47 protein-coding genes (1 of these 47 running past the window's edge) are annotated in these 83,674 nt (G+C 60.1%); 32 read left to right on the plus strand and 15 right to left on the minus strand.

The genetic code is table 11. The annotated features are described in order from the left end of the window. The 4 genes from JNN07_25940 to JNN07_25955 all read right to left on the minus strand — a co-directional run. On the minus strand, window positions 1–177 hold the 5' portion of the coding sequence (locus JNN07_25940) for a DUF1080 domain-containing protein (GenBank protein MBL9171200.1). It extends 441 nt beyond the left edge of the window; 177 of the gene's 618 nt are visible here — the first part of the coding sequence; the start codon lies at window positions 175–177; its stop codon lies off the left edge, out of view. 752 nt (window positions 178–929) lie between these two features. Continuing rightward, complete coding sequence (locus tag JNN07_25945; protein ID MBL9171201.1) at window positions 930–2,333, minus strand: DUF1501 domain-containing protein; 1,404 nt, start codon at window positions 2,331–2,333, stop codon at window positions 930–932. Further along, the gene (locus JNN07_25950) at window positions 2,330–5,002 is read right to left on the minus strand and encodes a DUF1553 domain-containing protein (protein MBL9171202.1); all 2,673 of its coding nucleotides are present in this window, start codon (window positions 5,000–5,002) and stop codon (window positions 2,330–2,332) included. Before JNN07_25950 ends, JNN07_25945 begins: the two co-directional genes overlap by 4 nt. Before the next feature lie 1,186 nt (window positions 5,003–6,188). After that, on the minus strand, window positions 6,189–8,573 hold the full coding sequence (locus JNN07_25955; GenBank protein ID MBL9171203.1) for a polysaccharide deacetylase family protein: 2,385 nt from the start codon (window positions 8,571–8,573) through the stop codon (window positions 6,189–6,191). 208 nt (window positions 8,574–8,781) lie between these two features. Between JNN07_25955 and JNN07_25960 the strand changes: the two genes are divergently transcribed. The 8 genes from JNN07_25960 to JNN07_25995 all read left to right on the plus strand — a co-directional run bounded on the left by JNN07_25960 (window position 8,782) and on the right by JNN07_25995 (window position 32,055). Continuing rightward, a complete protein-coding gene (locus JNN07_25960; protein ID MBL9171204.1) occupies window positions 8,782–9,138 on the plus strand; it encodes a hypothetical protein in 357 nt (118 codons plus the stop codon). A gap of 154 nt (window positions 9,139–9,292) precedes the next feature. Further along, entirely contained in the window at window positions 9,293–13,522 is a 4,230-nt protein-coding gene (locus JNN07_25965; protein ID MBL9171205.1) for a CHRD domain-containing protein, read from the plus strand. Between the two features lie 629 nt (window positions 13,523–14,151). Next, window positions 14,152–20,181, plus strand: a complete 6,030-nt coding sequence (locus JNN07_25970; protein MBL9171206.1) for a lamin tail domain-containing protein — start codon at window positions 14,152–14,154, stop codon at window positions 20,179–20,181. A gap of 270 nt (window positions 20,182–20,451) precedes the next feature. Beyond that, on the plus strand, window positions 20,452–21,864 hold the full coding sequence (locus JNN07_25975; GenBank protein ID MBL9171207.1) for a hypothetical protein: 1,413 nt from the start codon (window positions 20,452–20,454) through the stop codon (window positions 21,862–21,864). A 357-nt stretch (window positions 21,865–22,221) separates the two neighbouring features. Further along, window positions 22,222–24,942 (plus strand): hypothetical protein, encoded by a 2,721-nt coding sequence (locus tag JNN07_25980; GenBank protein MBL9171208.1) that lies wholly within the window; start codon window positions 22,222–22,224, stop codon window positions 24,940–24,942. A 570-nt stretch (window positions 24,943–25,512) separates the two neighbouring features. Next, window positions 25,513–26,262 (plus strand): sigma-70 family RNA polymerase sigma factor, encoded by a 750-nt coding sequence (locus JNN07_25985; GenBank protein ID MBL9171209.1) that lies wholly within the window; start codon window positions 25,513–25,515, stop codon window positions 26,260–26,262. A gap of 198 nt (window positions 26,263–26,460) precedes the next feature. After that, a complete protein-coding gene (locus JNN07_25990; GenBank protein MBL9171210.1) occupies window positions 26,461–29,007 on the plus strand; it encodes a serine/threonine protein kinase in 2,547 nt (848 codons plus the stop codon). An 822-nt stretch (window positions 29,008–29,829) separates the two neighbouring features. Beyond that, on the plus strand, window positions 29,830–32,055 hold the full coding sequence (locus tag JNN07_25995) for a hypothetical protein (protein MBL9171211.1): 2,226 nt from the start codon (window positions 29,830–29,832) through the stop codon (window positions 32,053–32,055). 301 nt (window positions 32,056–32,356) lie between these two features. Here the strand turns inward: JNN07_25995 and JNN07_26000 are convergent, their stop codons facing one another. Together JNN07_26000 and JNN07_26005 are read right to left on the minus strand one after the other, a co-directional pair. After that, the gene (locus JNN07_26000) at window positions 32,357–38,659 is read right to left on the minus strand and encodes a lamin tail domain-containing protein (GenBank protein MBL9171212.1); all 6,303 of its coding nucleotides are present in this window, start codon (window positions 38,657–38,659) and stop codon (window positions 32,357–32,359) included. Between the two features lie 52 nt (window positions 38,660–38,711). Beyond that, a complete protein-coding gene (locus tag JNN07_26005) occupies window positions 38,712–39,023 on the minus strand; it encodes a hypothetical protein (GenBank protein ID MBL9171213.1) in 312 nt (103 codons plus the stop codon). Window positions 39,024–39,150: 127 nt separating this feature from the next. On the opposite strand from JNN07_26005, the gene JNN07_26010 reads away from it, so the two are divergent. From JNN07_26010 to JNN07_26065, 12 genes are all read left to right on the plus strand, one after another. Then, entirely contained in the window at window positions 39,151–39,543 is a 393-nt protein-coding gene (locus JNN07_26010) for an ACT domain-containing protein (protein MBL9171214.1), read from the plus strand. A gap of 6 nt (window positions 39,544–39,549) precedes the next feature. Then, window positions 39,550–41,028, plus strand: coding sequence for a hypothetical protein (locus JNN07_26015; protein MBL9171215.1), 1,479 nt, complete (start codon window positions 39,550–39,552; stop codon window positions 41,026–41,028). Window positions 41,029–41,315: 287 nt separating this feature from the next. Continuing rightward, the gene (hisJ, locus tag JNN07_26020; GenBank protein ID MBL9171216.1) at window positions 41,316–42,119 is read left to right on the plus strand and encodes a histidinol-phosphatase HisJ; all 804 of its coding nucleotides are present in this window, start codon (window positions 41,316–41,318) and stop codon (window positions 42,117–42,119) included. Beyond that, on the plus strand, window positions 42,116–43,837 hold the full coding sequence (gene ggt / locus JNN07_26025; protein ID MBL9171217.1) for a gamma-glutamyltransferase: 1,722 nt from the start codon (window positions 42,116–42,118) through the stop codon (window positions 43,835–43,837). The genes hisJ and ggt overlap by 4 nt, the downstream gene beginning before the upstream one ends. 74 nt (window positions 43,838–43,911) lie before the next feature. Further along, window positions 43,912–44,619: a YggS family pyridoxal phosphate-dependent enzyme gene (locus JNN07_26030; protein MBL9171218.1), complete on the plus strand. Its 708-nt coding sequence runs from the start codon at window positions 43,912–43,914 to the stop codon at window positions 44,617–44,619. A 132-nt stretch (window positions 44,620–44,751) separates the two neighbouring features. After that, entirely contained in the window at window positions 44,752–45,054 is a 303-nt protein-coding gene (locus JNN07_26035; protein ID MBL9171219.1) for a hypothetical protein, read from the plus strand. 467 nt (window positions 45,055–45,521) lie between these two features. Next, window positions 45,522–46,577, plus strand: a complete 1,056-nt coding sequence (locus tag JNN07_26040; protein ID MBL9171220.1) for a phosphoribosylformylglycinamidine cyclo-ligase — start codon at window positions 45,522–45,524, stop codon at window positions 46,575–46,577. Window positions 46,578–46,630: 53 nt separating this feature from the next. Further along, window positions 46,631–47,908, plus strand: coding sequence for an ABC transporter permease (locus tag JNN07_26045; protein ID MBL9171221.1), 1,278 nt, complete (start codon window positions 46,631–46,633; stop codon window positions 47,906–47,908). Next, window positions 47,901–48,605, plus strand: a complete 705-nt coding sequence (locus tag JNN07_26050) for an ABC transporter ATP-binding protein (GenBank protein MBL9171222.1) — start codon at window positions 47,901–47,903, stop codon at window positions 48,603–48,605. Before JNN07_26045 ends, JNN07_26050 begins: the two co-directional genes overlap by 8 nt. Window positions 48,606–48,886: 281 nt before the next feature. Next, window positions 48,887–49,441 carry a hypothetical protein gene (locus JNN07_26055; protein MBL9171223.1) on the plus strand — a complete coding sequence of 185 codons (555 nt, stop codon included), beginning with the start codon at window positions 48,887–48,889 and terminating at the stop codon, window positions 49,439–49,441. Window positions 49,442–49,454: 13 nt separating this feature from the next. Beyond that, the gene (locus JNN07_26060; GenBank protein MBL9171224.1) at window positions 49,455–50,666 is read left to right on the plus strand and encodes a hypothetical protein; all 1,212 of its coding nucleotides are present in this window, start codon (window positions 49,455–49,457) and stop codon (window positions 50,664–50,666) included. Then, window positions 50,667–52,118 (plus strand): HAMP domain-containing histidine kinase, encoded by a 1,452-nt coding sequence (locus JNN07_26065; protein ID MBL9171225.1) that lies wholly within the window; start codon window positions 50,667–50,669, stop codon window positions 52,116–52,118. Window positions 52,119–52,159: 41 nt separating this feature from the next. Here JNN07_26065 and JNN07_26070 read toward each other — a convergent pair whose 3' ends face one another. The 5 genes from JNN07_26070 to JNN07_26090 form a co-directional block, all read right to left on the minus strand. Next, a complete protein-coding gene (locus JNN07_26070) occupies window positions 52,160–52,915 on the minus strand; it encodes a response regulator (protein MBL9171226.1) in 756 nt (251 codons plus the stop codon). A gap of 391 nt (window positions 52,916–53,306) precedes the next feature. Beyond that, window positions 53,307–54,986, minus strand: a complete 1,680-nt coding sequence (gene der / locus JNN07_26075; protein ID MBL9171227.1) for a ribosome biogenesis GTPase Der — start codon at window positions 54,984–54,986, stop codon at window positions 53,307–53,309. A gap of 44 nt (window positions 54,987–55,030) precedes the next feature. Continuing rightward, the gene (locus JNN07_26080) at window positions 55,031–58,372 is read right to left on the minus strand and encodes a PSD1 domain-containing protein (GenBank protein ID MBL9171228.1); all 3,342 of its coding nucleotides are present in this window, start codon (window positions 58,370–58,372) and stop codon (window positions 55,031–55,033) included. Window positions 58,373–58,462: 90 nt separating this feature from the next. Next, window positions 58,463–59,650 carry a tryptophan synthase subunit beta gene (gene trpB, locus JNN07_26085; GenBank protein ID MBL9171229.1) on the minus strand — a complete coding sequence of 396 codons (1,188 nt, stop codon included), beginning with the start codon at window positions 59,648–59,650 and terminating at the stop codon, window positions 58,463–58,465. Window positions 59,651–59,867: 217 nt separating this feature from the next. Beyond that, window positions 59,868–61,130 (minus strand): glucuronate isomerase, encoded by a 1,263-nt coding sequence (locus tag JNN07_26090; GenBank protein ID MBL9171230.1) that lies wholly within the window; start codon window positions 61,128–61,130, stop codon window positions 59,868–59,870. A 126-nt stretch (window positions 61,131–61,256) separates the two neighbouring features. Here JNN07_26090 and JNN07_26095 point away from each other — a divergent pair, with 126 nt between their 5' ends. The 3 genes from JNN07_26095 (at window position 61,257) to JNN07_26105 (ending at window position 64,846) form a co-directional block, all read left to right on the plus strand. Beyond that, the gene (locus JNN07_26095; protein MBL9171231.1) at window positions 61,257–62,252 is read left to right on the plus strand and encodes a zinc ABC transporter substrate-binding protein; all 996 of its coding nucleotides are present in this window, start codon (window positions 61,257–61,259) and stop codon (window positions 62,250–62,252) included. A gap of 225 nt (window positions 62,253–62,477) precedes the next feature. Next, on the plus strand, window positions 62,478–63,890 hold the full coding sequence (locus tag JNN07_26100) for a cysteine--tRNA ligase (GenBank protein MBL9171232.1): 1,413 nt from the start codon (window positions 62,478–62,480) through the stop codon (window positions 63,888–63,890). Then, entirely contained in the window at window positions 63,887–64,846 is a 960-nt protein-coding gene (locus tag JNN07_26105) for a glycosyltransferase (GenBank protein MBL9171233.1), read from the plus strand. Before JNN07_26100 ends, JNN07_26105 begins: the two co-directional genes overlap by 4 nt. A 451-nt stretch (window positions 64,847–65,297) precedes the next feature. Here the strand turns inward: JNN07_26105 and JNN07_26110 are convergent, their stop codons facing one another. Then, on the minus strand, window positions 65,298–66,266 hold the full coding sequence (locus tag JNN07_26110; protein MBL9171234.1) for a sel1 repeat family protein: 969 nt from the start codon (window positions 66,264–66,266) through the stop codon (window positions 65,298–65,300). A 234-nt stretch (window positions 66,267–66,500) separates the two neighbouring features. On the opposite strand from JNN07_26110, the gene JNN07_26115 reads away from it, so the two are divergent. Then, window positions 66,501–67,418: a phosphatidate cytidylyltransferase gene (locus JNN07_26115; protein MBL9171235.1), complete on the plus strand. Its 918-nt coding sequence runs from the start codon at window positions 66,501–66,503 to the stop codon at window positions 67,416–67,418. Continuing rightward, a complete protein-coding gene (locus tag JNN07_26120) occupies window positions 67,411–68,058 on the plus strand; it encodes a hypothetical protein (GenBank protein MBL9171236.1) in 648 nt (215 codons plus the stop codon). Before JNN07_26115 ends, JNN07_26120 begins: the two co-directional genes overlap by 8 nt. Before the next feature lie 9 nt (window positions 68,059–68,067). On the opposite strand, the gene JNN07_26125 is transcribed toward JNN07_26120, so the two are convergent. The 3 genes from JNN07_26125 to JNN07_26135 form a co-directional block, all read right to left on the minus strand. Continuing rightward, window positions 68,068–69,084: a hypothetical protein gene (locus JNN07_26125; protein ID MBL9171237.1), complete on the minus strand. Its 1,017-nt coding sequence runs from the start codon at window positions 69,082–69,084 to the stop codon at window positions 68,068–68,070. A gap of 508 nt (window positions 69,085–69,592) precedes the next feature. Beyond that, the gene (locus JNN07_26130) at window positions 69,593–70,183 is read right to left on the minus strand and encodes a hypothetical protein (protein MBL9171238.1); all 591 of its coding nucleotides are present in this window, start codon (window positions 70,181–70,183) and stop codon (window positions 69,593–69,595) included. A 48-nt stretch (window positions 70,184–70,231) separates the two neighbouring features. After that, window positions 70,232–72,556, minus strand: a complete 2,325-nt coding sequence (locus JNN07_26135) for a response regulator (GenBank protein ID MBL9171239.1) — start codon at window positions 72,554–72,556, stop codon at window positions 70,232–70,234. 563 nt (window positions 72,557–73,119) lie between these two features. Between JNN07_26135 and JNN07_26140 the strand changes: the two genes are divergently transcribed. The 7 genes from JNN07_26140 (at window position 73,120) to JNN07_26170 (ending at window position 83,500) form a co-directional block, all read left to right on the plus strand. Continuing rightward, complete coding sequence (locus tag JNN07_26140) at window positions 73,120–74,349, plus strand: MFS transporter (GenBank protein ID MBL9171240.1); 1,230 nt, start codon at window positions 73,120–73,122, stop codon at window positions 74,347–74,349. A gap of 25 nt (window positions 74,350–74,374) precedes the next feature. Next, on the plus strand, window positions 74,375–75,142 hold the full coding sequence (locus tag JNN07_26145; protein ID MBL9171241.1) for a glucose 1-dehydrogenase: 768 nt from the start codon (window positions 74,375–74,377) through the stop codon (window positions 75,140–75,142). 308 nt (window positions 75,143–75,450) lie between these two features. Further along, window positions 75,451–77,208 (plus strand): PAS domain S-box protein, encoded by a 1,758-nt coding sequence (locus tag JNN07_26150; protein MBL9171242.1) that lies wholly within the window; start codon window positions 75,451–75,453, stop codon window positions 77,206–77,208. 216 nt (window positions 77,209–77,424) lie between these two features. Beyond that, window positions 77,425–79,464 carry a hypothetical protein gene (locus JNN07_26155; GenBank protein ID MBL9171243.1) on the plus strand — a complete coding sequence of 680 codons (2,040 nt, stop codon included), beginning with the start codon at window positions 77,425–77,427 and terminating at the stop codon, window positions 79,462–79,464. A gap of 391 nt (window positions 79,465–79,855) precedes the next feature. Then, window positions 79,856–81,046 carry a hypothetical protein gene (locus JNN07_26160; protein MBL9171244.1) on the plus strand — a complete coding sequence of 397 codons (1,191 nt, stop codon included), beginning with the start codon at window positions 79,856–79,858 and terminating at the stop codon, window positions 81,044–81,046. A gap of 424 nt (window positions 81,047–81,470) precedes the next feature. Further along, window positions 81,471–82,952, plus strand: a complete 1,482-nt coding sequence (locus JNN07_26165) for a hypothetical protein (GenBank protein MBL9171245.1) — start codon at window positions 81,471–81,473, stop codon at window positions 82,950–82,952. Between the two features lie 59 nt (window positions 82,953–83,011). Further along, complete coding sequence (locus JNN07_26170; GenBank protein ID MBL9171246.1) at window positions 83,012–83,500, plus strand: DUF3592 domain-containing protein; 489 nt, start codon at window positions 83,012–83,014, stop codon at window positions 83,498–83,500. Window positions 83,501–83,674: the final 174 nt, after the last annotated feature.

Below are 83,674 nucleotides of genomic sequence, written 5' to 3' on the forward strand. Positions count from 1 at the left end.
GCCATTGCGGCCGATGATGGAACGCTCGCTGACTGTCCATTCCCCGCCGTGCATGGCGACCCAACCGGTGAGGTCACGGCCATTGAAGAGGGAAGTCTTGCGGGAGGCCTTCGGAGGAGCGATGCAGCCCGCCATCAAGAATGAGATAACGACCAGACCGAGAGTCAGTTGCTTCATGAGGTGTGGCTTTTAACGCGGGGGAAGCCATCCGGCAAGCCTGGATCGTGGGCTAGAATTGTAGCGACGTGCTCCCCTAGACGTTCTCCTGTGCCCCTTTTCCCCCCTCTGTAAACTCCGTGGACTCAGTGTGAAAAAGAGCCCCAACCCCGATGTCTCACACAGAGGCCGCCGAGTTCACAGAGGAGGAAGGGATTGCACATTGCGAATTGTTCATTGCTCATTTTCCATTGGGGACCAAAGAGGCCCGCTGCGCTCGGGCGAGGGGAACGTCCAGGGACGCACTTGGCTACAGTTGTAGCGTGGGCCGACAAGCGATCGTCTCCATCTGGATTCTCCGCGAGGTGGCTCCCTCCCAGTTCGATCACCGTGGGCCCATCAGGGCTCGAATGGAATCTCGCCCTACCCCATATCGTCTTTAGCGAGGTAGGGCGAGACTCCGCTCGAGCCCACAATGGCTCCAGGCTCAGTCGCACAGGAGAGCACCCCCGACAAGGGCCTCTCAGAGTGAATTATCCCTCAGCGCTTCTCGCCGCGGCTCCTTGAAACACTTCAAACCGCCGGCATTCATGGGCTCGAGCGGAGTCTCTCCCTACCTCAATAAGCCCGCGCACCTCCCTCACCCCTTCCGCTGACCGGCCGCTTTTTCCACCCGAGCAACTCCCGCGATCCCTTCCTCGTTGCCTTGTCCGGCGGCTTTCCGAAACCACTCGAGAGCTTGAGCTAGGTCCTGAACGACGCCGCTGCCATGCTCAACTCAGCAGCGACGGCACGATGTGCGCGCTGGTGACGTCGAAGTCGGTCAGGCTGGCCGCCCGGCCTTCATGCGGAAAGCTGAGGGCCTTGTGATCCACCCCGAGGGTGTGGAGCAGGGTGGCGTGGAAATCGGGCACGCTGACGACATCCTCGACGGAACGGTAACCGAACTCGTCCGTGGCTCCGTGCACATGTCCGCCCTTGAATCCTCCGCCCGCCACCCACAGCGAGAAGGCATGCCGATTGTGATCCCGGCCGTCCTTGCCCTGCGACACCGGCAAGCGGCCGAACTCGCCGGTCCAGAGCACCACCGTGGAATCCAGCAGCCCCCGAGCCTTGAGGTCCTTCACGAGGGCTGCGCTGGGCTGATCGGTTTTGGCGCACAGCCCCTTCAATCGCTCGGCATTCTTATCGTGCGTGTCCCAGGGTTGGCCATTGAGGAACAGTTGCACAAAGCGCACCCCGCGCTCGATCAGCCGACGAGCCAGCAGACAGCGCCGTCCATATTCCTCGGTGACCGGATTGTCTAATCCGTAGAGCTTCTTGGTGGCGTCCGATTCACTCGACAGATCCAGCGCCTCCGGAACCGCGCTCTGCATGCGGGCGGCCGTTTCGAAGTTGGCGATGCGGGCGTTGAGTTCGGTGTTCTCCGGGTAATGGGACGCGTGCTGCTGGTTGAGGGCCTTCAACAGGTTGAGCTGATTCAGGCGTGCCTGTGGCGGAGTCTTGGAGGGCGTCTGCAGGTTAAACACCGGGGAGTTTCCACTGCGGAACGGCGTTCCTTGATAGATGGCCGGCAAGAATCCCGATGACCAATTCCGCTCGCCGTCGACCGGCAACCCGCCGGGATCCGACAACACCACGTAGGCCGGTAGGTTCTCATTCTCCGAGCCCAACCCGTAGAGCACCCAAGCGCCCAGAGTCGGCAGCCCGGCCAAAAACCGTCCGGTGTGAATGATTCGCAGCGCGGATTCGTGGTCCACGGACCCCGTTGTCATGGATCGAACCAGGGTTATGTCGTCCGCGATCGATCCCGTGTGCGGCAGCAACTCCGATAGGTGCATTCCACACTGCCCGTGGCGATGAAACTCATAGGGGGCTCCCAGGACATTCCCGGCCTGCTTGTCGAAATGAATCTCCAGGTTGCCGCCGGGGTAGGGCTTTCCGCTCCATTTGTTCAGCGCGGGTTTGTAGTCGAACAAATCCATCTGGCTCGGTCCGCCGTGCTGGAAGAGACTGATGATGGCCTTGGCCTTCGGTTGGTAGTGTCCCGGCTTGGCGGGATTGGAAGCGCCGGCTCGCGATCCCGCCAGGAGTTGTGACAAGGCAATGGCACCCAGCCCGCCGGCGGATCGACCGAGGAAGGCGCGTCGTGAAAGTGCAGACTCGATGGCATTCATTCGAGGTAAAGAAACGAGTTCAGGCTGAGCAGCGATTGGCACAGATCCGCCCAGGTTCGCTGTTCAGCATCGGGGCGATCGGAATAAACGCGTCGCTGCTCGGTGATGAATTGCGTCGCGTGCGCCAGCTCGGTGGCGTCGGGTTCGCGTCCGGCGCTGAGCAGAAAAGCCTGTCGGATCCGCTGGCGAGCATCACTGTCAGTGCCCGCTTCGCGCAGTAAGCGCTCAGCGAAATCCTCTGCTCGCTTCACCGAGAACTCGGAGTTGAGCAAGCTCAACGACTGCAGTGGCATGGTCGTGCTGGCTCGACGGGTGCAATTGAAAACCACCGAGGGGGCATCGAAGTTTCCGAGGAAGGTCGGCACCTGGGTCCGCCGATGCTGGAGGAATACCGAGCGCGAGAACGCTTCCGGTTTCGACTCATCCACCAGCACCTCACCGGATCCTTCCCGTGGGGTGGGGACGTAGGGTCCTCCGGCTTTGGGGCCCAATCTGCCCGCGACAGCGAGCGTGGCATCGCGAATGGACTCGGCGTCCAGGCGATGGATGGGATATCGCCACAGCAGCTGATTGGCAGGATCGGCGGCGATGCCCTGATCATGGGGGCGGCTGGATTGCTGGAAGGTGGCAGAGTGCAGGATGAGCCGCACCACAGCTTTGGTGCTCCATCCCGATTCGATGAACTGTCGCGCCAGCCAATCCAGGAGCTCGGGGTGCGAGGGCTTGGCACCGCTGACTCCCAAGTTCTCCGGCGTGGCCACCAGCCCGATTTCGAAGCAGTGTTGCCAGATCCGATTGACCGTCACGCGAGCGAGTAGCGCCGCCTGAACCGAGTCGGGCTCGGTAAGCCACTGTGCCCACGCGGTGCGACGTCCGGTCGTGGTCGCTGTTTTGTGGAATGCCCCCGCGCCGCGTGGAGCCTTTGCCGCCAGCATGGAGAAGAAGACGGGTTCCACCGGCTCGCCCGGGGTTTTATGGTTGCCGCGCTCGAGCAAGCGCACTTGGGGAGCCTCCGGACCGCTGTCGGTCATCCACGCGATCATCCCGGGCTTGGGAGTTCGCTGTGCCGCGATCGCCTTGGTCGCTGTCTCCAGAGTCTTTTTGCGTTCCTTGAGCAGCTTCGCAAACGCCGCGTTTGTCGCGGCCCAACCTGGCAGCGATTCGTTGGATCGTTCGATGGCCACATTGTCGACGATGAAGCTGCGTCCGCAGCAATATTCAAAGGCGAACCCTCCGCGAGGCAGATCCTCGGCGGACAGCTTCAAGCTCTCGCCATCGACCGCGCCATCATAGAGATGCTCCAACAAGAACTCATTGGTGCTCTTGCGAGTGATGCGGATGCCGTAGTTGTGTCCGGGTTTGTATCCGGAGGCTCCGAGGTTGCCCTTGCTCTTGGCATCGCTCCCCGGGTAGTCCGTGTGCACTGCGGTTGCTCCGCCTGGGTTTCCATCGATCAGAATATTCCCGCCGTTCACCTCCGAATTGTCGTTGAAGTCGTGAGCGGCAATGACATAGCCGATTCGCTCCGCCCCGCCGCCCTGGCTGTCCAGAGCCAGTGAGGTGGACACGAGATCGAAGCTGGCTTGGATCCATTGACCATCAGCGGCGGGCCGCCAATCGAAGGCAGCCTTCGTGCTGAGCCAGCGGTCTCCGGAACCGCCGCCTTCGCGAATCCAGAGCCTGCCGTCCCGAACTTCGGCTCCCGGGCTGTCGGAAGAGTCCAGCTGCACAGCCGGCGAACCGCTTGGGATGTCGTCGCCCGGCGCTGTATTCGACCATCGCTCGCGCAGGGGGCGGCCCGGGTCGAACGAGTCCTGGAAGACCAGTTCACCGCGCGGTCGATGCGCCGCCGACCAGGCGCTGAATTCGGCTTGGAGTAACTCCTTCTGTTGATCGAGACGTTTTTCTTCGGCCTGCCAGGCCTCTGCTTGGCCGGGGAGGGCGGCCTGCACCACTCGGTCATTGGGCTTGGTCCATTTTTCGATGTGGAAGGCGGGATACAGGAATGCCTGGAACGAATAGTAGTCCTTTTGGCTGATCGGCTCAAACTTATGGTCGTGGCACTTGGCGCATTGCAGTGTGACGCCCAGCAGGCTGGAGCCCATGATCTGCATCGCGGACTCCAGCGCGTAATAGCGGTCGGTCCGAACCTCATCCGGATTACCGTCGCTCTCGCCCGAGCCATCCTGGCCATTGCGGAGGTAATGGGTCGCCTCCAGTAGCCGAACGATCTCGGCGGTGGCGGGGTGGCCGGGTTTCCAGCCGGATAACTCGTCGCCGGCGATTTGCTCGCGGACGAACTGGTCGAAGGGAAGATCTTGGTTGAAGGACCGAATCACGTAGTCCCGATACCGATAGGCATACGGCCGGTCGGTATCGGCATTGAAATAGCCGTTGGAGTCCGCGTAACCGGCCACATCCAGCCAGTGTTTCCCCCACCTTTCCCCGTAGCGCGGGGACGCGAGATATCGTTCCACCATCCGTTCGAAAGCCCCGGGCAGACGGTCTGCGACAAAGGTGTCGATCTCGGCGGGCGAGGGCGGCAGCCCAGTGAGAATAAAGGCCACCCGCCGGATGAGCGTGTGAGCGTTGGCGCTTGGGTTCAGCGCGAGCGACGCGCCCTGCAATTTCTGGCTGACGAATCGGTCGATGGGGGAAGATGCGCCCACCGTAAGGGGGGATGGTGTCGATGAGGGGGGCGGTTGAGGACGCAGAGGTTGGAACGCCCAATGGGAAACCGCGGCCGCGCTGCGGTCGACCTGGGCCGAAACAGCGATCCGAGGACCGAGAGCGGAGCAGAGCAACACCAGGCCGAGGAAGGTTGCTGAAAGGCATAGGTGCGCCCTGCGAGTTTGGCGCTCGCCAGACTGTGGCCTCCCGGCCGGGGGTGTGAGTCGGTCACGGTTCATCTGGAACGATGGCTAACTGTGCCTTCGGCGCTGCGGGGGGACAATGCAAAAGTAGTTTCTCATCTCGGCGGTAGGGGAGGCCGAACCCGCAGGCTTCATAGAGATTGGCCGGGACTTCCGGTTTAGCCGCAAAGAACGAAAGAAGACGAAAGAGGCGGACGAAAGCAGGGGAGTGATTCTGCCGGTTGGGAACTTCTTTCGTCATTTTTCGTTTCTTGCGGCTAAAGGATCGGTCGGGTTTTGAAACTCCGCCTGCTTCACGTCCGCGTCTCCCCTGAACGGGACGAAAAGGCTCTCCGTGGCGTGAAGGAAAAGCGGTGGCATGCCACGCGCGGTCCATAACGCCGAGTCGTGTTCCTTTGACTTCGTGATTGTCCCGTCCAGGTCATTGCGAAGGAGGCTATGTTTGCCGGGAGGAGGACAGGCCTGGTACCCGAATCGGCTGAGGTTGGTCGGCCGGGACTTCCGTATTAGCCGCAAAGAACGAAAGAAGACGAAAGAAGCGGACGGATTCAGGGGGGAGTGATTCTGCCGGTTGGGAACTTCTTTCGTCATTTTTCGTTTCTTGCGGCTAAAGGATCGGTCGGGGTTTGAAACTCCGCCTGCTTCAGGTCGGCGTCTCCCCTGACCGGCACGAAAAGGCTCTCCGTGGCGTGAAGGAAAAGCGGTGGCATGCCACGCGCGGTCCATAGCGCCGAGTCGTGTTCCTTTGACTTCGTGATTGTCCTGTCCATGTCATCGCGAAGGAGGCTATGGTTGAAGGGAAGGGAAGAGACCTGTGACCCGAATCGGCTGAGGTTGGTCGGCCGGGACTTCCGGTTTAACCGCAAAGAACGAAAGAAGACGAAAGAAGCGGACGGATTCAGGGGGGAGTGATTCTGTCGGTTGGGAACTTCTTTCGTCATTTTTCGTTTCTTGCGGCTAAAGGATCGGGGACCTGGCCTCGTTACCGTGCCCGACGAAGGACGTCTTGGTAGAAGGCGAGCGACTTCCGGTATTCTTCAATCAGCTCAGCAGGTGCGATACCCTCGCTCCGCTTGATCTCCTCTTGCACCCGTTGTACGAGCCACTCGGCTTCCACTCCACGTGGAACCACGGGAGCATTGGGAACATCCAGATGCCAAGGAGCGGTATGGGCAAAACGAATTCGGCCTCCGTCTCGCGCTTCAACGCAGCGCCAGGCGAGCCAAGCACTACCGGATGGATTGAATGCATGAGTTGCCTCGGATCGAAAGGCTCTTTTTGACGTCGGTTGGTTCTGTGGCTTGAACGTCTTGGCCACTTCGCCATTGACGATCAGCTCGAGGCTTTCGAGGGGCTGTTCGCTCAGCACCTCGCAGGTGAGATCGTGGGGTCGGTCGGCCGGGCGGTTTGCCAACGAGGCTCCGGGCCATCGGCCATCGGCTTGGGCGAGGAGCATGGGGCCGGTCGTGACGAAGCTCCGGCCGGCACCGAGTCCTTTGATCCACGCTTCATAGCTGAACGGCTCGTCGAGGTGGACATAGACGCGACTGAACCCCAGCGGCACCGGGTGCACTCCGTTGGCGGTTCCGGCGGTTGGATGGATCCGAAGGCCGCAGTTTAAAAGCGCGTAATAGGTCTGGAAGCCATAAAGCGTCCAGCCGCGTTCCGTGTCGGTGCCGGTGCCCTCGAGCCCCATGTAGGCCGGTGCCGGAACCGCCCAGTTCCGCACTGCATATTCCGTGGCCCAATGATGGTTGTTCGCCAACTCAAAGAGGTCGATCTTGGCGATCGGGACCAAGGCGATGGACCAGGGCCAATTGTGCTTCTCGAGATCGAGCAGCGCCCCTTGCGCATGGGCTTTTTCCGCGATGCGACTGAGCGGGAGTACCGGATCCGTAAAGCGGGTCTGATGGTTCAGGATAACCAGGGCGCCCAGGGTGTGATTGGCTTTGCCCGTCTGGAAAATCTCATACTCGGTGTTGCGGGGATACCAGACATGGTTGCTGTCCACGCGGATGGGTGCGTTGGTCCAGACTCCCTTGAACCCGCGGCCGCTGTCGGTAGGGGCGACGGTGGAGACGGTGGTCCAATCGACCATGGGCAGCGCCACGTTCACATCGTCCGCCAACTGGTTGATGGCTAACTCGGCGGGATCGCGATGATTGTGAGTGTCGCCGGAGAACCATCCCTGGGCGCTCATGTTGACCCATCGGACCAGGGGCAGCGACACTTTGCCGAGACCCGATGCCACCACGACTCTCTGCTCGGTGGGAAAGTATTCTTTGCCATGCTCGGCGCGGAACACATAGGTCCCCGGGATCAATTCTACCCGAAATGGGTGGGCAGACAGGGCGGTGTGCATCTCTACCGCGTTGGTGTTGGATCCGTTCCGACGCTCATAGCGCACGGCGGATCCGGAGGAGGAGGCAGACCGGGGAAAGTGCCAGCGTCCATCCGGTCCGCGAATCGAGAGCCGGGCGGGCAGGGGAGCCTGGTTGGCGGCATCTACGATGACCCCTTCCACCAAGATCTCCCGACGTTCCGAGCGTCGCTGCTCCACAATGGCCAACGGATCGGTGGGAAGTTGGGTCGGATCCACGAACCGTTCCAGATCTCGCATCGCGAGGACGCGACACTTCTGGTCATGAAGATACTTCAGGTATTCCTCGAAGCGTTCGGGGAAGGTGTTGACCCAGGGATGCTCGCGATCCGGCACGCCGTGGAATTGCATCACCGCGATGCGTCCATCGCGCGCTTGATCCACGGCGCGTTTGAAGTCCGACAGCGTCCAGTCGGGGCGCGCATCGCCCGCGGAGGGGATGAGTAGGGGATGGTCCTTCCCGGGCTCGTAAGCAAACCCCTTTCCCCAATCGTAGGCATGCTCGGGTCCGCCACCCCGCCGCGCCCAGCGGATGCCGAGGTCTCTCAGAATCGGAAGCGCTCCGGGCGTCAGGGTGTTCCCCGGGTAACTGAAGCTGATCGGACGTGGTATCCCGTTCTCGGCGCAGCGCTGGTTGATGAACTCGATCTGACCGCGGAGTTGTCCCAGTGTGGATGGTGCCACGCCGAGGTGATCTCGGGTGTGGTTGCCGATTTCGAAGCCATCGTCGTGAAGTTCGCGGATTTGGCTCCAGGTCAGGTAGTCCTGTTTGTTCGTGCGGAACGAGAAACCCTCCGTGATGAAGAATGTGGCTCCGAATCCATAGCGCTTCAGTAACGGGCGCACGATGGAGTGCTGAGAGGCCACCGAGTCGTCGAAGGTGAGCACCACCAGCTTGTCGGGGATCGGCTCCACCGCGGCGGCCTGAAATCCAAGGAGAAGCAGCCACGTCCGCGCCAAATGGGAGAGCCGTGTGGGAGTGTTCATTCTGAAGGAGCGTAGAAGAACCTTGGCGGGGAGAGCAATAGTGGAGGGGTGTTGACCTCCGATAAGGACATCGCAGCGGAGATGATCCCTCAGCGCTTCCCGCCGCGGCCTCTTCAACCCTTTCAAGCCTGGCGGAACGATATCCCGAGTCCGACGGCCTGCCAGCGCCTGGGGTTGACATTTTTGGAGGAAACGGTTTTTTGCACGTGTGCTCAAGTTGCTGAACACGCCAAAACTGACCCAGGGGCGAATTATCGCCGCCTTTGCGGTCGCGTTATTGGCCGATGGGATCCAGTTCATGCTGGGTCCGGTGGGGTGGATCGGTTTGGTTCAGGTCATCGATGTGGTGACCATGATCATTCAGAGCTTCCTCCTCGGCTTTCATCCGCTGTTCTTACCCACCTTCGTCGTGGAGTTTATTCCCGTCGTCGACATGCTTCCCACCTGGACGGCTTGCGTTGCTCTGGTCGTTTCCATGCGCCGTCGAAGTCCCCCCGAGCCACCTCGACCAGCGAGTCCGCCCCCCGTGCCCCATTCAGAGAAGGGTGATGTGATCGACGTCTAGCCCGGACCAGCGCAGGTCGCTCCCGGTTGTAGCAATCCCTTTAGCCGGGCTTAACTCGGTGGTTATTCCTTCTGTTCCTTCTTGATTCGACAAGTGGATTGGCGTTAGCTGCGAGCCTCAGTTCGTAAATCCCCTTACAACAACCCTAAACTCTATGAACACTCCATCCCGCCCAGGCTTGTTTTCGCGTGCGCCTGGAGCCGAGCGCTTCGCTCGGTTTTTAAACTCAACACTCCTCCTCAGCCTGCTCGCGGGCCCGGTTGAAAAATCCTTCGGATACTCCTCGCCCATCGTCCTTTCCACGGACGACCGGCTTGTTTGGGCGGTGAACCCGCACGACAATAGCGTCAGTGTCATCAGGCCTGACTCCAACGAGATTCTCACGGAAATATCTGTGGGAAAGGAGCCACACTCCCTGGCCATTACCCCTGACAAGAGGTGGGTTTACGTCGCCAATGCGGCTGATAACTCGGTCAGTGTCATCCGAATCGATTTCGGAGGGTGGGCTGGTTTCGCGGCCTCGGTGGACACCTCCGTGGGAGTAAATGGTCGTCTCCTTACGGGAGCCGAACCCTGCGCAGTCACGTGTTCCCCGGATGGTAAACGTGTGTTTGTGGCCAATGGGCAACAGGACACTGTGACCGTCATCAATGCTGAGACGCGCACCGTGATTGGTCACGTGGACCTGCGCAACAGTGTAGCGAACGATCCAGACCGGCGTCGGCTCTTTCAGCCTGCCGGCTTGGCGGTGACCTCTGACAGCAAAAAGCTGTATGTCACGCGGTTCATCTCCTTCACCAAGCCGGGTGGACGGCAAGGCGATGATCAGGGTAAGGAGGGGCTGGTTGCCGTCCTCGACATCGACACCTCGTCAACGTCGCTGTCCGGCTATCGGGTTTCGCGTGCCATTGCGCTGGCTCCGCAGTTGACGGGCTTTAGTGTCCCGGGAGTTACGAATGCGACGGAGGCCGCGACCTTCGCCTTTCCGAATCAACTCAACTCGATCGTGATTCGCGGCGACCACGCGTATCTGCCCAACGTGGCGGCTTCGCCCAGCGGTCCGCTTCGGTTTAACCTCGATACCCATGCCTTTGTAAACGTCATTGGCGGAGTCAATAGCGCCGCTCCGAGTGATCTTGGGGCTTTGAACCTCCATCTGGGAGCGCGGGACCCGGAAGCCGGCAAACGTCGACTGTTCTTCGCTAATCCCTGGGCCATGGCCTTCACCTCTCAGAGCGGAGCTGGATCGGCGTATGTCGTGAGCGCCGCCAGCGACCTGCTGGTGAAACTGAACGTGGCCGCGGATGGTAGCCTGAGCTTCACCCAGGATGGAAACACGACCCGGTATATCGATCTCAACGATCCCGACGATGCTCAGACGAGCGGGCGCAACGCCGGAAAGAACCCTCAAGGAATCGTCATCACCCGTGATGGCTCGCGAGCTTACGTGCACAATGCCATTTCGAAGAATGTTAGCGTCGTCGACCTCGCGACCGATCAGGTGATCAAAGTCATCCCGCTCAAGCCGCTTCCGCCTCCGGGAACGCTCGCCGAACAGGTTTTAGTGGGCGCTGAAATGTTTTTCTCCTCCCGCGGCAACTTTGATGCAGTGCCGGGCGCGACGGTGTCCTTGCGCGATCGGCTTTCCAGCGAAGGTTGGCAAGGCTGTGCCAGTTGCCATCCCCGTGGGTTGACCGACGGCGTGGTCTGGCAGTTCGGAGCGGGACCCCGCAAGAGCGTTCAGATGAATGCGACTTTCAATCCTCATTTTCCCGACCGCCAGCGCGTGCTCAACTACTCGGGGATTTTTGATGAGGTGGAGGATTTCGAGATCAACATCCGGAACGTGTCCGGTCCCGGCAACCTGCCGAATACAACACCCCCCCAGTTGAATCCGAATCAAGGACTGCTCATCGGGGATGACGGCGACGTCAACAAGACGCCGGGAGCGCTCAACGGGTTCGCCAAAGCCAATGGGGAACGCCCCCAATTGACCGTCACGTTGCCGGGGAGCAACGTCAAGCAACCTGCGCTCACAGCGCTGCGGGAGTGGGTTCGCCATGCCATTCGTACCCCGAACGCCCCGTTGCCCGGGTTTGGGGGTGCCGGAGTCGATGCCGCGGTTCTGAGCGAAGGACGGCGGCTCTTTGAATTGGTGGGCTGCGTGACTTGCCACGGAGGCAGCCATTGGACCACCTCCCTCAAGGATTTCAACTCACCGCCCGCCGCCTCAGAAATCTTTACCGAGCGCACGCCGGCACCAACGTCCGGTAATCCCATTGGAACCCAGTATCTCAATCGGTTCCTTCGCGACGTCGCCAGCTTCAATCTGGGCGTGCCCGGTGGAGGTAACGAGTTCGGTAAGAATATCGGAGCCGTGGAGCAGGCAGCGCCGACGGTCGCCAATGGCGTCATTGCGCCCGGGCAGGACGCGTTGGGCAAGGACTACAACGGAGACGGAGCTGGCGTGGGGTATAACGTGCCCTCGTTGCTGGGGATTGTTGCGATGCAGCCCTACAATCACAACGGCGCCGCCGAGTCGATCGAGGAGATTCTTCTGGATCCCCGTCATTGGCAGCAGGGCGGAGGAGATCCCTCACTCCTTGCTAGCCCGAGGGCGCGCGCGGTGCTGGCCGCTTTCGTGGAATCGATCGATGCCAAAACTCCCGTGTTTCAGATTCCTGGGGAACCTTTGGTGATATCGGATGCAACCCGATCTGCGGAGGGCTTTAGGGTCGATTGGACGGGTGGTTTCGGGCCCTACGCACTCGAGAAGAAGCAGGAAATCGAGGAGGCTGAGTTCACGACCGTCGCGGTCACCTCGGAACGCACCGCCAACGATCTCTTCAGCGGGCGTTCAGCGTTCTATCGGGTGTTCGACCTGGCCCATGCTCCGACGGTTTGGTTGAATGTCGCGATGAGCGGCGACGCGGAACAACCGAATTCCGTGGACACCGCCGGGGTGGGATATGGCTATCTGCGCGTGAAGGGGGATCGGCTCAGTTTCACGATTACGTATGCAGGATTGTCGTCGCCTGCTGTCGCGGCGCATATCCACGGTCCGGCGGCCGCGTCGGGGGTAGGTGGGGTGCTCATCGATCTCGGACCTTTCAAGGGAGACGGTTTCGGGACTTCGGGGCGGTTGTTGGGAGAAGTCACCCTCACGGCCGAGCAGAAGGCCTTTATCCTGGGCAATCGTACCTATGTGAACATTCACACGGTGAACCATCCGGCAGGCGAACTGCGCGGGCAGGCGATCAACGCCGCCCTGAAAGTATCGCTCACCGGAGCCGCGGAGCGCCCGAACCCCTTGTCGACCCCGGCCGGTGGTTTCGGATTGTTCACCCTCGTGGGCAAGACATTGGCGTTTAACATCAATTACCACGGGCTGTCAGGTAGCGCGGTTGCGGCGCACATCCATGGCCTGGCGACCGATGCGGCCACCGCGCCTCCGCTCATCGATCTTGGGCGTTACGCCCTCGGCGGTTTTGGGGACCATGGTGCCCTGGTGGGAACGGTGGAACTCGATTCCCGCCAGCTGGCGGCTCTCGCCGATGGATTGGCCTATGTGAATATCCACACGCCGGCGCATCCAGGAGGGGAGATTCGGGGGCAGATCAGCGGCAACACCACCGCCATTCCGTTCAGCGCGGACCTGAGTGGAGCAGCGGAGCGTCCTGCTTCGGTGGATTCCTTGGCGACGGGATTTGTCAGCGCCGGGCTTACGGATCATCACTTCCGATTCCACATTTCCTACCGGGGGCTCTCCGGACCGGTCACGGCGGCTCATATTCATGGGCCTGCTTCGACCACTGGAACGGGCGATGTTCTGTTGAACCTGACGCCATTTGCAAAAGGGACTCTCGGTGCTCACGGTGAGTTTTCCGGAAGCATCGAGCTTTCCGCCGAGTGGCGCTCGCATCTGGTCAATGGCGATGTCTACGTCAACTTGCACACGGCGCAGAATCCCGGCGGTGAAATCCGAGGGCAGATCGCGCCGGTGCTGCTCGACTGTGTCATGACGGGGGCGAACGAGCGTCCGAATCCGGTGGTGGGCGATGCTCTAGGTACGGCCCGCCTCTCGCTCTTGGGTCGAACGTTGACCTTCCAGATTGATTACGCGGGGCTGTCAGGTCCAGCTACCGCCGCTCACTTGCATGGTCCGGCGGGTGTGGAAGAGACAGCATCCCCGTTGATCGATCTCAAGCCCTACGCCTTAGGCGGACTGGGTGCTTCGGGATTTTTCCTCGGAGCGGTGGAAACTCAACTCAGTGCCTGGGGGGCTGTGATTGATGGGCTCAGCTACCTGAACATCCACACTGCGGCTCATGCTCCAGGCGAGATTCGTGGCCAGGTGCGTCCCGTGATCGATCCCTCGCGTTAATCGGCGCGCTTCACCAGCGGGAAACACAGAGGCAGCCTGGCTCACGCCGGGCTGCCTTTCCTTTTGTGGGGTCTTCTAGTTTGCATTGCCGTGGCCTTCACGGGCTCGACGCCACCACGATTGGAAGGTAGGAAGAGACTCCGTCGAGCCCATGAATGCCCCAGGCTCAGGATAGCAAAGAAGGCAACTCGCCAAGGGCCACCGGTCGATCGTCACTACCTCGGTTCGCGAGAACGCAGCCCTTCCCCGTTCGAGGACCTGGGGCCCATCAGGGCTCGACGGAGTCTCTCCCTACCGCCGTGACGATAGGGGGTAGGGCGAGACTCCGCTCGAGCCCATGAATGCCTCGGGCTCAGGATAAGAAAGAAGGCAACTCCGCAAGGGCCACCGGGCGGTCGCCACTAGCTCGGTTCTCGACGACGCAGCCCTTCCCCGTTCGAGGACCTTGGGCCCATCAGGGCTCGACGGAAAACGGAACTATAAACTTATTCGGATCGATCCTCGATCTAGTCCCTCCCTATCTTTGCTCCGTGCCTCCTACAGAACCATAAGCCTCATCGTTCCCATGACTGTTGTGTGCTTGTCGTCTTGAGATTGTCACATTAGGGTGCTCCTTGTTGTATTGCATCATGAAGATTTGCGTTCGTTTCTCCTGCTGGACTTGGTTTGCCCTCCTGTGCTTCTTGGCTCCTCATCCGGGAAATGCCGCCCTCCCCGAATACGACGCCACGATAGCAGCCGATTCTCAGTCCGGCATCAAGCCCTTGGCTACCCTGCTGGTTCCGGCTGTTTTCTACGATACCAACCGCCAAGCCTTCAACTTTGGGAACTCATCGGGAGATGTCACCATGGAGTTCATTGTGGAAGGTGATCCCATTGCGGGGGGAGGGAACGGATATCTCGCGGTCGGTTCCACCTCCGGCAGCAGCTTGCGCTATGAGCAGTGGAACAACACGGGGCAGGTGGGCTTTACCCAGAGCGGCGTGTCGGACTATGTTTTTTCGCCGGCGGTGCCGTCGCCGACGGAGCCTGCCCACCTGGCCTTCGTCTGGACCTCGACGAATCGCACGATGCGCCTCTTCGTTAACGGCACCCTGGCCGGGACACGGACCGGGGTTGCCACCACTTTTGCCATGCCTCGCGGGCTTGGGACCTTGGGGAACAGCGCTGCCGGCACAGAAGGGATGGTCGGTACCATTCATCGGGTGACGGTCTACGATGATGCTCTGCCGGCGGCCGCGATCCTACGGCATGCCGACGCGTTCACCGGGACCCGTCGACCCCCGCTCCTCCTCGAGTTTACCGCTGTCCCGTCCGTCCTGTTCTCCCCGGCGGGCACCTTGTTGAGCTGGCGAACCCAAGATGCGGATGGTGTTCGTCTCGACGGCTCCGACGTGACGGGATTGACCCAAATCACTCTCAACCCCGAGTCCACCCATCTCTACGAGTTGGTGGCGGAGAACCAGGGAGGGAGTGTCACGGGGAGGGTGCTGGTGACGGTGAATCCCGCGCCGTTGGTGCGACGTTTTGGACCGGACAAGGAGTTCGTTGGCCCCGGGGAGCCTTTTCGGCTGAGCTGGGAGACGGACTATGCCACCGAATTGGTCATCAGTCCTATGGTAGGCGATGTGACTTCCCGGACGATTGACGGGAAGGGGTCGGTCGAACTCTCGGTTTTGGCGAACTCGACCTTCACGTTCACGGCTCGCAATGCATTCGGCCAGAGCCAGGCGGAAGCGACCGTCAGCCTGCTGAATCCGGCCAGTCATCTCGTGATTTCTGAGTTTCTCGCCGACAACCAAACTACCCTCGCCGACGAGGAGGGGCAGTTCTCGGATTGGATTGAAATCTACAACCCGACCCCGTCGCCCATTCGCCTGCTCGGATACTCCCTCACCGACGATCCGAAGGATTTGACCCAATGGAAGTTCCCCGACATCACCCTGGCTCCTCGGGAGTTCCTGTTGATTTTCGCCTCAGGAAAAAACCGCGTGGCCGCTGGAGCACCCCTTCATACCGGGTTTCAGCTCAGCCAAGGTGGTGACTATCTGGCATTGGTTGGTCCCGGGCCGATTGTGCTGCAGGAGTTTTCTCCGGGCTATCCCGTTCAGTCGACGGACATTTCCTATGGCCTTTTGGCCGGTGATCTTTCGACCCTGCGTTTTTTGGGCGAGCCTACGCCTGGGCTACCCAATCGCAACATTCAGCCGCCACCGGGCTCCGTGGTGTTTTCCCGCAGCAGCGGAACGATTACGAACGCTTTCGATCTGAGTCTTTCCAGCGCCACTCCGGGAGCGGAGATCCGATACACCTTCGACGGTTCCACCCCGGGACCTACGAACGGCCTGATCTACACCACCCCATTGCGAATCGAGCAAACGCGACGTATTCGCGCCGTGGCTCTGGCGAGCGGAAAAGCGAGCCCGGTTACCGGTGGTAGCTACATCAAGCTCGCTGCCGATCTGCTCAACTACCGTTCCACCCTCCCCATTCTGTTGATCGAGAATTTCGGAGCCGGGGTCATTCCTCAGAAGGGCTGGAGCGGCAATGGGTCGGGAATCAAGCAAGTGCCACGTCAAGCGGCTGTGTGGGCCACCTTCGATCGTCAAGGCCAGCAGCAGACCAGTTCTCTGACCCAGGAGGCAGACATGTTTAGTCGCATTGGAATTCGGGGACGCGGGGCGTTCTCCTCGACCTGGCGGCAGAAGCCTTACAGTGTTGAAGCGGAGAGTGAGACGGGCGAGGAGGCCGACGTCTCCCCGCTGGGAATGCCGGAACACTCCGAGTGGATCCTTTACTATCCGGACGCCGAGGACTCCAAGGATCCCACCATGCTTTTCAACACCTTCGCGTATGAGCTGAGCCGCCGTACCGGACGTTACTCCGTGCGCTTTCGCTGGGTGGAAGCGTTTGTGAACGAGGATGGCGGGGATCTTAAGCTGGCCGATCGGCGGGGGGTGTATGCGATTCTGGAAAAAGTTTCCCGCGGCCAGGATCGGCTGGATTTCGATCGTCTGGCTCCCGATGGGTCAACCGGGGGATGGCTGCTCAATATCAATCGCATGGATCCCGAGCCTGACACCGGGTGGCCGGCGCCTAACGGGGCGCGGCAGCCTTATTTCTTCCATACGGCCGGACCGAATCGCCGAGCCGAGTCCCGCCCCAACGACCAGGTCGCGGGCGATGACCTGCCGCAGCAAAGCAATGGCTATCTCAACTTCGATAATCCCAACGGCTACGTCATCAATCCCCAGCAGCGGGCCGCGATCGAGGGTTGGTTTAAGCGGTTTGAGGACGTGTTCTACAACAGTGCCCTGTGGCGCGACCCGACGAATGGATATCGGCGCCATCTGGATACCTTGGACTTCGCCGATTATTTCATCCTAAACACTCTGACTCACAATGGAGATGGCCTCCTGATCAGCATGTTTCCCTGGAAAGGGCGGGACGAGAAGCTGCGGATGGGGCCGGCGTGGGATTACAACTGGAGCCCCTACTATATTGGATCGCCCTCCCCGACGGGAGATCTGCTCTGGCGCTCTGAGCAGATTTGGTACGCCCGGCTGTTCACGGACCCTGATTTCGTGCAGGAGTATATGGACCGTTGGTGGAACCTGCGACGTGGGCCGCTCAGCGATGCGGGAATGGATGCGGTCATCGATGAACAGGCCGCCGAGATTTCCCCGGCTAAAGCCCTGCTGAATGGCGTCCCCAGTGCGACGGAGTGGACCACCCGGCTCAACACCATGAAGAATTGGTTGAAAGCCAGGGCGGCTTGGATCGACGGCAGCTACGTGCGGCCACCCTTCTACAACCAGCCCGGCGGCGAGATTCCCAATGGATTTCAGCTCGTGATGGGCGGAACCAACGGAACCGTTTACTTTACCTTGGACGGATCTGACCCTCGGCTGCTCGGCGGCGCGGTGAACCCTTCGGCCCAGGCCTTTCTGACACCGGTCGTTCTCAATGCCGAGACCGAGGTGAAAGCTCGACTGAAGCGTGGCAATGTCTGGAGCGGCCTGACCACGGCGGTCTTTACACCGGCGCAGGATTTCTCGGGTCTGTTCTTCAGCGAGATCATGTACAACCCGCTGAACTTCGGCGCGATTTCCGGGGATGATCTGGAGTTTGTTGAATTGCAGAATGGCGGGCTCCGATCCCTTCGACTGGGAACTCTAACCTTTACGGAAGGCATTCAGTTCACCTTTGCTCCGGGGACCGAGCTGGCTCCCGGGGCTCGGCTCCTGCTGGCCCGCAATCGGACGGCCTTGCAGACTCGGTATCCGGGCATTGTCGTCCAGGGAGAATACACCGGCCGGCTGGACAACAACGGAGAACGTCTGACCTTGTCCACGGCCCTGGGAGGACAGGTGCTAAGCATTGAGTACAATGATCGCGCACCCTGGCCTATCAGCCCGGACGGCTACGGCTTTTCCCTGGTTCCGATCGCGGAGGTTCGGATTTCGGAGTTAACTCAAGGCACCCGATGGCGTGCCAGCTCGGCTCGAGGTGGTTCACCCGGTCAGCCCGATCCCGAACCCGTGGGTTCGGGGCGAGGCGTGGTCGTCAACGAGGTCGTGTCGCACACGCTCAGGCCCGATGTCGACCAAATCGAAATCTACAATCCCGGAGCCACCGCGGTCGACTTGGTCGGATGGTATTTAAGCGACGACGGCGCTCTGCCGCGGAAGTATCGGTTTCCGGTCGGCTCGGTGATTCCCGCTCAGGGTTACCTGGTGTTGGACGAGTCCGACTTTAACTCGCTCCCGGGGGGCGCAGGTTCGTTCGCTCTTTCGGCTGAGGGGGACGATCTTTATCTGACGGCGGCCGACGCCCAGGGTAATTTTACCGGCTATGGGCACGGCGTTTCCTTTGGCCCGTCAGAGACAAAAACCAGTCTGGGTCGTTACGTCAACAGTATCGGTCAGGAATCCATGGTCCGGTTGACGTCCCTCACTCTCGGAAGCACGAACTCGCCTCCCGCAGTGGGGCCGGTGGTGATTCAAGAGATCCACTACCATCCGGAAGGCGACCAGCCGGCTTTCGTGGAGCTGAAAAGCATCGCGAATACCGAGGTTCCTTTTTTTGACGCAGCTTCACCAACCAACACCTGGCGCCTGGCCGGATTCGGGTTCCAGTTTCCCACGGGCTTCACTTTAGGGGCAGGGCGTTTGGTCGTGGTGGTTGCCACGAACGCGGAGGGATTTCGAATTCGCCATGGAATTCCTTCGGACGTAGCCGTTTTGGCAGGAGCAACGGGCAGCCTGCAGAACAGCGGAGAGCGGCTTGAACTGCAGCGTCCTGGTTACACGGATGGGACCAATGGCACCGTGTTCGTCTCGGTCGATGCGGTGAGGTATGACGACCGGGCTCCATGGCCCTCGGCGGCCGATGGGGGGGGAGCCTCGCTCCAACGTCGCGTCGCGTCGCAGTTTGCCGACGATCCCTCCAACTGGCTCGCAGCGCTTCCAACACCGGGTCAAGACCTAGGCCTCGGGGAAGCCCCGAGCCTCGTCCGTCAGCCGGTGAGTCAATCCGTGGTCGCCTACTTGGATGTGAGTTTTTCGGTCGAGGCCACCGGCACTGGCCCCTTGTTCTACCAGTGGACCTTCAATGGGGCACCGTTGTTGGGGGAAACCAACTCCAGCTTGCAGCTGAAGGAAGTGCCTCCGGAGGCGGCTGGATACTACCATGCCATCGTCTACAGCGCCTTGGGCTCGGTAGTCAGCGAGGCCGCCCAGCTGATCACGATTAGGCCCGCTTCCATCGTGCAGCAGCCGCTGAGTCGGGCGACCAATGTGGGCAGTCGCGTGTCGTTCTCCGTAACAGCGATTGGCATTGGTACCCTACGTTACCAATGGTCTTTCAACGGGGGAGCGATCAACCAGGCAACCAATTCGATCTTGTCCCTAACCAATGTTCAGCCGGCGGATGCCGGACCATACCAGGTCACAGTTACCGACGACATTGGATCCATGCGCAGCCAGTCGGCTTTCTTGGTGGTCAATGTTCGGCCGACGATTGTTCAGTCGCCCCTCCCGGTGACGGCGGTAGCTGGGGAGCCGGTGAGCTTCCGGGTGGTTTTGAGCGGGACTGCTCCATTCACCGTGCGATGGCGTCGCGGGACAACCACACTGACCAATGTCATCGTGAACGGCTTCGAATCGACCTTCTTGATTCCATCGGTGCAGACGGCTCAGGCCGGAAGCTACAACGCGCTGGTCGGGAATGCGGCCGCGGCCAATGTGGCTTCCGCGGGCGCGTTGCTCACCGTGTTGGCGGACGCCGACCGCGATGGCCTCCCGGATGTCTATGAAGGTCAAACGCCGGGATTCTCGTCCAGCGTTCCCGAAGATGCGGGGAAAGATTTCGATGGGGATGGCTTCAACAACTTGAACGAATATCGGGCGGGAACCGATCCCAACGATCCGGCTAGCTTGCTCAAGATCACGGACGTCGTTCCTCAGGAGTCGGGGTTGGCTCTTCGGTTTGCGGTGGTGGCGGGGCGGACTTACTCCGTGGACACTATCGATCAGCTGGTGGGTGGATCCTGGCTGACGCTGACGAACTTGCCGGCCTCGGCGAGTGCCGGGGTCATCGAGGTCCTGGATACGGCGGCCCGGCCTGGGGAGCGATTCTACCGGGTTCGGACGCCATAGAGGTGCATCGAGGGCTATGCGCTCTCGATGCGGGGGATCCCCCCTCCGGGGGGCGGAAAAGCTGTAGAGGGCTACAGCACTCCATAACGTCAAGCGCCTCGCGAAGCGTCTTGGAGTGCTGTAGCCCTCTACAGCTTTTCCGCCCCCGACGGAGTCGGGAATTTCTGCGGGTGTGGAAACACCTTCACTCCGAATCAATCACGCCCCCAAAAGCGTCACCAACACTTCTCCCTTGAGTTCCCGCCTGAAGGTGCTTGCATCGGGTTCGCAATGAAACCCCGAGCTTTCCTGTCGCGTCGACGCTTTATCCAGCAATCTGCTGTTTGCGGTGGGCTCGCCTTGATGCCCCCTTTGAAGTTCGGGCGGGCGGCGGACGAGAAATCCCAGTCCGACGCTGTCTTGGATTTGGGATCGCGGCGTGAACTCTTCGTCGATCGTTATCTCATCGAGAGCCTTCAGGGACTCGAACAACGATTGCAGACTCCGTTGCTGGCTCCTCCGATGGAGAACCCCGCCGACCCTTTGGAATACGGCACGGTCATCAAAGACGGCGATCTGTTCCGCCTGTACACTCGTGATGGACGAGGCGCCCGGTTTGATGGGGACAGTCCCGAGGTCACCCGTTACTGCGAAAGTCGCGACGGCATTCACTGGACTCGACCCAAGCTGGGGTTGCATGAAGTGGACGGAAATCGTGAGAACAACGTGATCCTCCACGAGTCTCCCTTCTGCCATAATTTTTCGCCCTTCCTGGATGTCCGCCCGGGGAACCCGGCCCAGTCCCGATTCAAGGCGCTCGCCGGCACGGTGAAGTCTGGGCTGGTGGGCTTTCAGTCGGCCGACGGAATCCACTGGGCAAAGATGCGGCCTGAACCCCTGATCCGGTACACCAAGGAGTATGCCTTCGATTCTCAGAATGTTTCGTTCTGGTCCGAAAGCGAAGGGCGGTACGTGTGTTACTTTCGTCATTTCCTCGACAAGAAACTGCGCTCGGTTTGTCGAACGACGTCATCAAACTTTATCGATTGGACCGAGCCGGTGCCGTTGCGTCCGAACTTTCCCGGCGAGCACATCTATACCACGCTGACACATCCGTACTTTCGGGCGCCGCATCTCTACGTGGCCTTGCCCACCCGGTTTCATCCGGATCGAGGCGAAAGCACGGACGTCCTGTTCATGAGCACGCGCGGGGATCGGCCTTATGACCGCACGTTTCGGGATGCATTCATCCGACCCGGGCTCGATCCAGCTCGATGGGGCAACCGTTCCAATTATGCGGCGTTGAATGTGGTGCCGACCGGTCCGACGGAGATGTCGATCTACGCGACGCCGTTTCGTCGGTTTACGCTGCGAACCGATGGGTTTGCCTCCGTTCATGCCGGAGCGGATGTCGGGGAATTTGTGACTCCTCGGGTTCGGTTCGCGGGTGGCCGGTTGTTTGTGAATGCGAGCACCAGTGCGGGAGGCAGGATCCGAGTGGAACTACTGGATGCCGGCGGGCAGGTTCTACATGGCTATGAGCTGGCGGATTGTCGTCCCTTCGTCGGGGATGCCATAGAACACGAGGTTCAATGGAAGCAGGGCGCCGATCTGACCGCACTGTCGTCCCGTCCTGTGAGGCTCCGCTTCGAGTTGTTGGAAGCGGACTTGTTTGCGATCCGATTTGGAGCTGCCGCCCTCTAGCTCTGCCCTCAAAGGCAGAGCGCTTGGTGGCCCACGGAACACGCGGATCACACGGAGAAAATCCGAATGAGGAGAATGTTCTTTTTCAGTTCTTGGTTTCGATCCTGATCCGTGTGGTTTGCGTGTTCCGTGGGCAATACTTCGGGTCTTGGGAACATCGGCTCGGCCCGGATTTGGAATGGGTTTTGCAGTCAATGTATTAGAAAACGGCATCATCAGAACCGATGCTTTTTCTGATCCGCACACTTTACATTCGCTGCAGTTCAGCAATTCTAAGCTGCCTGCCAGCTTTTGTGGGCAAGTAACTCAGAATCAGAAGTGTCGTTGTTGAATCAATCGCCTAGAGCTCGTACTCTTATGAACCTTCATCATGTCCTTCCTCTTCACCCGGTCGCCGAGTTCTTTCGGCGGAGCTTTGGATCCCGTCTGTCTCGGATTGCCGCGCTCGCTGGAGTGGCTATCCTATGCATTCCAACGGGTATGCAAGCCTCCACGTTCAAGCGGATCACGATCGACGGAAACTTCGCAGACTGGGCGGGGGTCGCGCCGGCATACCAGGATCCTCAGGAGAATCCCAATGCCACGGACATCAAGGATGTCTACGTGGCGCATGATGAGGCGTTCATCTATGTGCGCTTCTCCTTGCATCAGGCCGCGGATCCTTTTACCGCGCGAAACAACTTTTTTATCAACGCCGACGGCGATTCCTCCACTGGGTTTGGCGGCGGGCGGGGCTCGGAGATGCTGATTCAGAGCGGGGCAGGTTATCAGGAGAAGAATCGAGGGTTCAACGAGGGGGGGATCACGGGCCTGGGATGGCAGGCGGCACCCACGGGAGCAGCCAAGGATTTCGAATTTCGGTTTTCGCGCGCGGCGACTTATGCCAGTGATGGTGAACCGGTTTTCGCCTCAGATTTGATTGGACTCTACTTGGAAGCGGAAACCCCGACTTTCGCGCGAGTGGAGGATGCTCCGGATACCGGATTCATTGAGTACGTCCTCACCCCGCCACCGCCGGTCTATCCCAGCGGATCGCTGACGCTGATCAGCCAGAGTGAAACGTCCTGGAGTTTCAATGACAGTGGAACTGACTTGGGCACGGCGTGGAGCGATCCGGCATCGGATCCAAGTGGCCAACCGGGGTGGACGAGCGGCAAGGGTTTGTTTGGTTATGCGCCCAACGCGGCCGTTTACGCAGCGCCCATCCAAACCGGGCTCCAGGCCGGGCGGACCACCTACTATTTTAGAACCGCCTTTCAGTGGGACTACGATCCGGCTGGGGTGGTGATCCAGGCGGATGTCTCATTGTCCGACGGGGCAGTTATCTATCTCAACGGAACTGAAGTGCGCAGGGTGCGGGTCAATGAACGCCCCGTGAACTACTTGTCGCCGGCCTCGGGTGGACCTGCCACCCCGGGACAGATCGAGCTGTTGACCCTGCCACCCGAATCACTGCTGATTGGCGCGAACGTGCTGGCGGCGGAGGTTCATCAATCGGCCGGTGATACCGCCGATTTGGTCTTCGGCCTCAAGTTGACCGCCTCGGACAGCGCCCCGGTGTTGATCACCAATCCGAACCAACCCGCTGATCGCGAAGTGGTCGAAGGCGATTCCACCATCTTCACAGTGGAAGCGAGCGGCACCGCCCCCATTCAGTACCAATGGTTCAAGGGCAGTGATCCGATCCCCGGTGCCACCTCCGCTTCCTACTCAATTCCCGTCGTGCTGCAACAGGACGCGGGGCTTTACCATGTCGAACTGAGCAATCCCTTAACCACTCGGCTGGAGAGCCGCGTTGCTCGATTGACCACTCGCGCGGTCCCCGTCGCTATCACCAACCCGGACCTTCCGCAGGATCTTACCCTTCTCGAGGGACGCACGGCGACGTTTTCGGTCGAAGCCAGTGGCTCCGCGATCGTGAGCTATCAGTGGTATAAGAACGGCCAGCCGATTGCGAATGCGACGGCCTCCACCTACACGATTGCGAATCTGCTCAGCGGAGACAGCGGAGAATACTATGCGGTGGTGAGCAATCGCCTTACCCCCACCGCCACCAGTCGGCGCGCCACCCTCGTGGTGAGCTCGGATAGTCAGGCCCCGGCCATCGTGGGGGTGTCGGGAAGCGCTGCCCAATTGACGGTGACCTACAACGAGCCCGTCGATTCCGTCACCGCACTGAATCCTGCCAACTATTCCATCGAGCCAGCTTTGACGATTTCGGGTGGCGTCCTGGATGCGTCCAACCCGGCGCGGGTCATCCTCACGACCGCCGCTCAGAGCCTGGGGACGCAGTATACGCTGACTGTCCAGAGCGTCCGTGACCTGTTCGGTAACGGATTAGCCGCTCCGGTCCAGGTTCCTTTCCTGTCCACCATTGTCGTGGACGGATCTTTCGACGATTGGGCGGGAGTGACACCCTTGGTCACCGACGATCAAGACAGCACGGAATCGTCCGACTACAGCGAGCTGTATGTATTCAATGACGAGAACTGGATCTATTTCCGGATCGTGCTTCATTCCGATGCCACCTGGCCCACGTCGTTCTTCTATAATAACATTTTTATCGATTCAGATAACGATCCTGTGACTGGTTACCATCCCTTCGGCGGCATGGGGTCTGAGCTCTTGATTCAGGGAGGCGCGGGCTATCAGGAGAAGAACGGGGTTTTCAACGAAGGTGGCATCGATGGTTTGGGATGGGAGATCGCTCCGACTGGCGTTGCCTCCGCCTTCGAATGCCGGTTTTCGCGTCACGCCACGTACGCTTCTGATGGGTTGAAGGTCTTCCGCCACAGCGGATTTAACGTGGTGCTCGAAGCGGAGAACACCAGTTACGTCGCCAAGGACTTTGCTCCTAACAGCGGCACGGCTCATTTCACCTTTCAACCGGAGAGTTTGGATCCGGTTAAACTTCAGTTCGTTGAGGGACAATGGACTCTTTCTTGGGTGGGTGATGGGGTCCTTCAATCCCGCGAATCGCTGACGGAGGGCGATTGGTCGGACGAACCCGACCAAACCAACCCCCAGCCACTCGTCACCGAGGTGGGCAACCGATACTATCGGCTGTTGCGACCGTAGGGCCTGGAGAGCCGAGAACCCTAAGGGTTCAAAGAGATTAGCCGGGGCGTGGAGCACAGCGACACCCCCGGTCTGTCGGCCCCCTATTCAACAGCACCCTGAAAGGCGTGCCACCAGTCGGCGAACGGACTGAGGAACTGATTAGGTTCCTTGAGTAGGGTGACGCAAGCGTCATAAGCCGGTGGCATCGCTGCGCGATGCTCCGTACTTTCAACAATTCCGGGGGTGCGAGCACCCCCGGCTAAATCTCTTTGAACCCTGCGGGTTCGGGCCCTGCCGACCAAGTGAGAAACGCCGGCGTTGCCCAGCTTTTCTAATCCCCATTATTGGAGGTAAAGATGAGAGCCCTCTGCCGCTTGCTCGCCCCCCCGGCGGGCCTCACCCGGAAGTAATCACACCCTGCTTAGTTCCGGTGTAGGGAGCCGAGTCACGAGGCTTCCCTGGAGCGACCTCGCTCCTACAGCAAAGGTAACACGCAAAACCGTGTTACCTTTCTGGTTCAATGTGTCAGGAAATCGGGTAGATTGATTTCCGGACATGACCACCGAACCTCGATCAAGCCCTGCACCCATCCGTCGTCCGGGCCCTGTGGGCGGTGGATTCTGCACCACCCACTGGTCGGTGGTCGGCCGCGCCAAGGCGGACTCACCTGAGGGACGTCGTGCTCTGCAGGAGCTTTGCGAAGCCTATTATCAGCCGGTGGAGACCTTTTTCCGCTGTCAGGTGGTCCCTCGGGAGCAAGCGACGGATCTCGCGCACGATTTCTTTGCCGGCCTGCTGGCGGGAGGAGCGATCGCAGCAGCGGCACCGGAGCGCGGGCGGTTTCGCTCCTACCTCCTGGGAGCCGCCCGACACTTTCTTTCACATCAGCGTGAGCGGGAGCGCCGGCTCAAGCGAGGCGGTGGGGTCGAGCTTATCTCCTCCGATCAGCCGGCAGAGGGGGGTGAGGGTGAGGCGACGACGGGGGAGGTGCTGCCGGATCCAGAGGCGGTGTCACCTGCCGCTGAGTTTGATCGCGAATGGGCGTTGACCGTTCTTGGTCGCGCTTTAGAAGTCCTCCGGCGGGAGAACGTCGAGCAGGGCCGAGGGGAGTTCTTTGAGCACGCCAAACCATGGCTGACGGGGGACGCTTCGCGTGGGGATCAGGCTTCGTTGGCCGTATCGCTCGGAATGAATCCGAACGCCTTCAAGGTGGCGGTTCATCGACTGAAACAGCGGTTCCGAGAACTTCTGAAAGCGGAAATCGCCAGTACTCTCAGCGACCCCAGGATGCTCGACGAGGAGATGCGGTCCTTGTTTGCAGCGCTGGGCGGGTCTTGAAAAGACTTGCGTAACCGTGAGCGGGAACCACGTCAGGACATGGGCATGAGCGAATCCAGCACTGAACCGCGACAGTGTCCGAAGTGTGGGGCCGAGTTGCCATCGGCGGCAACTGCCGGTCTTTGTCCCCGATGCTTGATGGCCGAGGCGATGATCCCGACCCAATCTGCAGCGGGCTCGAGTGCCTCCACATCGCCGATGAAGCTGGAGGAATTGCAGCCCTGGTTTCCGCAGCTGGAGTTGCTGGAGTGTTTGGGGCGCGGAGGCATGGGGGTGGTTTACAAGGTCCGGCAGAAATCCCTGAATCGGCTGGCGGCTTTGAAGCTGTTGGCTCCGGAACGTGTCGCGGATGCCAAGTTCTCGGAGCGTTTTACCCGGGAAGCCCAAGCGTTGGCGGCTCTCAACCATCCGGGCATTGTCACCATTTACGACTTTGGCCAGGTGAGCGGCTGCTACTTTCTCCTCATGGAGTATGTCGACGGAGTGAACCTGCGACAGGCGATGCAGGCCGGGCGTTTCACTCCTGAGCAGGCGTTAGCCGTCGTGCCGCCCGTCTGCGAGGCGCTGCAATATGCGCACGACCGTGGGATCGTCCATCGGGACATTAAACCGGAGAATCTGCTCCTGGATCGCGAGGGCCGACTCAAGATCGCGGATTTCGGCATTGCGAAGATCCTGCATCAGGACGGGGAGGAAACCTCAACTGTCGAGAGTCAACTGCCCGGCACACCGCGTTACATGGCTCCCGAGCAAGCTGCGGCTCAGCGCACCGACCATCGGGCAGACATCTATTCGCTCGGGGTGGTGTTGTATGAACTGCTGACCGGGGAGATGCCTGGGCCGGCACTTCAGCCCCCGTCCCGGAAGGTGCAGATCGATGTTCGGCTGGATGAGATTGTGCTGCGCGCCTTGGAATCGCGGCCTGAACTGCGATTCTCCAGCGCTTCCGAATTTCGGACCCAGGTGGAGACGGTGGCTACCCGGACGATACCGGCAAGGGAAGGAGTCCCGGCCGAGGCAAGGGGCGAATCGAGCGCCTCGGGGACGGAAAACAGAAGCTCGAGTCGGCATGAGGCAATCAACCCTAACCGTGGGATGAGTGTGAAACGATTCACGGCGCGAGGGGTGGGAATCCTCATAATCCTCGGCCTGGTCTTGGGATGCTCGATCTTGCTCGCTGTTCGGTATCAGAGTGACCGCCTTCGACGGGCAGAGGCGACCGTGAACCTGGCTCGGTTTAAGTCCAGTATGGTATCCGCTCAAAAGCAACGGGAGCAGGCCCTGGAGGAGTTGTCTCGGATCAACTCGCAGGTGGGGGCGATGGGGCGATCCCTTGACCAGTCCATGCGGGCGCGGCGGTTGGAAGTGCAACTCCAGGGGTTAGGCCTGGCCGCGGAGGCGTATCAAGGAATGGCAGCCAGGGCGGCGACAGAACTCGAGATGTTTGAACGTCCCTTCTGGCGTCAGTCGTTGGTCATCCTTTTGCCAGCTCTCCCTTTCCTAGTGGTAGCGTTCGTCCTGCTCGGTCGAAGGCCACCCGATGCCGTGTCGCCAAAGCCCCTGCTTCGCTATCTGGCGATTGGATTGTTCTTCATCGGGCTCCCCATTGGCCTGTTCGGAGTGTGGGCGTTGATCCAGGTCATGGGTGACTCGAACTGGAATCCTGCAATCGGTGAGGCAGTGGTTACTGGCAGCTCTTGGATTCTGACATTGATCCTGATGGGGGGGGCGTTGGTGCTGTGGAGGTCGTCGCGTCCGCTGGAGGCTCCGCCGCAGCTCAACTCCGCGTCCCTGAGACAAATCTCTGAATTAATCGGCTTGGCGTTGGTGGCATCCCTGGTTTTCCTTGGCCTGCTTGCCTGGGCTGATCACCACAATTCGAGGCGTTCAGCAATGCCCACTTCAGCGCGGGTCAGTTTGGCGGGAATGAAGATTATACCCTTGGGGGTGAATGACCGAGTGGTGTCTGCCGACATCACGCTGACCCAGGCCTCGGCGGATTTGGAAGCGCGAGCTGTACTGGTGGGGCCCCGGATGGCACCGGAACTCGAAGCCTTGGCCGATGGTTCTAGCGGTCCGTTGCTGAAACCCACCTCGCGATACGACATTCCCAGCTATTCGGTCCTGACTTCCACCAACGGGAGGCGGACTTGGCATCTCGAGTTTTTGCTCCCTTCAGGCGCCTTGGCGCGCCAGGCGCTGGCGTCAATGGGCATGTTGGCTCACGCTCTGCCGGGTGACGTTTTTCGAGGATCGTTCGATTTGTTTGAAGTGACCGACCAGAACACGGAGGTCTATCGGGGCATCATCGACTTTCGTCCGATGCCCGCGGCTCTGGCCGCCGTCCAGGATTCGCGTTGGCTTTCCATTGGCGGTCATTCAGAGGTGAGTGCAACTAATCTGATATTGCACTGGAGTTTGCTAGCTGGCCGTGCAGGTACCGCCCGACTCGTGGTGCTCGATAAACCTGTTTCCACCCAGTTGCAGCCTTCCGAGCTGAAGAATGTGCCGGGGTTTGTGACCTCCATCAGTGTCGAGCTTCGCGAGCAGGGCGGGGGGGATCAAGTGCAGGTGATTGTCAAGGTGGGGGTAATGGAATGGAGTCAGGAAGTTCCCGTGAGCTTCGGAGCGTCAGCGACCGAGTCGAGTCGGGCATTCAATGTCAATGTGAACACCTTACGGGGGGCCAGCATTGAGTTGGGTGCCATGGCCGGGAAACCGGTGACGCTAGAGGTGACGGACTGACCTGGGAGCAATGAGTTCCGGGCGAGGCCCAAGCGAGTGTAGGGAGTTCCCTTTAGCCCAATCCATACCGCCCTACTGCATAGATTGGGCTAAAGGCGGAACTCCTTACACGGGAGCGACGTACTCATGACACCCGACCGACCCGCAACTGCCGTAGAGGGATGGGAAACCTCGGTGGATTGGGGGATTACCGATTCCGGCGGAGGCGTGAATGCCACATGGGGGCTTAATCGATGGTCAATCCGTCTGATGTCGTCGTCCTGTGCCATGACCAACTCGATGAACGTACGTTCATCGAGTTGGTCATGGGGGGGGAGGTGCTGGTGGCGGATCCCACGGCGCCGTGCCGGGCTTTCAGCCCTTGATGGGAGGGGGATGGTTACCTTGGGTTCCCACCCCAGGCTGAGATGGGACGCACCCTTGGTGCTTAGGTGGTATCAGTCAGCGGCCCGTCGACCCCAGTCTAACATTCAAATGACGCCTGCGCGGCTCCCCCATCGTTTTCCATCTGTGTTATCCGGGAAATCCGTGGTCAGCAGCCGGTGGCATCGCTACGGGATCCTCCGTATCTTTAACAGTTCCGGGGGTGCGAGCACTCCCGGCTACATCTCTTGGAACCCTGCGGGTTCGGGCCCTGCCGGCAAGGCGAGAAACGCCGGCGTTTCCCAGCTTGTTTCGGGTCCTACGTCGTGTCCTTCGCGTCTTCTGAGGTTCGATAATCCGGTGTCTGGATCTCCATTCCTCCACACCAATCGCCTCGCGGTCCAGATGACCCGCTGAACTCGCTTGCCCGGCGGGGGGGGATGTGAGTATTCATCAGGAATGAAGCCAATCAATCCCGTTCCTCCTCCCTCGAAGTTCGCTAGTTCCTTGAGGCTCGGGTTAACGTTCGCGATCACGTTCAGCGCGATGATCGGCTCAGTCAATGCTCTCGCCGCGCCGCGTGTGTTGCCGGTAGGCGAACTTCCGCAGGATCATCGACTGGAGCCGCTCAAGGACCTGGATGGCTACTTTCCGTTCGTGCCTCCCTCCAACCTGGAGGCGTGGCAGAAACGCGCCGAGCGGGTTCGCCGGCAAATCCTGGTGACAATGGGCCTTTGGCCGCTTCCGACCAAAACCCCCCTGAACGCGGTCATCCATGGTCGCATCGAGCGTCCGGACTACACGGTTGAGAAGGTTTATTTTGAAAGCATGCCCGGCTTCTTTGTCACGGGGAACCTGTATCGACCCAAGGGCAAGTCGGGTAAGTTGCCAGGCATCCTGTGTCCTCATGGACATTGGCCCGGCGGCCGATTCTACGACAACGCCAAAGTGCGCGAGGAGATCGCGGTCGGCGCCGAGCGGTTCGAAGAGGGCGGACGCAGCGTGCTTCAGGCTCGTTGCGTGCAGCTCGCTCGGATGGGCTGCGTGGTGTTCCACTACGACATGCTGGGCTATGCCGATAGCCAACAGATTCCCATGAGCATCGCTCACGGTTTCTCCAAGCAGCGGCCGGAAATGAACGCGGCGGGCGCGTGGGGGCTGTTCAGTCCCGCCGCGGAGTCGCACTATCAAAACATAATGGGACTTCAGACCTTCAACTCGATTCGGAGTCTCGACTTTCTTCTCGAGCTTGCGGAGGTGGATCCGGCTCGGATCGGGGTCACCGGGGCGAGCGGCGGAGGGACGCAGACGTTTATTCTCGGAGCCATTGATCCTCGTCCCGCCGTCGCCTTTCCGGCGGTGATGGTCAGCACCGCCATGCAAGGCGGGTGCACCTGCGAGAATGCCTGTGGCCTGCGGTTAGATACCGGGAACGTCGAGTTTGCCGCGCTCTTCGCCCCGAAACCTTTAGGCATGACCGGCGCCGATGACTGGACCAAGGACATGGCGACGAAAGGTTTTCCTGAACTGAAGCAGCTTTACGGCTTGTACCAGAAGCCCGATTTGGTTCATTTCAAGGCTCTCAACCACTTTGGTCACAATTATAACTCCCCTAGTCGGACGGTGATGTATTCTTGGCTGAACAAACATCTGCAATTGAACGCCCTCGAGCCCGTCTTGGAGCAGGACTACCAACGGCTGACGATGGAGGAACTGTCCGTCTGGGACAGTCAGCACCCGCGGCCCGCGGCGGGACCGGACTTCGAGCGTCAGCTGCTTCAGTGGTGGACGAAGGATGCCCGGCAGCAGCTGGAGGGAATGGTGGGTTCTCCCAACCAGTTTCGACAAACGATCCGCGGAGCCCTGGAGGTGATCATTGGACGCTCCTTGCCGAGTGCTGGGGAGGTGACTTATGAGCAGACTTTGAAGCAGGACCAGGGCAATCACTGGGTCATGGGAGGCCGCCTCCGGCAGATGGCCCGCACCGAGGAAAATCCGGTGGTCTTTCTTTATCCCAAGGAATGGAATGGACGAACGGTGATCTGGTTGCATCCCCAGGGGAAGTCCGGGCTTTTCGATGCGGGCGCGGGTGAGGACTATCGGTTGCAACCCGGAGTCAAGCGCCTCATCGACGGCGGAGTCGCTGTTGCCGGCATCGATCTGCTGCATCAGGGCGAGTTCCTGGCGGACAATCTCCCTCTCACACAGACGCCGCGGGTGAAAAATAACCGTGAAGCAGCGGCCTATACCTTTGGTTACAATGCCACCGTGTGTGCGCAGCGAATTCAGGATGTCCTGCGCTTGGTCTCCTTTATCCAGCATCATGAGCGAACTTCGAAGTCGATTGGTTTGATTGGCCTGAAGGAGGCGGGACATTGGGCAGCAGCCGCGCGGGCGCTGGCCGGAGGGATTGTTACAAAATCCTGGATCGATACCCAAGGTTTCCGATTCGAGAACGTTGCTGCGATTCATGACCCTGACTTCCTGCCCGGTGGGGCCAAATACTTCGATGTGCCGGGCATGCTGGCGCTAGGCGCCCCCGGGGCGCTGCGGCTTTCGGGGGAAACCGCGAGCGGGACGGAACTCGTGCAGCGACTCTACACGGCTGCGGGAGCGGCCGATCGCTTGACGTTTGTTCCCACGGGCGACGAAGCCGCTGGATTGGACTGGATGCTCCAGGAATAGCGGGGCTCTGCCTCAGACCGAGGAGGCATCGCCGAAGCCTTGCCTGTAGAAGCTAACTATTGCCGTGCCCTGCATTATCATGCCTCCTCGATCAGAGGCAGAGCCCCGTTAGGGAATTCCAACCGTACCGTGTTTGCGGATCCTCCCCCATTCCGTGGCATCGCTGCGCGATGCTCGGAATTTTTGACGGTTCCGGGGGTGCAGGCGCCCCCGGCTAATTTCTGTGAACCCTGCGGGTTCGGGCCCCGTAAAGCCGAGGTGAGAAACTCCCGAATTAACAACAGAACGCCAAACCCCGACGTCATGGTTCTCCCGCCGGGGTGATGAGCTTGTAGAATCGCGCTGCCCCTGGATGCTGGTCTTCGATGGATCGAAGTTCGGTGCTGCTCGTCGCGCTCAGGTCGATCAGTCGAAACCAGGGCTTTGCTCCAAGCGCGTCGGTAAAGAAAATCGAGTAGGAGCGATTGGAGGCCGCGAGGAACTGCAACCTCAGCGTTTGGCCGTCCCAGGTGATGTCACTCCAGCTCAATCGGCTGGCCGCACTCCGGGGGTCTGTCCCCGCCTGGTACTCAGCCCGATTCGTAAACCCATCGCCATCCGCATCGAATCCGGCGTCCTGGGAGTTGTTCGGGTTAAGTCCAAGTTGGATTTCCCAGTCGTTGGGCATCCCGTCCCGATCGGTGTCGGGGAGGACCGTGAGCACGAACGGCGCGATGATGGTTCCCGCGAGCTGGTTCGCCAGGGTGACGGAGTAGCTGCCGGCCTGGCTCAGCCCAACCTGGCTGAGGCGCAGGTAAGAAGTCCGGCTCATCGAGTTGGTGTTGAGTAGAAGAGCCAGACCGCGCTTCCACTGATAGCGAATGGGCAGCGTGCCCGCCGCCTCGACTTTGACCTCCACCTCGGTGCCTTCCAGGACGCTTAGGTTCTGTGGTGCCTGGACCAGGCTGACCCGACGCAGAATCTCCACGCGCGCGGGGTTGCTGAGAGTGGACCCAACGGAGTCCGTGACGCGGGCTTGGTAGAGTCCTTCGCTCGATTCACTCAGCGAACTGATCCGCAAGGTGGAGTTGGTCGCTCCCAGCAGCTCCTGTCCGTCCAGGAGCCATTGATAGCTCAGGTTTCCGGTACCCTGCGCACCCACGGTGAGCGTGCTCGAACCCCCGGCGGCGAGGGCTCGGTTCGAGGGGTGGCCGAAGATGGTCGGCAGTCGCAGCACGGTGAGAGTAACGTTGGCACTCAGGAGCGCCCCGGCCTCGTTGAAGGCGCTGAGCCGATACTGTCCGGCGTCCTCAGGGGAGACGCGGATGAATCCCAGGGTTGCGTTCGTTGCGTTCGGCAGGGAGAGACCGTTTCGTTGCCATTGGTAGAAAGGCGCGGAGTCCGACTCGACCTTGCCGGTAAGTTCGAACGTGGTTCCTTCGATGACATTGGTGCTGTTCGGTGGTTCCAGCCAGCGCGGCGGAAGTCCGCCCGGTAGTCCCTCGCCGGGTGTTGGTTTCGCGGCGACCCAGTTGATGGCATCGTCGCCGAAGGCGTGCTCAGCGAGCCGGTGCAAGGACGGTCCACCTCCGTCGGCGGCTGGAGGCCAAGGGGCGCGATCATTGTAGCGCACTTGATCGACCACGACAAAGGCCTGAGTGTTCGTGGTTCCCGTCAGCGGCCGGATGAGTTCCAATTCCTCCCCGCTGTCCTGAAGGGTTCCGTTGGCCGGTCCGTAGCAGGCGACCGAGGGTGGCACGGAGTAAAACCTCCGGAAGCTATCGGGTTCCGACATCACAATCAGGCATCTTGCTCCCGGTGCTAAGCTCGATTCGTGAGGAAATTCGAAGCCCAGGCCTCGCAGCTGCCAGCGACGGGTGGGGTTGGAGGCCTCGTACAGGGGTATAGTCTGATCCGTGATGTTGTGCAGCTCCAGGTACTCCAGTTCATCCAAGCTCGGATGGTAGTGAACTTCGCTGATGACAACAGGGCCAATGTCGAGAGCCGCGTTGGATGCCCCTGGGGTGGCTGTCGAGGATTTTGAGGCGAATTCATGTCCCGTGCTATTCCGATGGACAACAAAACTCGAGCCGAGTTCCGAGGCTTCGAAACGGAACCCATGACTCGCTCCAGTGAGGTGGCCTTCCGCGTCCGCCGAGAAAAGATAAACCTCGTCGCCAACAGCGCTCAGACCAAAGGCAATTCCCTCCGGACTTGGCTTGCCGAACTCACTTTCCGCGATGACCTGAAACCCCCCGGGTGGGATGATGGTATTAGCGGGAATTCGGTATTTGGCCGGTGTTGCCGGATCGTCGGTCAGGAGCCATCCGCTCAAGTCGGCTGGCCGGGGTGAGTGGTTGACCAACTCGATCCAATCACCTGCGGGCCCCGCGTTCGCCAGGAACTCGCTGAGCAACACTGCTGGCCGCGTGTCCTCGGGGTCATCCATTCCCGGAGAGCCATGCCGGGCCGAACTCGGTCGCCAGCTTCGTGCGTCGCCGGGGAGGCTTGGCTCGTTCACCTCTTGTTCCCGCGGCACCAATGAGAAGCCCCACCCATCGGCGGTCAGAGGCCAAGGGAGGTCATCTGCGTAGGTGAAGGCGAGCACCGGCAATCCGGCGGCGGTCCTCAACTCAAGGGATTCTCCCCCGTCGGCGAGGCGTCCGTCGAACTCGCCATATGGAACTACATTCGGATAACGCTGGCGGAACGCGGTAACGTTCCTCGCGATTACAGCGAAGCTTCCCGACTCGAGCAGCGAACCATTGGTGAAGGTGAAAGCGAGTCCGGCGGTGAAGGATAACCCGCTCAGATCGAGGCGTTGTTGACCGGTATTCTTCAGCTCGATAAACTCGAACTCATCTCCAGCTGTCGGCCCGTCGGGCAGGGGATGGTACATCACTTCCGTGATTTGGAGTGGCGCGAAATTCTGAGTCGGCTCGAAAATGGCCCTGACCAGCGCGCTCCAGTTGGTCCCACTGCGCACACGCGCCGAGATCGTTCGGCGCTCCAGGATCGGGATGGGAACGCTGTAGGATTCCGCCTGAGGCGAGATGGTTCCGCCACGAAGTCGAGGATCGGAGCCGTCCTGAGTGAGGTAAAGGGTCCCGGTTGCATTCGTATGGCTGAGGGTGAGTTGAAAACCTGGCGCAACGCTGCCGCCGAATTGATTGAAGGAGGGTGCGCCCACGGTCGGGTACAGTTTGGCATCTCGAAAACGCTTCATCACCACCGTTTGGTTTGAAGGAAAGAACACGGCCCTCATCCACGCGTTGCTGGAAAGCCATTCCACTTCGCGGGTGTAGGGGCGAGTCGGGCGCTGGTAATCCCCCCAGCGGGCGGACTCCGCGACCACCGCCGCATCGATCTCCTGGATTCGCGCATCCCAGCGCGCGAGGTTGCTCGCGACGGTGAGCGCCCCGCGATTGAACAGGTGCTGGTGAATTCGATCGGCGAAGAGCTGGCGAAACTCGGCGTTGGCGCGGCAGCGGGCGAACACGAAGGTGGGGGTCTCCGGGACGTCCGCTTCGGCGTAGACGGCCCCCCACGAGCTCCGCGTGCGGATCAGGGAGCTAATGGAGATTTCCTGATCCCAGGCAAAGAACTTGAACCCCGTTGAGTCCGCACCCCGCTTTCGGGCGGCCCACCAGTTGTGATTAGGCCAGTCATCGGCGCCGATGTAGACATGCAGGATCATGTAATCCACCAGGTTGGTCACATCGAGATATCTCGGGAAGTTGGGATTGCGGCTGCCATCGGGGTGATTGCCCTGGATTCGCTGATAGGCGGAATCGCTGGCGAGCCCGGCTCCAGCCAGGCTGTTCATTTGATCCCAGGCGGTCTTGTCTCCGGCATGAACCTCGGCGAAGTCGGCCAGCACGTCGTAATCTTCTCGTTCGCCTCCAAGATAGTCCGCCGCGAAATGATCATCCGGATGTTCACACAGATTGTAGAGCCCCCAGTAGAGCCCGCTCAGGTAGAGATGCACGTAGGTTCCGCGCGCTGACGGGTGTCCCAGGTCAAGCTGGGCGTCGCGAACCCACTGATCCCTCACAAAACTGGCCTCGTCGCGGAGCCACCGCTGCACCCCATCCACCAGCGAGTTCTCCCAATTCACGGTTGCCCAGGTGTCCGTCGAGCCGGCGCGAAGGACGAAGCGGTCGAAGGAATCGACAGGTGATTCCGCAAACATCGGGTAACGCAGCTTTCCCACCCCATATTCCTTCCGAAACACGAGATTGAAACTGTGCTTGGGGGTGAAGCCCTTGTCGCGTGTGATGTTCCCGTGAATCTGGAATCCGGCGTTCTCCTCAAACCCGACACTCCCGTCCGGGTAGATCAGCTCAGCCGAGGCGGGCACTTCGAGATCCGTCGCTGGGTTTTTCGGGTAGCTGGAGTTCGCATAGATCCCTTGAGCTCCAAATAGTTTCTCGGGCGAGGTCGCGATGCTCAAGGTGGGGATGCTCGTGAGCGCGTTGGTGAAAGATCGCGTGGGCAGAGCGCTGCTTACGACCCGGGGGTCGATCTCAAAGTCCGTGGGATGGCCTCCCGGCCAGGCCGAGCCGACGAATGCGGGACGACGTTGGCTGGCCACTTGATCAGGAAACAGATAGCTGTGAGTGATCGGTGGAGCGGCCAGATATCCTTCCTTGTCGGCAACCATTCGCAACACGGTGGTCCGGTCGATGCGCAGCGTCGCATTGGTTCCTTGAGCAAGCAGGCCGTTGCTGGCCGTTGGTTCGCTTCCGTCCAGGGTGTAGCGGAGCCTAGCACCGGGCTCAGGCACCCAGACTTGCAGGGTGAACGGCTCCGCATAGAGACCGCGTTGGTGGCTGAACTCGATCTTGGGAAGTAGTCCAGTGTGGCCTGGTCCATTCGGCTGTCCCGGAGAGGGCCCCGGGAAGTAGGTCCGCTCCGTGGTTTTACCTCCGAGCAGAGTCGGCTCGAGGAGAAACTCCTCGTCCGTGGCCGAACCATTTAAACCCTGGATGGCTAAAACATTGGTGCCGACGTGCAGAGCACCCGCAAAGGGCGATAGATCGATGGCTTCGGTGGCGAAAGCGCCACCGTTGGGAGACTCGGTGGTGGCTGTGGAGTCAAAGGCGATGGTTTCGGGCGCAAAGCGCCGCGCCACGGGGGTTCCGTTCAGGTAGGCGATGAATCCATCCGCATAGGACATTTGCAGCGTCAGCCAGGAAGGAAGGTTGGCCGAGGAAAGGGCGAACTGGGAACGGACGTAAACGGATGCATTGATGCCGCGCATCAGACTCGCCACATCCGTCACGATGCGGGAGCGGGCTCGACCGATGGTCGTTGGGAGTGCTCCTTGGCTCAGTGCGGAGATCTCCTCAGGCAGCAGACCGCGGCTCCAGATGGCGAAGTCATCCAGGACGCCAGAGTAGTTGTAGAGCCCCTCCGGTCCCGAGCCGAGGTAGAAGCTGCGAATGGTCGCCAGGGGCGCCGTGCTGGTTCCCGATAGAATGAGCCGGCCGTTCTGCCAGATTTCCTTCCGGGCCCGGTCCTTCAGGAACACGTAATGATTCCATCGGCCTTTGTAGCGCGTGCTGTCGGGCTCAGCGACGAAGACTCGATGGAGCGTTGAGTCCGTGCCGCCGGTGTCCCAATAGATCACGCCATCGCTCCAAGGCACGTGAGCTTGTGCGCTTCGTGTTCCGCTCCCGGCAACTCCTCCCGCTGCCCAGAAGGCGCTGCTGTTGGCGGGTTGAGCGGCGCTGCCGTAGATCCAGAAACTAAAGGTGACCGCGTCCTTTGCTTTGGCAGCGTCGAACCATCCTTTTGCGGCGTCGGTAACCACGATGCGAGCGTTGCTTCCCGGTGCTCCGAATTGGACGGCTCGGTCCCCGATACGCCCCGTCCGCCCACCCCGATCGGGAGTGTAAACCGCTCCCGCCTGGAGCGATCCATGATGTTGTTGACCGCCTTGATCCAGTGCCAGAGTGGCATTGGTGTTCTGGTTGAAGTCCCAGTAAGCCAGCAATCCGTCCGAACCGGCTGGACTCAGGTCGAAGCCTATCCCCCATCGGACCGGAGTCCAGTTCTCTTCCGCGAACGGCTCGCTCCCTCCGGTCCAGTTCTCCGGCAGTGCCGGGGAGCTGGGAACCCAGGCCTTGGCCTCATCCAACGGGCCTATCAGCCGCGAGGCGGCGGCGGATCGTCCGACCCCGAAGCTGATGTTCTTTCGCTGACGCGGGTAGGCGAGTTCGGATGCGATCGAACCGTCCGGTCGAAGCAAAGCCAGGTAGCCGTCATCCGTGAGCAGCGAGAAGCTGGTGTGGAGCGGGCCTCCTGGCCGGCTCCGGTTTTTACCTGAAGCGTAGAGAACCAGATACCCGCCCGAGGAAAGGTTGGTCGCGGGAAAGGTCCAGCGGGGTGTTAGTTCATGAGCGGTGGTCAGGCTCCAGCCCAGCAGATCCTGAGAGTTGGCACTGGCGTTGTAGATCTCGATCCACTCGGCGTGAGCGCCATCCTCATCAGTGAGTCCGTCGCTGTTTTGAGTGAGGATCTCCGAGATGACCAGGGGCGAGCCCGGAAGGGGGTAGAGTCCCAGCCCGACCAACAGCCCTGCCAGAAGGGTGGTGATCGTGGGCAGATGTAGATTACGCATAAGGTCCCGACGAGGGTGTCGGGGTCACCTTAGCGGATCTGGCGTTGGTGAGTCAAAAGATCAGGTGCGGATCTTCGCTCGGCGATTCCTCCGGGCTGGGCGATCCATCGGGATCGGGCCGCTCGAGAAACCACAGCGCACGGGCTCGTCGGATTTTCATCCAGAGAATGGTCACTGCCACCTCCTGCACGGCCGAACCTACCGCCCACAAGCAAAGAACGACGACAGTGATCCAGTAGAGTTTACCGGCCCCGGTGTCGGCAGTGACGGCGAAAATGATGTTCCCCCAGGTCAAGGCGGCGGTGGCGAGGCCGAGGCCTAGCATGGCTCGGACGCGTCTCCGGGTTCGGACGGGGTTGAACATCGCGTTAGTCTACCACATTCCCAGGAAATGCCAAATGGCGCTTTAGCATTGCTCAAGCATCCCGCGCTGGGAGATAGTTGCCGAGGGACATGGACAACCTTGGCGAATCGATCTCTTGACACTTATGATCCAACTCAGCACCCAGCTCGCGGTGTTCCTCGATAACCGGCCCGGCATGTTGGCCAGGGTTTGCGAGGCCTTGGCGGCGGAGAAAATCAACATCTACGCCATGGCGACGAGTGACACGGTGGATCACATCGTGATTCGGATGGTCGTCAGCGATCCGCGTCGTGCCACCTTGCTGTTCGAGGAGCGGGGCACGTTGGTCGTGGCCGATGAGATTCTGATGATCGAGGGGGACAATCGTCCGGGCTCGTTGGTGACCATCTCCGATCGCCTCGCGAAATCCAAGATCAACATCGAATACGCGTACTTTGCCACGCTTCCGAATGCCAAGAAGGGCTTGCTGGTGCTGCGGGTGGACCGGGCGCGGCAGGCGTTGAAAGTGCTCAACACCTAGTTCCGGGTGCGCTCGCCTTTAGTCTATCAGATCCAAGTCCGACCTTGGCTCCACCGGCTCAGCCGAGAGTTGGGGCGGCCAGCGACTCTCGCGGACCTGCCATTCGAGGCCCTGGATGCTTGGGCCCGACAGGGGGTCACGCATGTCTGGCCCATGGGGGTTTGGCCCATCGGGGTCCAGGCCCGCCAGCACGCGGTCCAGCTGGCGCAGTCAGGACGGTTGCCAGGCCATTCTGCCCAGGACCCTGTGGATGAGGTTTGTGGATCCCCTTATGCCGTGGCGGGCTATCACCCCGATGCCGGACTGGGAGGCGATGAGGCGTTGGACCAGCTTCGCGCTGCCCTGCGATCCCGGGGGCTCGGGTTGATCCTGGATTTTGTTCCCAACCATCTCGCTCTGGATCACCCCTGGGTGCGCGAGCACCCGGAATGGTTCGTTGGCTCGGCATCTCGCCGGGCGGAGACGTTTCGCACGGGCTCGGGAGCGCGGCAGCGCTGGATCGCTCATGGCAAGGATCCGTTCTTCCCGGCCTGGACTGACACGGCTCAGCTGGACTGGCGGTTGCAGGCGGTTCACGAAGCGATGTTGCGGGAGCTGTTCGCCGTGGCAGAGCGATGCGACGGGATACGTGCAGACATGGCGATGCTCCTTCTCCCGGAGGTCTTCGAAAAACAGTGGGAAGCCTGGCCTGCCGCTTCCGGCGGGCGAGCCGAGGGAAGCTTCTGGTCCCATGCGATCGCGGCGATCAAGAGCCGACATCCGCGGTTCCTGACCCTGGCCGAAGCGTATTGGGATCTGGAGCCAACCCTGCTGGACCAAGGCTTCGATTACGCCTACGACAAGCGATTTTATGATCATTTGATTGCGCGTCGACCCGCAGACCTCCGCGCTCATCTCTCGCAGTCAACGGCGGCACTCTGGAGCCGCGGAGCGCGTTTCCTGGAGAACCACGATGAGGTTAGGGTTGCGTCCTTGGCGTCCCAGATGGAGCACCGCTCATGGGCTGCCTTGCTGCTGGCGTTGCCTGGGCTTCGGCTGGTTCATGAAGGTCAATGGGACGGACTGCGCGGGCGGGCTGATATTCGCACGCTTCGCAGGCGGGTGGAGCCCATCGATGGATCCCTGCGCCAGTCCTATCACTTTCTGAGTCGCTCAGTGCGTGAGCTTGGCGATTGGGTGGAGGTTCCGCAATTGCTGGTGCCCCAGCCGGCTTGGCCGGGAAACCCAAGTCATGATGGGTTCGTGGGCTGGATGGGGCGTCGGGGAGGGGCCAGCCCGTTTCTGGTGGTAGCCAACCTCGCGAACCATGAGGCACAGTGTGTGTTCCGGCTGCCGGAGACTTTTGGAGCCGTGGCCCACGCCTGGGTGGATCTGTTGTCAGGCCAAGAATTCTCAACTGGTTTTGGTGAGAGTGGAGGCCGGGTGCTTTCTTTGGCCTTCTCACCGCATCGTTGCGCGTGGTTGGTGCCAGGTAAGATGGGGTAGGGCGAAACTCCGCTCGAGCCCATGAATGCCCCAGGTTCGGGACAACAAAGGGGCAACGCCGCTAGGGCCGAGAGGGGATCGTCGCCGAGTTGGCTCTCCACGACGCAGCTTCCATCAGCTTCGACGACAGAGGGCTCATCAGGGCTCGACGGAAAACGGAACTATAAGCTTGATCGGATCGATCTTCGATCAAGTCTCTCCCTACCCCGTATCGACGCGCGCTTCCGTGGCGGGGCTCCGAAAATCCGCTGGCAGCAGCGCGGGGTTCCCGGCACAGTATGCCCGTTATGAATTGGCCAGCTGACTATCACATGCATACACCGCTTTGCCACCATGCCGTTGGCGAACCGGTGGAGCTCGCGAAACATGCGCTCTCCGTCGGCCTGAGCGAGATTGGGTTTTCTGAGCACAGTCCCATGCCCAGGGATGATTTTGACGACTGGCGGCTGCTCGAACGCGATTTTGATCGCTACCTGCTGAGCGTGGAACGTGCCCAGAAGGAGTTCCCTCAACTGAAGATCAAGATTGGGCTGGAAGTTGACTACCTACCCGGGCATGAGGACTGGATCAGGCAGTTGGCGAACCGCTATCCCTGGGACTACTTCATTGGCTCTGTTCACTATGTGTCCGACTCGTGGGACATCGATAATCCCAAGAAGCTTCACGAGTGGAAGAAGCGAGATCCGTGGGAGGTTTGGTCGCTGTATTTTGAGCGACTCACGATGGCCGCCAAATCCGGTCTGTTTGAAATCATTGGGCATGCCGACTTACCCAAGAAGTTCTGTTTCCGGCCAACCCAGGATTGCACCCCTTTGTTTCGAAGCTTTCTCGAAGCGGTGAAACGGCACGACATCGCCATCGAGCTTAACACCGCTGGTTTGCGCAAGGATTGCCAAGAGATCTATCCCAGCCCTGCGTTTGTGAAGCTGGCGGCGGAGGCCGGAGTTCCGATCACGTTCGGATCCGACGCCCACGCGCCTACGGAGGTGGGGGCGGACTTTAATCGGGCTCGCGACTTAGCCTTGGGAGCGGGATATCGACAAACCTGCCGGTTCACTCGTCGTCAGCGAGAGTTTATTCCCCTGGAATGAAACCTTCTCGCTCACACGCTGGTGGAGTTGGGTGTTTCGCTCTGACGGTCGCGCTGCTGCTGGTGTTCCAGGGTTCGGCCGACGCAGCCAGCGCCGACCAGTCCGGTGGGGCGGGAGCCCGCGTTGGCGCGATTGCCACGGTTCATCCGGTGGCCACGGCGGTGGCCCAGCGGATCATGAGGGAAGGGGGGAATGCGGTGGATGGCGCGGTGGCGGCAGCGCTCACTCTGGGTGTGGTGGACGGGCATAACTCGGGTATTGGCGGTGGGTGCTTTCTGCTGCTTCGGACTGCCCGAGGCCGGGTGGTGGCTCTGGACGGCCGGGAGACCGCTCCTCAGCGTGCTCATCGAGACTTGTTTCTCAAGGATGGCAAAGCAGTCCCTCAGCTCAGTCAGACCGGCCCCTTGGCGGTAGGAGTGCCTGGGGCGTTGGCGGTGTATGATCGAGCGGTTCGCCAGTATGGCCGACTTCCTTTCTCCAAGCACCTAGAAGCCGCGGCCGAGGTGGCCGAGAAGGGCTTTACGGTTCAGCGATCTTATGCCCTCCGTCTGCGCGATGTTCTGGGCGATATTCAGGCGGATCCGGGAAGCCGTGACATTTTGCTTCGTTCTTCGGGGGAGCCGATCCAGGCGCTGGAGTGGCTTCGTCAGCCTGATCTCGCCCACAGCTACCGGCAGATCGGCAGCCAGGGATCTCGCTGGTTTTATCGCGGAGACTATGCACGTCGGGTTGACGTCTGGATGGCGGAGCACGGGGGGATTCTGACCGCCCAGGACTTGGCAGGCTATCGCCTGAAGTCGAGAGAACCCCTGCGGACCACCTATCGCGGATATGAGATTGTTGGTTTTCCGCCGCCGAGCTCCGGTGGCGTTCATGTCGGCCAGATTCTGAACATCCTCGAGCACCTGGATCTGCGGGGCAAACCCCGCGAGTCAGCGGAGTGGATTCATGCGGTCGCTGAAGCGATGAAATTGGCCTTTGCCGATCGCGCATTTTGGCTGGGAGACCCGGACTTCGCCAAGGTGCCTCGGGGGTTGATTGACAAGGGATATGCTGCCGCTCTGGCTCGTCGGGTCCGGATGGATCGGACGACTGTCGTGGAGGGGCATGGCACGCCTCCTCGGGCATCGGACAACCTGTTTAGCCGGCACACCACGCATCTTGCGACTGCGGATGCAGAAGGAAATTGGGTGGCCTTAACCGCGACCATCAACACCTCCTTTGGCGCCAAGCTCGTCGTCCCGGGGACGGGGATATTCCTCAACAACCAGATGGATGACTTCGTGGCCGCTCCGGGGGAAAAGAATTTCTTTGGGTTGGTTGGAGGCGAGGCCAATGCGGTTGCGGCCCGGAAGCGCCCGCTTTCGAGCATGAGTCCAACACTCGTTATGAAGAACGGTCAGCCGATTCTTTCCGTGGGGGCGGCCGGCGGTCCTACGATCATCAGTCAAGCCGTGCTGGCCATTTTGGGGGTCATTGATTTCGGCCTCCCAGTCCAGGATTCGCTCAAGGCCGTTCGTTTCCACCATCAGTGGAGCCCGGACCGCTTGCAGTTGGAGCGCGGTGCCGGTCCGGCAGTGGTCGAACAACTAAAAGCCATGGGACATGTGGTTCAGCTGGTCGATTCGCTGGGCGCTTGCCAAGCCATCGGGCTCGGAGAGATGGGATTTACAGCGGAGCATGATCCTCGGGTGGAAGGTCGAGCTGAGGTTTGGTGAGCCGGCCATGGTCATGGGCGAACTGCCGGTGTCGGAGGGCTTGTCATCTGGGAACCTTGGCCTATCCTTGGCCCATGGATTTCGCGGATAAGCTCCATTCCATTCGGCAAAAGATAGCTGCGGCCTGCCTTCGGGCGGGGCGTGAGGAGTCGTCCGTGACCTTGCTGGCGGTCAGCAAGGGCCATCCAGCGGAAAGCATTGCCGAAGCCGTTCGATGCGGGCAGCTGGATTTTGGCGAGAGCAAGATCCAGGAGGCGAAGATCAAGATTCCCCTGAGTCCAGGCGCGGCGCGATGGCACATGATTGGGCACCTGCAGACCAACAAGGTTCGCGATGCGGTTCATCTCTTTGGGATGATTCAAAGCGTGGATAGCTTGCGGCTGGCCGAAGAGATTCAAAAGGCTGCGGATCGATCTGCGAAGACAGTTAAGATTTTGCTCGAGGTGAATGTGGCGGGGGAATCCACCAAGTTTGGTTACACTCCCGGCGCGGCGGTGGCCGAGATTGCCGCCATCAATGCCTTCCCTCGCCTGGAGATTTACGGTTTGATGGCGATCGCTCCCTGGACGCCTACTCCGGAGCGGGTGCGGCCTGCTTTTCGCAAGCTGCGTGAGGTCAAGGAACGTTGTGAGCAGGTATTGGGAGCACCCTTGCCGACCTTGAGCATGGGCATGAGCAATGACTTTGAGATCGCCATCGAGGAGGGGTCGACCCTGGTTCGCGTGGGGACGGCCTTGTTTGGGGAGCGGAGCTATGCTCAAGCGCGGGTCGAGGTGGACTGAGACTCTTTGCTGCAAGATCGAACTCAAGCGCCTGATGAAAACGTCGATCCATTCTTTGTGCAACTGGGGTTCGCAACAACGCCTCCCTAGAAACTCAAAAACTGACTGAGAACAGACCCGAGATTGACTGCCGTGACCGCGGAACTTTTCAAATCTGAAATCGATGAAGCCCTCAAGGCCTACGACAAGTTCATCGTCTGTCTCAACAAAACCCCTGACGAGTGTGAAGCCTCGCTGTATTCACTGATGGAGAAGGCGATCAAGGCCTACGACAACCGGGGACCGACACTGCGACATGGAATCGCGCTCGACAAGCAGGTGACCATCATCCTGAGTCAGACCGAGAACGAGCGCCCCCTCTGTGGTATCTATTTCAATCTGCATTCCCCCTATCAGAAGCGCTCTTTGGCTAAGGTAGGGAAGGGTGAGGACTAGTTCGCGCTCGTCTCCACCCTCCTTTGTATGGAGTTCCGCTTTCAAGCGGATCGGGCAGCGAGAGTGGATCGCAACTGCCCCTGAACCGAGAAGCGGGAACCAGGTGAATTGGCCCACGGATCACGCGGATCACACGGATGGGACCCGGATTCCGGTGAGGCGAGTTTGTTCTGACCAGGCTGTCAGTCGGCTTGGGTCTCATCCGTGTGTTCTGTGTGTTCCGCGGGCAGAAACTCAGGTTCTGGCCAGTTTTGTTGGCTTACGGGCATGGGTTGCGAGTTCCTGCCTTAACCGCTGAACGCACGCCGCCCCCACTGAAGTGGGAACTCCGTACACGGGATCGAGCCTCGTCCCGAATTTATCGACCTCTCCCCCAGCGGGAGACCCACCTCCCGCTCTCCCAATTCTTCTCGACAGTCGGGGGGCGGCTTCCAATACTTCGCCGGCCGTTCGCAGTAGATATTTCCATGAAGCAAAAAGCTTACGCAGCCGCTGGTGTTGATATTGATTTAGGGAATCGTGTTAAGGCGACTCTCCCCCAACTACTTGCCTCGACTCACCGACGTGAGGTCCTGGGTAAAGTGGGGGGATTCGGAGGCCTCTTTGCACTCGACGTAAAGAAGTATCGCCAGCCGGTGCTGGTCTCGAGCGTCGATGGGGTAGGGACCAAGCTCAAACTGGCGTTTGCCATGGATCGCCACGACACCATTGGGCAGGACCTGGTCAACCATTGCGTCAACGACATCGCGGTCCTGGGCGCCGAGCCCTTGTTCTTCCTGGACTATCTGGGCACTGGGAAGCTGGAGCCCCATGTCTTCAAGGAGATCCTCAAGGGGTTCGCCAAGGCCTGTTCGGAAAACAACTGTGCCCTGGTGGGAGGGGAGACGGCTCAAATGCCCGGATTCTACCAGGCCGGCGAGTACGACCTCAGCGGGACGATCGTCGGGGTGGTGGAAAAGTCTCGCATGTTGGATGGAGCCAAGCAGATCAAGCGTGGGGATGTCGTGATCGGGATCGAGGCGAGTGGGCTGCACACGAATGGCTATTCGCTGGCGCGCAAGATTTTCTTTGAAACTCTGAAGATGAAGCCGACGACCCGTGTGCCTGAATTCAAGGGCACCCTCGGGGACGAGCTGCTCAAGGTGCATGTCTCCTACGGCCCTTTGGTTCAGACTCTCGTCAAGCGCTTCAATCGTCCGGGGAAGGGTAACATCATCCGCGGGCTGGCGCATATCACCGGAGGGGGCTTCGTGGATAACATCCCTCGCGTGCTGCCAAAAACCTGCGATGTGGTTATTCGCCGAGGGTCTTGGGAAATGCTGCCCATATTCCAGCTCATTTTGGAGCGTGGCCGGGTGCCGGAGGCTGAGCTGTATCAGGTCTTTAACATGGGGATCGGAATGACGGTAGTGGTGCCTGCCGATCAGGCGGATGCCGTTCTGCGCGCGATCAAAGCAGGCAAACACCGTGCCTGGATCGTGGGAGAAGTGGTCAAGGGATCCGGTCTAGCCCGAGTGGAGTGACTTTTCCATGAAGCCACAGGCGAACCTGAGCGGGCTGGGCTGACGTTGGCTTTATGTCTCGACTCCCCTTCGAGTTGTTTTTGGCGCTGCGTTACCTGCGGCCCAAGCGCACCTCGGTTTCCATAATAACCCTGATCTCCATTTTGGGAGTGATGTTGGGGGTGGCGGTGCTGATCGTGGTGATCGCCGTCATGAGCGGTTTCGATCGGGAATGGAGGAACAAGATCCTGGGGTTTAATGCCCACATGGAGATCATGAAGTCCCGCAGCATCGACACCATGACGGAGTGGCCGATGCTGCTGTCCTTGGTCACTAACGTGCCCCAGGTAAAAGCCGCAGCGCCGTCGGTGATCGGCAAGGTCCTGGCTCGTGTGACGTTGCCTTCGGGTGAAACACTCAACGATACGCCGGTCCTGCGCGGGGTGCATCCTGGGTTGGAGCCCCAAGTGAGTCTTGTTCCCAGTCACATCGTGGAGGGGGCCTACGATGTGGAAGGCCGCGGGGCCTTGCTCGGACAGGATTTGGCGGCCAACCTCCATCTCAAAGTGGGCGATCGTTTCTCGGTCTATTCACCGGCCAACATCGATCGGCTGGAGCGCATTGCGCGGGAAAAAAAAGACGAGGTGATCACCCCCGAGGAGCTCACCGTTCGCGGGATTTTCAATGTGGGCTTCGCGGACTTCAACGCGATGTTTGTCGTCACCTCGTTAGAGACAGCCCAGGACTTTTATGAATTGGGCAACTCGGTGCATGGAATCAATGTGGTGCTTCACGATCCTTTCCAAGCCCCCGCTGTGAAGGAGTATCTGCAGTCCACCTTCGGACCCGACTTTCGAGTGGTGACCTGGATGGAACGGTATTCTGAGCTGTTCAGCACCTTGGTTCTGGAGAAGAACATGATCTTCTTCCTCCTGTTCTTTATTGTGCTAGTCGCCGCCTTTGGCATCACGAGTTCGCTGATTACCTTTGTCGTTCAGAAGACCCGCGAAGTGGGGGTGCTGAAGGCCCTCGGGGCCACGCGCAGCCAAGTGGTGTGGATTTTCCTGAGCCAGGGCATCGTGGTGGGAGTGATTGGGGTATCCACCGGCCTGGTTTTGGGCCTGCTCACGCTTCGCTACCGCAACGAGTTTCTCGAATTCTTGAGCGAGCTAGCCGGACGGAATCTCCTGACGGCTTCGATCTACAAACTTTACGATTTGCCGTCGGAACTGGTCATGAGTGACCTGGTGATGATTTGTGGCGGCTCTTTGATCATCTGCACCTTGGCGGGGGCTATTCCTGCCTGGAGCGCGGGGCGTCTTAAACCGGTGGAGGCGTTGCGTCATGAGTGATCGCCAGCCGGTAATCCGCGCGCGCGACCTTGTGAAGTCCTATCGGATGGGCAAGCGGGAGATCCAGGTCTTGCGTGGGATCAGCCTGGAGGCCTTCCACGGCGACTTCGTGGCCTTGCGTGGCTCCTCGGGGGCCGGCAAAAGCACGCTGCTTCATCTGCTGGGCGCCTTGGACACTGCCGATCAAGGAAGCATCCAATTGGATGGACGCGAGCTGGCCGCCGCCTCGGCGGCGGACCTGGCACGCATTCGAAACCAGCAGGTGGGGTTTGTCTTTCAGGCCTATCATCTGCTGCCCGAGTTGGATGCCTTGGAGAATGTATGCCTGCCCGCCAGAATCGGACGGCGGCTGCCCGCCGGCGTGGAGGAGCGTGGCCGGGAACTCCTTCGGCGTGTGGGGCTCGCTGAACGCATGGAGCATCGACCCTACGAGCTCTCCGGCGGCGAGCAGCAGCGGGTGGCGATCGCTCGTGCGCTCATCAACCAGCCGGTGCTGTTGCTAGCGGATGAGCCGACCGGGAATCTGGACTCCCAAACCGGGCAGGGGATCATCGACCTGCTGGTCCAGCTCCAGTCGGAGCAGCGCAGCACGCTGATCATGGCCACCCACGACGCAGCGATTGCCCGCCGAGCTCCGCGCGTGTATCAGCTGGCGGACGGGCGGATCGACGGTTCGTCCGAGCCGCCCCTCAGTTGACCTGATCAGATCAGATCAGATCGGTCCTTCCCGGCCCTACTTACTCTGGCACGTGGTTGCGCTGGTTAGCCTGGGGGATAATTCCCACCCGGTTTCGCGGTTGGTAGTCGCTTGGGAGTATTCACCCAGAGCGAGCTTGGAGGAGAGCAATCTATCTCTGATTGTGGGCCTGATTGGGCGACTTTTTGACATACCCCCCTAGGCAAAACTCCTGGCATGACAACTGCGTAAGAAGGTGTTAGGTTGCGGCTAACAAAGACAGAATGTCCGCGGCCTCGCCCATGAAACCTCGAACTCAAGCGTTTAGCCGAAACTCCTCGATGTTGAGGGGCGCCTGGCTGGCGCTCCTGGGGTGTTTCTCGGCTACCGTGCTGTGGGCCCAGGACAAACCTACGGAAACCCCGGCGGGTGGTGCTGGGGTGGTTGTGGCACCCATAACGGCCGGGGCTGGCCGAGTCGTTGAGTTTCAGAACGGCTCGGTGCTGCAGCCCGGAGACTCCTTGATTCCCAGCGCTGTTCGCCCCAGCCGAGGCGAGCAACAGCCCGTATCGGCGGAGATTCGAGCGCAACTGCTCAAGTTTGAATCTGCTCGGGACGCCTACCTCAAGCGCCAGAAGGAGCTCACGCAGCAGTTGAAGGGGGCGGGCGAGGATCAGCGGAAGGCGGTGCGCGATCAGCTCAAGGGGCTCCGCGAACAGTGGCTGGAGCAATCCCTGCAGTTCCGCCGCGAAGCCCGCAGTCGCATCGCCGACCTCAAGACGGAACTCCCACAGTTCGAAGCCCTGAAGGGTAACAAACCCGCGCTGGACACCAAGCCCGACCGGCGGCTGAAATAGGCCCTTGGTCCGGATGTCGCCAGCCCTGCTCAGCCCCACCTGGAATCGTGCTCCTGCCGCCCAGGATGTGGCCGGTTGCTTCCAGCTCTCGAAGAGTATTCTCCGCCTGCTTCTCTGGTCACTGCTGATCTCGTTCCCGGCCGTTCTTCGATCGGATCCCCGGTCTCCAACGAATGCCTCCCCGGATTTCTCCTTGCTCCTCCCGGTTTGGAACCCTTTTTACACCGTGGGCGTCGGGGCAGGCTTCAAGGACAACCTGCTCCTCTCCCACGCCGATCGCGAGCCCAGCGGTTTCGTCTCGATCACAGGGGATTTCACGCTCTGGCGCCGTCCGATCGACGATGGACGGGAGTTTCAGTGGGTTGTGAATGCCGTGGATCGCAGATACTGGTCCGATCGGCGCGTCGACCATGAGGACTGGGCCTTCAGTCGGGCTCGATACCTTCACGATTTGGGAGCAGCTTGGGCTTGGGTGACGGACTTGGATCTCAGTTACTTTGATGTGGCGGTGGACCTGACCTATGTCGAGTCAGTGCCGCTCGGGGCTCAACTCAGAGGCGGCTCGGTGGGCGGACTAACTGGACTTCGTCGGAAGTGGGACTCGGGCGATTGGCTGCAGTTCAACCCGTTGGCTTCCAGAACCTGGCTCTCCGGGGGATTCGATGCCTACAGCGAGTTCGGTGGAGCGCTGGGCTACCATCATCCCTATGGACACAAGTCGGACTGGCACGCCGATTATTCCCTCAGGCTGCGGCGGTATGATCGTCGAGGGGTCGTCGACTTGTCCGGTCGAGAACAGCTGGAGACCGAGCTTCGTTACCTCCGCCACGATGTCTCCTGGGCGCTGCGTCACTACTGGGATCAACGACGTCGGTGGCGGACGACCACCAAGCTGAGCGGCTTGGCCTCTTTTGACAATGGGTCTGGCTACTTCAGCTACTGGAGAGCCGCCCTCACCGAGCAGTTGGAGTATCAGGCATCTCACTGGAGCGTTCGGATGGAGGCGGGGGTCGCGCACTACGAATTTCCCCGACAGCGGCTCGTGACGGGTGGGGAGGAGAGCCGTCGGCGCTCGGATCTGGTCTTGGGGCTTCGCGTGGAGCGGAGGCTGGGCAGGCTAGTCAAGCTGATGTTGGAGTATAATTGGGACGGCGCGGTGGCCAATGACCAGTTGGAGGCGTACGGTGCCAACACGATCCAAGGCGGCGTGGCGTTGGATTTTTGAATGACTGCAACAGACTCAACAGTTCCGGATCTAGGTGCGGCACCCTCGGCCTGGAGGACCTCCCCCTGGCTGCCTGCGCTCGTCATTCTGAGCGCTCTGGCAATCCTGGGGGGATCGATAGCCCTGGTTCGACATCAGCTCCGAGCTCGGATCCGGGAACAGATTCTGACTCGGGACGGCACGGTCCTACACGCTGTGACCTTGCTGCCCCAGTACGACTCCGACCTGGACGACGCCGAGTTTGCCTCCATCGCCGATCCGGCCAACCAGCTCACCCTCATCTTGCGGACATCGCGTCTCCGCGGCGTTCTGGCCGCTCGGCTTTTCGACGCTTCGGGACTTTTCGTTCAGTCTTTTCCAGCTAATGTGGAGGAGGATATTCTTCTGCCTGAACAACTGGAGACACTTCAGTCCCTTCGTCCTTCCTGCATGTTTTATCCCTCCGTGCCGCCTTCCGCCATGTGGCTCACCTCGCCCGTGACTCGTCCCTCGGCCGAGGAAAGGGCTCCGGTGTTGGAGGTGAACATTCCGTTGCACGAGCCGGGTGGCTCGCAGCTTCTGGGAGTGGCGCAATTCCTAATTGATGGCACCGGCATGGCCGCCGAGTTTGAGAGGCTCGATCGCTACCTTGCCCAGCAGGCCCTTCTTTACTTCGGTGTCGGGGGCAGCTTGCTTGGGTTGGTGATCGGTCTCTCCTTCCATCAGCTGCGGAAATCGGCTCGACTCTTGGAACAGCGCTCCAGGGATCTTCTTCAAGTCAATCGTGAGCTGGTCATGAGTGCCAAGACCTCGGCTGTAGGTGCGGTCACCTCGCACCTGATTCACGAGCTGAAGAATCCACTGAGCGGCCTCCACGGATTCCTCGCGTCCTGCGTCCGCAACGGCGCAGGTTCTGCGACCTCCGAGGACTGGACGGACGCCGTCTCGGCCGCTCGCCGGATGCAAGCCACCATCCAGGAGATTGTGACGTTGCTGCGGGAGGAGCAGTCGGGGTTGCACTACTCGCTCTCGTTAACCGAGATGTCGAACATGGTGGTGCAACGACTCTCCACGCAAGCCAGTGACAAGCGTGTTGCCTTGGCGGTTCAGATTCGAAACGACTGCGAGCTGCCTGGGCGAATTGCCAACTTGGTGGTGCTGATTCTGGTCAACTTGGGACGGAACGCCATTCAGGCGTCACCGGCGGACACCGGCGTGCTTCTGGAGTTCGATGGGGCCAAGGCTGGAGGCGAGTTCTGCGTTCAGGACTCCGGCGATGGATTTCGAAAGGAGGAGGCGGATCGTCTCTTTCATCCGCGTGCCTCGACGCATGAAGGCGGCACTGGCATTGGGTTGGCCATCTGCAAGCAGTTGGCCAATCACTTGGCGGCTTCCTTGGAATTGGAGGAGAAGTCTGGGGTGGGATGCCGGTTCATCCTGCGGCTCACGAGTCCGGATCCTTCGCCTCGCTGAGATCGGCCGAGGGAGGCTTGACCTCAAGCTGTGGCCTGCCCTCAGATGCCGACGCGACCTTCGTCGATGGCTTGGCTTGCTTCGAGGAGGAGCATCTGCCAGCACTTTTGAATAGTTTCGGGAGGGCTCATCCCTGGAATCTTTATTTCTCGAACTCTCCCTTGGTGCCAGCTGAGAATGGTTCCGAAAGCAGCCTCACCCTCCTTGCCGGATACTTCGGCGTGGACGATGGTCCCGTTCTTGAAGAAAATGCGTCCGGTGTCTCCGTCCGGCCTGGTGAATTCCAAAGCGGAGCTGCAACGGGAAAGACACTTTAGCTGAACGATGTCCAGCAGCGACAAGCTTTCGAGCACCGCTTGAACTCCAACTCCGGCTGGTTGTTCCGACCCCGAAACGCACTTGACGGCTTCGTCCGTTCGATTCTTGTGAAGCTGTATCTCCCGATCGAGTTCCTTGAGATCGATCGGCTTCTCCATGAACCGGATGATTCCAAGCCCGGAAGCGCGTTCCCGGTATTCGGGAAGCGGTGTGGCAGTCTGGACGATGACGCGAGCAGTCGATTGAACCATGCGCAGATCGCACAGAAAATCGATGCCATTCCCATCAGGAAGCATGATATCCAGGATGAAGAAGTCCACCGGCAGCTCGGAGATAAACAGTTGAGCTTCAGCGATGGTCCGGGCTACCACGACCTTTTGTTCGGGATAGTTGGTTTTCAACCAGCGTCGAAGATGACCCGACACGATGTCGTTGTCCTCCAGGATCAGCAGGTAGGAATCGCGTTGCGTTATGGCCATGCGCAGGTACGTGATTCTTCTAAAGAGCGCCGAGAACCAGGCCGGGCGGGCTGGGTCGTGCGGAGCCCTCGCCATGGCAGAGACGCCGTTATCGACTGTCCTGGTCGATCAGTTTTCATCCCTTAGTTTGGCTCATGTTTACAAGAGGCGGCTGCGGCTATTCTGCAGTTCCTAGTCATCTCTTCGGCAGACGACGAACTTGCTTAAGCAAAGTTTCTTGAAGGAAGGATACGGGAGCTTCTGACCTGGGCGGCAGTGGCTTGAACCCGCAGGGTTCACAGACATTAGACGGGGGTGCTGGCACCCCCTGACCCGTCAAAAACTCGGAGCATCGCGCAGCGATGCCACCGGCTATGAATCGGGGTGCTCAACTTCCGTATGAACAAGGGATTTAGCGGCCTCGACGTGTTCCGCTGGGCCGAGGTTTTGTGCCCTTGCTCTGAGTTTGGGGACGGCTCGATGGAGGGCGGCCCGAGGTGGGGCGAGGTGAGCCTGGTTTCACCGAGCTGGAAAAAGGTTTAGGCTGACCATAGGCGCCTCTGCCTTTCCCGCTGCTTCGCTGCGAAGCGCGGGCCGATCGGGCCGCGGATCTGGGGCGCGAGACAATCCGGTGCATCGGCTTATTGGTGCGCATCGACTCGATGGTCTTGGGCCGCGGCTTCGGCACCAGGAGGATCGGGCAGCCCTCATAGCCGAAGGACTGTCGGAGCATGTCGCAAAGATACTTTTTATACTGGGGCGAGAACAGCTCGTCCTTATTGACAAACAGCAGGAAGGTTGGGGGAGTCGTCCGAACCTGGGTGGCGTAAAAGAACTTGAGCAGATTGCCGGTGCTGCTGATGGGTTGACGTTTTTGAATCGCGTCCTGGAGGGTGCGATTAAGCAAGGCTGTCGGGATGTTCTGGCGCAATTGCGATGCCACGTAACGTACTGCCTCCAGGAGCCGCTCGAGATTGAATCCAGAATGGGCGGACGTGAAGATGACTGGGGCATAGTCGAGGAAGAAGAGGCGCTTTTGAACCCACTCGCCGAACTCGCCCAGAGTCGTCATCGCTGTTGGGGCGGTCTTCTCATTGCGATCCTTTCGATTCCGCCTCCCGATCTCCTCCTCGCGCGCCTTGCGCACAGATTCTTCGACCAAGTCCCACTTGTTCACCACCACGATGCAGGCTTTGGATTCCTCCACGATCTTGTCAGCAATTTTCTTGTCTTGCTCGAGGATGCCGGACTCGGCGTCGACCACCATGACGGCGATGTCGCAGCGTCCGATCGAATCCTCGCTGCGCTTCACGCTGAAGAACTCCACCGTATCGTCCACTCGACGGGATTTGCGCATCCCGGCCGTGTCGATCAGCACATAGCGCTGCCGCACGCCATCGGTGTCGACTTCGAAGGGCACATCCACTGAATCGCGGGTGGTGCCGGGAATGGGGCTAACGATCACGCGCTCGGAACGGGTGAGCGCGTTGATGATGGAAGACTTGCCAACGTTTGGCCGGCCAACGATCGCCAGCTTGATTACTTCGAGAGCCGCCTCTGGTTCGTGCGGAGCCCTGGCCTCCGCCTTTGGAACCAATTTCAGGGCTTCCGTCATCAGTGCCGGAATGCCCAAGCCATGGATGGCGCTGACGGCGAAAATACGATCAAATCCCAGCGAGGAGAATTCCGCGGCGCCGGCTTCGGATCGGGAGTCGTCGGTCTTATTGACCGCCACAAAGATGGGCTTGCCACAACGTCGCAAGCGTTGGGCGACCTCCTCGTCGAGCGGGACCACGCCCTCCCGCACGTTGACCACCATGATGATCAGGTGTGCGGACTGGATGGCCAGGTCCACCTGATCCACCGCGGCTTTGACGATCACGTCAGTCGAGGTCTCCCCCCGGAGCAGCCCAATGCCGCCGGTATCGATCAGGGTGAAGGGGTTTCCCTGCCATTCGAGTTCGGCGGTGATTCGGTCGCGGGTCACCCCTGGTTGATCATGCACGATCGCGATCCGCCGCCCGGCAATACGGTTGAAGAGCGCTGATTTGCCCACATTGGGCCGTCCCACGATAGCTATGATTCCCGACATGGACACAGCATGGGCAACCTGGGTCCTCCCGGCAAAGCAAATTGTTAGTCCACGAAGAACGTCTCGTTGGCGAGGAGCAGCACCTGGGCATACTTCTCCAGCGCACTGAGCCCCTTCTGCTTCGGAGGCAGAGGGCCGCCGAAGTCCTCTTTGGCCTGCCATCGCGACCGTTGGCTGGGCTCCTTAGCATCGGAATTGGATGCCCCCGTGTATTTCAAGCGTGGGATCCACTGGAAGGAATCGAAGCTCTCATTCTCCCGGGCGTCGGTGACAAAGTCGATGGTGTCGCCTTCCTTGACTTTGATCCTTTCCAGGATGGTGTTGGTGCTGGAGTGATACGCCGTCCATTCGCCCAGTTTGCGTTGGCCGTTCAGGAGAACGGTGGCTCGGACTCCGTCACCCTGTTCGCTGGGGTGGTTCAGCTCGCCTTTGAAATGCAGTGTCCCGGCGCGTGGCGCAGTCCACCGGCGCACGGCGGCAAACCCCGGATTCTTGCCGGGATGGCCGCCTTCGGCATTCAATAGCACCCAGCCCAATTTGGAATCGGGCAGTTCCTTGCCGCCTTGCCAGGAGTAGTTGTTAAAATGAGGCAGTGGGGTGAATTTTTCCAGCTTGCCCGAGGTGAGTTCGATGGAGCCGTAGCCGTATTGCCAGGCTGGGATCTCCGGGGGCGGTTCGCTCGCAGGCTGCTTTAAGAACTCCTTACCCCATCGGATCTCTTCCGGCTCCGGGCTGCGCTGATAGATCAGGGCGTACAGGTGGCGGATTTGCGCCTCCTCGCCCGACACCTTCTTGAAGTCCTCGCGTTCCACCACCCCTCGAGCTTTGTCGACCACGAACGGGCTGTTCATCAGAAAGAGCGCCTGCTGCGGAACGGTGGTGCTGAAGCGTTGGGAGCTGCTCGTGTCGGGGCTGGCGAAATCGAAAGTCCTAAACAGTCCAGGCAGATTCTGTCGTTCCACAAATCCATAGACGGTGCGCTTGGTGGCGAAGGGTTCGGTGGTGATATCCACCGGTTGCCCTCCTCCGTTGCGGTCCAACTTTCCAGAGAGATCGAGCAGTGTGTCGCGCATGGACTCGAAATCCAGGCGTCGCCGATTCTGCTTCCAGTAGAGCTGGTTTCCGGGGTCCGCCTTGACCGCTGGCGGACGATCGTCGCTCGATTGCTGATAGGCGGAGGACAGCATCAGCAGTCGATGCAGCTTTTTCACCGACCAGCCTTCTTTGATGAACGTGGATGCCAAAAAGTCCAACAGCTCTGGGTGGCTGGGCGGATCGGATCGCAAACCAAAGTCGCTGGGAGTTCGAGCCAATGGGGTGCCGAAATGATAATTCCACACACGGTTCACCCACACCCGAGCCGTGAGCGGATTGTCGGGGCTGGCGATGGCCTCGGCCATCTCGAGACGGCCGCTGCCTTTCTGGAATGGCCGTCGGTCGGGACCGCTCAGGACCTCCAGGAACTGCCGGGGCACTTTCTCGCCCGGATTTCCTGGGTTGCCCCGCTTAAACACCACCGGTTCATGCGGCTTGTCGTTGTCCATCATCGCCATGGCCCGGGGTGGAGCTCCGGCATGAACTGCGTCGAGCTCATCGATCTTCCGCTGAAGCGCGCGAAGTTTCTGCTGCACGGGGGTCGGGAATAGCCGGTGGAGCTCGTCCGGATTCAGCACCAGGGGATTCTCTTTCGAGGCCAGCAACTCCTGAACTTCGGGGAGGGGTGAACCAGTTATTGAGTTGGTGGCGCCCTTCACGTCGGCCAAACGCTTGAAGCACTCATTGTATCGGTCGGCCACCTCCCTCAAACTTTTAGGCGGCGCGCTGGTCATCCAATAGTCGGAGGAGGGGCCAGTTAGTGATGCTTTAAGCTGGTTGGCCAACAGCGCCTTCGACGCCTCGGCGAAATTGGTGTCGGATAAGGAGCTGAAAGCAAACCAGCTGATCAACGCCGCCGGCGGCTGCTTGGACCAGGCTTCATACCGCTCCCGAAACTTGTTGGCCACGACTGGCTCGAGTTTGCGTTCCCGGGCCAGCTTTTCCTTGGCCTCGCCGTCGCTGAGCTTGCTGGCATCCCGCGCCACCAGCAAGTAGTCACCAAACTGGGCGGTGACCTTGCGCAGAGCCTCGGCGTCCTGCTCCTCCCGATACTTGGCTCGTTCATCCAGACGTTTTTTGCGCTCTTCCACGTACTGGGGGTACTCTTTGGGTAGGGCCGATTTACCCAACAGGGGCTTTTCGGCGGGCTCGTGGGAGCTGGCGAACACGCCGTACAGCGAATAATAGTCTTTGATCGAAATCGGATCCGACTTGTGGTCGTGGCACCGCGCGCATCCCACTGTCAGGCCCATCATGCCACGCATGACTACGTCAATTCGGTCATCGATGATGTCGGCCTGGTTATTCAGAAAACGTCGACCCAGGGTCAGGAACCCCATGGCGGCCAAGGCGCGTTTGTCCTCGCCGGGAGTGAGCTGGTCTGCAGCCAGCTGCTCCTTCAGAAAGCGGTCGTAGGGCAGATCTTCATTGAAGGCCCGAATGACGTAATCGCGATAGGTGTAGGAGTACGGATAGCGGCGCTCCTCCTCGAAAACATAACCCTTCGTGTCCGCATAGCGGGCGATATCGAGCCAGTACCGAGACCAGCGCTCTCCATAGGCGGGGGAATCCAGCAGTTGGTCGATGACCCGGCGGAAGGCGTCGGGTGACTTGTCGTTGAGAAACCGTTCGACCTCGGTTGGCGACGGAGGAAGCCCGGTCAGGTCGAAGAACGCGCGACGGATGAGCGTTCGGCGATCGGCCTGGGGAGAAAGCTTCAGTCCCTTCGGCTCCAAGCGTGCCAGCAGGAAAGCATCGACTGCGGTTTGGATCTGGGACTGGTTTTTGACGGCGGGGACTGGGGGCGAGACGATGGGTTTGAACGCCCAGTGAGACTTGGGATCCACCGCGGCGCTAGCCTTGTGAACCGCTCCCGTTCGGGGATCCGGAGCCCCCATCTTGACCCAGGCCTCCAGGTTCTGGATTTGCGGAGCCGGGAGCTTTTTGTCCTTCGGTGGCATCTGGAGGTGTTCGTCGCCGTAGCGCACGGCCTTGATGAGGAGGCTGTGTTCCGGATCCCCGGGCACAATGGCCGGTCCATTTTCGCCGCCTTTGCGCAGTCCGGCTGAGGTTTCCAGGTTCAGTCCGCCCTTGATGCCTTTTTCAGCCTGGGAGCTATGACAGGCGTAGCAGTTCTCCACGAGGATTGGCCGAATTTCCTTTTCGAAGAATTCGATGCCCGCGTGGGCGTCGGGCGACGCGGCGAAGGCCCCTCCCGCGCGGGTGAGCAAGAGTACCCAAGCGAGGGAGAGAGATAGATACTGAGAGACTGCTGCCTGATTTGAGTTCATCTTGCCATCAACCGAGCGTGGAATGACACGCCTGCCGTCTAAGAAAGACGATCAAAGGCGGCATCCGCTTCAAGCGTTTTGAGGTTAAGGCTAGAGCTTGATCTTGGCTGCCACCTGCGACACATCTTTGTCCCCGCGGCCGGACAAGTTGACGATCACCAAAGCGTCTTTGGGCAACCGCGGCGCGCGCTCGAAACAGGCAGCGACCGCGTGAGCGCTCTCCAGTGCGGGAATGATGCCTTCCAAGCGAGCTAGCTTGATGAACGCATCGAGGGTCTGAGCGTCGGTGGCATAGGTGTATTCCACGCGGCCTTGATCGTGCAGCCACGCGTGCTCTGGTCCGACGGCGGCATAATCCAATCCGGCACTCACGCTGTGGGTCAGCTGGATCTGGCCCCATTCGTCCTGGAGGATATAACTTCGGGTTCCTTGAAGTACGCCTAAAGAGCCGCCTTGGAACCGGGCGGCATGCTTCTCCGGAAGAATTCCCTCACCGCCGGCTTCCACCCCCAACATGCGAACCGACTCATCCTGGAGGAATGGGTAGAAAAGGCCAATCGCGTTGGAACCACCCCCGACACAGGCAATCAGCAAGTCGGGCAGGCGCTTTTCCTTTTCCAAGATTTGTCGCCGAGCTTCATCGCCGATCACACGATGGAAGTTTCTTACCATGACCGGGTAGGGATGAGCCCCATAGGCCGTACCCAGGATGTAGTGGGTGTGGCGAACGTGTGTCACCCAGTCGCGCATCGCTTCGCTCACCGCTTCTTTGAGGGTTTTTTGTCCGGCATGCACGGCAACCACCTCGGCTCCCAGCATTTTCATCCGGTACACATTCAAGGCCTGGCGTTCGCAATCCACCGCTCCCATGTAAATCACGCACTTCATCCCGAACATCGCCGCCACCGTGGCGGTGGCCACCCCGTGCTGCCCGGCGCCGGTTTCCGCGATGATGCGGGTCTTTCCCATGCGCTTGGCCAAAAGCACTTGGCCAATGGCATTATTGATCTTGTGAGCCCCGGTGTGCAGCAAGTCCTCTCGCTTCAGATAGATCTTCGCGCCTCCCAGCTCGCGGGTTAGCCGCTCCGCGAAGTAGAGCGGGGTCGGACGTCCGCAGAACTCTTTGAGGTAGTAGTCGAGCTCCTTCTGAAATTCTGGATCCGCCTGAGCCTTAAAGTACTGCCGTTCCAGCTCCTGGAGCGGGTGCATCAGGGTCTCGGGAACGTACCGTCCCCCATAAGGTCCAAAGTGACCCTGGGCATCAGGCTGCACGGCGATGTCGGTGAGCGCGGAACTCATGGAGGTAAGAATAGGGTAAGGGGCAAGTGGGTGAAAGGGGGATTTTAAGGTTTCCTCCTAGCAGGCCGGCGGACTTAGAATGTCGTTCTGCAGGGTGCCCACCCGAGCTATTCCTTCTTTCCAGGGCTTTCTTGGCGTCGGCCTGCTAGAATTCACCCCGACACGGAGTCGGGGTGAGGACAAGTCCCACGGCCCGCTAGAGGGCGCAGAAGCGGCCGAATTCTCCGCCGAAGAGGCCCGCGATATCTCGTCGCAGCTCGTCATCGGTCGTTTTCCAGCCGGTTGCCTCCAGGTCCGCGTATTTTTCGATCAATACCTCGGTGATCACGTGCCGAGAGTGCTTCCATTTGTAAATCAGCTGATCCAGTACCCGGGCGTCCGAATGCTGTGGGGTGAAGCTGAGCCCGAGCAGTTCCACCCTCATCCGTGTCATCTCGCCAATGAGCGAAGGGGTGTTGGTGAACCACCAACATCCGAACAGATGCAGGTTTCTGAACTTCCTAGCCAAAACGCACAATTCATGCTGGTTTTCGCGGGCTAGCGCGGTCACTGCGAACCGGTTGTCGGGGTAGGCGGCGCACAGGTTGCGCAGGAAGTCGAGCTGAGTCAGCCCGACGCCGTCGCCAGCCATCCTGAGCTGCGGATTGACCGCCCGCCTGACTCCCGGCATCACCGCAAACGGCTGTCCGGTGTCGCGACAATGGGGCAGCACCGCGCCCTCAATGAGCTGGGCGGCCTCGGTGTTCGCCGGAAAGGTAAACTCAGGCGGAAGCGACACCATGACGAACCCCGCCTCCATCCGGGCGCTCCAGTCGGCGAGGAATCGTCGCACTTCGGAGAGCGTCTGAACGGAGAGTGATGCCGTGACTCGGTATCCCGACTGGCTGAGCTGTTTTCGGGCGGTTCGCCAATCCAGGAGCAGCGGATCGATGCGCAGGGCGGCTTTGAAGCGGGGATGACGCTTAAACCCGCGTTCCCAAACCGGCCGCTCCAATTCGTCGAAGGGGGAGTTGGTCATGCACACGCTTCGAACTCCGGCCAAATCTAAAACCCGATCGACATGACGCTCGGGGCGCTGTTGGGCAAACCAGCGACGAATTGCGTTCAGGTCGCGTCGGTTGGCGTCCAGTCCGAAGCTGTTCAGAATCGTCAGGATGCCTCGGCACGACTCCGAGATGGGGGAGTGACGCAGGAAGAGCTGTTCCCAGATCAGGTCAGCCTGCTGCACCTTGGTGAGCTTCCAAAAGTGCTCATAGGGCTCTTCCAGGTAACGGAACGTCTCAGCCACCAGATAGTGATAGACCAGAAGGTCATCGATGCCCCATAGCAGTAGTTCTCCGAACGCCGGATCATACAAGTGCGTATGAATATCGTCCACCGGCGTCGCATTCACGATCCGTTGGATCCGCTTCGCGAGCGTCTGACGAGACTGGTTCAAGGGCTGTTCGCGCGTTGCCATTCCTTCCCAATAGCCGGTGTCCGCGCCGCCATCGACCCTTTTTTTGGAGGGAACTAATTAGGTGAGCCTAACTTTGTTCGTTGACATGAACAAGGGAGGCTCTATGCATAGGGTATGCAATTCAGCGTGAGTCATGAATCTGCCCGGAGGGGCATGGGTTCAGATGGGGGTGTCTCTTGGGGGAAGGGCGCCTGGGCGCGGCGTTGGGCGGGGTGTCTGGCCGTCGTCCTGGGTGGCCTGTGGGGAGGTATGGAGGCATGGGGGGCGAGCGTCCGCGTGGCGACCACCGTCACCATGGTCACGGACATGGTCAAGGCGGTGGGTGGAGACCGGGTGGAGGTTCAGGGCTTGATGGGACCTGGAGTCGACCCCCATTTGTATCGTGCGACGGCCGCTGATCTTCGGAAGTTGCAGATGGCGCAGGTGATCTTTTACAGCGGGCTGCACTTGGAGGGAAAGCTCCAGGAGGTGCTGGCCCGGGTGAGCAAGGCGGATCGGCCGGTGCTCGCGGTGACGGATTCGATTCCTCGCGCCCAACTGCTCCAGACGGGGCAGGGCGGGGAGGAAGCCTACGATCCCCATGTCTGGTTCGATGTTCCGTTGTGGAGCCGCTGCATCGAGACCGTGGTGAAGGGGCTGACTCAAGTGGATCCCGCGGGAGCGGCGGATTATGAGCGTCGGGCGGCGCAGCTTCGGGTTCAATACGCGGCCTTGCACACTTGGGCGTTGGAACGGGCGGCGGTTCTTCCGCCGCAGCGCCGGATTTTGGTCACCAGCCACGACGCGTTCAATTATTTTGGCCGTGCCTATGGCTTCAAGGTGGTGGCCCTGCAAGGCATCTCCACGGTGACCGAGGCCGGGTTGGCCGATGTGACCAGGCTGGTGGATTTTGTGAAGAGCAATCGCGTAGCCGCCGTGTTTGTTGAAAGCAGTGTGTCCCCCGCCGCCATGCGGAGGATCGAGAAGGACTCGGGCGCTACCATTGGCGGGGAACTCTTCTCCGACGCCATGGGCACTTCCGGCACCATTGAAAACGGTTTTGATGTTGGAACCTACGAGGGAATGATCCGCCACAATCTGGTGACCATCGTCAAGGCATTGAAGGGAGACGCGAAGGAGTGACGAGTGACGAGTGATGAGTGATGAGTGATGAGTGATGAGTGATGAGTGATGAGTGACGAGTGACGAGTGACGAGTGACGGTTTGAGTACGGCACCAACCCTTCCCCCCACTCATCACTCGTCACTCGTCACTCGTCACTACCCCATCCTCCCTCCCGAGAGGTTTTTCTTGGCTTTCTGGCCTGCCGGCGTACGCTCCCCCCTTCTTACTAGGTAGATAAAGATCATGGCTTTAAGAGTGTTCAATACCCTGTCGCGGTCCGTGGAGGATTTTGTTCCTCTGGATCCGGCGGGGAAACGGGTGGGGATGTATTGCTGCGGCCCTACGGTTTACGACTACGGGCACATCGGCAACTTTCGCACGTTTGTGTTTGCGGATCTGGTGCGCCGTTACCTGGAGTTTCGAGGCTTCGCGGTGCATCATGTGATGAACATCACCGACGTCGAGGACAAGATCATCAAGCGGGTCCGCGAGTCCGGCGAGAAGCTTCGCGATTACACGGCGCGCTACGAGCAGGCCTTTCTGGAAGATCTGGACCGGCTGAGCTGCCTCCGTCCCACCACGATGCCGCGCGCCACAGAGTTTGTGCCGGAGATCGTCCAGTTGATCACCCGTCTGGTGGAACGGGGTTATGCCTATATTGCGGAGGGATCGGTTTACTTCAGCATCTCCAAATACCGCCAGGGAGGATGCTGCTATGGCCAGTTGGTGAATCTGAACTTCGAGGAGATGCGGGCGGGAGAGCGGGTCAAGCAGGACGAATACGCCAAAGAATCGGTCGCCGACTTCGCTCTCTGGAAGTCGCGGGTTCCTGAAGATGGGGATGTGTTTTGGCCCAGCCCCTGGGGTGAGGGCCGTCCGGGCTGGCACATTGAGTGCAGCGCCATGAGCATGAAGCTGCTCGGATCGAGCTTCGACCTTCATCTGGGCGGAGAAGACCTCATGTTCCCGCATCATGAGGACGAGATCGCGCAGAGCGAGGGGGCGGGGCTGCAAGAGGGCGGACACCGGTTTGTAAAGTATTGGATGCATGGCGCTCACCTCCTGGTGGAGGGGAAGAAGATGGCGAAGTCGCTGGGAAATTTCTTTACACTCCGCGACCTGATGAGCCGGGGTTACAACGGTCGGGAGGTTCGCTATGTCCTGCTCAGCTCGCACTATCGCGAGACGTTCAACTTTTCCTTCGATGGGTTGGACGGTGCGCGGGCGGCGTTGGGACGCCTGGATGAATGCGTCGCCAAGCTGACTCAGCTCGCGGCGGGGGCGGTGAGTGAACCTGACTCGAACATTGTCGACGAGGTCACCGCCGCGCTGGATGAGGATCTGAATATAGCTGCCGCCTGGGGGCTGGTTTTCGTCTGGGTTCGGGATCTGAATCGCAAGCTGGCGGATCGCGAGTTGACGCCCGCGCAGGCCGCGGGCGCGCTGGCCGCTTGGGTGCGGCTGGACCGGGTCTTCGGGCTGAATCGCCCGGCGGAAGCGGCGGCACCTCCCGAAGTGGTGCGTTTGCTGGAGGAGCGGCAAGCCGCACGGAAAGCTCGGGACTTCAAGCAGTCGGATCTGCTTCGCGATGCGATCAAGGCGGCCGGATGGGTGATCGAAGACACGCCCCAGGGGGCTAAGCTCAAGAAGGCGTGAGCGCCCCGCTTCCCCTGGTCTCGGTGGTGATTCCTACCCGTCCGGGTGACGGGGAGCCGCTCGCCCTTCAGGCGGCCCGAGCTCTGGACTATCCCCGTGACCGGCTGGAATGGATCGTGGCTCGGGGCAAGCAACCCTCGGTGCAGCGAAACGTTGCCGTCCGCTCGGCGCGCGGTGAGTGGATCTACTTTCTCGATGATGACGCCCTGCCGCGTCCGGACAATCTGCGGCGCGCCTTCAGCCACGCGGAGCGGGATGCCGCCGTTAAGATGGTGGGTGGCCCGAATCTCTGCCCGGCCGATGCCCCCACGTTGGAACGGGTCTTTGCCGTGGTTCTCAGCTCCTTCCTGGCCTTCTTTTCCAGCCGCGCGCGCTATGCGTCCGTCGGCAAGGTGCGGGCTTCTGGCGAGAAGGAGCTGATCCTCTGCAACCTCCTGTGTCACAAATCCGCCTTTCTGGACGCGGGAGGATTCGACGAGTTGCTCTACCCGAACGAGGAGAACGCCCTGATGGATACGATGCAGCGACGGGGAGCTACCTTGCTGTATGATCCCGACTTCGTCGTGCACCGCCGGCCGCGTTCCTCCATTCGTGCATTCGCTCGGATGGTCTTCACCTATGGCCGCGGGCGGGCGGAGCAGTTTCGGTTGCATCCCACCCTGGGCTCCCTGCCTAATTTTGCGCCACCCTTGCTCTGTCTCTACCTCGTTCTCTTGCCATTCCTGGGATGGTTGGGCTTGGTGCCGTTGGGACTGTATCTGGTGGCGCTGTTGGGGCAGGGGATTCTGTCGGCCTGCTCGCACGGGTTTGTGCTTGGTTTTCTCTCTCTTCCCTTGGTGGTGCTGACCCACACGGGGTATGGCTTGGGGTTCTGGCGGGGTTTGTTTACTGCGGTCAAACCTCCTCCGGGCGTAAGGCCTACGGTTGAGGTTCAGCTCCAGCGATGGGAGGCTTAGTGACTTTTGGTTGCTAGCCCGCATCTTTCCGGGCGCGGGCCAGGTTTAACCATGGCCCTCTTTTCGGCGGCCCCTCCACGAACCGATCGCGCGCTTCAGTGTCCAGAGCGGTACAGCCTCACGCGAAGGAACAAGGCACCATGGAGTTGACCTTGAAACGGTCCGACGAGGCTTATAGTTCCATTGTCCGGAGACACGTCTCCGCTTTTCCTACGCTTGCCGGAGTGTCTGCTGGTGTGCCCATTGTAAATGCGTGCGTTGGAGAGGGCTAACCTGAGACGAAGGAAAAGCGGTGTCGTGCCACCGCAGTCCATAGAGCGCTGCTCCGCCCACTCCCTTGTTACCAGGTTCATGGCCTCGGTTTAAGTCTATTATGCGGAGGTATCCTTAAGGTGCCGTGTCCCGGCACGCAGTGCCTTCTAGCAGCCATCACCGTCGGCGGTGGTGGCTGCTAGGGGGAGTTTCGCTTGGAGTTTTCGTAGGAGCGGCGGTGAGCTTCTGCTACCTGCTTCTCGGTCATCATGGTCTTGAGTTTGCCCCGAGCCTGAGCAGCATAGCTGTCGCCGTAGGTGACCGCCGTGTCGAAACAGACATAGGCTCGGATCAGATCCTTGGAAACGCCCTTGCCTTGCATGTGCGCGAAACCCAGGCTCAGCAGCCCGTCCGCATCCCCCAACTCGGCGGCTTTACAAAAATATTCATAGGCCTTGGTCAAGTCCTTGCTGAACCCGCGTCCTTCGACATAACAGATGCCGAGGTTGACCCACGCGGTGCCCAGTCCCTGGTCGGCGGCTTTGGTGAACCACTTGATGGCCACTTCGGTGTTTTTGGGCATGCCGAGGCCCCGATAAAAGCGAACTCCCACATTATTCTGCGCTTCGGCCATTCCCTGTTCCGCCGCTTGCAGGAACCATTTCGCAGCACTGGCCTGGTCGGCTTTGACCCCCAGGCCGTCCCGATAGCAGACTCCCAGGTTGTTCTGCGCCGCCGCATAGTTCTGTCGGGCCGCGTCCTTGAAATATTTAACGGCTTCCTCGGCATCTTGAGTGCCGCCCAAACCGCGAAGATAGAGAAAACCGAGATTGTTTTGGGAAGGCGCGTGGCCCTGGTTTGCGCCTTTTCGATACAACTTCATGGCCTGAGCATAATCCCGGGTCGATTCGGCAAACTGTCCCTGACGGAAATACTCCGTGGCATCAGTGACCGACTCGTTCGTGGAACGTGCCTGGACGGTGGTCCTTCCCCGTGCGGCGTCCGAGGTGGAGCGTCCGGTGGATCGGTTGGGTTCACCTGCGGTGGAGGCTCGCTCGCCCAGCCGGACGAACATGGCCAGGCCCAGGACAGTCAGGAGCAGCCCTCGGCCCAGGTTGGGCATTGGGTTGCGCTGCGGGCTGGCTGCCAGAATGCGTTTGGAGTTCAAGAGCTGCGTCCCGGTTTGGTTGCACACATGTTCACTTGGGAATGATCGGTTGGTTCCGCCCTGGCTTAAGCGTGACCTGAGTTCCCGGGGTCCGAACCCGCAGCGCCCCGGCTAGTCTCTTTGAACCCTGTGGGTTCCCGGCCGGCCCCACCCGGCAAAGATCACACCCTCGCTAACCCCTGCGCACCATATTTTCCTGGGGCTCTTGGGCGAGGCTCGCTACTATCACCCCGCATGTCGAATCAGCCCGCGGCCGCAGCCCAGCCTTTGTCGAAGGGGAAAATTTTCCTACGTCGGCTTTTGAGCACTACCATCCTCTGGACGGTGGTGATCTCGGCCTTGTTTTCGACCAACAAGATCCTGTCGGACTACTTCTTTATCGCCATCATGACCTTGCTGGCGTGGCTAGGGCTGCGGGAGTTCTACACGATGGCGCAAAAGACCAAGCTGATTTGTTTTCCGGCCTGGGGGCTGGTCTGCGGCACTCTCTTGATGGTCGGCACCTTTCTCCACTTGCAGGGTAAACTGGGGATTCACGGTACCCCGGCCCGCGTCAACGACTTTGAAACCACCCTGTTGATTGTCTTTGTATTGGGCATGTGTGTGCGGCAGTTCCTGCGTCATGAGATGGCGCAAGGAATCGCGGCGATCTCGACCACTCTATTCGGGTTGATGTATGTCCCCTGGCTGCTGAATTTCATTCAGAAGATCAATTTTTTCCCCGGCGTAGAAGGCACTTGGTATGTGCTGTATTTCATCCTGGTGACCAAGGCTAGCGATGTGGGGGCATATGTCCTGGGGTCATTGATCGGAAAACACAAAATGATCCCGCGAGTGAGTCCGGGCAAAACCTGGGAAGGCTTCGTGGGCGCCTTGCTGATGTCCACCGGGGTAAGCGCCCTGTTTGCCTTCTTGGCTGGCTCTCACCTGGTTGGGATGAAGACGATGCATGCCGTGGTGCTGGGCTTGGTGCTCGGTGCGGCGGCAGTGATCGGCGATCTTATCGAGTCCATCTTCAAGCGGGAGGCTGGAGTGAAAGACTCGGGAGGCTTCTTTCCTGGGATAGGTGGGATTCTGGATTTATTGGACAGTCTCCTGTTCAATGCGCCCCTCATGTACCTCTACCTGCGTCACGTGTTGACCCATGCCTGAACGGGTGAGTCATTCGAGCGCGGCTCGGTCTAAGCCTTCGCCTGAATGGCGTTGGCGCCTGGTGGGGTGGTCGGGATGTTGGATCCCTCTGTTCCTGCTCGCCTGCTTCGTCACCGGCTGCGCTACGGTGCCTGCGCGGCGGGTCGGGGAAGCGCCCCGGCGGGCCGATCCAACCCGCGTGGCGGCTCTCGTGACGGAGCTTCGATCGCTTTCACCCGGCGTGGACCTGCACGAGGCCCAGGCGTTGGCGGACATGGCCCTCAACCACTCGCTCGATCTCGCGGAGCGATACGGGGCAGTTCGTCCGGCCGTGCTCCAAAACGTGCTGGTGAATCTGAAATTTAAGGATCGAGGACTTTGCTATCATTGGGCGGATGATCTTCAAGCGAAGCTCCAGACCGTGGGGTTGCGCACGCTCCGGCTGTATCGTGTCGTCTCCAAACTCAACACGAAACATGAGCATAACTCGCTGGTCGTGGCTGGTCGAGATCAGCGCATGAAACAAGGGTTGGTCCTCGATGCCTGGAGGCATGGGGGGCGGCTGTTTTGGACGCCGGTATCGGAGGATCGGAAATACGACTGGCAGCTGCGTCAGGATCTCCCGTGGATTCCTGACCAAAGCGAGCCCGGAGTGCCGTGACTTGATCCCTTAGGGCCCCGCGGACGCGGCTGCCTGAACCAGCCAGGGGTCCTGCTCGATACGGGTCAGTTCGGACCGGATATCCGTTCCTTCGTAAAATGACATCCAACCACGGATCACCTGGCTTTGACCGGGGGCGCAATCCTTGAACTTGGGATCGGAATGCAGGCAGGGCACCGGAGGATTGCCCCAAGTTCGATGAGCCGGTTCCCAGGCCCAAATGATCCACCGCATGCCGTCGTCCGAGCGGCAGGCCGAAAAGGGTTTGGCGAAGATCTTGTTGGCGTTGGTTTGCTGATTGAACCCCGCGACCCCCTTGAGCATGGCGCACATCTGGACGCGGAGGTCGCTCAGGTGATTGGTGCTGCCGTTGAACAGCTTGATCTCGAGTCGGACGGCGTCGCGAGAAGGCATCACCAGGGTGGCGAAGCTCAGTCCGTTGGGGAGCTTCCGTTCCAGTTGGAAGCTTCCATCCTTCCGCCGCCGCCACTCAAGCTTCGGAAGCGCGATCTTGGCTTGGCTCCATACCGTGGGGATGTGGGTGTGTGCCAAGTAGGTCAGCCCGAGATTGGACCAGATGGCTTCGGGCACATCGATCACCACGTAGCTCTTCTCGTCCCAAGGAGTAAACACGCTGAGCTTCGTCTCTCGTTGAGGCTCGAGGGCTCCATCCAGAAACCCAATCCGTGGATGTCGCCCTCCCGGGTACGGAACGACGAGCAGGGAGGCGGACTCTCCGCGCTCCGGGCGTCCGGCGCTCGTGATGCGATACGTGCGGAGGGCGTCGGCGATCTGTGCTCTGCTGAGGCCGAGGGCGGCTTCCATCTCCTCGAGCGTAAAATGGTGGTACCAAACCATGTTCTGCAGCCAGTAACGCAGGTCGGCGTTGCTCTTGGGCGGTCGGGCGTTCGCGGTGGTGCTGGCGGAGTTGGAGGTTGCAGCCGCTGCGGTCAGGGGAAGAAATCCTGCGAGGCCGAGGCAGAGAAATGCCGCCGTCCATATCCAGATTGGGGAGCGCGTTCGCATCAAGCCTGCATAGGGTTTGGATCCGGCGGTGTCAATGGAGATGAGGAGGGAGTGGGAAATTTTGCACCACAGAGACGGGACCGGCGGCAGAGAAGACCAGCTCCATAGACTCTCCGAAGCCGAGAACCCGTAGGGTTCAAAGAGATTAGCTGGGCGTGGAGCGCAGCGACACCCCCGGTCTGTCGGCCCCCCAATGAACAGCACCCTGAAAGGCTTGCCACCCGTCGGCCAATGGGCTGACGAACGGACTAGGTTCCTTGAAGCGGTTGACGCAAGTCTCAGAAGCCAGTGGCATCGCTGCGCGATGCTCCGTACTTTTAACAGATCCGGGGGTGCGAGCACCCCCGGCTAAATTTCTTTGAACCCTGCGGGTTCGGGCCTTGCCGACAAAGTGAGAAAAGCCGGCGTTGCCCAGCTTGTCTAGTCCCCATTTTGGATGGTGAAGATGAGGGCAAGACACCGTTTTTCCTTCACGCCAGCTCCATCCTTCTTACCAGATCACTGAGTCTCAGTCCGGTTCCCATTCTGGAAGGTGCCCACAACTTTCCCTCAGATGTCGAAGCCCGTCCTCCCCGATCATGTGGTAGGAGCAGAGTGCCGAAACACTCGTGGCGGGATGCTGGCATCCGGCCCACGCACAAGGCTTGTTGGAGGTTCCCATCGCCTTGTCGATCTTCCGTATCTCTATGGCTAGAGCCTTCTCAAACCGGCGGTCGCGTTTCAGCCGAGCTTCTGCCAAAAGCTTTTGGTACTCGGGGTGCCGCCTCTGGCTGCACCAGTCCTTCCAAAAGGTTTTATCCGGCTGACCTTTCTCTGGTTCGAAATCCTGATGCTGGCCGCGGTGCGCGTCACGAATGAATTCCTCAGGGAGAGAGATACGATATTTTTCGACATCGTTGTCGAACTGCCCCGGCCAAACCCACCTGCCATCGGTCAGATCGCAGTAAGGCACGCCCAGGTAGCGAGTAAATACCTGTCCTGAGCGCAAGTAGGCGAGCACTACCGGTAGATCAACGTCAGACAGTAAGCCCGAGATCTCCTGTGGGGCGATGAGCTCCGTGTCATCCAGATCCTGCATCCAGAACCCGATCTTTCTCATAAAAAAGGCGGCGGTGAACAGTGCGTGCGTCGGCGGTCATCCCGCCCGTCATTCGCTGATCCCGGGATCTGCTTCGAGCGTATCCGGTCGGCGATCTCGCAGATCCCCCGCTTGCTGCGCCAAGGCGAAACTAAAATCGCGGGCGCTGAAGGGCTTTTGAAGGAAATTGACGCCCGACTCAAGAGGTAGCCCTCGCGCCACGCTGTCGATGCAGTAGCCGCTGGTGTAGATGACTATCAGCTCTGGCTTGGCTTCTTGAAAATGCTTGGCCATTTCTTGACCGCTGATTCCGCTGGGCATGACGAGATCCGTGAGCAATACGTCGATCTCTTGACGGTGATCACGCCAAACGGCCAACGCCTCCAAAGGGTTTGAGGCTTCCAGGATGTGATAGCCTTCGTGTTCCAGCATGCTCTTGAGCGTCCACCGGACCGCGGGTTCGTCTTCGACTACCAGGACCGTCTTTCCGGGGCCAGTCTGGCACGCGGCGGCTTTGACAGGGGACTTCTCGATCTCCGGCACCGGATCCAGAACCGGCAGAAAGACGTGGAAACTGCTGCCTTGTTCCAGCTGGCTGCGAACCTCGATCCAGCCCTTGTGTTGCTTCACGATGCCATAGACGGTCGACAGCCCCAGGCCATTGGCCGACTCCCGCTTCTTGGTGGTAAAAAAGGGGTCGAAGAGGTAGGGCTGGAGTCGAGGGTCGATGCCCGCTCCGGTATCCGTCACCGCGATTCGCACATATCTGCCGGGGCGCGCCTCGGGGTGGGAGCGGCAGCCGTCCGGAGGATAATCCACCACCGAGGTTTGCAGGGTAAGGCCTCCCCCTTGAGGCATGGCGTCGCGGGCGTTCACCGCCAAGTTGAGCAGGACCTGCTCCAGGAGATTTCGATCACCGGCGATCAAAGGCAAGGGCTCGGTCGTCTCCAGCACGACCTGAATGTGATCTCCGAGGGTGCGACGGAGCAAATCGCCGAAGTTCCGTAGAATCTCGTTCAGCTGGAGTGGGGCTGAAACCACGTAGTTCCGTCGGCTGAAAGTTTGCAGCTGTCGAGTGAGTTCAGCGGCTCGTTCCGTCCCGTGCAAAAGCTGCTGCATGGCCTCCCGGCCCTTGGGACTCAGACCTTCCAGGTCGGCAAGCAGCTGTGCTTGTCCGCGAATGACCGTGATGAGATTACTGAACTCGTGCGCCACTCCGCCGGCCAGCCGGCCGATGCCCTCCAGCCTCTGGGAGTGTCGCAGCTGGTCCTCCAGATTAACCTGCTCGGTGGTCTCGACGACGAAGGCGTGGACCACTCCGGTGGAGCGATGTGGGAAGAACGACCACGAGAAGGTTCTTCCGCTGTGAGTCCAATTGATTCGCAGGCGATTTTGTCCAGTCAGCAACGAGGACTCCACCAGGGCTGGAACCTGCGGCGGAAGGCAGGCGGCCGGATGCTCACGACCAAAGGATTTCGCCATTTCCAGCGCCGCGTCGTTATAGTAAGTGAGGCGTCCGTCCGACCCAAACATCAGAATGGGATTGGGGTTTTCTTGAGCGAAGGTTGCGAGGTTGGAGATCGCGGTTGCGACTCGGCGCTGCTCGCGTCGATCTTCCAGCAGGTAGAGTCGAGAGGGCTGGCCGTGATAGCCGATCTCGGTGGCGTACAGGCGCGCCTCCAACGGAACCCCGTCAACTGTACTGAGGGTGAGATCCTGCACCAGAGGAGCCTGCGAGCTTATGGGATGCCCCAGTTGCTGCAGCAGGGAGTCCCTGGCTTCGTTGGAGACCCAACTGAGGAGACTCTTGCCGAGAATATCGAGTGGGGTTGGCGCATTGAGCAGGTCGGCCAAGGCCTGATTGGCATACATGATGCCATCGGCGCTCTCGATAGCCATGCCCGCGGGATTGAGTTCCGCCAGGGCTTGGAATCGTTGTTCTGCCTCCGCCAATTGATCGTCCGTCCCGGCCAGGTTCAACCTGAGATCCGTGGTCTCGACGGCGCGCCGCGTGGCGATGGGCAGTCGACTGAGGCAAGAACGGAACACATAGTCAAAGGCGCCATGAGCCAGTCCCTCAAGCGCTCCAGTTTCGCCTGGAGCGTCGGTGACCAGGATGACCGGCGGATGTCCGCCGAGACGGCGCAGAAGCTCGGCTGTGAGATGCGAGGTGAGCAGCGGGTGAGCTTGATCCAGCAGGATGGCGTGGTAGATGTGTCGCTGGCACGACGCGTGGATATCAGCCGGGTTGGTCAGCAGGGTGGCCTTGCCTTGCCATCCCGAGTCTTTGAGATGTTGAAGCCACAGCTCCGCATCCTCCTCCCTCGCATTGACGAGCAGAAGATCTGAAAGGTGCAGGCTCGGCGGTTCTACAGTCGGAGCGTTTGCTTGCATAGGATACCGGTCCCTGGATTGCCTATGTCTTCCTCGTCCAACCTGGCATCCCGCCCCTCCCAGGGTGAAACGACTGAGAGGCGGCCAGTGAGCCGAGGAGCACGACCCGTCTACGGCTTGATGATTCAATAAAGCCTATTCGAGCTGTTTTGTCACTTCCAAATCAGAAGGCTCCGGAGTAGAGAGAACATCGCTTCGACCAGGAGGCCTACCAATCGGAAGGGAATGGAAATCAGCCAAACCGCTGGCGCGAGGACTAGAGCCGCCAGTGCCACTGGCCAACAAAGCACCAGTAAGAGACACCACGCTACCAAGAGTATCAACACTTTCATAAACTCTAAGACCCGCTCGCGCGACAGAAAGTGACAGAGAAATTTCCGCTCGCCTCGCGTCCCGTCCGCACTTAAGAAAGAGGGGTGAACTCCCCTATCGCTGGACCACAGGACTCGTCTGCTGCCGCCGGATCTACCCCCCGGCCGGTGGAACGACTCAAGGATTTGTCACCCCAGCAGTGGAAATCGGGGATCGCCGCGTGGTTAGGATGGCTGTTTGACGGCCTCGACATGCACCTCTACACGATCGTGGCGATTCCTTTCGTGACTCAACTGCTTCACGTGGAGAGCACCAAGGATCCTGCTGTTGGCCAATATAGCTCCATCATCCAGGCCGCTTTTCTGGTGGGGTGGGCTTTGGGTGGAGGTTTCTTCGGACGCATCGGTGACAAGATCGGCCGTAGCCGTGCCCTCAACCTCACGATTCTAACCTACTGCCTTTTCACGGGCCTGTCCTTTTTTGCCCAGACCTGGTGGCATCTGCTCATCTTCCGCTTTTTGGCCGCGTTGGGCATCGGGGGCGAGTGGGCCGTGGGGGCCTCCCTGATTTCTGAAACCTGGCCCAAGCAATGGCGACATTGGATGGCTGCCATTCTGCAGACCGGGGTAAACCTGGGGGTTCTGCTGGCCACGGGTGTGGTTTGGCTAGTCGCCACCATTTCCAAGGAGATGCAGGCGGAGCATACCGAACGGTTTGTATTCCTGGCAGGGATTCTTCCAGCCCTGCTGACGCTTTGGATCCGACGTCATGTTCCTGAGCCGGAAGAGTGGCACCAGGCCAAACGCGCGTCCAAGGAGAAGGAGCCGGGGATTGTCGACCTGTTTCGAGGATCGGTGCTTCCGACCACGTTGCGCACTCTCACGACCTGTGCCGTCACTCTGACCGCCCACTGGGCCTTTCTTTTCTGGTATGTGGTGCACTTGCGAAACTTGCCGGAGATTCAAACTTGGACCGCCGATCAGAAAAACGTGCTGGCGAGCCAGGCAATGTTCGTCGTGATGGGGGTGTCCATTTTTGGCAATTTCCTGGCGGCGGCCTTGGCCAGGCTCATCGGTTATCCGCGGGCCATCGCGTTGCTGTGCGCCGCCTACTTTGCCATCATGTTTGCGGGCTACTCGAAGGATCGTCCGTTGTCGGAGTTGTGGTGGTTCCTAGTCGGCATCGGATCCTGCCACGGGATCTTCGCCCTTTTTACCATGTACCTTCCACCCTTGTTTCCCACGCTCTTGCGCACCACCGGCGCTGGGTTTTGCTACAATATCGGCCGGATCGCCGCCGCCATTGGCACCGTGGTATTCGGTGTTCTGCCCGCCATTAAGGGCACGGCTGCCATTGGCGACTATCGCGAAGCCTTGATGTATGCCAGCTTCCTGTTCATTCCCGGCTGCCTGATCGCCTTGACGATGCCTCAGCTCAAGCACGAGCCAGCTGCAAGCAACACCTCCACCCGCCGAGCCTGACGCCTTCCATTTCCCAAAACCGCGTATGTTTTCTCTTACGAACCGAATCTCCTTGGTGACGGGCGCTGGCAGTGGCATTGGTGCCGCAATCGCGGAAACCTATGCCCGAGCTGGGGCGTTCGTCTTCGTGTCGGATCGCGATGAAAAGGCCGGGCGCGAGACCTTGGCTCGGATCTGGCAATCGGGCGGGGCCGGGGACTTTGTGGAGTGCGACGTCGCTCAGGAAGCGGACGCCAACCGGGCGCTGCAGCAGGTGATGGCCTTCCAAGGTCGCCTGGATATTCTGGTGAACAACGCGGGCATCGGTCACGTAGGCACCATTCTGCAAACCACCGCCGCCGACCTGGATCGGTTGCATGCGGTCAACGTTCGGGGGGTTTTCAATATGTCGAAGGCTTTCCTGCCCGGGATGCTCTCGCGTAAGCAGGGAGTCATCGTGAATCTGGCCTCGATCGGCGGGGTAGTTGGAATTCGTGATCGACTGGCCTACTGTGCCTCGAAGTTTGCGGTGGTGGGGATTACCAAAGCGATGGCCCTGGACCACGCCCGCGACGGTGTCCGCATCAACTGCATTTGTCCCGGACGCGTGGAGACACCCTTCGTGGCCGCTCGGCTCCAGGAATATCCCGACCCCCAAAAGGCGTATGAGGAGATGGCCTCGACTCAAGCGCTGGGCCGCATGGGCCGCCCGGACGAGATTGCAGCAGCTGCACTCTATTTGGCTTCGGATGAGGCCTCCTTCATCACAGGTACCGATTTCATCATCGATGGCGGTTGGAGTGCGGGTAAGTAGCGGGCGGCTGACTCTGGAATCAGATTGGGTTTCCTCACCCCGACTCCGAGTCGGGGTGATTGCTAGCAGGCCGTCATCCACAAAAACCGAGAACCTACCAATAGCCCGGGCGGGCACCTCGCAGAACGATATTCTAAGTCCGACGGCCTGCTAGCTGAACCTTTTGGCCGTACGGCCGATATTCAGTAAGGGGTGACGAGACCGATCCAGCTCAGCGGAGTTGAATCGGCGAGAAGGTGTGCTATCGCCCTTAGCTTAGAATCGATGAGACCGTTTCACATTCGAAGTCGTGTCTGCGAGGAGGCCGCATGAGATCCCGCGCACCAGCCGTTTCGCCGGTTAAACTCTTCTTTAAGGTCATCCTGGTGGTCTTCCTGGCGGAGGCTGGCGTCATGATCGTGCTGTCCAGGTTCCCGCCGATGAGTCATGCCTTGGAGGCTGTGGTGGATGCGAGCGCGCTCTCGGTCATACTATCCCCCTGTCTGTGGTGGTGGCTGGTGGTGGAATCGCGTCGGCGCCAGACGGTGGAGAGGGAGTTGGAGTTCCAGCGCCACGCGTTGGATCTGCATGCGCTGGTGTCCGAGACCGATGCCGCTGGCAGAATTACCTATGCGAGCGATCTGTTCTGTGACGTCAGCGGGTATGCGCGTGAGGAACTACTGGGATGCAAGCATAGCATCGTGAATTCAGGACACCATCCCGGCGAGTTCTGGAAGGACATGTATGCCGAACTGGCTCGCATCGGGGTATGGCATGGTGAGATCTGCAATCGGGCTAAAGGTGGTCATCTCTATTGGGTTTCCTCCACCATCGTGGCCTTTAGGGATGGCTCTGGGAAGATCACTCGGTATGTAGGGATTCGGACCGAGATTACCAAGCGGAAGTTGGTGGAGCAGGAATTGGAACGCTCGCGTGCCAACGCGGAGGCGGCCACTCGGGCCAAAAGCGAGTTCCTGGCGGTGATGAGTCACGAGATCCGCACTCCCATGAACGCCGTGCTCGGGTTTACCGACTTGCTGACCGAGACGCCCCTTACCGACATCCAAAAGGACTTCGTTAGAACGATCCGGCAATCGGGGGCATCCTTGTTGACGCTCATCAACGATATCCTCGATTACTCCAAGATCGAGGCAGGCAAGCTCAACCTGGAGTTGATGCCTTTCGATCTACGTGAGACCTGCGAAGCGGTGCTCGGGCTTCTCGTTTCAAAGGCCTACAGCAAGGGGCTCGAGATCGCTTTGGTGGCCCCTCCCGCTCCGCTGGCGTTGGTGGCGGATCCGACTCGGGTGCGGCAAATCCTGACCAATCTCGTTGGCAATGCCATCAAGTTCACCTCTGCCGGCTATGTCCGGGTGGAAATTCGGGTATTGCCCCGCGTTGGCCAGCCCACCGCCGGAGGCCGGGTGCAAGTCCGAGTCTCCGACAGCGGCATTGGGATTCCTTTGGCGAAACAGCATCTGTTGTTTCAGAAGTTCACGCAGACCGACACTTCAACCACCCGCAAGTACGGGGGGACCGGGCTCGGGCTAGCCATTAGTAAACAGTTAGTTGAGATCATGGGGGGAACGATCGGCGTGGAAAGCGAAGTGGGGAGAGGTGCTTGTTTTTGGTTTGATTTCGCGCTGCCCGATTCCCCGATCGACCTGCCCGAAGCCGCTTTTCCTCCGTCGCTCCATCTACCCAACGGAGTGCTCTCCATCAGCGCATCCGCTCCGCATCAGGAGGCCGTTGAGGCCATGCTGGCGGGATGGGGAGTGAAGTGTGTGGCTGCCCAGAGTTCCGCCGAAGCCATGGAGCGTTGGCGTGAGGCGGAGCGCGAAGGTCGGCTGTTCGATGTGGTCTTGTTCCAGGTTGTCACTCTGGGCTCGGAAGCCAACCGGGGCGTCGAATCGTTGCGGAGCGACCTGAACGTGGCACCTGGACGGATCGTTTTGTGCCAACCGGCTGGGCAAGAGTTGGACGGCTATTTGAACCTGCGTACCCCGTTGCTCCGTCCGGAAACCCTGGCGGCGGCTCTCGCTCAAGCCAGCCAGAGCGGTTCGAACAAAAGCGCTGCCGCCGCCTGAGACCTAAAAACCTCCCGCTTGCCTCTCACTAAGGCACTAAGCTCACGAAGGTCCGGCCACGATCGGCGTGGATCGGATCGCGAGTCCAACTACACGTTTCTAGATTGACTGCATCTGTTCACCGGTCCAAATAGGGGTGAAGCCTAGCCGATCTCTGTACCCGGAAACGGGTGCGTGATTGTCTGTCCCTACCACTTCGAACACAGACGCTGCTTTATGAAACTCAGATTCATCCTCGCCGCCGGTTTCGCAGTCCTTTGGACTTTCCACACTGAAGCACAGGAAGGTCCGTTCGATCCAGAACAGTGGCCCCCGACAATCAACCTTGAAAAGCGGGTTCATTTCGTGGTCACCGATGAAGGCCTGGAGGCTCCCAGCGGAAACTGGCTTGCCAACGAGCTTCGCATCCTCACCGGCGGAGACCAGCAGACCGAGCCCATTACGATCGGAGGACATACCGGACGGAAAGCGACGAGCGTGACCATCAACGTGGCGGACAAGTCATGGCGCGACTGGGCTGAGACCGAGACCATCGATATCCTGCTGCAAGTTTACGGAGACGCGGGGCTCTACGATGCGCAGGGCGCTCTGCGCGGCGTGGACTTCCTACTCGGCACGGTTCCTCCTCAGTTCCTCAGCGTGCAAAACGGAGGACCGATTCCGTTGGAAGCAAAAAACGGCCGATGGAATTGGGTGTTGTTTCGCATCACCAACGGGATCCGCCCCGACGGAAATCGATTCGTCGGTTCCCTGGCGGAGGGCGCGACCGGGTTCACTGAATTCGGAGGCGTCAATGGAGGGACCATCCGGTTGCAGGTCATCCCCAACCTGATCGTCAGAGTCGTGGCGTTCGGGGAACAGGGAGCGTTCGGGGAACGCGAACAGATCAATCTCTTCCTACCTGCGGACACTTGTGATCCGGAACCGATCACCAATCTGGTGGGCCTCGATATCCAAGCTGGCACGACCAATCATTTGGAAGTCCTGAACGACGGCGACCAAACCGTGGTGGCCGTTGAAAACATCGGTCCGCTCGGAGACCAGCGGCGGGCGGTGAAAACCACGGGACAGTACTTGAACTTAGGAATCACGGATGCCTTCCTCGGAGCTCCGTGCAATGAGCCACGGACGATGAGGGTCTGCCTGGACTTTTATGATGCTCCCGAGTTTGGCGGCTCCAGCGTGGTTTTCGGCCCGGACAGCTATGCAACCGATGCGGTCGGCGGCACCGCCTCGCTTCCGGTGAGCCAGCTGCAAACGTTGGCCGGGACGGGACGCTGGATTCGTCGTTCGTGGACACTCCCGGCGGTCAACCTGAAGGGAGTCGGCACCGGGGCGTTCACCGGAGGACCTCGGTTCGTTGCACAGGGGGGAGCCGTGGCCGTTTCGAGGGTAGAATTCGAGGTTTACCGCACGGCGGGGCATCCGTTGGCCGGGCAGAACCTGCTCGCCGAGTGCTACGTGGATCCCGCGATTTGTGACGGTGGGTACGGGGACTACGTGGAGTTGGATCTGGGCCAGGACCTGAAGAATGGTCTCGATTTGGGGACCTCGGGCTTTGATCAAGAGATGGTGGTGGCCGAAGCCGGGCCGGACAATGATCGTCGGTTGGCAGTCCGTGCAGCGCAGGAGGATGGCACTCCGCCGGCGGATACGACATTTAACTTCGCCATCACCGGTCAGGCACTGGGACCTTCAACCCAGGACAACGCGCGGCTCGCAGTGTGCGCGACCTATTACGATGACCCAGCTCTGGCGGGCCAGACATTTGGACCTCAGGTCTGGGCCACGGAGGTGACGGGGGGACCCACCTACGCCTTTCTGCCAGCCGTGGGGTATGAACGGTTGCGGGGAACTGGCGGTTGGCGAACTGCCTATTGGGAGCTCCCGGACGTCAAGTTCACCGGAGTGAATCAAGGGCCGCAAGCGGGGCCGCGTTTCATCTCCTCAGGCAAAGTGTTCGTCACCCGGGTGCGTTATGCCGTGATCCGGCCTTGCGGCCCCCGGGCCAGCCAGAACCTCCTGGCCGTTTGTAAACCCTCAGAAACGCCTCAGCTTGCGATCAGTCCGGAACCAGGCCGTGTGGCCGCACTGAGTTGGCCGGCTGCGGCCCAGGCCTTCTTGCTAGAGCGAACCGCATCGCTGTCCGTGTCCGATTGGCAACCGGTCGCCGACGTCGCCGCGCTGGATGGAGACACCTATCGACTCCGGGTGAGGACCGACACCACGTCGTTTTATCGGCTGCGAGGGGAGTAAGGGAGGAGGTCCGTGATTCCCAGTGGGTTGAGCGCCTGAGTAAAGATGGGGGCGGATGATCGTTCCGCTTCTCGCGGCAAGGTAGGGCGAAACTCTGTTTGAGCCCCGACTGGCCCGAGGTGTGCGAACCGCGGACGACGCTGCGTCGCCGCGAGTCGATGCGTTGTCTATCAACCTTAGACCCTCCGCGGAGTGGTCCACTGGTTTTCGGAGCCTGGGGGACGCGTGGACTCAACGAGATCAGAACTCAATTGGAGGGCTCCGCGATCCAGTCCCGCCCTACCATCGTAAGCAGATACGGTCCTTTTTGACACGCCTTTGGCACTTGTCGCCGAGGGGAATCAGCCTATCATGCCCGCACTCAGAACTACCGTTTTCAACCACCAAGAGTATGAAAAAACAAAACCCATTTGTCTGGATGTTCCTGGCCGCCCTTGTCTTTCTCCCCCGTTGTTCGCAAAAACTCAGCGCCGCTTCTCACACGGTTGAGTTTAACAACTTCGCTTTCACTCCCGCCGACCTCAAGGTGAAGGTAGGTGACACGGTCACGTTCACGAATCGGGGTGGATTTCACACCGTGACCGGAACGGGCACGGACCCGCTCTGTGGCGATGGCCAAATCCCAATCTCCTGCCAGCGGACGTTCACGACACCAGGAACTTTCCCGTACCGATGCATTTTTCATACCGGCCAGGGCATGACAGGGAAAATCACGGTCGAGGATGTGCCCGTGGAGAAACCGAATGTCGTACCCTTTCGTCTCAATGGCTGGAGTGACCGGCTGGTCGTGACGCGATCCACCGGGGGCAATATCTCCGACCCTGATTTTTTTAGTGACCAGGACATCTGGGTTGACTGGGCTATCGCGAACATCTCACTCACCGCCGGCATTCCCAACAGGTTCTTCACGGAGCTGGTGCTGGATGGTGTTTCGAAAGCCTCGTGGTTTCACGAAGGACTGACCCCAGATACCTTCAACAAGATTGAGGACTACAATCTTGGCCAGCTGCCGGTCGGCGAGCACGTGCTCACCCTGGTCACCGACCACACCAGTGTGGTCGATGAATCGAACGAGTCTGACAATTCCTACTCAGTGAACGTGCGGGTAATCAAGCGACCCGGCGCCTCCCACATCGTCGAGTACGGGAAGAACGGTGCCAACGTTTTCACACCTGCCGAGTTGACCGTAAACGTTGGTGACACGGTGGTCTTTCTGCACGCCACTGGATTCCATACCATTACGGGGACTACGCCGGCCGAGCCGTTCTGCGGCAATGACGCCATTCCGAGCGCCTGCACCGTTACCTTCAATAATCCGGGCACTTTTTCCTACCGCTGCCTTTTTCACCCGGGCATGGCGGGTGCGATCACGGTCCGCGGTTCTCTCTCCTTGGAAGCGGCTGCCCATGTCGAGGGGCCTTATGAACCCCTACCAAGCGCTGCCGTCAATGCGGTCGACCACACGGTAACGGTTTCGCTACCTGTCAACCGGACCTTTTGGCGGCTGCGCGCCGACACCGCGCTGCGAATCACCGAGATCCGAGTCGTGGCGTCCACCATCGTGCTCCGCTACGAGGAGTAGCTGCAAATCTGCCAGGGTGCGGAGGTGTGTTTGGGGGTGCGGTCCGGGGATCTTCGCTGCGCTGCGATCGCCCGGCTAATTTATGTGACCCCGCAGGGGTCGGGAACTTGGCTCCAACGGAGGTCGCAAAAAGCTCGACCGTTTTCCCAACCTGCCATCCGGCCGCCGCCAAGGCTACCGCGGGACAAGTCCCCCGTCGGTCTGGTGAGCTATGACGGGACGGGCCTCATGGACCGGGGTGATAGAAGGGAACTGAGCTTCAAACCCGCCTCGGTCGAATCCCGGGGCAGGCGTGAAGTGGTTTCGGGGGGATGATCGCCCGCTGGTTCCGGGCCGAAGCGCTCATGACGATGTCTTGGATCAGTGATCGATGAAGAAGGTCTGGCTTGTGTCCCGAAGGATCGTTTGGAAACAATGTTAACCTATGGCACACAACTCATGGACGAGACAGTGGCTTGGACTCAGCACGGCATGGATGCTCCTGGCGGGAACGGCTCCTGCAGCTTCGCCGGCCAACGATAACTTTGCCGATCGAACAGTCCTGGAAGGCGATTCCATAGCCGTCACCGCCCGGTTTCTCGATTCGACGATTGAGGCATCGGTCGGTGACCCACCTTTGCCAGGATTTGAACCCGGCATGTTACCCTTCACCGGGTTCGAATCGAGGCATTTCGGTTCGCTTTGGTGGGAATGGACCGCGCCTCGGTCCGGAAGTGTGGTGCTCACCATGGCTCCCACCCCGGACGAGCCAATGCTCCAGTGGTCGATCGCTGCGTTCAACATGATGCGCTCGTCGGACTCCCACCCGGCTTTGGGTCTGCTGCATCCTCCGCCGTTCCATTATGAACGCACCCGATATTGGGCGACCCGATCTTGGCTCTCACTGCCATACCAGGGACTTGCCTACCATGTGATCGCGGGGCAACGGTATTTCATTTATGGGGTCGGCGTTCTCACCAACCCCGCACCCGTGTCCTTCCGGCTGCAGATGGCCGGAGGACCGGTGATTCTTCAGAATCCATCCGACGTCCAGATTTCCGCCGGTGAAAGCGGATTGCTGAACGTTGTCGCCCTCGGAGTTCCCCTTCCGAGCCGGATAGAAACTGAACACCCGCTCCTCTACGCGTGGCTGCATCACGATGAGCCGATACCGGGAGCGTCGAACTCGGTTCTGCCGCTGTTGTCTGTGTCCGCCCAGGATGTGGGGGAGTATCGTGTGGTGGTGACGGATGCGGAAGGGAGTGTCACCAGCGCTGTCGCGCGCGTCGACGTGGTCAACCAGGAGCGACCTCCGGTCCTAGAACCCGTCAAGAGAGACGCGGGTGGCGTCGGGGCGAGCCAACCACCGGGTTGGAGGCTATCCGGCGCTCCCGGGCGCACTTATGTCATCGAGTCGTCCGCGGACTTGGTCCGTTGGGGCTGGCAAGGGGTGGAGCCGATGAGCGGGCTGACAGCGGAGCTTCTCGTCACTCGCGCCGGCGGCTATCCTGGGGTCAATGCTCCGTCTCATGTGCGAATCAGGCGTGAGCCCTTCGTGTTCAGGCTGGGGGGAGAACTTCGGCCGCGGGTTTTCCTGAGGGCTCGAAGGGCGACACCGTTTGATTCGCGGCGTTGGACGGGGTTGGATGCGTTGCAGTATGCCAAGGAGGACTATGGGCGAGACGTTCGAGGGCAAAGAGGGGTTTACGATGTGCCGGCGCTGCTGGATATCTCACGGCGGCTGCCGAGTGTCCTGTACCCCGAGCTGTTTGGAGTCAACGGCGTCGGGGACTGTCTCGGTCAGGTTATGCCGGGAACGCTGCGTTCTCTACCCGTATGGCCATGTCTCCCGCTGGATGACGCGTTGATAGATCCCAATTACTACTTTTTGGCCAATCCAGCTGGGATCTGGGATCCGGCCCGATAGACTGGAAAGGTGGGGGTAGGGGTTTAGTCGCTGTCCAAAACATCCGATCTCCTGGGCGTATGGCGACGAATATCAAGGCTGCGCTCACCGGTTGCTTCCTCCTGCTCGTGGGGGGAGGACTCGCGTTTTATGGCCTCAGCTACACGATGCTGATTTCGGCATTGGCTCGCGAGGGGGTAGTGGCCGAGGCGAAGGTTCTAGGTCATGAGCAAGGACAATACTCCCGACGCAGCTCCCACTACAGTCTCACGGTGGAGTTCACTCCAGCCCAGGGCCCGGTGGTCACGAAGACTCTGGACGTCGATGGATCGACGTATCGGCCGGCCGTGGAGACGGGGCGAGTTCAGATGCGCTACCTTCCCAATGATCCTGAACGATGCATGGCCGGGGATATGGCCATCCTACCCTTTCAGATCATCGGCGGACTGGGCTGCGTGATGGTCCTGCTGGCACCGTTAGGCTGGTGGTTGACTCGTCGTGAGGCAGTTGCCCGTGAAGCCAATCGCCACGCTCGCCCGGAGGCCTCTCCCGAGCTCGTTGAAAAGTGATGCGGAGGCCAAGTAATCGTCCGACACGGACGACGCTAGTGCGACTGTGAAGCGCACCAACATAGCAGGGTGAGAGTCCCTGTCAGGCCTATGTTCACCAGGCCTGTGACTGAAAGTAACTGCGGCACAGCAATGTGACCGTGGAGAGCAACTGGAAGTGAACTGCCAGTCCGT

The organism is Verrucomicrobiales bacterium, assembly GCA_016793885.1.
Taxonomy (GTDB): Bacteria; Verrucomicrobiota; Verrucomicrobiia; order Limisphaerales; family UBA11320; genus UBA11320.

Excerpts from the sequence above, each read along its gene's own strand:
- JNN07_25945 (MBL9171201.1), bottom strand. The coding sequence starts at position 2,333 with ATGAATGCCATCGAGTCTGCACTTTCACGACGCGCCTTCCTCGGTCGA.
- JNN07_25955 (MBL9171203.1), bottom strand. The coding sequence starts at position 8,573 with ATGAACACTCCCACACGGCTCTCCCATTTGGCGCGGACGTGGCTGCTT.
- JNN07_25965 (MBL9171205.1), top strand. The coding sequence starts at position 9,293 with ATGAACACTCCATCCCGCCCAGGCTTGTTTTCGCGTGCGCCTGGAGCC.
- JNN07_25970 (MBL9171206.1), top strand. The coding sequence starts at position 14,152 with ATGAAGATTTGCGTTCGTTTCTCCTGCTGGACTTGGTTTGCCCTCCTG.
- JNN07_25975 (MBL9171207.1), top strand. The coding sequence starts at position 20,452 with ATGAAACCCCGAGCTTTCCTGTCGCGTCGACGCTTTATCCAGCAATCT.
- JNN07_25980 (MBL9171208.1), top strand. The coding sequence starts at position 22,222 with ATGAACCTTCATCATGTCCTTCCTCTTCACCCGGTCGCCGAGTTCTTT.
- JNN07_25990 (MBL9171210.1), top strand. The coding sequence starts at position 26,461 with ATGAAGCTGGAGGAATTGCAGCCCTGGTTTCCGCAGCTGGAGTTGCTG.
- JNN07_25995 (MBL9171211.1), top strand. The coding sequence starts at position 29,830 with ATGAAGCCAATCAATCCCGTTCCTCCTCCCTCGAAGTTCGCTAGTTCC.
- JNN07_26000 (MBL9171212.1), bottom strand. The coding sequence starts at position 38,659 with ATGCGTAATCTACATCTGCCCACGATCACCACCCTTCTGGCAGGGCTG.
- JNN07_26005 (MBL9171213.1), bottom strand. The coding sequence starts at position 39,023 with ATGTTCAACCCCGTCCGAACCCGGAGACGCGTCCGAGCCATGCTAGGC.
- hisJ (MBL9171216.1), top strand. The coding sequence starts at position 41,316 with ATGAATTGGCCAGCTGACTATCACATGCATACACCGCTTTGCCACCAT.
- ggt (MBL9171217.1), top strand. The coding sequence starts at position 42,116 with ATGAAACCTTCTCGCTCACACGCTGGTGGAGTTGGGTGTTTCGCTCTG.
- JNN07_26030 (MBL9171218.1), top strand. The coding sequence starts at position 43,912 with ATGGATTTCGCGGATAAGCTCCATTCCATTCGGCAAAAGATAGCTGCG.
- JNN07_26040 (MBL9171220.1), top strand. The coding sequence starts at position 45,522 with ATGAAGCAAAAAGCTTACGCAGCCGCTGGTGTTGATATTGATTTAGGG.
- JNN07_26045 (MBL9171221.1), top strand. The coding sequence starts at position 46,631 with ATGTCTCGACTCCCCTTCGAGTTGTTTTTGGCGCTGCGTTACCTGCGG.
- JNN07_26050 (MBL9171222.1), top strand. The coding sequence starts at position 47,901 with ATGAGTGATCGCCAGCCGGTAATCCGCGCGCGCGACCTTGTGAAGTCC.
- JNN07_26055 (MBL9171223.1), top strand. The coding sequence starts at position 48,887 with ATGAAACCTCGAACTCAAGCGTTTAGCCGAAACTCCTCGATGTTGAGG.
- JNN07_26060 (MBL9171224.1), top strand. The coding sequence starts at position 49,455 with ATGTCGCCAGCCCTGCTCAGCCCCACCTGGAATCGTGCTCCTGCCGCC.
- JNN07_26065 (MBL9171225.1), top strand. The coding sequence starts at position 50,667 with ATGACTGCAACAGACTCAACAGTTCCGGATCTAGGTGCGGCACCCTCG.
- JNN07_26070 (MBL9171226.1), bottom strand. The coding sequence starts at position 52,915 with ATGGCCATAACGCAACGCGATTCCTACCTGCTGATCCTGGAGGACAAC.
- der (MBL9171227.1), bottom strand. The coding sequence starts at position 54,986 with ATGTCGGGAATCATAGCTATCGTGGGACGGCCCAATGTGGGCAAATCA.
- JNN07_26080 (MBL9171228.1), bottom strand. The coding sequence starts at position 58,372 with ATGAACTCAAATCAGGCAGCAGTCTCTCAGTATCTATCTCTCTCCCTC.
- JNN07_26090 (MBL9171230.1), bottom strand. The coding sequence starts at position 61,130 with ATGGCAACGCGCGAACAGCCCTTGAACCAGTCTCGTCAGACGCTCGCG.
- JNN07_26100 (MBL9171232.1), top strand. The coding sequence starts at position 62,478 with ATGGCTTTAAGAGTGTTCAATACCCTGTCGCGGTCCGTGGAGGATTTT.
- JNN07_26115 (MBL9171235.1), top strand. The coding sequence starts at position 66,501 with ATGTCGAATCAGCCCGCGGCCGCAGCCCAGCCTTTGTCGAAGGGGAAA.
- JNN07_26120 (MBL9171236.1), top strand. The coding sequence starts at position 67,411 with ATGCCTGAACGGGTGAGTCATTCGAGCGCGGCTCGGTCTAAGCCTTCG.
- JNN07_26125 (MBL9171237.1), bottom strand. The coding sequence starts at position 69,084 with ATGCGAACGCGCTCCCCAATCTGGATATGGACGGCGGCATTTCTCTGC.
- JNN07_26130 (MBL9171238.1), bottom strand. The coding sequence starts at position 70,183 with ATGAGAAAGATCGGGTTCTGGATGCAGGATCTGGATGACACGGAGCTC.
- JNN07_26135 (MBL9171239.1), bottom strand. The coding sequence starts at position 72,556 with ATGCAAGCAAACGCTCCGACTGTAGAACCGCCGAGCCTGCACCTTTCA.
- JNN07_26140 (MBL9171240.1), top strand. The coding sequence starts at position 73,120 with ATGCACCTCTACACGATCGTGGCGATTCCTTTCGTGACTCAACTGCTT.
- JNN07_26145 (MBL9171241.1), top strand. The coding sequence starts at position 74,375 with ATGTTTTCTCTTACGAACCGAATCTCCTTGGTGACGGGCGCTGGCAGT.
- JNN07_26150 (MBL9171242.1), top strand. The coding sequence starts at position 75,451 with ATGAGATCCCGCGCACCAGCCGTTTCGCCGGTTAAACTCTTCTTTAAG.
- JNN07_26155 (MBL9171243.1), top strand. The coding sequence starts at position 77,425 with ATGAAACTCAGATTCATCCTCGCCGCCGGTTTCGCAGTCCTTTGGACT.
- JNN07_26160 (MBL9171244.1), top strand. The coding sequence starts at position 79,856 with ATGAAAAAACAAAACCCATTTGTCTGGATGTTCCTGGCCGCCCTTGTC.
- JNN07_26165 (MBL9171245.1), top strand. The coding sequence starts at position 81,471 with ATGGCACACAACTCATGGACGAGACAGTGGCTTGGACTCAGCACGGCA.
- JNN07_26170 (MBL9171246.1), top strand. The coding sequence starts at position 83,012 with ATGGCGACGAATATCAAGGCTGCGCTCACCGGTTGCTTCCTCCTGCTC.